This window comes from Hymenobacter bucti, assembly GCF_042681145.1.
In the GTDB taxonomy this organism is placed as follows: domain Bacteria; phylum Bacteroidota; class Bacteroidia; order Cytophagales; family Hymenobacteraceae; genus Hymenobacter; species Hymenobacter bucti.
In genome coordinates, this window is record NZ_JBHUFD010000003.1 from 115,222 (window position 1) to 229,783 (window position 114,562).

Below are 114,562 nucleotides of genomic sequence, written 5' to 3' on the forward strand. Positions count from 1 at the left end.
CATCGAGGCGCCCCAGGTAGAGCGTGGCGCGGGGCAGGGTGTCGGCCAGCGGGCGGGCGGTGGGGCGCAGCGCCACGCGGCGCAGGTGCAGCGCTCGCGCCCACAGCTCGGTGCGCAGGCTGCCGATGCCGAGCTGGTACTGGCCGTGGGTTTTCTCGGCTACCTGCTTTTCGAGGGTGCGGCGTAGCCACGGGTCGAGGAATAAACACGCGGCCACAATGGCCAAAACCAGCAGCACGCCCAGGGCGGCCAGCCCTCGGCGCAGCCAAATCGCCCAGCGGTGGGGCGGGCGGGCGGAAGTAGGTGAAGTGTTCAAAAGCAAAACCTTGGGCTAACCAGGCCCCTAACGACAAAGCGCAAGGGTAGGGTTGCGGGCGGCCCGCGGCTTAGCTCAACCTTTTCCTAGGGATGCTAGTAAGGACGAAAAGTTTATCTGTTCTTCATTTTGTAGTTCTAATGCGCTTTGCCCCTTTTCCTTTTCTGCTCCGCCTTGGCCTAGGTAGTACCTTGCTGCTAGCCGCCGCCTGCGACAAAGACCACGACGCTAACCACGACGACCCCAGCCAGGTCACCTTCACGCAGGCCAGCCTCTACCCCGAAGGCACGCAGTACGACGACGACAACGACCGCTTTCTGGTGAGTTCCCAAACGGCGGGCCGCATCGGGCAGGTGAAGGACGACGGCACCTACTCCCAGTTTGCCGACGACGCGCAGCTCGTCTCCACCATCGGCCTCAAGCTCGACCAGGCCGGCGGGCGCAATCGCCTGCTCGCGGCCGTGTCCGACCCCGGCTACAACCCCACGCGCACTACCGCCGCCACCCAGCGCAAGTTGGCGGCCGTGGCCATCTTCAACGCCACCAGCGGCGCCAAAACCGGCTACGTGAACCTAGGGGCGTTGCGGCCCAATGCCACCGCGCATTTTGCCAACGACATTGCCGTCGATGACGCCGGCAACGCCTACGTGACCGACAGCTTCGCGCCCATCATTTATAAGATTGATGCGCAGGGCCTGGCCTCGGTGTTTCTGGAAAACGCCGCGCTGGCTGCGCCCGCCGGCTCGTTTGGCCTGAACGGCATCGTGTACCACCCGGGCGGCTACCTCCTCGTGGCCAAGTCGGACGAGGGTGCGCTCATCAAAGTGCCCTTGGCCAACCCCAGCAGCTTTACCAAAGTAGCCACCACCGGCCTTACCCTCACCGGCGACGATGGCCTGCAGCTCACGGACAACAACACGCTGCTAGTGGTTTGCAATGCCCAGGGCCAGGTATATCGCCTTAGCAGCACCGATAGTTTTGTTAGCGTGAGCCGCACGGGCAGCTTCGCCACCGGCGCGGTGTACCCCACCACCCTGGCCCGGCGCGGCGGCCAGAGCTACGTGCTGTACTCGTACCTCAATGCCCTGCAGCAGATGCAAAACCCGCCGGTGGCGCAGTTCAGCCTCACGCGGGTAGCCTTCTAGGGGCTAGATTAGCGCCCTCACAGTAGCTTTGGGGCCGGGGCCGCCGCGGGTGGCTCCGGCTCCTGGTTTACTATCGCTCCGGCTCCCTCGTTCATGCTCGCCATTACTTCCTTGCTGCCGTCGCCGGCTTCCGACCACATCAACAAGCTCATCAAGAGCCTGGAAACTGAGTTTGGCCTCACCGATGTGCAGGCCACGCCCGAGCCCCACCTCACTTACCAGCTAGTGGAGCCGCTGGACCTCGACCAACTCAAGGCCGGCCTGCGCCAGATTGCCAACACCACGGCGTCGTTTGTGGCGCACACCACGGGGCTGGGCATGTTTCCGGGCGAGCGGCCGGTTATTCATATCCCGGTGCTGCGCTCCGACTACCTCAACCAGCTGCACCACCGCATCTTGGAAGTGGCCGCGCCCATGTGCAGCCGCACCGACCGCTTCAGCGCCCCCGACCTGTGGCTGCCCCATGTGTCGCTGGCCCTGCACGATACCACGCCCGAGCTCCTAGGCCCGGTCTTGCAGTTCCTGAACAACCAAACCTTCAACCTAGAGTTGGAAATCAGCAACCTGGCCCTGTTGCGCCCCGACGGCGACATGTTTGTGCGTGAGGAAGTATTTGAGTTTAAAGGGTAATTTTAGTTATTAGTGAGTAGTGGATAGTTATTAATCACTACTCACTAATAACTATCCACTAAAACCTACCGGTTTAGAATCGTGCGGTTGCGGTTGAGCTTCAGGTCCTGGAGCAGGCTGCTTTTGGCCGCGATGGTGAAGCTGTAGCCGCGGGTTTGGCCCACGGGCATCCACATGCCCGTAATTTGCCAGCAGTGCAGGTCGCGGGTGAAGTTGATGACCGGGTACACGAAGGTATTGGTGCGCAGGTCGTAGTTGAGCGTTGAGCTCAGGCGCAGGTTTTCGGTGAGCTTAACCGAGCCCGTGGCTGTGATGGAGTTGTTGGCCAGCAGCGGCAGCAGGGCGGCGTACTGCGCATTGCGGAAGGGCGCGGAGTTGGTGCTGTAGCTGGCGGTGTACTGCACGCTGGCCTCCCACGGAATGTCAAAGTCGATGTAGTCGGCGTAGATGGCCACCGGCAGCGGCGAACCCAGCACCGGGTCGTTGGAGGGCGCCACGGCCCGCGGAATGTTAGCCCGGCTCTTGGGCCGCGCGGCGGGGTTGAACTGGTACCCTAGGCTGATGTTGGCCGCCGTGAGGCGCGCCAGCTTGAAATTGCGCTGGTTGAAGAGGTATTCGTTGATGTTGCGCCCGGTCGAGTCGCGCTGGTAGAAAGAAAAGGAGCTGCTAATGACCACGTTCAGCTTCTTGGCCACCTGCACCCGGTAGTTCAGCGTCAGGGGCGAGAGCTTGGGCGTCAGCGAGTCGGCCGCGAAGTTGTAGCCCACGGCTAGGTCGATACCATCGGCCAGGCTCACTTTCTTAAATTCTTCGGTGCCAGTGGTGTCCTGCTTGTTGCGCACCTTCATCTCAATCGAGTTCTGGACCGAGAAGTTGAGGGCGCTAACTTTCGCGCTGGCCGTTTGCCCTAGCAAAAAGCCCTGATAGCGCGTGAAAGCGGTGGGTTCGAGCAAGCGGCCGCCGTTGTAGGCCTGCCGAAGGTCGCCGTTCAGCGCATCGAGGTCAGTCTGCGAGATGCCCCGATAGGCCGCCGACTTCGACAAGTCGGGTGAGAAAGCGTAGGTTAGGCTGGGCGTGACTTTGTGGCGAATAGCCTTGATAGTCTTGCTCTTAAAATTCAGCTGCCCGTAAAAAGTGGTGGTAGCCGAGAGGTTGGCCGAGTACGAGTACGCCCGGCTAAATTCCCGCGTGGTGTCGATGCGCAGCGCCTGGGCCTGGGGTATGTACTTATAATCCAGCGACTGCGGATACCAGGTTTCGCCGTAGCTAACGGAAGGCTGCACCTGAATGTGGCGGATGAGCGTGGCCGAGGGCAGCGTAATCTGAAACTGGTGCTGGGCCGCGCTCTGGGCATTGCGCAGCAGCGGCCCTATGTTCGAAAAGCTGAGCGGAATATTGTAGGCCGTGGTGCTGCCCCCCAGCAGCGGTAGCCCCGAACTGAGCGAGCGGGCGGCCACCACATTGGTGAGCTGGTTTTGGGCTACTAGGTTGTAGCTCACCGCAAACTGCTCGTACCACGCCCCGCGGGGCGTGATGCCCAGCCACTGGTAGGGGTACTGGCGCGCCACGCCCACGCTCAGGTTGGGCAGGGTAAAGGCCATGACGCTGGTTTGCGTATTCTGGCTCTGGCTGGCCTGAATGGCGTAGTTGATGGGCAGGTGGCGCAGCTGCTTGGAGTAGCTGACCGTGGAGTTGAAGGCCGGGGTGAGGTAGCGCCGCGGGTCGAGGGTATTGACGCGGTTGTAGAACGAGCTGCCCGCCTGCACGCTGGCCGAAAACACCCCGCCGCCCGGCGTGGGCGTGGGCGAGTGGCTCCAGGTTATCCAGAAGCTGTTCTGGGAAAGCGGGGCCACGTACTCGCTGTTGGTGGCCGTGCCGGTGCCCAGGATAGAGTTGATGGGCCGGTTGGTGTACGAAATGCGGGCGCTGCCCCGGTAGCGGTAGCGCTTGTTGTAGGTTAGCTCGGTGTTCACGCCGAAGCCCCCAAAGCGCTCGGCGTTGCCGGCGTAGAGGTCGCCCGTCACGCGCAGCCCTAGGTAGTCGTTGGGCGCCCAGTAGTAGCCGCCGTTCGAGAGGTAGTAGCCGCGGTCCTGGGCCTGCCCGAAGGTGGGGATAATGATGCCCGAGCCCCGCCCGCCGTGCTGCATGGGGAAGTAGCCGAAGGGCAGCCCCAGCGGCAGCGGCACATCGCCGATAACCATGTGAAACGGCCCCGTAATGATGGCCTTGCCCGGTATCACCTTGGCCTTGGCCGCCCTTATGTAAAAGTGCGGGTGCGCCAGGTTGCAGGTGGTGTAGGTGGTACCTAGGTTGTGTATCGTGTTGTCGGGCTGGCGCTTGGCCACTTCCGAGTGCACGTAGCCCTCGCCCTGCTGCGTGATGGCGCCCGCGATGATGCCGCGCTTGCTCTTGAAGTTGTAGGCAATCTCGTCGGCCGTGTAGTTGCCGTTGCCATCCTTAAACACGGGCTTGCCGATGGTCTTGTTCTTGAGCGAGTCGCGGCGGCCGTTGGCCAGTACTGTGCTGTGGCCGTAGTCCACCGTAATGAGGTCAGCCTTCATGTTGATGGCCCCGTAGTCCACGTTGGCCTTGCTGTAGAGGCGGGCCACTTTGCTGGTCACGTCAAACTGAATCGAGTCGGTGGCCGCGTACTTCACGGTCGTCTCAATGGGGCTGCGGCGCTTGAGGTCGGCCAGGCGAATAGAATCTTGCTGGCGGCCGGCGCGGCTGGTGTCGCGCACGGCCAGGCCGCTGCTGTCGTCGGCCGTGCCGGTGAGGCTGGGGGCCGGCTTGCGCGACACCGAGGGCACCTGCGGGCGGCCGGTGTTGGTTTGGCCGGGCGGGGGCGGGCTCTGGGGCTCGTTGGGGTCGGCCGAGATGTTGCGCACGGGTTGGGTGGGCGCCGAGCCCGCCCGCCGCTTGCCCTGCGTGGCCGGGGCCGACGTAGAGTCCGCGGTGGTTTGGGCAAGGGCCGCCGGGCCACTTACCAGCAGTAGCAAAAAGCACAGCCAGGCCGGCACCCCGCCGGCCCACGAGCGGGTGCGCAAACCAGTGGCCGAAGGAAAGACAGAAGACAGCAAGTGAAACGTAGCGCCGGGCGAATTACTTTTGGGGTTCCAGACAATCAAAGATAGCAGGCAGCCAACCTGCTGCGGCGGCATTCCCCGGTGCCGCCATTTTTCCCCCAACGAACGACGTGCGGATTATTGCTTCTTTAGCTGTTAGCTTTTGGCTGTTGGCTACTAGCTTTTTTTCGGGGCCCGAAAAAAAGTCTCTGCCCACCAGCCGCCAGCAGACCGTGAGCAAGCCCTTGCAAGAGCAACGGACTGACAGCCAACAGCTAGAAGCGAGCAACCCCGACGATGCCACCCGCTACCGCTTGCGCACGGTGGTGCTCGACGCCGGCCACGGTGGCAAGGATATCGGCTGCTCGGGCAAGGCGGTGCACGAGGCCGATGTGGCCTTGGCCATTATTTTGGACCTAGGGCGCCGCATTAAGGAAGGCTACCCCGGCGTGCGGGTTATTTATACCCGGCGCACCAACGTGTTTGTGGAGCTGGATGAGCGCGCCGCCATCGCCAATCGCAACCACGCTGACCTTTTTATCTCGGTGCACTGCAACGCCGGGCCCCACGCCTCGCACGGCACCGAGGTGTGGTGCATGGGCCCACACAAGACGGAAGCCAACCTAGGCGTAGCCAAGCGCGAAAACGCGGTAATCTTGCAAGAGAAAGACTATCAGCGTCGTTACGACGGTTTTAACCCCAATTCGCCACAGGGCAACATCCTATTTTCGCTGTTTCAGAGCGCCTACATCACCAACTCGCTGCGTTTGGCCCAGCGCATCGACCGGCAGTTTCGCACCAGCGTAGGGCGCAGTTCGCGCGGGGTCAAGCAGGCGGGCTTCATCGTGCTTTGGAAGTCCACGATGCCCTCGGTGCTCGTTGAGTCGGGCTTTTTGACCAACCCAACCGAAGAAAATTACCTCGACGATAAGGCTGGGCAGCAAGCTATTGCGGGGGGCATCTACCACGCTTTTCGCGAATATAAGCACGACCTCGAAGGAGGTCCGGCCGAGTAAGCTAGTCGCTTGCTTACGGGGGAGGTAAACATCCGAGCGGCGTTTACGTTAGGGAGCCCTAGGCGGCCCCGTACCTATGCTGCGCAACGAGCCGCGCCTCTTCAAATACTCGTGAATCAGCTTTAATCTGCAATACTGTGTCTAAAGAAATAAAAGTAGGCCTGCTGGCTGTAGTGGCGTTAGTGGCGTTGGCGATAGGATTTAACTTTCTGCGCGGTAGCAATTTGCTGTCGAGCGACCGCACGTACTATGCTATTTACCCCAAGGTAGATGGTCTAAACGTGGGCGCCCCGGTTATTCTGAACGGTATTAAGGTAGGGCAGGTGAAAAACCTAGAGCTTCAGCCCAACCAGGGTAATTCAATTAAGGCATCACTGGAGCTTGAGAAGGGAATTACCCTAGGCGACTCTACCCAGGCTGGCCTGAGCGGCTCGCTGCTGGGCTCCAAAACCATCACGCTGCTGCTGGGTAAAAATAGCAAGGAATTTAGCGGTGGCGAAACCCTGAAAACCACTACGGCCGTGAGCATTACGGACATGGTGCAGGCGCGCGCTACGGTGCTGCTCGACACTGTGAATTCGACGCTCTCGCACATCAACGGCTTCCTTAACAAGGACGCGCAAACCAATATTCAGGGTACGCTGGTGGGCGCTCGCCAGAGTACGCAGGCCCTACAGAGCCTGATTGAGTCTAACCAGGCCAACATCAACCAGATTACCCGTAACCTGGCCCAGATGAGCGCCGCGCTCAACAAGAGCACGGCCAAGCTCGACCGCATCGCCAATAATTTTTCGCAACTGTCGGACTCGCTGAAAGCAGCCCCCATTGGCCCGACCATGCGCAACCTCAACGCTACGATGGCCGAAGCCCAGACCTCGCTGAAAGGTGTGAGCACCGCCTTGAATGACAAAAAAGGCTCGCTCGGCAAGCTTATCAACGACTCGCTGCTTTACAACAACCTGAACTCCACCGCAGCTAGTGCCGACGCCTTGCTAGCCGATATGAAGGCAAACCCGAAAGATTACGTGCACTTCTCGGTGTTTGGGGGCGGCAAAAGCAAAGTGAAAAAAGAAACTACTACGCAGCCCGACGGTACGAAAAAAACCGAAGTAAAAAAGGTGAACACAACGAGCGCGCTCACCAACTAGTCGGCACTGTCGCCTTGACTCTAACTTTGGAACCCGCCCCGCAAGGGCGGGTTTTTTTGTAGGGCGGAAGCTTCAAATCCGCGAATACAGACAGCCATCCTACTCCACTCGCGGACTCGCAGAGTCCGCGCCACATCCCACCCACTCAAATGAACGTCGAGTTCAACCGTAACGAAGACCACCTGCAGCAGCTCACTTATCAGCTGCGCAAAAGACAGGATAAAGTAGCCTTGGGGGGCGGCGAGAAGCGCATTGCCGCCCACAAAGCCAAGGGCAAGCTCACCGCCCGTGAGCGCATCAACTACCTGCTCGACCAGGGCGCGGCCCAGGTCGAAATTGGCGCTTTCGCCGGCGAAGGCATGTACCAGGAGGAGGGCGGCTGCCCCGGCGGCGGCGTGGTCGTGGTCCTAGGTTACGTGCAGGGCCGCCAGTGCGTGGTAGTGGCCAACGACGCCACCGTGAAAGCCGGTGCGTGGTTTCCCATAACGGCCAAAAAGAACCTGCGGGCCCAGGAAATCAGCATCGAAAACAAGCTGCCCATCATCTACTTGGTCGATTCGGCGGGCGTGTACCTGCCCATGCAGGACGAGATTTTTCCGGATAAGGAGCACTTCGGCCGCATTTTCCGCAACAACGCGGTGATGTCCTCAATGGGCATCGTCCAGATTTCGGCCATTATGGGCCCCTGCGTGGCGGGCGGCGCCTACCTGCCCATCATGAGCGACGAGGCCATGATAGTGAGCGGCACCGGCTCGGTGTTCCTGGCCGGCTCGTACCTGGTAAAGTCAGCCATCGGCGAAACCATTGACAACGAGGCCCTAGGGGGCGCCGCCATGCACTCCGAGGTATCGGGCGTGACGGACTATAAGTTTGATACCGATGAGGAGGCGCTCGACCACATCCGTAACATCTTCGACAAGCTGGGCGCGCAGCCCTCGGCTGGTTTCAGCCGCGCGGCGTCCGCCGCGCCTAGGTTGGATGAGAAAGAGCTGTACGGCCAACTGCCCGCCGACCGCGCCAAGCCCTACGATATGATGGAAATCATCAACCGGCTGGTCGATAACTCGGAGTTTGAGCCCTACAAGGACCTGTATGGCCAAACGCTCATCTGCGGGCTGGCGCGCATTGATGGCTGGGCCGTGGGCATCGTGGCCAACCAACGCAAAATCGTGAAGAGCAAGAAAACTGGTATGCAGATGGGCGGCGTCATCTACTCCGACTCGGCCGATAAGGCTGCCCGCTTCATCATGAATTGCAACCAGAAGCGTATTCCGCTGGTGTTTTTGCATGACGTGTCGGGATTCATGGTGGGCTCGGCCAGCGAGCAGGGCGGCATCATCAAGGACGGCGCGAAGATGGTGAATGCTATGGCCAACAGCGTAGTACCTAAGTTCACGGTTATCATCGGCAACAGCTACGGCGCCGGCAACTACGCCATGTGCGGTAAGGCCTACGACCCGCGCCTCATCGTGGCTTGGCCCAGCGCCCAGCTCGCCGTGATGAGCGGCGCCGCGGCGGCCAATACGCTGCTGCAAATTCAGGTGGCCAGCCTCAAAGCCAAGGGCGAAGTCATCACGCCCGAAGCCGAAAAAGAATTGCTCGACCGCATCAAAGCCCGCTACGAGGAGCAGTTATCACCTTATTATGCCGCGGCGCGCCTGTGGGTCGATGCCGTGATTGACCCGCTCGAAACGCGTAAGGTTATTTCGGAAGGAATCAGCGCGGCCAATCACGCGCCGATTGAGCGGGCGTATAACGTGGGTGTTATTCAGGTGTGACGTGGGCGGCAGCGGCAGTTGAGCGAGGGCACGAACGAACTGCCGCTGCCGCTAATGCAAAAACGGCGCTATCACCTAACTTTCAATAACTCATCATGCGACACTTATTCGCTGCTCTGCTGCTGGTTTTCTTAGCAGCGCGCCCTGGCGCTATTCTGGCAGTAGCGGCGCCGAAGCCCACCAAAGCACTGGCCGTTGGCGCGGCCAAAATGAATATCACTCCGGCGGCGAGCGAGTTGCCCAAGAGCTTCCTAGGTATCTACGATAGCCTCTACTCCCGCGCTATCGTTATCAGCAGCAATAACCAGACGGTGGCGCTGGTAACGGTTGATTTTGTGGGTCTTTCGCAGGAAGTTGCCGGACGAATTATTCAAAAAATCGGTAAGCTGACGAGTATTCCCGCCAAGAATATTATGCTCACGGCCACGCACACCCACAGCGTCCCGTTTGGATACACCAGTGAGGCGTTTGAATCGAAAATCGCTAATTCCGTTAAGCTGGCTCAGCAAAAACTGCAGCCGGCCCGCATGGGCTACGGCACGGGGGTGTCGTACCTGAACGTGAACCGGAATCGGATTGACCCGCAAACCAGACGGTGGGCGGAAGGACCGAACTACGAAGGGTATTCCGATAAAACGGTGGCCGTACTCACGTTTGAAAGCCTAGCGGGCCAGCCGATTGCCGTTTACTACAACTACGCCATGCACGCCGTGATTTCGGGTATGTTTGACATGGTGAGCAGCGACGTGCCCGGCGCCACTTCCAAATACTTGGAGGATGCTTTTGACAATAAGCTAGTGGCCGCCTGGTCGACCGGCGCCTGTGGCGACCAGAACCCTGTTTATTACCAGCAAACGTATGACTTGCGAGCCATCAGAATTCGGGACTACGCTCAGAAAGGCGTTGACATCAGCAATAATATGCCGCCCGGTGGCGAAGGCCTAGTGCGCAGCGACCCCCAGACGGCGAAGCTGCTGCAACAGCAAAAAACGCTGCTGACTTCAATGGGGCAGCTACTGGGCGAGGAGGTGCTGCACACGATGCGCACTACCACCAGAATGGAACAGCAGGCGGACATTTATGCCGAGCAAAAAACGGTAGTCTGCCCCGGTCGCAAACGGCTGGACGAAGGCCGCGCGGGCTACGCCGGTACCTACGCCGACGGCGATTCCGTCGCAATAAAGCTGGGACTGCTGGTTATCGGCAATGTGGCGCTTACTTCGGTAAATGGTGAGGTGTTCAGCCCAATTTTTAGCCGGCTCAAGAAACTGTCGCCCTACGCCAATACGATGATGCTAACGCTAACCAACGGGAATGCCAAATCGGGCTACATTCCGCACGATGCGGCGTTCGGTACCTATACCTTCGAGGTATTGTCTTCTCGGCTTAAGCCGGGCTATGCCGAAGATGCCATCATCAACGGTATCCTAGGTATGATGCACAACAGCTCGGTGCAAAGGCGCTGACCGCGGCGACCGGCCGGCCGAAAATGCATCGTTGGGCTTATCCCCGCCGAGTTTACCACAGAAGGCGTAAATATCAGTGCGCTAGACGCGCGTTAGGGTAGTATTTTTTACTTATTGAGCAAGGTGTATTTGTACGGCAAATACCCTGATTTATAATTATTAGCGAATTAAATAAAGTGTTATGAACGGCGAAGAATTTCGGCTTATCGTCCAAAACTATATCTGCCCCATTTTAGCTGGTGCGGTCATTACGCCGCAGCTGCTGGAAGCGGAAGGCCAAACGCACGCGCTGGCGGCCCTGAAAAACAAAGGCCAGGCCATGCACATCAGCCCCAGCAAAAAAGCGGGCTATAAGATTGAGATAACGCGCCACCAGCCCTTTAGCAGCGATGATACGAAGCTGGTAGAAGCCATCGTAGCCCAAATTGCGGGCAATTTTGATAAGACCCTGGCCCTTTACCAGGAGCGGGTTATCAGCTACGCCATTGAGTTGGGCTTGTGCAAATTTCTGTGCGCGCCCGAATACATTATGCTGGCGGGCATTCTGGACGGGTTTGAGAATTGGTCGGCCCGCACGTATGAGGGGCGCAAGCCCACGTTTACCATCGTGGTAGATTTTGAGAACAAGCAAGTGGTTGATAAGCAACACCCTTCCATTTTGGAGGTATTGACGGAAGACTTTTTTGCCCCGCTCTCGAATAGCGTGGAAAGTGGCGTGCTGATTTCCACGCAGGGGGCAATTCTGGATTACGTTTCCTTCCTGGGAGGCGAGCTGGAAAACAACTCCTACGCCCCGTCCCGGTTTATGGCGGTGGCTAATTACGCCGATAAGGATAGGGTATGCTTTTCGCTCACGAATAACGGCGAGGTATTGATTTTTAAAAATAAGAAGTTGTTCTTCTCCAAACGAAACGGCGGCTGGAGCTACTACAACCACGATTCGACGATGCGGATAATGGCCGGTAGCTCGACCGAAGTGAAGCGCGCCATGTACGAAACCATTCTGGACGTATCGTTTGCCCGCACTGGGGGCTGCCTGGCGGCCGTGCCGCTCGCCCACGAGAAAAGTCTGATTAAGGACGGCGGCCGGAGCGCGGAGAGTACCATCAAGGCCGATGATTTGCTGGCCCGGCCGTCGTCGGTGAAAAGCCGCGCCATCAGCCGCCTGGTGCAGGGCCGGCGGTTTCAGGACATCAGCCGGACCATGCGCAAGGAGCTGGTGGGCATCGACGGGGCCACGATTCTCAATTACCAGGGCGAAATCCTGGCCGTGGGCGCGATTATCAAAATCAGCGGCGGCAGCACGGGCGGGGGCCGCCTGGCCGCCACCGAAACCCTGGCCCCGCACGGCACCGCCATCAAGATATCGGCCGACGGGATGGTAAAAGCCTTCAATGCCGTGAAGGATGGCAAGCCGGAGGTAGCGTTCAAATTGTAGGACCTAGGTGCAGCGCCCACAGCTGGCCTCAGCGCAGCACCTATCTACTGGTGGCCGGTGGTAGCGCATCCTTCACCTAATTCACCGCCCTACCTTTGTGAAGCAGCTGAGAGCAACTAGGCCGCTGCCGTTACTAGATGCGCATTTCTACGTTCGCCGGCTTGCTGCTGGCCCTAGGGGCCACCGGGCGGGCTCAGGCCCAAACCGTGCTCAATCCCGAGCAGCCCTGGGGGAGCTGGCTCGTGGGCACGGTGCAGTTGCCGGGCAGCGCTACCAACAAATGGGGTGGTTTTGCCGAGGTGCAGGCGCGGACCAACGGCGTGTTTCACGATTACTTCTACAGCGAGCTGAAGGCGGGCGGCACCTTCGACATCGACCCCAACTTTACGGTGGGCGTGGCGGGCGGGCGCTACTCCACTTCCGACTACCAAGACCTGGGCGCTGGCCCGCTCAACAATGAAAAGCGGCTGTGGGAGCAGATAGTGCTCACGCAGTATTCGCACCGCCTCAAGCTAGAGCACCGCTACCGCATCGAGCAGCGCTGGTTTACGTTTCGCGACGGCCGCACCGAGTTTCGGCAGCGTTTCCGCTACCGCCTCAACGGATTCTTACCGCTCAATAACAAAAAGATTGAGCCCGGCACCGTGTTTCTGGTGGCTTACGACGAGATTTTTCTGAATCCGAGGGGGCCGGTTTTTGAGCGCAACCGCGTGTATGGCGGCGTGGGCTACCAGTTCAACAAGCACCTGTTTTTGCAGGTTGGCTACGTGAACCAAGCCAACTACAACTACACCGCCAGCCAGGGGCAGTTTATTCTGCAAAACACGGCCGCCAAAAATAACGTGGTTGTCAACTTGACCTTCAAGATTTTGCACCGCAACACGACCGGGCAGTCCGTAGAAAAGCTGCCTTCGCAGCCTGACTAACCTATCCTAGAGTACCTAGGGCGCGGCGGGGCTAGCCCCGTTGCTGTAAAACGAAACCTAGGGCGGTTTCGAGGTCCGCACACGGCTAAGACAAGTAGCGCGCACTTTCTGGTGCGCGAGCAGCGACGGCAGCCATGCGGGCTGAAAGCCCGCGCTGCCACCTAGGGCGGCTTCGAAACTTCCCTAGGTTAGCGAAAAATAAATAGTGAGGTAATAGTAGCAAAGTTGAATTCTTTGCCTACGTTTGTAGTGTACTAGTAATGTAGAACACTAAAGCGCCTTTCTCATGGTCCGCATCCGCAACCTGCACTTTGGCTACTCCCGCCGAGCGCTCCAACTCGAAAACCTGAACCTGGACTTGCAGCGCGGCCGCATCTACGGCCTGCTGGGCAAGAACGGCGCCGGCAAGTCTACGCTGCTCAAAAACATTGTGGGGCTGGCCTTCCCGCAATCGGGCACCTGCGAGCTCGATGGGCACGCCGCCGCCCGCCGCCGGCCCGACACGCTGCAAGACCTGTTTTTTCTGCCCGAAGACGTGCAGGTGCCGCCGGTTACGGCCACGCAGCTGGCGGCCAGCACGGGCGTCTTCTACCCGCGCTTCGAGGTGGGCGCCTTCCACGAGTACCTGCGCGAGCTCGACGTGCCGTCGCTGACGCCGCTCACGGCGCTCAGCTACGGCCAGCAGAAGAAGGTACTCATTGCCTTTGCCCTGGCCACCAATACCAGCCTGCTGGTGCTCGACGAGCCCACCAACGGCCTCGACATCCCGAGCAAGGCGCAGTTTAGAAAGCTGGTGGCGCGGACGCTGGGCGAGGAGCGCTGCGTCATCATTTCGACGCACCAAGTGCGCGACCTCGACAGCCTCATCGATACGGTGCTGGTGCTGCACGAGCGCCGCGTGGTGCTGAACGAAACCATCGACCAGCTGGCCGAGCAGCTCAGCTTTGGCACGGCGCCGGTGGGCACGGCGGCCCCCGAGGCGCTGTATGCCGAGGCCTCGGTGCGCGGGCAGCAGGTCATCCGGCCTAACCACGCCGGGGCCTACAGCCGGGTCGATTTAGAGTTGCTTTTCAATGCCTTAACCGGGTCGCAGTCGGCCGTGGCTACTTACCTAACCCAGCGTCAACATGAACCAGTCCTTTAATCTCACGCGCTTCGGGCGCCTGCTGCGCAAGCACACCGCCGAGCACTTCAAAAGCTATGCCCTAGGGGCGGGCGTGCTGCTGGGTGGTATGCTGGCCGTGATGGGCTTCCTGGCCTACGTAGGCGGGGGCTTGGGTCAGCAGCAGCAAGCCATTCTGTTCATCCTGTTTTTGCTGGCGGCTGGCACCTTCTTCACTACTACCGCGCTGGCCGAGTTTGGGCGGGGTAGCCGCGCCGCGCTGGCGCTTATGCTGCCGGCCTCGCAGCTCGAAAAGTACCTGGTGGCTTGGCTGTTCTCGCTCCCCATCTTCTTCGCGGTGTTTGTGGCCGACTTCTACTTGGTCGACTGGCTGGTGATAAGCCTGAGCCGTGAGGCAGACGCGGTGGCCAACGTCTTCACGGCCGACATCATGGGGTCCGTGGTGCTTATCTACCTGGTGCTGCACGGGGTGGCGCTGTGGGGCAGCATCCTGTTTCAGCAGCAGCAGTTTATCAAGACGGGGTTCTTGGTGTTTGCCGTGGCGGCGGGCGTTAGTATCATCAACTACCAGGTAATGAAGGCTCTGATTGGGCCGGAGTTCAGAATGTCGCTGCCCTTCACGGCCGTAAACCTGAACAATGGCCCCTCCGTGAGCTTATCGGAGGCGCAAAGCCAGCCGCTGCCGCTGCTGGTGCTGCTGCCGCTACTGTGGGCGGCCGCCTACGCCCGGCTTACCGAGAAGCAGCTTTAATCTAGATAGTTATGGAATTCAATGACAATGAGGCAATTTACCTGCAAATTGCCGGCTACGTGGGCGAGCATATTCTGCGCCAGCAGTGGCCGCCCGACCAGAAAATACCCTCAGTGCGCGACCTGGCGGCCGAGCTGCAAGTCAACCCCAACACCGTGATGCGCACCTACGAGTTTTTGCAGGGCCAGGGCGTGGTCTATAATAAGCGCGGCCTGGGCATGTTCGTGGCCCCCGATGCGGGCGAGAAGGTGCAGGCCTTTCGCCGCGAGCGGTTTTTGCAGCAGGAGTTGCCCGCTTTCTTTAATACCATTTCGCTGCTGGGCGTGGGCTTCGAGGAGCTGGCCCAGCGCTACGAGCAGTTTAAGGCCGCGCAGGCCGCCACCCCATCGCTTTCGACCCATGAAAAACAGTAGCAAGTTCTTGCTGGCCGCCGTGTTGGTGCTGCTGGCCTCGCTCACGGCCTACAACATGGCCCTGCGCACTGAGTACTACCTAGGGGCCTACAAAGACCCGCTGCGCGGCTACGTAGACCTAGGGTTCAAAAACTTCACCACCGTGGCTGTGCCCGCCTCAGGCGTGGTCGGGGTGAAAATTGTGTCCGGTCCCTTTCAAGTGCGCCTCAACCCCCGGGCCGCCGAGTACGTGCAGGTGCGCCAGCAGGGCAGCCAGCTGGTTGTCACGGCGGCTTTTCCAGACAGTCGCCGCTTTTTTGGGCCGGCCGCCACGGTACTTATTAGCTGCCCGCACCTGGCCGCCCTTACTACCGACGCCGTGTATCAGGCCTCGGGCAAGCAGGTAGTTGGCAAAAACTTCTGGAACGCCGAGCAGGTGCTGGTACAGGGTTTTCGGCAGGACAGCCTGGCGGTGCGCGCGGACCGGGGCAGCCGCGTGGAGCTGGCCGGCAACTACCTGGGCTACCTAGGGGCCGGCGCTGGCCCCAGCCTCGGCAGCCACACGCAGCTGCAGTTGAACGCGGACAATCGCATTGCCGCCGCCGACCTCACGCTCGGCCACCAAAGCGAATTAATACTAAATAACCTGGCCATTCCGCAGCTCAAATACCACGTTGCGGACAGTGCCAAGGTGACCCTAGGGGGCGCCGCGCTGCGCAGCCTGCCCCAAAAGTGAACGTGTAGCTCCCGGTAGCCGTAAGCAAAGGCCACTAGCTTACTAACTACTTGATTATATGTCCCAGAAGACGGTAGCCGAAATCATCATTGACACGCTGCAAGCGGCGGGCGTGAAACGGGTCTACGGCTTGGTGGGCGACTCGCTCAACGGCCTGACCGACACCATCCGGGCCCGCGAGGGTATCGAGTTTATCCAGGTGCGGCACGAAGAAGCGGGCGCCTTTGCGGCGGGCGCCGAAGCCCGCATGACCGGCAGCCTAACGGTGTGCGCCGGCTCGTGCGGGCCCGGCAACACGCACCTGCTCAATGGCCTCTACGACTGCCACCGCAGCCACATGCCGGTGCTGGCAATAGCCGCCCAGATTCCGAGCGTTGAAATCGGCACGGGCTACTTCCAGGAAACCCACCCCGAGCGGGTGTTTCAGGAGTGCAGCCACTACTGCGAGGTGGTGGCCACCCCCGAGCAGGCCGTGCGCATGGTCGAGAGCGCCATTCAGGCGTCGCTGGGCCTAGGGGGCGTGTCGGTGCTGGTAATCCCCGGCGACGTGCTGCACCTCAAAGCCGACGCGCCCGCGCCCCGCATTCCGGCCCTAGGCCACTCCAGCGCGCTGGTGCCCGCCAGCACTAAGATTGCCGAGGCCGCCCGCTTGCTCAACGAGTGCGAAAAAGTAACCATTCTGGCCGGCGTGGGCTGCGACAGCGCCCATGCCCAGCTACTGCAAGCCGCTCAGGCTTTGCAGGCGCCCGTGGTGCACGCGTTGCGTGGTAAGGAGTGCATCGAGCCCAATAACCCCTACGACGTGGGCCTAACCGGCTTGCTCGGGATGCCCGCCGGCTACCACGCCCTCATGGACGCCGATGCCATCCTGATGCTGGGCACCGACTTTCCGTACCGGCAGTTTTTCCCCGAGAATGCCCGCGTGGTGCAGGTCGATAAGCGGGCCGACCACATCGGCCGCCGCACCCGGGTGGAGGTGGGGCTGCACGGCAGCGTTATCGAAACCCTAGGGCTGCTGCTGCCGCAACTGCGCAGCCGCACCGACGCGGCGCACCTCAAAACCGCGCAGCAGCGCCACCGCGACGACGAGGCCCACCTGGCCGAGCTGGCCACCGGCGACGCCGGCGATACCAGCCTGCACCCGCAGCACGTGGCGCGCCTGCTCGACGAGCTGAGCGCCCACGACGCCGTGTATACCTGCGATGTGGGCACGCCCACCATCTGGGCCGCCCGCTACCTGCACATGAACGGGCACCGCCGGCTGATGGGCTCCTTCATCCACGGCAGCATGGCCAATGCGCTTTCGCAAGCCATTGGTATTCAGCTGGCCTCGCCCGGCCGGCAGGTGATTGCCATGTGCGGCGACGGCGGCTTCGCCATGCTGCTGAGCGAGCTGCTGACCCTGCGTCAGCTAAAAGTGCCGGTAAAGGTTATCATCTTCAATAACAGCGCCTACGGCTTTGTGGAGCTGGAAATGAAAGCCGCCGGCACCCTCGAATACGGCACCACGCTCGACAACCCCGACTTTGGCCAGCTGGCCGAGGCGGCGGGCATCAAGGGTTTCCGCGTGAGCGACCCCGCCCAACTCGAAAGCGTGCTGCGCGAGGCCCTGGCCCACGACGGCCCCGTGGTAGTCGACGCCGTGGTGAAGCGCCAGGAGCTGAGCATGCCGCCCACCATCGACCGCCACCAGGCCACCGGCTTCGGCCTCTACGCCCTCAAAGCCCTCATGGATGGGCGCGGCGGCGAGCTGCTCGAAATGGCCAAAACCAACCTAACGCGCTAATATCGCAGATTTAGCGGATTTAACGGATTGCGCGGATACGCCTGCTAAAGCAGGCTGACTATAAATAACAACATAAGGAATAAATTGCGCGGCTACGCCCCTTACGCGGGCTGAATTAGCGGACTACTTGCGAAGCAATTTATTTATTGTATTGTTATAGTCAGCCTGCGGAGCAGGCGTATCCGCGCAATCCGTTAAATCCGCTAAATCTGCGATTCATGACGACGAAAGAAATAAAGGCCCTCATTTCGCTACTTGATGACCCGGAAATTGCCCCCCAGATTCAGAGCGAAATTCAGAACCTGGGCGAGACGATAATCCCGTACCTGGAGGAGTCGTGGGAGGAAACCCTGGACCCGCAGCAGCAGCAGCGTCTCGAAGACCTTATTCACCAACTGCAGTTTGAAGGCTTGCAGCAGCGGCTGCGGGTGTGGCGCGATGCCGGCGCCCAAGACCTGCTGGAGGGCATGTGGCTGCTCAACTCGTACCAGTACCCCGATGCCGATTTGCAGGCCCTGAACCGCGCCATCGAGCAGCTGCGCTTCGAGGCCTGGACGCTGCTGCGCGCCGAAATGCACCCCGCCGACCAAGTGCAGATGCTCAACCACGTCATCTTCCGCAACCACCGGTTCTCAGCTAATACCCAGCACTTTCACTCGCCGGCCAATTCCATGCTGCAGCGCGTGATTGAAACCAAGCGCGGCAACCCGCTCTCGCTCTGCGTTATCTACCTGCTGGTGGCCCAGCGCCTCGACCTGCCCGTGTTCGGCGTAAACCTGCCCAACTTGTTTGTGCTCACCTATCAGTCTGAGAATGCGACGTTCCCGCCGTTCTACATCAACTGCTACAACCGGGGCGTGGTGCTGTCTAGGGCCGATATCGAGCACTACGTGGGGCAGCTCGGCATCACCTCGCAAGAAGCCTTTTACGAGCCTTGCTCCAACCTCGACATTGTGCGCCGCGCCATGCGCAACCTGCAAGTGAGCTTCGAAAAGCTGCAGGAGCTGGGTAAGGCTGAGGAAGTTTCGCAGCTCTTGGTCATCCTAACTGAGGATAAACCTAAGCCTGAGGATGAGGACGAGGAGGATTGAGCAAGCAGTAGTTCGGGCTTTGTAGTCCAAGCTGCTCATTTACAAAAAAAAGGCTCGCTACCAGTGTGGTAGCGAGCCTTTTTTAAAGGGCGTAGGATGGGATTACCGCTTAATCAAGCAGCCGGCGGCCCGCTTGTCGACTACGCCGGCCGGGCGGCCAGCCAGCACGTTGTCGAGCACTTGTTGCAAGTAGTGCTGCTGCACGCCCCCGGCCACCTGGGGGTTATCGTCGATGGCGCCGCGGTAGCGCACCGCGAAGCCCCCGCCGGCGGGCTGCAGCACCACGGCCTCCGTGGTTTTGCTGACGCCGAGGGCCGCGCTGGCGGCGCCTGCGTCGTCGGAGTAGGTGGCCAGCGAGGCGCCGCCACCCTCGCTGGCGTCGAGGTTGATGGGCACGTTGACGAACATAAACTGCACGCCGCGGCCGCCGTAGGTGCTGCTCAGGGCCGACAGGCGCTCCTGATAAAGGCGCGTGAAAGCGCAAGCGGGATTGACGAAGATGACGACTACGGCCTTCTGGCTCGCGTAGGCGCTGAGCGAGGTGCTGCCCCCGCCGTTTTTCTGCACCGTAAAATCGCTGACGGTGCCGCTCTGCGCCCGCACGACGCCCACCGTGATGGTAATCGCCAGCAACGCCGCCGCCAGGAGTAAGGGAAGTTTACGAATAGACATGGGTGGGTAGAAATAAGGCCGGAATAGGAATACGGAGCTAGACGCCGCTAAGTAAATGAAGAAAAGGAATAACAATACGTGAGCACATAGCCCACGGCTGGTTGGAAATAGCAAATCCGGTGCCGGGAACTGCGGTCGGCCAATTCGAGCCGCGCCGGCAGTTCGCCGGCCCTGGGCCAGGCGGCGGGCGGGGTAGGGGCGGCGGGCAGGTCGAGCAGCAGGTTTTGGCGGAAGATAATGCCCCGCCGGCCCGCCAGCTTGTACAGCGTTTCTTTGGCGCTCCAGAGCAGGCTGTGCAGCTCGGTCGTCAGGTCAGGTTGGACGCTAGTAATAAGCTTAACCTTAGCTAATTCGTCAGTCGTCAAAAACTTGCGGGCGATGCGCAGTGCCTTGTCGCGCACCACTTCTACGTCGACGCCCACGGCCGCGCCCGCCGGGGCTAGCAGCGCCGCCGCCCACTCGCCCGAGTGCGACAGCGATACGGCTGGCCCTAGGTCGGGTTCGCCCAGGAAGGGGCGGCCGGTGGCGTCGTTTTGCAGGAGCAGGGGCACGGTAGCAGGAGCCACGGCGGCCAGCATTCGTTGCACCAGCACCCGGCCGGCCAGCCACTGCGCCTGGCGCGGGCCATCGGCGCGGGCGGGCAGCAGGGGGCGGTAAGCGTCTGAATCGGCTAGCTGCGGCCACAGCGCGGCGGGCGTTTCGGTGAGGTGCCAGAGCCCTAGGTGAGCCCCGCCGGGCAGCGGGCGGATGGAATGAAGCGGCATAAGCGGTGGGCGAGCGGCGAAAGTAGCACCTGCCCACCCGCCTACTGCCGCCCAGGCCCGACCTTTACGCGCCCGCCGCCCCGCTTGCCTCGCCTCATAATGCCGCTTTCGCCTCCCGCCCCTCGCCCCAACGCCCGCAATATCGCCACCCTGGCCGGGCACCGCGATGCCGTGTACGCGCTGGCCGGCCGGCCGGGCTCGGACCGCATTTTTTCGAGCGGTGCCGACGGCTTAGTAGTGGCCTGGAACGTGGCCGACCCCGCCCAGGACGGCGAGCTGTTGGCGCGGGTCGATAACTCGGTGTACGCGCTGTGCGAGCTGCCCGCGCGCGGCCTGCTGGCCCTAGGGCAGAATTTTCAGGGCGTACAAGTGATTGACTTGCAGGATAAAGCACTGGTGCATGCCACGGCGCTGCCGCCGGTGGCCATCTTCGAGATGGTGTACTCTGAGTCGCGCCAGCGCCTGTACTGCGCCCTGGCCGATGGTACGCTGGCCGTGCTGCGGGGCAGCGACTTCCGGCTCGAAAACCTGCTGCGCGTGAGTGATAAAAGTCTGCGCAGCCTGGCCCTCAGCGAAGCGCGCCATGAGCTGGCCGTGGGCAGCTCCGACCACCTCGTGCGGGTGCTCGACCTCGACTCGCTGGCCGTGAAAACTACGCTCAGCGAAGCTACTAATTCGGTGTTCACAGTGGCGTACTCGCCCGATGGGCGCTACCTGCTGGCGGCGGGCCGCGATGCTCATTTGCGCCGCTACGCCACGGCCGACTACGCGCTGGCCGACGAGGTAATTGCCCATATGTACGCCATTAATAACCTGTCGTTTAGCGCCGATGGCCGCTACCTAGGCACCTGCTCGCTCGACAAAAGCATCAAGCTCTGGGATGCCGACAGCCTGGCCCTGCTGCGGGTGCTCGACCGGGCCCGGGCGGCGGGCCACGGCACTTCCGTCAATAAGCTGGTTTGGCCGGGCAGCCAGCAGCGGCTAGTTTCGTGCAGCGACGACCGCAGCCTGGCTGTTTGGCAATTAATAATGAGCAATGAACAATGAGCAGAATGTAATTTTGCTCGTTGCTAAATTTCTGCTTGCTCCATTACCGTGGCCTTGTCTGGTACTATTCCGCTAATTCATATCTGCTCCTTGTTTATTACTCATTAATACTTCTTTATGAAAATTACCGCCCTCGATATTCGGCAGAAAACGTTTGAAAAAGCCTTCCGGGGCGTGGATAAGGACGAGGTGCAGGCCTTCCTCAACATGGTATCGCAGCAGTGGGAGCGCCTAGGTGACGAAAACCGCGAGCTGCGCCTCAAGCTCGAGCACGCCCAGCAGGATGTGCAAAAAATGCGCGAGGTCGAAAGCTCGCTCTACCGCACCCTCAAAACGGCCGAGGATACTGGCAACTCCATCACGGAGCAGGCCCAGCGTGATGCCGACCTGCGCCGCCGCGAGGCCCAGCTGCAGGCCGAGCACACCCTAGGCGAAGCCCGCCAGCGCGCCCGCACTATTGTGGACGAGGCCTACCAAACGGCCGAAAAAACGGTGGCCGACATGCAGAAGGAAGTCACCGGCCTGGGCCAGGACTGCCAACGCCTCGAGCAGCAGCTTGATACGCTGGTGCGCGACCTGCACCACCTGGCCTCCGATGCGCTGGAAAAGGTGGAGCGCGCCCGCACCCGCCCCAAAAATGGGCCCGCGGCCATCCTTTCGCGGGCGGCGAGCGTACAGGTAACGCGGCCCGCCGAACCGGCGGCCCCCGAACTCAAGCCCACCCCCGCCATGAACGCAAACATTCCTGCTTTTGCCCCGTCGGCCGCCTCGGTAGCCAGCACGCCCAATGCGCCCACCGCGCCGTCCAACGCTGAATTTGGCCTGCCCGCCCGGGCCGAGCGCCTAGCGCAGCCCGCCGGCTACAACCCCAAGCCCGGCCAGCAGCCCGACCCCCGCAACCCCGACCAGGCGCCCGGCCCCGACATCGAGCGGCCCAGCGCGCCGAGCGAAAACCCCGGCATCGCGCCCGCCCCGCACATCGACGAGCCCGGCCCCGAGCAGGTGCCCAACTCGCCCGCGCCCTACGTAGAGCCCGCCACGCGCCCCGAGTTTGAGCCCATCGGCCCCGACTATCCCGAAATTCAGCAGCCCGAGCCTATGACCCACCCCGGCATGAAGCAAGCCGCCGCGCCGGTAGCCGAGAAGTCGTTTTTCGACGAGATTTAGTAGTCGTTTTTCCTACGAAAGAAGGCGCCCGGTAACTACCGGACGCCTTCTTTTGCTTTTGTAGCATATGCTAACGTGGCGCCTCACCCCTAGCCCCTCTCCGAAAAGGAGAGGGGAACTAGATGCTAGCCTTAGTTACTAGGTCAGCCTACTTGTTGCACAACTAATCAACGGCTAGGCTAAAGTTAGTATCTAGTCCCCCTCTCCTTTTCGGAGAGGGGCTAGGGGTGAGGCGCCACGTTAGCACACGCGAAAACCTACAGCAGCGCCTTTATCCAGCCGCCATCTACCGGGACGGAGCTGGCCGTGATGTAGCTGGCGCGGGCCGAGCATAGAAACGCCGCCAGCGCCGCAAACTCGGCGGGCTCGCCCAGGCGCTGCATCGGAATTTCCTTGGTCCAGCGGGTGGTGGCTTCGTCGGTGGAGATGCCTTCGCGGTCGGCCGTGGCCTGGGCCAGGTGCTCCACGCGGTCGGTGCGGGTGTAGCCGGGCAAGATGTTATTGACCGTGATGCCGAACGGTGCGACCTCCGTGGCCAGCGTGCGGGCAAAGCCCGTGACGGCGGCGCGCAAACTATTCGAGAGCATGAGGCCCGCCACGGGCTGCTTCACGGCAATGGACGTGATGTTGAGGATGCGGCCCCAGCCGCGCGCCTTCATGCCGGGCAGCACGGCGCGGGTCAGCTCGATTACGCTGGTTAGCAGCAGCTTGGTGGCGGCGTCCCAGGCCTCGGGGCCGTGCTGCTCGAAGGTGCCCGCGGGTGGCCCGCCGGCATTGGTCACCAGAATATCGACCTGCCCGAAGCGGGCTAGCGCCGCTTCCGTCACGCGAGCCACGCCGGCCAGGGTCGAGAGGTCGGCTACCACGGCCAGCACCGGCACGCCGTGCGCCGCCTCGATGGCGGCGGCCGTTTGCTGGAGCGTGTCGTTGCTGCGGGCGCACAGCACCAGCGACGCGCCTTCGGCAGCCAGCTCATTGGCCACGGCCCGGCCCAGGCCTTTGCTGGCGGCGGCCACGAGGGCAACCTTTCCTTTTATTCCTAGGTCCATAGTAAGGGCTTATTTCTGACGGAGGTAGGCGTCGCTGCCATCGAGCCAGTCCTGGCGCGGCGGGCTGAACACGTCCACGTCGAGGGTGTCTTCGAGCGCTTCAGCCTGGTGCCACACGTTGGACGGGATGCAGAGCACTTCGCCGGCCCGCACGATAATTTCTTCGCCCGCGTCATCACCTAGGTGGAAACGCAGCGCGCCCTCCAAAATGTAAGTAATCTGTTCATTAATATGCTGGTGCCGCGGCACCAGCGCGCCTTTTTTGAGGTACACGTGGGCCAGCATCATGTCCTGGCCCGTGATGAGGCGGCGGCCAATGGTATCGGAAAGCTGGTCAACGGGCATGTCGGCCCAGCGGTGGTGGGTAGCTTGGGGAGTGGGTTCCATGAACTAGGGTGAGTTGAGCGGGTCAAGTTAGCCGCCAAACCGGTAGTACGGCCTTAGGGAGTATTTGCGCCGCACTTTTGCCCTGGCGAGCTGCTAGGCGAGCCTAGGGTAATTCTTCACTCGTCCGGAAAAGGTTGTCCTTGCGAGCGCAGCGAAGTAATCGCATCAGGACGAGCCGTTCGGGTGCTGCGCTGGTGCGATTGCTTCGCTGCGCTCGCAATGACAGACGACTTCAAATAACTTACCACCTCACTCATTCACCAATTCACCTCATGGGCCAAATCGCACTCGAAGGAATGGAATTCTTCGCCTTCCACGGCTACTACGACGAAGAGCAGAAAATCGGGAACAAGTACGGCGTCGACCTGCACCTCAAAACCGACCTGCACGCCGCGGGCGCGTCTGACAAGCTGGCTGAAACCGTCAACTACGAAGTGCTCTACCGCCTCGTGCTGGCCGAAATGCAGCTGCCCGCCCGCCTGCTCGAGCACCTGGCGCACCGCATCCTGGACCGCATCATGCACGAGTTTCCGCAGATAAAGCGGGGGCAGGTTAGCATCTCGAAGTTCAACCCGCCCCTGGGCGGCATCTGCCACCGCGCGCGGGTGACGCTGAGCCGCAAGGCCTAGCCCAGTGAGTCCTATGGATGGAAGGCGCAGTTAAAAATAATTTAGCTGAATAACAGCTAGTTAAATCAATATACGATATAATTCGTAGTTTGTATTTGCATCTACGAAACCTGTCGTACAATCTTTGGTCTACGAAACCCTTCGTATGAAACCTTTTTCGGCTGACCTATGGCTAAAGCGCCCCCCAAACCTACCGACTCCGAGCTGGAAATATTGCAGGTGCTCTGGCAGCACGGCCCCGCCACCGTACGCCTCGTGAACGAGCAGCTGAGTCAAAACCGCGAGGTGGGCTACACCACTACGCTCAAAATCATGCAGTTGATGCTGGAGAAAGGCCTCGTGCAGCGCGACGACGAGGGCCGCAGCCACATCTACCGGGCGGCGGTGCGCGAGCAGGATACCCAGGGGCTGCTGCTCGACCGCTTCGTGGAGGCCACCTTCGGCGGCTCGGCCCTGAAGCTGGTGATGCAGGCCCTGGGCCACCGCCGCACCTCGCCCGACGAGCTAGCCCAGATTCGGCGCCTGCTCAATGATATTGAGATTCAGAACGCTAACCCTTCAACCCCCAAAGCCGATGACAACGCCCCAGGTGCTTAGAGAAGTATTGTCGCCCGCGCTGGTGCGGGGCGTTGGTTACGCGCTGCTGCACTCGCTGTGGCAGGGTGGCACGCTGGCCGTGCTGCTGGCGGGCGTGCTGCCGCTGCTGCGCCGGCACCGGGCCGAGGTGCGCTACGCCGTAGCGGCGGGCGCGCTGGCGACGCTGGTGCTGGCCGTGGGGCTAACGTTTAGCTTCTATTACCAAGCCCAGCCATCGCCGGCCCAGTGGGTAGCCATCAGCCCGGTAGCAGGTGGTGCCGCCCTAGGTGCTCATGCGGCCGCCGCAGCCAGCGTAGCCACGCCCGCCGCTGCCGCGGCTACCTCGCTGGCCCCGCTGGCTTGGCTGCAAGCCAATGCCGGCAAGCTGGAGCCCTACCTGCCGCTGGTGGTGGGCGCCTGGCTGCTGGGCCTGCTGCTGATGAGCGGCCGGCTAGCCGGCGGCCTGGTGTACGCCAACCGGCTGCGCCGGGCCGGTACCCAGGCCCTGGGCGCCGAGTGGCAGCGGCGGCTGGCCGAGCTAGCCCGGCGCGCCGGCGTGCGGCAGCCGGTGGCGCTGCTCGAGTCGGCCCGCGTGGCGGGGCCGCTGGTGCTGGGGCATTTGCGGCCGGCCATCTTGCTGCCGCTGGGCGCGGTGGCGGGCCTGAGCCCGGCCCTGCTGGAGGCGCTGCTGGCGCATGAGCTGGCGCACATTGTGCGGCGCGACTACTTGCTCAACCTAGGGCTGGCGGTGGCCGAGGTGCTGTTTTTTTACCACCCGGCGGTGTGGTTTATGGCGGGCTGCCTGCGGGCCGAGCGCGAAAACTGCTGCGACGACCAGGCCGCGGCCCTCTGCGGCGGCGACCGCCTGCGGGTGGCGCGCGCCCTGGCCGCCCTAGCCGAGCTAGAAGTAACCCCCGCCGCGCCGCACCTGGCGCTGGCGGCGGCCGGCACTGGCGGGCGCGGCTCGTTGCTGGCGCGGGTGCGGCGGCTGGCCCTGGGTCGGCCCCAGGCGCCCACGCTGGGCGAAGGCCTGTTGGCCGTGCTGCTGGGCGTGGTGGGCATTGCCGGCCTGAGTACCGGCGTGGCGCTGGCCGCCCCGGCCGGCCACAAGATAGTAAAAGCCTTAGTGACCACTGGTAAGCAAGCCATCGCGCCAGCTGACACGGCTCGGAAACCACGGGTGACCACCGAAACTATTGTTGATACGGAGCGCCGCGAGGTGCGCGCAGTGGCAATGAGTGCGCCCGATGTGGTGGTGGAGCCGCAAGTGCGCCTCTCGACCACGCTGCAAGGCCGCCCGCCGCGCCGCGACCGCGCCAGCACCGTCGTTATTGAGAAAGACAAAAAAGGCCGCATCGTGAACCTGCTCGTGAACGGTGAGCCCGTGGAAACGGATGCCCCTGGTAAAAAAAGCAAGCGCAACAAAAAGGAAAAAGTACGCACCGTAGAGGTGGTGCGCGTGCCCGATGTCCAGGCCCGCGGAGAGCGGCTGGAACGCTCGGAGCGCCCCGTAATAATCGGGCGGGCAGGAAGACTGGCTGGCCCTGTCAGCCGCACGTACAGCTTCAATATGTCGCCGGATAGAGCCAATGAAATGGCGCAGTTTGGCCTGGCCGACGCCTTGAACAATAAGGACCTGACCACCGCGCAGCGCCAGGAAATGGAGCGCCAGCTGGAGCGGCTGAAAGCTCAGGGTAAGTCGTTGGAGGAGCTTACAGTTCAGCCGCTAGAAGAGATTCGGCTCAATCTGAATGGCCTGGCCTACAACCCGCAAAACTGGCCGGATGCGCAGCGCCGCATGCAGGAAGGACAGCAGCGCCTGCGCGAGGGTCAGCGGCGCCTACAGAAAGCCCATCGCCAGTTGCAGTTGCTTTCCTTAACTGGTAAAGCTGACCGGACCGCTGAGCAGGCCGACCGGGCCGCCGAGCAAGCTGACCGCGACGCCGCCCAGGCCGACCGCGATGCCGCCCGCGCCGACCGCGACGCCGAGCTAGCTGACCACGCCAACGACCGCGCCGAGCTAGCCGCCCGCCGCGCCGAGCTGCGCGCCCGCATCGCGGCCGATGCCGCCGAGCTGCGCGCCCTGGAGCGCACCGGCGCCCGCCAGCCGCTAACGCGGATGCCGGCGCCCCCCGCGCCACCTAGGGCCCCGCGTGCACCCCGCGTGCCCCGGGTACCTAGTGTGCCGCCGGTGCCGAGCGTGCCCTCGGTACCCAGTGTGCCGCAAGTGCCGCAGGCCCCGCCCGCGCCCCCGGTGCCCAACACGATTAAGCTGCGCGAGGCGCTGCGCCAGGATGGCTTAATCAAGGACGACAAGCACTTCTCGTTTAACCTCAGCGACCAGAGCGGGCGCGTGAACGGTGAGGCCCTCACGCCCGACCAAGTGGCGAAATACCGCCAGCTGCTGAACCTGCCCACGACCAAAATCAAGGGTAGCAAATCGAACTTCAGCATCACGGTCGACGAAAACTAAGCATCTGCCCACCGGGCCCAAAAGCGGGCTGGTTATCTGATAAACAGGTAGCTAGCCCGCTTTTTTGTGCCCGGTGGGGGAGGGCGCCCACATTTTTCACGTAAATCTCTTAGCTCGCTGTAACGAATGGACACGCTGCCGGTACTCCCTTCAAAACCTGATTCCTCCGACCAATTTGCCGCCCGTATGCCAGTCGCCACCGCTACCCAATTCAGCGATGAAGCCCTCATGGAACGGGTGCGGGCCGACGAGCTCGACTGCCTCACCGGGCTGTTTGAGCGCTACCAGGGCCCGTTGTTTGGCTTCCTGGCCCGGCTCGCCAACGGCGACCGGGAAGTAGCCCAAGACCTGACCCAGAACGTATTTATGCGGGTGCTGCGCTACCGCGCCAGCTACCAGCCGGGCCAGCCCTTCCGGGCCTGGGTCTACCAACTAGCCCGCCACGTGTGGGCCGACCACTACCAGCGCCAGCGCCCCAGCGCCGACCTGGAAGAAGTAGAAAAAACCGCCGCCCACGGCCGCGCCGCCCAGGCCCAGCGCGCCCACCACGACCAGCAGCAGGCCCTGCACGAAGCCCTGGCCCTGCTGCCCGCCGCCCAGCGCGAAGTGCTGGTGCTGCACCGCTTCCAGGGCTTCGACTACGCCGAAATCGGCGAGCAGCTCGGCTGCACCGCCGGCGCGGCCCGAGTTAAAGCCCACCGGGCGCTGGATGCGCTGCGCAAAATTTACCTAAGCTGAATTTTAGCTATCAAGTAATAGGCATTGTTAAAGCGCTACTAGTTAATAACTAACAATTAACCACTACTCAAGATGTCCTCCGCTATTAATCCTGCTCATCCTAACCCAGCTTGCGCCGAGCTGCGGCCCTGGCTGCCCGAGCTGGCCGATGGCCAGCCGCTGCCGCCCGAGGCCGCCCACCTGGCCGCGCACCTGCCGGCCTGCCCCGCTTGCCAGGCCGAGCTGGCCGAGCTGCGCATGCTCTTCAGCGACCTAGATGCGCTGCCGGCCGAAGTGCCGCCGCTGGCGCTGCGCGATAATTTTCTGGCCATGCTGGAGGAAGAAAAGGCGAAGCTGGCCACGGCTTCGCCCAGCGGCCTGAGTGCCCAGCGCGGCGGCCGGAAGTCAATGAGCAATGAGCAATTAGCAATTAATAATGGTCCGCTGAGCACTAAGCACCAGCCGCTCAGCACTAGCAACTGGCTCCGCATCGCGGCCAGCGTGGCGCTGGTGGCCATTGGCGCGGTGCTGGGCCTGCTGCTGCGCGGCGGCCAGCCGGCGGCGCCGATGGCCGCAGTAGCGCCGCCGCCAGCGCCCACGCTCTCGATGCGGCTGGCCGCCGCGCGGCAGCAGCCGGCCACGGCCAGCCAGCGCTTGCAGCTGGTGAGCCAGGCCCCGGCTGCCGTGGTCGAACCCAACGACCCGGTCGTGCTCACGCTCATCCATACGCTTGACACCGACCCCAACCCCAACGTGCGGCTGGCCGCTTGCGAAGCCCTGGTGCGCCTGCGCAGCGACCCGCGCGTGGGCCCGGCCTTGGTGGAAGCCCTGCCGTTGCAAACCGACCCCAACGTGCAGATTACCCTCATTGAAGCCCTCGTGACGCTGCGCGAAAAGCGCGCCGTGCCCGAGCTTGAGGAGCTGGCCCGGCAGCCCCAGGCGCTGCCCGCCGTGCGCCAGCAGGCCGAAAGTGGCCTAGGTCAACTGATTTAACGAGTTACCCCCAGAGGGCGGCGTGGCACGCTGCCCCTCGCCAACCCACCGCCCGGCCAGCCGCGGTGGGAGCGGAGTGCCACTCCGCTGAACCGGCTGCGCTTATACCCTTCCGCCTTCTTCGTATCATGAAAAATAGTGTGCAACTTCTCCTCGGGCTGGCCCTGGTGCTGGCCCTGCCAGCGCAGCTCCGCGCCCAGGAATTCAAGCAGAAATTTAACAGCCCAACCAACCGCAAGGTGGTGCTCGACATGCGCGGCAGCGACGTGACGGTGGAGGGCTACGACGGCGACGAGCTCGTTATCCGGGGCTCGGGGCACTTCGAGGCGCCGCCCTCCTCGGCCATGGGCCTGCGCCCGGTGTACAGCTCGGGTACCGACAACACCCGCCTCGGGCTGGCCGTGACGCCGGCCGGCGCCAACACCATCCGCATTGCGCGCACCTCGCACAGCGACGACGGGCGCTACACCGTGCGCATCCCGCGCCAAACCGACGTGGCCTTTGCCGATAGCTGGGGCGGCTCGGATGACCTGACGATGCGCGATATCGCGGGCCGCATCGAGGTGAGCCTGAAATCGGGCGACCTGCGGCTGCTGAACGTGAGCGGCCCGGTGGTAGCCAACACCATCAGCGGCGACATTCAAATCAAGTTCAACGTGGCGCCCACCCAGCCCAGCGCCGTGTCGTCGGTGAGCGGCGACGTGGACGTGAGCCTGCCCGCCCCCTCGCGCATCAGCCTGTCGATGCGCTCGATTTCGGGCGAAATCTACACCGACTTCGACCTGAACCTGGGCGGCGGCAACGGCTTGCAGCACGTGGGCGGCCAAACGGTGGAGGGCCGCGCCAACGGCGGCGGCACCACCTTCTCGCTCAAGACGATAAGCGGCGACATCTTCGTGCGCAAAACTAAGTAAGACAAGGTTTTATCCAGGGTATGAGCGTCGTTGTCCTTGCGAGGAGGTACGACACTTTGCCTAATCACCTCCTCACCTTCTCACCTCTCCCCGATGAACCGTTTTTTACTCGTTGCCGGCCTGCTGCTCGCCGGCCTGCGCCCGGCCCTGGCCCAGCGCCTGGTTACGCAAACTGCTACGCTGGCCCCCGGCCAGGGCGTGTTTCTGGATTTGAAATTTGCCCACAACATCCGGGTGCGGGCCGGTGCCAGCCTCAGCGTGCGCGCCAGCGTAGTTATCAATGACAATCAGCAAAACGACTTATACAGCCTAGGGCTGCAAACCACCGGCGCGGAGTTGAGCGTGGTCGAGAAGCTCGATGAGGAGCAATTGCGCCAAACCAACTTTACCGGCGACTGCGACGGTGGCAGCCGCAACAACGGCTCGCACGGCCTCAACGTGGGCTACAAGCGCTCGGAAAAAACGGGCGGCCTGCGGCCCACCCTCAACCGCCAAAAGGGCGGCAATTACAGCTACTGCGCCAAGATTGACTACGAAGTGACCGTGCCCGCCGGCACCGCCCTGCGGCTCAATACTATCAGCGGCGACCTCGACCTGAGTGGCCTCAACGGCGCCGTGACGGCCAAAACCATCAGCGGCGACGTGCTTTCGACCGACCTCACCGGCCCCCTCACCCTGCGCACCGTGAGCGGCGACGTGAAGCTGAGCAACCTGGGCCGCAGCCCCGTGGACGCCACCAGCGTGAGCGGCGACGTGGACGTGAGCTGGCCCGCTACCCAGGGCGCCGACCTCAGCCTGAAAACCATTTCGGGCGAGGTGTACGCCGACCCGGCCGTGACCTTCAGCAACCTCAAAGACCGCACCTACGTGGGCTACGAGCTGCACGGCAACCTAGGCAGCGGCGGCCCCCTGGTGACGCTGCACTCGGTGAGCGGCGACGTGTTTTTCCGCAAGCAGAAGTAGCCTAGGTGTACCGTGGGCCTTGCGGGTCCGCGCGGGAGTCGCGTCAGTACTACCCCCGCGCGGACCCGCAGGGCCCACGGTACACATGCCCGATTAAAATAAATATGCAGCGCCAAACAACGGTTCAGCTTTCGCGTGCGTCTATCGCCCTGCTACACCCGTTATTTTACCCACCCATCATGTTGTTTTCGCTTACCCAGCGGGCATTGTCGCGCTGGCTGCTAAGCTTGCTGTGCCTAGGTCTGGCTGGCTCGGTAGCCGCCCAATCAGCACCTGCCGCTAAAGCGGCGGCGGCCCCCGTGGCGCGCCGCCAGCTGGCTGCCCAGCGCACGGCCGCCCCCATCAAGCTCGATGGCGTGCTCGATGATGCGGCCTGGGCCACGGCCCCGGTTACCAGCCAGTTCACGCAGTTTCGGCCGCACCCCGGCCCCAAGGAGCGCCTGCCCACTGAGGTGCGCGTGCTCTACGACGATGTGGCGCTGTACGTGAGCGCCCGGATGGTGGAGGCCAGCCCCGACAGCATCCGGCGTGAGTTGACCCGGCGCGACGACATCGGCAACACCGATTTCTTTGCCCTCTACCTCGACCCCTACCGCGACCACCTCAACGGCTACTCCTTCTTTGTGCTGAGCACGGGCGTGCAGGTAGACCAGCGCATTTCGCCGGCCAACGGCGAGGACGACGCCTGGAACGCCGTGTGGGACAGCCACGTGGCCCCGCTGCCCGATGGCAAGGGCTGGGCCGTGGAAATGCGCATTCCGTACTCGGCCATCCGCTTTGCCCAGGCGCCGGTGCAAACCTGGGGCGTGCAGTTTTTTCGGCAGCGCAAAAAGGACAACCAGCAGTTTTTCTGGAACGAGGTGAAGCCCGCCGTCGATGGCTTCGTCAACCAGTGGGGCGAGCTCACGGGCCTCGAAAACCTGCACCCGCCGCTGCGCCTCTCCCTCACGCCCTACGTGAGCAGCTATGTGAACCACTACCCCTACAACGAGCAGGGCAAGCGCAACATGAGCACCAGCTTCAACGCCGGCGCCGATATCAAGTGGGGCATCAACGAAAGCTTTACGCTCGACGCCATTCTCATCCCGGACTTTGGCCAGACCATCAGCGACAACCAGGTGCTCAACCTGTCGCCCTTCGAGGTGCAGTACCAGGAAAACCGGCCGTTCTTCACCGAAGGCACCGAGCTGTTTAACAAGGGCGGGCTCTTTTACTCGCGCCGGGTGGGCGCCCAGCCGCTGGGTTTTAATGACGCGGCGGGCAACCTAGGCAAGGGCGAAGCCGTGTACCAAAACCCCGGCGTGACGCGCCTGCTCAACGCCACCAAGGTATCGGGCCGCACCAGCAAGGGCCTGGGCGTGGGCGTGTTCAACGCCGTGTCGGCCGCCACCTACGCCGTGGTGCAGGACTCGACCGGCGAGCAGCGGCGCAATGTGCTGACCCAGCCGCTCACCAACTACAACATCGTGGTGCTCGACCAGAGCTTGCCGCACAACAGCTACGTCTCGCTCATCAACACCAACGTCACGCACTTCGGCAGCACCTACGACGCCAACGTGACGGCCGGCCTCTTCAAATTTGCCGACAAGCGCAACCAGTACGCCCTCAACGGCCAGCTCAACTACTCGCGGCGCCGCGGCACGGTGCTGAACTCGGAGCGGCCCATCGACGACCAGAACGGCTACAAGTACTACCTCAACTACGGCAAAATATCGGGTAACTGGACCTGGAACGTGGACCAGGGCATCGAGTCGGATAGCTACAATCCCAACGACCTAGGTATCCTGTTTGGCAACAACAACATCTCGCAGTCGGCCACCGTCAACTACAACAAGTACGAGCAGTTTGGCAAGGTCAACAACCTCTCTACCAGCCTGGGCGCCTACCACTCGCTGCTGTTCAAGCCCACGATGTACCAGGATGCCGGCCTGTACGGCAGCGCCAACACCACCTTCACCAGGAGCTTTCTCACTATCGGCGGCAACGTGAACCTGGATATCGCCAAGCACGACTACTACGAGCCGCGCACCTTCCCGCTGGGCCAGTACTACGTGCGGGTGCCCACCAGCGCTAACCTAGGGTCTTTTATATCGAGCGACTACCGTAAGAAGCTGGCCTACGATGTGAACGCCGGCGTGCGCTACTACGCTCTTGATGAGCGTATTGAGGGCCGCCCGCGCCGGGCGGGCTACGGCCTCACCCTCAGCCCGCGCTACCGCGTCAATGACAAGCTCAATTTCCGCTACACCTTCGATTATAGCCTCAAGGTAAACCAGATAGGCTACGTCAACGACGGGCTGGATGCGAATAACCCGCTTGACCAGCCGCTGCTGGCCACTTTCGGCAGCGACGTGCTCCTAGGTCGCCGCAACGTATCCACGTTCACTAATACGTTGAACGCCAACTACACCTTCACCAACCGGCTCTCGCTGACTACCCGCGTGCGGCACTACGTGAGCGCGGTGCGCTACCACGATTTTGCGCGCCTGCGCCCCGGCGGCACCGAGGAGGCGCTGCCCACCTACACCCGCAGCCACGACAACAGCTTCAGCGCCTTCAACGTGGACGCGGCCCTGGTCTGGTGGTTTGCGCCCGGCTCGCAGGTGAGCTTGGTGTGGAAAGACGCCACCTCGTCGTACCTGCTCGGCAATGAGGCCACGCCGCTCTACTTCGACAACCTGGCCAACACCGCCAACACGCCGCACAATAACAACGTGTCCATCAAAGTGCTGTATTACCTCGACTACCTGGCCTTGCGCCCGCGCCGGGGGTAGGGCGCTTTGGGGTGGGGGCAGGCGCCTGGGCCAGCAAACAGCTAGCGTAAGACTTCAGCTCAGGCCTCGCCTGCTCCTAGGGTGGCCCCGGTGCCGGCCCGGCCCGCCAGCGCCCGGCAACGTTGCCGACAACGATTGCGCAAAAGAAAGCGTCCCCTAGGGCACGGGCCGCCCGGTTGAGCGGGCATCTTTGCGGGCCGCCCCACCGGGCGGCTTCCATTTCCCACCCTACGCTTTTTCTTGATGTTTACTGACCTAGGCCTGCGCTCCGCGTTGTTTGTGGCTACCCTTTTGGCGGGCTGGGCCGGGCGCCCGGCGCCCGTGGCGCTGGTGCCGCTGCTCGCCTTTGCGGGCGCCGAGGGCGCCGGGCGCTTCACCACCGGCGGGCGCGGCACGGCGGCGGTGCCCACTACCGTGCTGGAAGTCACCAACCTGCGCGACGATAACCTGCCTGGCAGCCTGCGCTACGCCGTGCAGCTGAGTGCCGCCAAGGCGCCGGCCCGCACCATCGTGTTTCGGGTGGCGGGCACCATTCATTTGCTGTCGCCGCTCACGTTTAACCGGGCCAATACCACCATCGCGGGCCAAACGGCACCCGGCGGCGGCATCTGCCTGGCCGACTACCCGGTGCAGGTGAAGGCTGACAATATTATCGTCCGCTTCCTGCGCTTTCGGATGGGCGATAAAAACCAGAACCAGGGCATGGTAGACGGCGCGGGCGGCGACGATGCCTTCGGCGGGATGCGCAACAATCGGCTCGTCATCGACCACTGCTCGATGAGCTGGAGCACCGACGAGTGCTTTTCGGTGTACGAGGGCGACAGCACCACCTTGCAGTGGAACCTCATCGGGCCGCCGCTCAACTACTCCTACCACTTCGAGAAGGGCGACACCGACTACGAGCGCCACGGCTACGGCGGCATCTGGGGCGGCCAGCACGCCAGTATGCACCACAACCTGTTTGTGCACTGCAACAGCCGCACGCCGCGCTTCAACGGCAGCCGCTACACCCACGCGGCAGGCTTCGAAAACTGCGACTTTCGCAACAACGTCATCTACGACTGGGGCGAAAACAACGTGTACGCCGGCGAGGGTGGCAACTACAACATTGTCAACAACTACTACAAGCCCGGCCCCAGCACCAAGCCCGCCGTGCGTCAGCGCCTGCTGAATCCCTACAAGCTCGACAAAGGCGCCAACCCCTTGCCCTATGGCAAGTTTTACCTCACCGGCAACTACCAGGAAGCCAGCGCCGAAATAACCCGCCACAACTGGCGCGGCGTGGACATGAACGGCGGCACCCGCGCCGACACCACCCTAGCCCAGGCCGCCGCGCCCTTCGACCTAGGGCCCGTAACTACCCAACCCGCCCAGGAAGCCTACCCGCTGGTGCTGGCCGGTGCCGGCGCCACCCGCCCCGCCCGCGACACCCTCGACCAGCGCCTGGTGCGCGAGGTGCGCCTGCGCACCGGCCGCCTCATCGACGCGCCGGGCGGCTACCCCCACGGCACGCCCTACGGCACCGTGCAAAAAGCCTGGCCCGCGCTAAAAGAAGCACCCGCTCCCGCCGACACCGACCACGACGGCATGCCCGACGCTTGGGAAACGGCTCATAAACTCAACCCCAAGGACGCCAGCGACCGCGCTAAGATTGGGCCGGGCGGCTACCCGATGCTGGAGGTGTACCTAGGCGAGCTAGCGGGGTAATAATGAAGTGTTGGCTCGCTTAGGTTACTAAAATTGTCAGCCACCTCAACTAAAATATTCGGCCAGCAAGCATCCCGTTTTGCTTGGAGAGTAACTCCTGATATTTTAATTTAGACACCAGGCGGCGCGGTATGATAAGCCACCTGCAAGTCCTTAATAGCCTGCAATAGCTCGCCATCAGCTGGCCCCACCACCTCAATACCGGGCACGATAGTTTGCACGGGTACCAGCTGCACGGGCGAGGGCGGCACCCCCAGCTCCTGAAGCCACTGGGTTAGCTGCTCGCCCGAGCTGAGGTACACGATTTTACCCAGGCCCACCCAGCCGTGGGCGGCGGCGCACATGGGGCAGTGCTCGCCGCTGGTGTACAGCGTGGTGGTGACGCGGGCGGCGGGGGCTAGGTGGGCAGCGGCCCACTGCGCCAGCGCCAGCTCGGGGTGGGCCAGGGCGTTGCGGGCGTTGACCTCGTTGCGGGCCTGGGCCAGCACCTGGCCGTCCGCATCGACCAGGATGGAGCCGAAGGGCTCGTCGCCCGCTTGCAGGGCTTCGGCGGCCAGGGCCAGGCAGTGCCGCAGGTGCGGCAAATCGGTGGGGGTGAGGGGCTGGGGCATAGCAGAGCCTAGGCAGGCGAGTAGAGTACGGCGGGCGGGTTGGCAAACGTGGGGCGCCCGTTTTTGTAGCCCAGCAGCGGCTGGGCCACGGTGCGAATAACCTCGACGGCGCTCCCGGCTTCGAGCAGCACGAAGGTGGCCGGGCCGCCCACGCGCAGGCGGGCCTGCTGGCCCAGCAGCTGGGCGGCCTCGGTGGTCACCATCTCGTAGGCTGCCCGGATGGCCTCGTCGGTGGCGAGCTGGGCCGCGTTGGCGTAGAGGTTGGCCATGCGCACCAGCGAGGCGTCGCCGTAGGGCGTGAAGGCGTTGAGAATGTTGTTGCTGGCGATGGTAGTGCGCAAGCCCAGCGCCCGCAGCTCGTTGGCATTCACCACGCCGCGCGGAATGAGGTGGTCCTGCTCCTGGCCCATCAGCAGCAGGTCGGTGGCGGGCAATACCGTCAGGGCAATGTCGGCCTGCTGCAATAGCTGCGCCAGCGCGGTGCGCTGGGCCGGCGGCATGGCGCTAAGCTTATTGACGTGGCCCACCGACACGCGCCCCTGGTAGCCGCGGCGCTGGGTTTCGGCGGCAATCTTGGGGATGCCCGACTGGGCGGGGTCGAGGTCGAAATCGAGGTGAAAGTCCACTTTCACGTCAAACTCCTCGGCCAGGTCAAAAATCAGCTCCACGTGGCGGTCGGGGTCGGGGTCGGCGTAGGGGCAGCCGCCCACCAGGTCGGCGCCCTGTTGCAAGGCTTGGCGCAGCAGCTCATAGGTGGCCATTTCCTGGGTCAGGCCCTCCTGGGCAAAGGCGCACAGTTCGATGTCAATGGCGTGGGCGTAGGCCGCGCGCACGCCCTTGAGAGCCGCCAGCGAGCGCAAACCAGCCCTAGGGTCGGTTTCGACGAAGGTGCGCAGCCCCATCGTGCCCTTCTTGATGGCCATCTCCACCACCCGGCTGGCCCGCGCAAATACGTCGTCCTCCGTAAAGTCTTGCTTGGCCTTTTTCGACTCGGCGGCGGCTTCCTCCTTGCCGCCCTTCGCTACCGAGCAGCGGTCCAGAATGCAGGCCTTGTCGAGGTGGATATGGGTTTCGAAGAAGCCGGCGCACACAAACTGATGATTGGCGTTCAGCGTCGTCCGGGCTGGCTCCGCGCTATTGGCTTGCAGCGAGTGAATCGTATCGCCCACAATGCCAATATCTACGCTGCCCGCGTGGCCGTCGAGGCGCGCATTTTTTACAAGTACGTCAAGCATAATTACTTGGTCAGGCCGGGGCAGTAGTGAAAAGGCTTGCACCCGGGCGCTGGCCCCGTCGCTATACGGCTAGCTTCGGAAAGGTTGAGCTAATTGAGCGCCGCCGATGCGTTTGCCTGGGTGGAGAAAAGACGTTGCCGCGCCGATGGCGCTTGGTTGTTGCGGCCCCAACCCTTACTACCCAAGTTGCCCCGGGGGCGCCCGCTGCCTCAGCGATGCCCCTGGGGGCCGGGCAGCGGCCAAACAATTATTTAATACGGTTTTCGGAGGGGGGCTAACTATCAATAAGCTATGGATAAACCTGGTTTTTGAAGCATACCAACGCCTCGGTGCCACCTCATTTTCAGGAATAGTTTAAAACATATCCTGGCTTCTGTCGTCATGAAGAACTCGTGAAGAGCCAGGGTCCGTGCCGGTACAGCCGCCGGTCGGCCTTTAATTTTTTTTTCTTTTTTAGCGTTTTCATGCGGTATCTCAAATGGTCGCTGGCCCTTGCCCTAGGTGCGCAAGCTAGCTTGAGCGCGGCCCAGGTAGCACCCGCGGGGGCTGATTCAGCCAACGCCCCGGCCCGGCCCACGGGCCTGGCCCGGTTCGCTAACAAGTTTGCGGCCAGCGACAAGCCCAACTTTTTCCCGATTCCGGCCGCCTTTATTCAGCAGGAAACGGGTTTTGCCGTGACGATAGCCTCGCTGCCGGTCTGGCGCTTTGGTACCGACACGCTCACCCGCAAATCCAACGCCCGGCTCTCGGGCTGGATAAGCCAGAAAGGTCAGGCCTCGGTGCAGCTCACGCACAACATCTTCACGCCGGGCGAGCAGTGGTACCTGCTGGGCGAGCTGGCCTACTACAAAGTCAACTATTTCTACTACGGCATCGGCAACGACACCCGCAAGCAAGACGAGTCGGAGGTGGACTACAGCCTCATTGTGTTCAACCAGCGAGTGCTGCACCGCTTGGCCCCCAACTGGTTTGCCGGCCTGCAGTACCGGTTCACTACCTTGCCCAGCGTGAGCTACGGCGAGCCCGGCGAAACCGGCCGGGTCAATAAGTTTCGGGCCGACCTCGAACAGGGCATTCTCACGCCGGCCGAAGCGGCGGGCGGCACTACGTCGGGCTTTGGCCCGGTGCTGCTCTACGATGGGCGCGACAATGTGCTGGCCACCTACCGCGGCCAATACCTGCACGTGCACGGCCTGTTTGCGGGCAAGTACGCGGGTAGCGACTTCAATTTCAACCGCTTCCAGGTTGATGCTCGGCACTTTCAGCCGGTGTTCGGCAATTCCAATACCATTCTGGCCCTGCAATATCTGGGGCAGTTTCACACCGGGGGGCACGTGCCGTTTCGCGAGCTGAGCGCCTTCGGGGCTGACCTAGGCGGCTCCATCTACAACTACGCTACCCTCATGCGGGGCATCTATGAGGCGCGCTACCGCGACCGGCAGATGATGACATTCCAGGCCGAGCTGCGCCGCAAGCTGTTCTGGCGCATCGACGGGGCCGCCTTCGGGGCCGTGGGGCAGGTGGGCAACCAGCTCACCGACTTTTCGCTGGGCGGCACCCGCGTGGCGGGCGGCATCGGGGCCCGCTTCCGCCTCAACCGCCGCGACCGCCTCAACGTGCGCCTCGATTACGGCGTGGGCTCGGGCGGTAGCCAAGGCATCTATTTTGCGGTGGGCGAAGCCTTTTAGCCGGCCCGCTGGGCTGCCCTCCGCTACTGCCCCAGCAGCCGCTCGGCCGCCGCCCACGGCGTCAACTGCCCTTCGGCCACGGCCGCCCGCACGCCGGGCAAAGCCGTTTGCACGCCCACGCGGCCGTAAAACTGGCTTTCGAGCGCCTGGCGCACGGCTTCTTCCAGCCACTGGAGTTGCTGCTGGGCGCGGCGCTGCTGCCAGTAGCCGCTGGCCTGGGTCTGGGCGGCGTACTGCTCGATAAGCGCCCAGGCCTCGGGCAGGCCGGCGCCGCTGAGGGCCGAGCAGGTGCGCACGGGCACGGCCCAGCCCGAGGCGGCGGGCGGAAACAGGTGCAGCGCGCCCTCGTAGTCGCGGGCGGCGCGGCGGGCGGCGGCCTCGTTGCCCGCATCGGCCTTGGTGATGAGCAGGGCGTCGGCCATTTCCATGATGCCGCGCTTCACGCCCTGCAGCTCGTCGCCGGCGCCGGCCAGCATTAGCAGCAGGAAGAAATCGACCAGGCCGTGCACGGCCACTTCGCTCTGGCCCACGCCCACGGTTTCCACAAAAATGACGTCGTAGCCGGCCGCCTCGCACAAGAGCAGGGCCTCGCGGGTGGCGCGGGCCACGCCGCCCAGGCTGCCGCTGGCCGGCGACGGCCGAATAAATGCCCTAGGGTGCAGCGTGAGCTGCGGCATCCGGGTTTTGTCGCCCAGGATGCTGCCGCCGCCCCGCGGCGAGCTGGGGTCTACGGCCAGCACGGCCAGCTTCTTGCCCAGCTTCTCGACCAAATACAGACCTAGGGCCTCAATAAAGGTGCTTTTGCCCACGCCCGGTACGCCCGTGATGCCCAGGCGCAGCGCGCCGCCGGTGCGCGGCAGCACGGCTTGCAGCACTTGCTGGGCCAGCGTCTGGTGGGCGGGCAAGGTGCTTTCGACCAGCGTAATGGCGCGGGCCAGCACGCCGCGCTGGCCCGCGGCGAGACCTAGGGCGTAGTCGGCGGCGGAGAGAAGAGGAGCGGGCACGGCCGCAAAATAGCGCCGTGGGGCCGCAAAAGCCCGGCGCCCGAGCAAGTGCCTAAGCAAAACGGGGGCGGCTGCCGCTGTGGCAATCGCCCCCGCCTAGGGTGCGTGGCGGCCGGGCCGCCGGGCGCATGACTATTTCACGTCGGTCAGCTCCACGTCGAAGCGGAGCACGCTGTTGGCCGGAATGGCGGTGCTGGGGCTGCTGGCCCCGTAGCCCAGCGCCGACGGAATGAGCAGCGTGGCTTTCTCGCCCTTGCGCATGAGGGCGATGCCCTCGTCCCAGCCCGGAATAACCTGCTTGGCGCCCAGCGTAAACGAGAAGGGGACATTGCCGCGCTGCGAAGAAGCATCAAACGTGCTGCCGTCGAGCAGCTTGCCGGTGTAAAGCACCGATACGGTTTTGGTAGCCGTGGCCGGCACGCCGGCCGCATTCGCAACTACCGGCACGTAGTAGAGGCCGGAGGCTGTTTTCTGCGCGTTGGTAATGTTGTTGGCGGCGATGTACTTCTGAATGAGGGCGTCGTCGGTAGCGGCGAAGTTGAGGTCAACTACTTCCACGTCGAAGCGCACCACCGTGTTGGCGGGCACGTTCGGGCTGCTGCCGTTCGGCCCAAAAGCCAGGCCCGAGGGGATGAGCAGCGTGGCCTTGTCGCCCAGGTGCATCAGCGAAATGCCTTCCTGCAAGCCCGAAATCACGCTGGAATTACCGAGCACGAAGCTGGCGGCTTTGGTCACGTCCTGGCCCGAGGTGGCGAACATAGTGCCGTTGAGCAGCGTGCCCGTGTAGAGAAACGACACGTTGGTGCCCACCGTCACTTTGGTCGCGTTGGCGTTCGTAACCGTGGGCACGAAGTACAGGCCGGAGGCCTGCTTCTGGGCCGTGGTGATGTTGTTGGTGGCGATGTAGGTCTTGATAAGCGCGTCGTCGGCCGCCGAGTAGTCGGCGTTTACCGAGGTGTCGTCTTTGCTACAGCCCACGAGGCCCGCGCCCCCCGCGAGGGCTAAAAGCAGCACCACGCCCACGCGGTGCAGGATGCCGGAGATATGTTTTTTCATGCGATAAGATTTATTCAAAGTTACCGCACGGCGGGCGTTTCTCCTGCTGCGCAAGCTTTGTAGCCCGCGCTTGAATAGACGGAGTTGCGGATTACAAAGTCCGCACAACGCGCTGTTTCGGCTCCCCGCCGCCCTAGGGCTCCGTAATGAAGGCCGGCAGGCCGAGCTTGCTGCGTCGCCCGCCCAGCTTCAGGCCGTCGTCGACGTAGCCGCAGGCCTTGCCCGCGGCGTTAGGGCTGCCGATGACCCCTAGGAAGGAATTGTCCTCGCGGGCCACGTAAATCTTGCCATCGGGCCCGCGCTGCAAGGCCCCGATTTTGTGGTTGGAGGACTGGCCCACCAGCGTGGCGGCCTTGGTGGCCAGGTCAAACTGCCACACCTGGGTTTCGGGGCTGGCGCTGGCCGTTTTGATGGTGCTGTTGCCGTTGCAGGTGCCGTAGAGCTTGGTGCCATCGGGCGAAAACTCGACGCCGTAGGCCTCGGGGTAGGGGCCAAAGCTGCGCGGGCTGCTCACCTTGCCGGTGGCGCGGTCAAAGTTATAGACCTCGAACTTGTTGCTGTCGCGCCAGATGGCGGCGGCCAGCTTAGTGCCATCGGGCGAGAACTTGAGCGCCCCGATAGCATTGCGGCCGGGGCCGGCGTTGGGGCTGCCCACGTTGCTCATGATGGGCTTGGCGGCCACGCCGTCGGCCGTGACGAGGTAAGCAATGAAGGCGTTGGAGTTCCAGCGGTGGGCCACCACCCACACGTCGCGGCCATTGGGGTGGCGCACGGCGGCCAGCTTCTCGGCCACGGGCGTAAGGAGCAGCAGGTTGGCCCTAGGTACGTCGCCGAGGCCGTTATCGCGGGTCATGTCCACCACCGAGTAGCGCAGGCCGTCGGGCGCCCCCTGCGGCGCCACCGTGAAGATGTAGAAGATGTTGCCCGAGCCGGGGTCGGGCACGATGAGCGCCGACTGCGTGCTGCTGCCCGAGCCCATGAGGCGCCGGCCGCCCGGCATGGGCTGGTGCTGGCGGTTCCACACGGTTTGGCCATCGGTGTAAAAGAGCAGCTCGCCGCGCTTGGTGGTGGCGGTGGCGCAGCCCTCGTAGGTGGTCATGGCGCCATCAGTGAGCGGGGTAGGGGTGCCGCTGCTGAAGTCGAGCCCCGCCTGCCGGCCAAAGTACCACTTGTCGGTGGGGCGCTGGGCAAAGGCGAGTTGGGGCAGGGCAAGAACAGCGAGCAGCAAAAGCAACCGAGACATGGGCAGCAAGGGAATGGGTTTGGCCAGCTTAAACGAAAAAACCGTGCCGGATGGGTAAGGGGGAGTAGTAGCGCGAACTTTGTAGTTCGCGTTTTTGCGCTAGTCCAACCAGTGAAAACGCGAACTACAAAGTTCGCGCTACTACTCCCTGGACTAACTGCAAATCACAAGCTTCGCGCTCGCCAGACGCTCGTTTCCTACCTTTACTGCCACAAATGACTCATTTCCTCGTTCCTATCTTCAAGCTCACCCCACCCTGAGTACTGGTCAAAAACCCGTTTGCCGCCGCTTCCTGCCCGAAGCGTGCGGCTTTTCTTTTGCCTATATAGCAGGTTCTTATGTCGCAGCTGCAAGCTTATTTTTCCCAGTACAAGTTCAACGTTAAAAACGAAATCCTGGCCGGCCTCACCACGGCGCTGGCGCTGGTGCCCGAGGTGGTGGCGTTTGCGCTGCTGGCGCACATTAGCCCGCTGGTGGGTATCGGGTCGGCGTTTGTTATTTGCCTTATCACCAGTATTTTCGGGGGCCGGCCGGGCATGATATCGGGGGCGGCCGGCTCGGTGGCCGTGGTCATCGTGAGCTTGGTGGTGCAGCAGGGTATCGAGTACCTGTTCGTGGCCGTGGTGCTGATGGGAATTATTCAGATTACCATCGGGCTGCTGCGCTGGGGCAAGTTTATTCGGCTGGTGCCGCAGCCGGTGGTGTATGGCTTCGTCAACGGGCTGGCCATCATCATCTTCATGGCGCAGCTCGAGCAGTTTAAGGTGCTGGGCGCGGGTGGCACCGCGCAGTGGCTCACGGGCCCGCCGCTGCTGCTGATGGGGGGGCTAGTGCTCCTCACGATGGCGCTGGTGTATTTCACGCCCAAGGTCACGAAGGCCGTGCCGGGCTCGCTGGTGGCCATTGTGGTGGTGTCGGCGCTGGTTATTTTGGGTGGGCTGCCCACCAAGGCGGTGGGCGACATTGCCTCCATTGCGGGCGGGCTGCCCACGCCGCACCTGCCGCAGGTGCCGCTGAGCTGGCACACCCTAGGGGTGGTGGCGCCCTACGCCATTATCATGGCCCTGGTGGGCCTCACCGAGAGCCTGCTGACCCTGACGGTGGTAGATGAAGTGACCGACAGCCGCGGCCGCAGCAACCAGGACTGCGTGGCCCAGGGCCTGGCCAACGTGGCCTCGGGCCTCACCGGCGGCATGGGCGGCTGCGCCATGATAGGCCAAACGATGGTCAACCTGGAGTCGCGGGGGCGCGGGCGGCTGTCGGGCGTAGTGGCGGCCGGCGCACTGGCGCTGTTTGTGGTGGCCGGCTCGGGCCTCATCGAGCGATTGCCGCTGGCGGCGTTGGTGGGCGTGATGTTCATGGTCGTTATTGCCACTTTCGAGTGGGCCAGCCTGCGCATCCTGCGCCGCATGCCCCACACCGACGTGCTGGTGATGCTGCTCGTGACGCTCGTAACCGCCATCTCGCAAAACCTGGCCCTGGCCGTGCTGCTTGGCGTGGTGGTGTCGGCCCTGGCCTTTGCCTGGGAAAATGCCAAGCGCATCCGCGCCCGCCACTACCTCGACGCGGCCGGCACCAAGCACTACGAGCTCTACGGCCCGCTGTTTTTCGGCTCGGTGCAGGCCTTCACCGAAAAGTTCGACGTGGCCACCGACCCCGCCGAGGTCGTTATTGACTTCCAGGATAGCCGCGTGGCCGATATGTCGGCCCTCGACGCCCTGCACAAGCTCACCGAGCGCTACCAGCGCGCCGGCAAAACCCTGCGCCTGCGCCACCTCAGCCCCGATTGCCGCGTCTTGCTCGGCAAGGCCGGGGCGCTGGTCGAGGTCAACATTATGGAAGACCCTACCTACCGCGTGGCGGGCGCGGAGGTGGCGTACTAGGGTAGGCCTGGTGTTGCGCGGACTTTGTGGTCCGCGTCTAGCCTGCACTCCTGCCCAATCAGCCACGGGCTACAAAGGCCGCGCAGCACGGTACCCGGCGCTGCTACGGCTGCCCCGCCGCCCCCAGCGCCCGGTGCTGCTCAAAATACGCGTAGCCCGGCGCCAGCTCGCGCCAGAACGCGGCGTGCGGACTATCGGCCCGCCGCGCCAGCTCCGCTTCGGTGAGCGGAAACGGGAAAATGTGCACTTCAATACTGGCTTGCCCCGCCGCCCGGGCCGCCGCGGCCAGTAGGTACACTTCTTCCACCAGCGGGTTGGTCAGGGGCAGGCAGCCCTCGGTAACGTTGGAGCCGTGGATGAAAATGTCGCCGCCGGGGTCGGCCAGGCCGGCGGCCAGCACGTCGGCCGGGCTGGGGTAGTCGAGGCCCAGCGAGAGGTGGTAGGCACTAATGGGGTTGAAGCGGTCGATGTGGTAGTAGCCTTAGGGCACCTGCCCATCGCCGGCGTGGCGCTTGGGCCCTAGGGTGCCCGAGGTGGCCGCCAGCGGGTAGTGGCCCAGCGGCCGGAAGGCCGCGTCGCCCTGGTTGCGGGCCCACACCTCGAGCTGGCGCGTGGTCTTGACGAGGCGAAAAAACACTTCGAGCCGGGCCGGGTCGAGGTGCTGGGCGTGCAGGCGGGCCGCCAGCGTGGGCCAGCACCGGGCGTAGGCCGCCTGCACCCGTGCGTAGGCCAGCTGCCGCTGCCAAAAATCGGGTGCAGTGGGTGCCTGAGCGCTCGCCGCCCGCCCGCAGAAACCTAGAATAAGCAGTAGAAGAAAGCGCAAGTGTCGAAGCCGGAAGATGTTATGGGTGAGTGAATGAGCAACGTTAAAAATAGCCGATTTAGTATGTATGCAAGCCCCGGCGCGGGGCCCGGGCTAGTAGCCTAGGTCGCGCTTAACACGTATGCACCCGCTCAGGCCCCGGCCAACTCTGCTGTTATGAATCCCGCTGCGCACCTCGATTTTCTTCAAAACCTAGCCCGCCACAACGAGCGCGACTGGTTTCAGGCCCACAAAGCCACTTACGACCAGCTCCGCACCGCCTTCGAGGCCGATGTAGCCTACTGGCTGCGCGAGCTGGCCCACGATGAGCCCGCCCTGGCTGGCCTCGACCCCAAAAAATGCGTCTTCCGCATCTACCGCGACGTGCGCTTTGCCAAGGTGAAAGTGCCCTACAAAACGCACTTCTCGGCCTATTTCGCCGCCGGCGGCAAAAAAGGCGACACCCCCGGCCGCTACGTGCAGCTGGGTCCCAATGGCCAGACACTGGTGGCCGGCGGCCTCTACGAGCCCACCAAAGAACAACTCGCCGCCGTGCGCCAGGAACTTGATTACCAAGCGGCTGACTTGCACGAGCTGCTGGCTGCGCCCGCGGCCCAGCAGTTCTTCCCGCAGGGCATGGTAGGCGAGCAGCTTAAGAAAATGCCGCCCGGCTATGAGGCTACGCACCCCGAGGCGGCGTGGTTGCGCCACAAAAACTTCTTGCTCAGCCACGAGCTGCCCGATGTCGAGGTGCGCCGCCTGGGCCCGGAGGAGTACCGAGCGCACGTGCTAGCGGCCTTGCGGGCCCTAGGTCCATTCTGCGAGTGGCTAACCGCCGCCACGCACGCCGGGTAAAACAGGGTTGCGCGCTATTTCAGCGTGAGCACGGCCTGCTCGTGGCCGGCGCGGTAGAGCTCGCTTGCTTTAGCGGAGCCGCTTTCTGCGTTCACGATGTTCATCTGGTCGGAAAACACGTCCAGCAGCACGGTATTGCGCAGCCATACGGCCGAAGCAGCGCGGGGCAGCTTCGCCTTAGCATAGAGCCAGTAAGCGTCTTTCTCGGCCTGCATGCCCACAAATTGCAGCGTGAGCGGTAGGCGTGGCTGGCGGCTGGAGGTGAAGGGTAGGGCCAGCTCGAGGTGGCTGCGCAGGTAGGCATCGGCCAGCGGCATGATGCGCGGGTCTTGCAGGGTCAGGTGCTGAGGGCGGCCCTTGGAAAGCGCATTTTCGAGGTCATCGGTAAAGACCTTCAGCGCTAGCTCTACCTGTTGCTGCTGGGGGTTGATGCGCAGCTCCAGAATGCTGGAGTGGTAGGTGTGGCGGGCCAGCGCCAGCAGCGGCACCAGCAACAGAAGAAAAGCAAAACGACGCATAAAAAAAAGGAGCGCGATTCCCTGAGAATCGCGCTCCTAAAATTACGGCTTTTGCCGCGAGCTAAAAATGCTTGAGAATCGGCTTGAGGACGATAACGTACAGCATCAGCATCAAAATCAGGGCCGTGCCCACGCGCTGGGCGTTTTCGAGGAAGGCATCGGAAGGCTTGCGGCGCAGTATCATCTCGTAGAGCAGGAATACCACGTGGCCGCCGTCGAGGGCCGGAATGGGGAGCAAGTTCATGAAAGCCAGCACCATGCTGAGCGAGCCCGTGAGCAGCCAGAAGCGCAGCCAGTCCCACTGCCCGCCGTACTGCTGGGCAATCTCGACCGGACCGCCTAGGCTTTCCGAGGCCGAAGCCTCTCGGCGGATAATCTTACCAAAGGCCTTGGCCTGCGCCCCGATGATGCCGAAGGCTTGCGTAGCGCCCTGCGGCACCGAGCCCAGCAGCGAGTAGTGGCGCTGGCTGTAGTGCAGCGCGGGCAGCGGCTCAAAGCCGATGCGCCCGTCCTTGTTCACCGTGATGGGCAGCGTCAGTTTTTGGCCGGCGCGCTCCACGGCCAGGGTCGTCGTTTTGCCGGCATTCAGGCGCAGGGCGGCTTGCAGGCGGTCGAAGTAGGGCGTCGAGATGGTGCCCACGGCCGTGACGGCGTCGCCGGCTTTCAGGCCCGCTTTATCGGCGGCGGTGCCGCCCACCACGCGCTTCACGGTGAAGGGCGTGCGGGCTTCCACAAAAATGCTGTCGCCCTGCTTGGCCAGCCGGTCCATGAAGTTGGCCGGAATATTAATGTCAATCAATTGACCGTCACGGTCTACGGTGTAGTAGGCGTGCGAGCCCAGAATGACGTCGGCGCTGCGCACATCGTCGAACTCGGCGAAGGGCCGGCCGTTGATTTTCACAATCTTATCACCGGCGCGCAGGCCGATTTGGCGACCTAGGCCATTGGGCACCACGCCGTAGCGGGCCTCCGAGGCAGGCAGGTAGTTTTCGCCATACATGAAAGTGAGGGCCGTGAAAATGGCGACGCCCGTAATCACGTTCATGATGATGCCGCCCAGCATTACCAGCAGCCGCTGCCAGGCGGGCTTGCTTCTGAACTCGTCGGGCTGCGGTGGGCCGGCCAGCGCGTCGGCGTCCTGCGTCTCATCGACCATGCCGTGGATGGCCACGTAGCCCCCTAGCGGGAACCAGCCAATGCCGTACTCGGTGTCGCCCACTTTCTTCTTCAGCAAGCTGAAGTTGAGCACGTTGGGCAGGGGAAACAGAAAGTCAAAGAAGATGTAAAACTTAGTGACTTTAATTTTAAAAAGCTTGGCGAAGGCAAAATGCCCGAACTCGTGCAAGCCCACTAGCAGCGAAAGGCCCAGCACCAGCTGGCCAATCATAACAAGAATTTCCAAAGGAGGGAAGCGAGGTATTGAAGTAAAAAAGGAGGCGAAAGCGAGGGAAAGATGCCGCAAGCAGCGCCATTCCACAAGCCCAACTACCTCATCAGCCTAGTAGTTCGGCCGCTACGCGCCGCGCCTCGGCGTCGGTGGCGGCGTAGTCGGCCAGGGTTGGGTCCGCAAGATACGGCACCCGGTGCAGGCACTCGGCTACCACATCGGCCATGCCCAGGAAGCTTACCTGGTCTTGCAGGAATGCGGCCACGGCTACTTCGTTGGCAGCGTTGAGCACGCAGGCGGCGCTGCCGCCGCGCTGCATAGCGCTGTAGGCCAGCGGTAAGTGCCGGAAGGTACCGAGGTCGGGCGCCTCAAAGGTGAGCGTGGGATACTGCAAAAACGAGAACCTAGGAAACTCATTGCGCAGCCGCTCGGGGTAGCCCAGCGCGTACTGAATGGGTAGTTTCATGTCGGGCAAACCCAGCTGCGCTTTTAACGAGCCGTCCTGAAACTGCACCAGCGAGTGCACAATGCTTTGCGGGTGCACTACTACGTCGACCTGCTCATTGGCCAGGTTGAAGAGCCACTTGGCCTCGATTACTTCGAGGCCTTTGTTCATGAGCGTGGCCGAGTCGATGGTGATTTTGGCGCCCATCGTCCAGTTGGGGTGTTTGAGCGCCTGGGCCTTGGTGATGTGCGCCAGCTCCTGCGCTGAGCGGCCCCGAAACGGTCCGCCCGAGGCCGTGAGAATGACCTTCTCGATGGGGTTTAGTTCTTCGCCCACCAGGCACTGGAAGATGGCCGAGTGCTCCGAATCGACGGGCAACAGCTTCACGCCGTGCTGCTGCACGAGGCTGGTTATCAGCTCGCCGGCCACTACCAGCGTTTCCTTGTTGGCCAGCGCAATGTCCTTGCCGGCCCGGATGGCGGCCACCGTGGGCGGCAGGCCGGCGTAGCCCACCAGCGCCGTGAGCACAATGTCGATTTCGGGGCGCTGCACTACTTCGGTCAGCGCCGCGTCGCCGGCTAGGACTTCGGTTTCGGGCTGGTCGGCCAGGGCAGCTTTGGTTTGGAGGTAAAACTCGTCGCCGATGACCACGGCGGCGGGCCGAAACTCGCGGGCCTGGGTTACCAGTAGCTCCCACTGCCGCCCGGCCGTGAGCACCGCCACCCGGAAACGGCCGCGCTGCTCGCGCACCACCTCCAGCGCCTGCGTGCCAATGGAGCCCGTGGAGCCCAGCAAAGCCAGGGTTTTCAAAGAAAAAGAATCCGTCATTCGTCGTAAAAAGATACTCAAAGGTAGGGCGCGGGGCGGCCCTTGGTTGTAAAACGGAGTAGCACTCCCTTTAGCGTAAGGAAGGCGCTATTCGGTTGTAAAACGGAGTAGTACGCCGTTTCACGTCGGGGGGCGCCATTGGGGTGCGAAATGGAATGCCACTCCGTTTTACAACTTAAGCTCGACCTATCTATTTCCGGCCCTAGGCCGTACTGCTAGCGTGCCCGTTGGGCGCATTTCTCTTTCCCCTTCCGCCCTTTCCCAAATGGCTATCAAACTCAAGCCCCTCGACCAACAAGTCATCGTAATTACGGGTGCCACCAGCGGCATCGGCCTGGCCACGGCCAAAGCCGCCCACAAGGCCGGCGCCCGCCTCGTGCTGGCCGCCCGCTCGCAGGCCGACCTCGACACCGTGGCCCGCGACCTAGGTAGCCGCGTGGCCGTAGTGGCCGCCGACGTGGCCGACCCGGCCGCCGTGCATCGCATTCACGAAGCCGCGCATTCCAACTTCGGCGCCCTCGATACGTGGGTCAATAACGCCGGCGTGGGTATGTGGGGCAAGCTAGAGCAAGGCAAGCTCGAAGACTTCAAAAAGCTGTACGAAACCAACTTCTGGGGCATTGTAAACGGCTCGCTCGAAGCCATTAAGCACCTCAAGAAGCACGGCGGCGCGCTCATCAACCTAGGCAGCGTGGTGAGCGATGTGGCTGTGCCCATCCAGGGTATGTACGCCTCCAGTAAGCACGCCGTAAAGGGTTTTACCGATGCCCTGCGCATCGAGCTGGCCGACGAGAAAGCGCCCGTTTCGGTGACGCTCATCAAGCCCGCCGCCATCAACACGCCCTTCCCCGACCACGCCCGCAACTACCTGCCCGAGAAGCCGAAACTACCCCAGCCCGTGTACGCGCCCGAGGAAGTGGCCAAGGCCATTTTGCACGCGGCTACGCACCCGGTGCGCGACATCTACGTGGGTGGCGGCGGAAAATTGATGAGCACCGCTAACAAGTACGCCCCCGGCATGATGGATTGGGTAGAAGCCAAAACCGGCGTGGCCCAGCAGAAGCAGGAGGGCACCCGCGCCGTGGACCCCGCCGGCTCGCTGCACCGCCCTAATGGCCCCCACGCCGAAGTGCACGGCAAAAACCCCGGCCACGTAATGAAAACCAGCCTCTACACCCGCGCCACGTTGCACCCGGTGCTGGCAGGCTTGGCCGCCGCCACGGGCCTGGCCGCTACTATTGCCCTGGTAGCCAGCCGCTCGCGCAGTGGCCTCAAAGATGCCGGCGTGCCAATAGCCGTGACGGATAATTAGTCGAGTGTGAGCTAGCTTCCGCCCAGCGCGTACGAATAGCGCCTAGGTCCGGGGATAGGCTGAAAACCAACTCCTCATCTTATAAAAGCGCCTTTCTCAACCGAGAAAGGCGCTTTTATGCGTAACAGCCCTAGGGTACTGCTACCTTTACTACGTGCCAATCGAAGCCGCCTACGACATTGCCCTAGTGGGCGCCGGCCCGGCCGGCACGGCCTGCGCGCTGGCGCTGCGCGGCAGCGGCCTGCGCGTGCTGCTGCTCGATAAAGCCACTTTCCCGAGGGATAAAATCTGCGGCGACGCCGTGCCCGGCCACGCCCTCAAGGCCCTGCGCCAGCTCGACCCGGCCTACGTGGACGCCCTCTGGCAGCTGGAGCCCCGCGACGACGTGCGCCGCAGCCGCATCGTGGCGCCCAGCGGCGCGGGCTTCTACATGCACTGGAACCTACGCACTTTTAACAGCCCGCGCCTCGACTTCGACGCCGCGCTGCTGGCGCTGGTGCGGGAGTTTACCGACACTGAAATCCGCGAAAACGCGTTGTTGAAAACGCTGGAAATTACGCCTGACTGTGCGCAACTCCAACTGGCCGACGGCACCGAAATCACGGCCCGCCTGGTTATTGGCTGCGACGGGGCCAACTCGGCGGTGGGCCGCCGCCTGCTGCCCGAGCCGCGCCTGGCCCGCGCCCACCACAGCGCCGGCGTGCGGGCGTATTTTGAGAACGTGGCCGGTGCTGAGTCGGGCACCACCGAGTTTTTTTTCAGCCAAAACTACCTGGCCGGCTACTGCTGGCTGTTCCCGGTGGGGGCGGGGCGCTACAACGTGGGCCTGGGGATGCTCTCCGAGCTGGTGGCTAAGCACAAAGTAGACCTCAAGCAGCTCCTGCTCGACACCGTAAAAACGCACCCCGAGCTGGCTGGTCGTTTCCGCGAGGCGCGGCAGTTGGGGCCGGTGCTGGGTTTCGGGCTGCCGATGGGCGGCGGGCGGCAACGCCCGTGCAGCGGGGCGCGCTTTATGCTGTGCGGCGATGCCGCCTCGCTCATCGACCCCTTGCAGGGCCACGGCATTGATATGGCCGTGCGCAGCGGCATTATGGCCGCCGCGCAGGCCCGGCAGTGCGTGACCCAAAATGACTTTAGCGCCGATTTTATGCGCGCCTACGATGCTGAGGTGCAGCGCCAGCTCGGCCCGGTGCTGGCCCGCAACTACCGCCTGATGCGGCTGCTGGGCACTCGGCCGTGGCTCCTGAACCTAGGCGCGCGCTTGGCGCAATTGCCGGGTTTGGGCCGCCGCTTGCAGCGACTGTTGGGCTAGCCCGCGTGGCGCGGCCTTTCAGTCCGCGAGGGTAATGCGTTGGTTGGGAAGGTCGTAGCGCGAAGCGCTGCTTCGCATCGCGTTTGGCCGGCTAGGGAGCGAAAAAAGCAGGTTGCCCGCAACGCGAAGCAGGGTTTCGCGCTACGGGCAACCTAGGTACTCGCGGATTGAAAGCCCGCCCTACTGGGGCACGGTGGCGGCGGCGCGGGCCTGGCAGCTGCGCAGCCATTCCTCGGCTACGGCTACTTTTTCGAAGATTTGCAGCTCAAACAGGCAGGCGGCGGGATTGAGCGGGGCCTCCGTAATGGTATCGTGCTTGGTATCGGTTTGCACCACATGGGCCACGTAGCGCAGGCCCATGCGGGCGGCCTGCGGCGCCCAGATGCGCATGAGCCAGTCGAGCGAATCGAACCAGGGGCCGTGCAGGTCAGAGTTATCGTTGAGCAGGTAGGGGCAGCGCAAGTCGGCGAGCTGTTTCAGATAACTATCGGCCCCCCGGTTGGCCTCTTCCGAGTCGATAAAGCCGCGCCAGGTAGCACGTAGCCAGGCGTTGGGCTCGTCAAGCGTAAGCGTGCAGCGGCTGCCATCAGTATCCAGTAGAGAATGAATTAGCATAGAAGAAAAAAAAATTAAAACAGATTTGCAAACCTCACTCAGTAGTATTAGAAAACCTACGCATAAAATACGGGTTTTGCCCCTCGGCTAGTACGCTATTTTTTGGGGATAACTACGTATACTTTTAGAGGCCGACTGGTAAAGCTGGCCGTTGGCGTAAACTTTGGGGCGGCGAGTTGCGGGAATTTTCGTGTCGCCTCGCTACCGTGCATTTTTTTATCCGTTTGTTGCTACTAGTGCTCGTGGGGCTGGTAGCCGCCGTGCTCGTGAACACCCTGCGCCTGCCCAACCACCAGCTGGCCGCCGGGCCCGCCGCCCCGGCCGTGGCCGTAGTGCCCGATACCGCCCTGGCCCACCTGGCGGGTGCGCTGCGGATTCCTACGGTATCGCGCACCAAGTATGCGGAGACCGATACCGTGCCCTTCGACCAGCTGCAAGCCTATCTAGGGCGCACGTTTCCGCTGGTGCACCAGCGCCTCCAGCACCAGACCGTCAACCACTACGGCCTGCTCTACGAGTGGCCCGGCACCGACCCCGCCCTGAAACCCTTGCTGCTGCTGGCCCACCAGGATGTGGTGCCCGTGCTGCCCGGCACCGAAACCCAGTGGACGCGCCCGCCCTTTGCCGGGCAGCAGGCGGGCGGCTACCTCTACGGCCGCGGCGCCCTCGACGACAAGCTCAACGTGCTGGGCCAGCTCGAAGCTGTGGAGTACCTGCTGCGCACGGGTTTTCGACCTAGGCGCACGGTGCTGCTCGCCTTCGGCCACGACGAAGAAACCATGGGCCGGCGCGGCGCCGGGGCGCTGGCGGCCGTTATTCAAAAGCGCTACCCCCAGCTCGAAATGGTGCTCGATGAGGGCGGCACCATCAAAACCGACGGTGTGGCGGGCATTATGCAGCCGGTGGCGCTGGTCGGCATCAGTGAGAAGGGCTACCTGAGCCTGGTGCTGACGGCCACCGGGCAGGGTGGGCACTCGTCGATGCCGCCGCCGCTCACCAGCGTGGGCCGGGTGGCGGCCGCCGTAGCCCGGCTGGAGGCCGAGCCGTTTCCGGCGCGGCTTGATGGCGGCATCGGCAGCACGCTGGCCTACCTCACGCCGGCCGTGCCCTTTGGGCAGCGGCTGGTTTTTGCCAATCAGTGGCTGTTTGGGCCGTTGATTATCAAGAAGCTGGCCGCCGCACCGGCCACCAATGCGGCCATTCGCACCACCACCGCGCCCACCATCATCAGCGGCGGGGCCAAAGACAACGTGCTGCCCATCGAGGCCTCGGCCACCGTCAATTTCCGCCTGCTGCCTGGCGACTCGGGCGCGGTGGTGCTGCGCCGGGTGCGCGAAATTATTGCCGACCCGCTGGTGCAAGTGCGCCCGCTGGCCGCCGGCCAGGAAGCCTCGCCCGTGTCGCGCACTGATAATGCGGCCTTCGGCACGCTGCACCGCACTATCAAAAGCGTGTTTCCGCAGGCCCTGGTGGCGCCCTATACCGTCCTAGGTGCCACCGATGCCCGCACCTACGCCCCCCTGTGCCCGCAGGCTACCTACCGTTTTTCGCCCCTGCTCATGGACCAAAAGGCCATCGACAGCATGCACGGCACCAACGAGCGCCTGCGCGCGGCGGCTTATTCGGAGGTTATTCGGTTCTACGCCGCGCTAATTCGCAACGTACAGTAGCGCGAACTACAACTGAAAGTCAGCGTAGCTAAAGTTCGCGTTACTGCCCGCCGCAAACATCCCGGCCCCCTAGGTTGTCGTAGGCGGGCTTAAACTCCTGAAAAAACATGGCTTTCACCTCCTCCCAACCCATCGACCTGCTCTACGACGCTGCCCGCCGCGGCGAAATAGCCATCATCAAGCAGCTGCTTGATAACCCCCAGGTCGACATCAACGCCCAAAACGGCAAGGGCCACTCGGCCCTCATCCTGGCCGCGTACGACGACCACATCGACGCCGTGCGCTTGCTCATCGAGCGCGGGGCCGATATAAACCAGCAAGATGCCAGCGGCAACACGGCCCTCATGGGCGTGGCCTTCAAGGGCAACGCCGACATCGTACGCCTGCTTATTGAGGCCGGCGCTGACCTCAACCGCACCAACGGCAACGGCGGCACTGCCCTCATGTTTGCCACCCTGTTCGGCCGCAACGAAATCGTGAAAATCCTGCTCGAAGCCGGCGCCGATGCTACCCTGAAAGACGTGCGCGGCAACACGGCCCTGCATCTCGCCGGCCAGCAAGGCAACGAAGAAGCCTGGAAGCTGCTGGGCGGCAAGGAGGACGAGTAGTCTAGTTAAAGCAAGCAAAAACATCCGTCATGCTGAGCGAAGTCGAAGCATCTCTACCGCCCCGTTGAATGAAGTGGTAGAGATGCTTCGACTTTGCTCAGCATGACGGATGCTCTCGTGACGGACGTTCTAACGAACTTCTGCTAAATGCTCCGTACTACGCCGCCATCCACGCGCACCGAGGCGCCATTTGTGGCCGCCGCCAGCGGGCTGCTGAGGTAGGCTACCATGCTGGCAATTTCATCGGTCGTGATGAAGCGCTGCAACAGCGACGATGGCCGCGCATCGCGGAAAAACTCGTGCTCGGCTTCCTCGCGGGTTTTGCCCTCGCCAGCCAGCTTTTTCAGGAATTCCTCCACGCCCTCCGAGGCCGTGGGACCGGGCAGCACCGAGTTTACGGTCACGCCGGTGCCCTTGGTGAGCTCGGCTAGGCCACGGGCCACGGCCAGCTGGGCGGTTTTGGTGGTGCCATAGTGCACCATTTCGGCCGGTATTTGCAGGCCCGATTCGCTCGAAATGAACAGGATGCGGCCCCAGCCGGCGGCTAGCATCAGCGGGAAATATTGGCGCGACAGCCGCACCCCGCTCAGCACGTTCACCTCAAAAAAGCGCAGCCAGTCGGCATCCGAAATCTCAGCAAAAGGCTTGGGCTCAAAGATGCCCACGTTGTTGACCAGAATATCCACCGTGGGCACGTCGCGCAGCAGGTTATCAACCTGCGCCGCGTCGCCAAAATCCACGGCCACGCCGCGCACGCTGGCCCCCGGCGTCTGGGCCACGATGGCCGCTTTGGCCTCCGCGATGCGCGCCTCGGTGCGCCCGGTAATGATGACGTGCGCGCCCTCGGCGGCCAGCCGCTGCGCAATGGCCAGGCCGATGCCGGCCGTAGAGCCCGTGATGAGGGCGGTTCTATTCGTGAGTTGGAGGTCCATGAGGAGCAGGAAAAGATTCGGCTCTAAACCAGCAACCCGTCGGTTTTGATTAAAAAAGGCCCGCCGAGTGGGGCGGGCCAGTATTCAGACGGGCGGCGTATCGGCTTCGGTTAGCTTGGCGGCAATGAAGTCGTAGACTTTGTTGACGAGCTGATAATTGATTTCGTGAATGCGAGAAGGGTCATAATTAGGTATATATATAGAGTTAAAAACATCTTCCATCCAATATCTTTTCGAAGATTGTGTTGTAAAATCAGTTAAAACACCTGTAGTTACTTTAAATGATTCTAGGCTAAAATTGAAAGTGACCAGTAATCCAACATCGAAGCCATTGTTTTTTTGACGAAAATGAAACCACTTCTTTAAAAAGCTTATAGTTTCAATGTCAGCGTTCAAAGCTGATATTGTGTTTTTCATTTTCTTTTTAAACTCTTCTGCGTTAACTGGATTTTCAATTAATTCCGTTCTAGCAACTACAGAATAAATGGCTCCAATATATCCGTTGCTTAAAAATAACTCGTCGAAATTTTGTGATTGCCTATCTATATCATCAATCCAGACGCTTATAAGGCTATCATAAATATCGTCTTGCACTTCATCATTCCAAAGTGTTTTTATAGTATCCTCCCGCGTCAAAATCTGTTTCTTTAGCAGCGCCAGCTTCTTATCTAAATCACTCGGCTCGTCAATGGATTCTCCCCGAGCCGCCCGAATCATGAGCCGCAAGCCAGCTTCCACGTTTTCGATGATGAAGCGTAGAAACGGCTCCGGTTCGCCCGCGTCGGCTTCGGCGAGGGCGGCCAGGTAGCGGTTGCGGTCGGCGGCTTGTATCACGGTCATGGGGTAGCCGTGGCGCAGCAGAATCAGGTTCATGAGTAGACGCGACATGCGGCCGTTGCCATCGTCGAAGGGATGGATGCGGACGAAGCGGTAGTGAAACTCGGCGGCCAGCGCCACGGGGTGCATCGTGGGGGCGGCCTCTTCGGCCCGGTACCAGTCGATGAGGTCGGTCATGCGGCCGGGCGTTTCCTCGGGGCTGGCGAAGTAGAACATCTCGCCGGTGGCGGTGAGCACGTTGTTGGGGCTCGTTTTGTAGCGGCCGGGTACGATAAGCTTGCGCGTGGGCTGGCCGCCGGCCGTTTGGGCGGGCGTGTGGTAGGGCTCGCCCAGCAGCAACTGGTGCATCTCGCGGATGAACTGTTCGGTAAGCGGGTATTGGTCGCGCACAAAGTCTTCGAGCGCAAACACCGCAGCATTATGGCCTTTTATGTCGAGGTGGTCGCGGATGGGCTTGCCCGCTGCTGTGAGGCCATGCAGTAGCAGCGAGCGAGTTTCGCCTAGCGTCAGTGAGTTACCCTCAATGGCGTTGGAGTTGTAATTCCACTCCAGCCGGAACTTTTGTAGTACCCGCGCCTCCTGCTCGGGCGTGAGCGGGCGCAGGGCATCAAGCTCAGCTTTAAGACGGTCAACTTCGGCAAAGGAAGGCATAACTAAAAATAGGATGAGCTAGCAAAAGCTGTAAAACGAGTTCACTAGTGAGGACGTAGGGGTGGGTGACGACGGGCCTCTCGCAATGCTTGGGCCTCACGCTGCGCGATAGATTGTGAGTTGAAATAAGGGTTGATGCGCAAAGTGGTCAGAAAGGAAAGCCGGTCAGCATCCATTTCAAAAAGTGGTGGCGGCGACCCATTACTTTCCATTGCTGTTCGGATATAGGGTAGGCCCGAGGCCCGCCCTTCGGTCAGGTGTAGTTCTTTGAGAAAATCTCCAACTCGCCGGTTCCGATAATCGCGCGCTACAATGCGGGAGCCGCTACGCAGTTGCTCCGGAGTTACTGGCGGTAAGGCACCCGGAAAGCTGAGAATTTCTATTTGAGTCGGCCGTACATTTACCTCAATAGTATTAGCTAATTCATAGCTGCGGTGGTAAACGGCGTTTGCTAATGCTTCTTCTAAGGCTGCGAAAGGATAATTAATGAAGCGACCTGCTTCTGCCTGGTCAGGTATCTTTTCAACCTGCTCTACTAGTACCTGTGCCTGCAAGAAACTAAGTGCTTGCCGTAATTGCTGAGGCAAAGGGCCTGTAAATCGTTTTTCAGTGAAATTGCGGCCGCCATTTCCACTATGGATGATGATTTCAATAATAGCTCCAGCAAAGAATCTTTCAGGTTGCCTGTTAAACATTAATAAGCCAATATTTAATGGCTTGAAGTATTCCGGTGGTCCACTAGCAATACGCATTTGACGGCATAATTCCTCGAATGGCATAGTCGTGGCTTCATCCGCTAGCTTACTATTGATTTCTTGTAAATGCTCACGTATAAGGCCTAGGTCTAAGTCAGTCAATTCAGCCCTAGGGTTAATTCGGTCGTCAAATGGCACCTTAGCTGTCAAGTCTAGTAATCTTTGGCGGTCAAGCTCTTTTGCTCTAGTAGTGCTAGAGAAGTGCCTGATATAATAATCTTTCTCCTTGTTGTCTCTGCCTAAGCTAACCGGCGCTTTGTAAGGCCGGTTGTCGCCTCCAGGTGCCCAAACAACCAATACGAGTTTGCCATCATATTCTTCTGGCTCAGCTACTGGTATGTAAGTGGGAGTTATCTGATAGCAAAGCTCTAATAGCTTCTTCTGGATAGCATCTACTTGTTCTGGTTGTAAGCCAGTGGGCGGCAGTACAGGCTTGCCCTGCTCTTCCGCCACACCAACAATAAAATAGCCACCGCCCCAATTATTTAAGTCGTTAGCGAAGGCACAGATAGTGTGAACTGCTGCTTCGGGGTTCCATCCCTCTTTGAACTCCAGGCGCTCCCATTCGACCACCTCACCAGTAAGAAGTTGCTTTAAATTGACAGGAAGTGCCATTTTTGCGCGAATTGAAAAATATAGTAATTAGTGCTTCCAGTGAAGTCAAGCATTATCTGTTCTTGCGCTTACCCAGCAACCTAGGCACACTACGCAACAGCAGCCACGCCACAACCCCGCTCACCGCCACCAGCGGTACCACCGACGACCGGATGGGCCGGAAGCGGCTGCGGCCCTCCCGCAGCTCGATGTAGCCCACGGGCGTGAGCGACACGCCCGCCCCGGCCCCCAGACCCGAGCCAGCACCTTCGCCCTCTTTAGTGCCACCGCCCCCACCGCCGCCAAAGGCGTAGCGCGCCCGTGCCACCGGAATGACCGTGATGCCGTCGCGCTCGACGGGCGTGCCGTACACGGTTTGGGCGGTGGCGGAGGTGCTGAGCTGCTGGCCTAAGCGTTCGAGTAGCGAGAGGGCCGGGGTGGCGGCGGCAGACGGGTTTTCCATAAGGTGAAAAAGTAGCGGGTGGTTAAAGCTTCTCCAGAATCTCCAGGGCGGCCTTGGCTATCACGGTGCCGGGACCGTAGATGCCGGCCACGCCCGCTTCGTGGAGGAAGGGGTAGTCCTGGGGCGGAATGACGCCGCCCGCGATGACGAGGATATCGGGCCGGCCTTCCTGGGCTAGTTCCAAGATGAGTTGGGGCAGCAGGGTTTTATGGCCGGCGGCGAGGCTGCTCACGCCTACCACGTGCACGTCGTTGTCGACGGCCTGGCGGGCTACTTCGGCGGGGGTTTGGAAGAGGGGCGCGAGGTCCACGTCGAAGCCCACGTCGGCGAAGCTGGTGGCGATGATTTTAGCGCCGCGGTCGTGGCCGTCCTGGCCCATTTTGGCGACTAGCATGCGGGGGCGGCGGCCTTCGCGGGCAGCGAAGTCCTGGGCGGCCTGCCGGGCCTGGGCGAAGTCGGCGTTGTCGGTCATGCCCTGCTGGTACACGCCCTGGATGGTGCGCGTGGTGGCCTGGTGGCGGCCCCAGGCGGCTTCGAGAGCATCCGAGATTTCGCCTAGGGTGGCGCGGGCACGGGCGGCGGTGATGGCCAGGGCAAGGAGGTTGTTTTGTGCGGTAGGCTTTGGCTTGTTTTCGGTCGGGGCGGCCTCGTTGGAGATGCTTTCCGACGGCAAGCTAAAGCTTACCGCACACTCGGTTATCGCCGCCAGCGCCGCCTGCACGGCTGCCTCGTCGCGCTCGGCCCGAATCTTTTGCAGCCGCGCTACCTGCGATTCGCGCACCGCGTCGTTGTCGATTTGCAAGACGTCCAGCGGCGCGTCGCCCTCGGGGGCGAGGTACTTATTCACCCCCACAATTACTTCCTGGCCCGCGTCGATGCGCGACTGCTTGCGGGCGGCGGCTTCCTCGATGCGGAGCTTGGGCAGGCCGGTTTCGATGGCGGCGGCCATGCCCCCCAGGGCCTCCACCTCCTCGATGAGCGCCCAGGCCTGGTTGGCGAGGTCGGCGGTGAGGCTCTCCACGTAGTACGAGCCGCCCCAGGGGTCCACGACTTTGGTGATGTCGGTTTCGTGCTGGAGGTAGAGCTGCGTGTTGCGGGCAATGCGGGCCGAGAAGTCGGTGGGCAGCGCCAGGGCTTCGTCGAGGGCGTTGGTGTGCAGGCTTTGGGTCCCGCCTAAAGCGGCTGCCAGCGCCTCCACGGTGGTGCGCGTCACGTTGTTGAATGGGTCCTGGGCCGTGAGTGAGTAGCCCGACGTTTGGCAGTGCGTGCGTAGGGCCAGGCTTTTGGGGCTCTGCGGGTCGAACTGTTTTATCAGCTTGGCCCACAGCAGGCGGCCGGCGCGCAGCTTGGCAATTTCCAGAAAGTGGTTCATGCCGATGCCCCAGAAAAAGGAGAGGCGCGGCGCAAATTCGTCAATCTTGAGGCCTGCCGCCAGGCCGGCGCGCACGTACTGCACGCCATCAGCCAGGGTGTAGGCCAGCTCGATATCGGCAGTGGCCCCGGCCTCATGCATGTGGTAGCCCGAGATGGAAATCGAGTTGAACTTGGGCATGTGCTCCGCCGTGTAAGCGAAGATGTCGGCAATGAGCCGCATACTCGGCGCGGGCGGGTAGATGTAGGTATTGCGCACCATAAACTCCTTCAGAATGTCGTTCTGAATGGTGCCTGTCAGCTTTTCGGGCGGCACGCCTTGCTCCTCGGCCGCCACGATGAAGAAGGCCAGCACCGGCAGCACCGCCCCGTTCATGGTCATACTCACCGACATCTGGTCGAGCGGAATCTGGTCGAAGAGGATTTTCATATCCTCCACCGAGTCGATGGCCACGCCGGCCTTGCCCACGTCGCCCACCACGCGCGGGTGGTCCGAGTCGTAGCCCCGGTGCGTGGCCAGGTCGAAGGCCACGCTCAGGCCTTTTTGGCCGCCGGCCAGGTTGCGTCGGTAAAAAGCGTTGGACTCCTCGGCCGTAGAGAAGCCCGCGTATTGCCGCACCGTCCAGGGGCTCACGGTGTACATGCTGGCATACGGCCCCCTTAGATAAGGCGCGATGCCCGCCCCGAAGCCCAGGTGCGGCAGGTGCGCCGCATCGGCGGCCGTGTACACGGCGGGGCCGGTGGCGGGGTAATCGGCCGGCTTGGTGGCGGGTGGGAGGGAGGCCGCGTCGTAGGCGATGGAAGAGAAGTCGGGGCGCATATTAAATACAGATTGTTCGCTAGGAATCAGCTCAATTAATGATGCTTTTCAAGCAAAATAATGGGGCTTGAATCTTCAGCTATCCACTTACTGGCAAAGTATAAGTACTCGTCAGGGTAATCTTCCAGACGAGAGAGTTTTGATGGGTCGGCCAAATGCTTTTCAACCTCGGATTTCCAAAATTTAAAGCATTGGCTAGTGTCGATTACTTCTAATTCGTGGCCAGCGTCAGCAACAGCGAATAGAACTGGCCCAGCTTGAAGAATAACGTTTAACTCCTCTTTAGTTAAACGTTTTTCTCTCTGATAACTGTCTAGGTTATTTCCAAGCTGGAAATCCTTAATGGGTGTTTCCATTATTTTTTGCTTGAACCCAGGCATACTATACTGTCGGCTAAAAACTAGGCTTGTTCCTGAATTGGTAAAAAGGTAAACGTTGGTCATGCAGAGCGCAGCGAAGCATCTCGCATGGTGCAGTAATTAATGCCTTAGCAACGAAGCGAGCGAGATGCTTCGCTGCGCTCTGCATGACCAACGTTTTTAACAATCTATTAGAATCTAACGGCCCTGTAGCCGGGCCAAAACCTCCTCCGTGTGGTGCCCTTCCACCACAAATTCCTTGAAGCCGAACACCCGCACGGCTTCCAGCAGCGTGGCTAGGTCGGAATTTACCAGGGAAGGAATATCGAAGGTGTGGCCCGCGGGCACCTGCTGCACCACCCGCGCTAGATGGTCGAACTGCGCGGGCGTGGCGTACATGAGAGTAGCGGCGTCGGGCTTGGAAAAGAGGACCGAATACGAGTCGGGCGCGATGTCGAGCATGGGCGGCTGGCCGGTTTGGCCGGGGTGCAGCAGGTGCCAAAAGGCCACCGCAATCTCCTCGTTCACGCTGGCCCGGCCGAGCAGCACCAGCGTGGCCTGCTTATCCTGGTTGGCGCGGCGCTCGAAGTGCAGGGCGGTGGCCAGGCGCAAGACCTCGCTGGGGTAGGTAGCGCGGGTAGTGTCGAAGTCGCGCGAGCGCAGCAGCTGCTTGGGCTGAAAATCGAACTTCTCGTGGGGGTTCTGGAAGCGGTTGGTGCCCACTACCACATCCTGGCCGGTGGCCACGCGCTTAAACTTATCGAGGCCCGCACGGCTGACGGCCTCTAGGGCCTGCGCCCGGGCTTCGAGCATACCGCCCTTGGCTTCGAGGGCCTGAAACTCGGCCCAGGCGGCGCGGGCCAGGTCATCGGTCAGGGTTTCGATGAAGTAGGAGCCCGCCGCCGGGTCGGCCACCCAGTCGAGGTGGGCTTCTTCGAGCAGCATCAGCGGTTGGTTGCGTGCCAGGCGGGCGCTAAATTCGTTGGGCGCCTGGTAGAGGCAGTCGAAGGCCGCTACCTGGATGGAATCGGCCCCGCCAAGGATGGCGCTCATGGCCTCGGTGGTGTGGCGCAGCAGGTTGGTATGCGGGTCGAGGGTAGTTTGGTGCCAGGTCGAAGTAGTGGTGTGAATGGGCAGCGCCGCCGCGCCCGCGGGCGGCAGGCCGTAGGCGTGCAGCAGCGTGGCCCACAGCCGGCGGGTGGCGCGCAGCCGCGCTATTTCGGGGAAGTAGCTAGGGCCGATGCCCACGTCGAGGTGAAAATTGGCCGCTACCTCGGCGGCGGTCAGGCCACTGGCCTCGTCGGGCAGGTGCGTGAGCATGGCCGCCGCCGTACTCAGGCTAAATGCTAACTGCTGGGTGAGCGTGGCGCCGCGGTTGCCAAAAAACGTCCCGTTCACGGCCAATACCGGGAAGTCGGGCCAGTCGCGGGCCAGCTCCAGGCAGCGGCGCAGCGTGGTGCGGAAAGTGCCCATTTCGGCACCCTCGGGCACCGTAGCGGGCATGAAGCGCAGGAAGCCCTGCAGCGGCTCGCCAGCGCTGGCCTCGCGCAACTGTTCGAGCAGCTGGTCGGGGCACTGCTGCACCGAGTAGCCCACCCAGGTGGTACTGAGGGGCAGGCGCTCGGCCAACTCGGCCGCGGCAAACGTACCCGCCTGCTTGTTCAAAATAAAATGTACGCCGCTTGCGCCGCGCGCCAGGGCATCCACGGCCTGCTCTATCTGGAGGCGGCCATCGGTATCGGCGGGTACGGTGAGGGACACCACGTTGCGGCAGGGCGCGGGGCGGGGTGGCAGGGGTGGGGGCGGCCCGCCGAGGGCCGTGAGCGCCTCGCGGTGGTAGAAGGGCTCGGCTACCAGGCCGTCGGGCAGCGTCCAGCGCAGGCGGTCGGGGTCGGTGCCCTTGAGCTCGCGGGCCAGCTGGGCCTGCCACTGCGCCGTGGTCACGGGCGAAAATTCAGGAAAAGAAACCGGTGCAACCGGCGGCGTATCAGACATAGAGAAAGCACTAAAAACGGGGCCACCCACCCATGCCAAAGATACCGCCCCCGCCCAAAGCCGCCCCAGCAGGGATGCATGAAGCACCGGAGCGCCGTAAATTTGTGGTTTCGGCGGCTACCCACTTTTAGCTACGTATGATACGTCTTCTTCGTCCCGCCGCGGCGGGTTTTGTTGCGCTTTTGCTGGCCACGGCTTGTCAGCGCGGCCCGCTCCAGGCCACGGCCCACTTGCCGGCTACCTCCACCAGCCAGCCTGTGGGCCGCGATATCACGCCCAATGCCGACGCGGCGGCCATCATCCAGCCTTACCACGACAAAGTGCTGGCCCAAATGCAGGAAGTGCTGGGCGTGGCCCCGGTGGCCCTCAGCAAAAATCCCGGCGAAAACCTCGTCGTCAACTTTGTGGCTGACCTCCAGCGCACCGCCGCCGCCCAGGCCCTACACGAGCCCATCGCGCTGAGCGTGATGACCAACGGCGGCATGCGTTCGCCTATACCTGCCGGCCCCATCACCCTAGGCAACGTGTTTGAGCTCATGCCTTTCGAGAACGAGCTGGTGGTAGTTGATGCCCCCGGCCCCGTGGTGCAGCAGCTCTTCAACTACGCCGCGCCCGTCCGCATGGCCGTGTCGGGCGCCACCTATTCGGTTGATGCCGACAAGCATCCGCAAAATATTCTCATCGGTGGTCAGCCCTTCAACCCGGCCAAAACTTACAGCATCGCCATGTCGGACTACCTGGCGGGTGGCGGCGACAACATGCTTTTCCTCCGGGGCGTGCCCGAGCGTAGCACCGGCCTGCTGCTGCGCTCCGCCATCGCCGACCATATCCGGGCGCTTACCAAGGCCGGCCAGCCGGTTACGGCCCGCATCGAGGGGCGAGTGAAGTAGTAATTTATTTGTCATGCAGAGCGCAGCGAAGCATCTCGCTCGCTTCATTGCTAGCGTAAGAAATTACTGCACCACGCAGATGCTTCGCTGCGCTCTGCATGACAGACGTGATTTTGAAAATGCAATTATGAATTCTCGCCGTTCCTTCCTCCAAAAAACCGCCCTACGTACCGCTGGCCTGAGCCTGCTCGGCCCGAGCCTCATTGCTGAGGCTGCTGCCGGCCCCGGCAAGCTTACTATCTTGCATACCAACGATATGCACTCGCGCATCGAGCCGTTCCCCGAGAATGCGCCGCAGTGGGCCGGCCTCGGGGGCATGGCCCGGCGCGAGGCGCTCATCGACAGCGTGCGGCGGCAGGAGGCCAATGTGCTGCTGCTCGACTCAGGCGATATCTGGCAGGGCACGCCCTATTTTAACTTTTTTCAGGGCGAGCTGGAGTACAAGTTGATGTCGCGGATGAAGTACGACGCCAGCACCTTCGGCAACCATGATTTCGACAACGGCCTCGAAGGCTTGCAAAAGCAATTGCCTAACGCCGGCTTCCCGTTTTTGGTGGCCAATTACGACTTTAGCGGCACTATGCTAGCCGGTCGCTTTCAGCCCTATAAGGTATTTGAAAAGGGCGGCGCCCGCATCGGCGTATTTGGCCTGGGCATCGAATTGAAGGGTCTGGTGGCCGACAAAAACTTCGGCACTACCCAGTACCTCGACCCCGTGACCGTGGCCAAAGCCCAGGTGCAGCAGCTGCGCCAAAACGAGCGCTGCGACATGGTTATCTGCCTTTCGCACCTCGGCTACAAGTACGAAGGCGAAAAAATAGACGACCGCAAACTCGCCGCCCAAGTCGGCGGCATCGACCTGATTTTGGGTGGCCACACGCACACCTTTATGCCTGCACCCGAGCCCATTACCGGTCCCCAGGGCCACGTTACGCTCATCAACCAGGTAGGCTGGTCGGGCATCAATCTAGGGCGCATCGACTACGAATTGCGGCGCGGGGCACGACCGGTGCGCGCCACCAGCGCCCTGGTGCTGCCCGTGGGCGCTACCTGCTAGCGGGGCGATATAAGCAAGCTTTTGGCGGCTTTTTTGTCTGCGCGTTTATGCGCAAATTTGTACCCCCCTAGCCCAAGCGGTTGCGTATCAGGCGGGGTTCACGTGCTCTTTTTCGCCGCTTAGGGTCGCTTGCGCGGCGCTGTTTTTCTACTCCATGTCGCAGGATTTTCGCATTTTATGGGCTAATTGCCTGCGCGTTATCCGCACCGATGTGGGGGAGCAGAGCTTCCGTACTTGGTTCGAGCCCATCTCGCCCGTTGAGCTGCAAGGCAAGGTGCTCACCATCCAGGTGCCGAGCGTTTACTTCTATGAATTCCTCGAAGAGCACTACGTAGAGGAGCTCAAGCGCGCGATTTTTCAGGAATTAGGACCCGAAGGCCGGCTCGAATACAGCGTAGTCGTGGACCAGGGCAACGCCCAGGCGCCGCCCCGCGCCATGCACCTGCCCCCGGCCCGCAAAGCCGCCCCCGGCACGCCCGCCGCCGAGGGCCGCCCGTACCCCGACGGCCGCCCCTACAACACCAACGGCTCGCCGCCCCAAAACAACGGCTACGGCCGCAACGCCGGCGCGCCGCCCGCCCGCCACCTCGTGCCCGGCGGCAACACCGCCACCGCCGCCCAGGCGCAGGCCGCCAACACGCTGCGCAACCCCTTCGACGCCGCCAAAACGATGGACCGCAACATCGTGCCGTCGCAGCTCAACACTACGTACACCTTCGAGAACTACGTGGAGGGCGACTGCAACCGCCTCGCGCGCTCGGCTGGCCTCGCCGTGGCCAACAAGCCCGGCACCACCGCCTTTAACCCGCTCATGGTGTACGGCGGCGTGGGCCTCGGCAAAACGCACCTCGTGCAAGCCATCGGCAACCACATCAAGGCCACGAATACTGAGAAATTCGTGCTCTACGTCTCGGCCGAGAAGTTCACGAACCAGTTTATCGAAAGCCTGCAACGCAACGCCGTGCAGGACTTCGCCAACTTCTACCTGCTCGTCGATGTGCTCATCCTCGACGACGTGCAGTTTCTGGCCAACAAGGGCAAAACCCAGGAGATGTTCTTCCACATCTTCAATCACTTGCACCAGGGCGGCCGCCAGATTGTGATGACCAGCGACCGCCCCCCGCGCGAGCTGCAAGGGCTGGAAGACCGCCTGCTTTCGCGCTTCAAGTGGGGCCTCACCGCCGATGTGCAAAGCCCCGACTTCGAGACCCGCATCGCCATCATCCAGAATAAGGCCCAGCAGGACGGCATGGAAATCGCCCCGCAGGTGGTTGAATACCTGGCCCACTCGGTGCCAACCAACGTGCGCGAGCTCGAAGGCGTCCTCACGACCTTGCTGGCTCAGAGCGTATTAACGCGCCGCGACATCGACCTGGAGATGGCCAAAGGCGCCCTGCGCCACATTATCGAGGAGGTCGAAGCCGAAGTAAACGTGGACTTCATCCAGAAAACGGTGGCTGATTATTTCAGCATCCCGGTAGCCTTGCTAAAGGAAAAAACCCGTAAGAAAGAAGTAGTTACGGCCCGGCAGGTGGCCATGTACTTCACCAAGGAGCACACCAACCACTCACTCAAAACCATCGGCTACCATTTCGGCGGCCGCGACCACGCCACGGTCATTCACTCCGTGCAAACGGTGTCGGATTTGATTGATTCTGACAAGAAGTTCAAGGACCAGATAGCCGAGTTGCGCAAGAAATTCGTGCAGAAGTAGCACGAATTCTCCAATTCGCACTATTTCTCAGTCCCGTAAAATTTCTTTGGGGTAGCAGATGTAATACTTCTGCACCTTCTGGCTCAAAGCCCGAATATTGGGCAAATCCGACGCTTCAGTCACGTTCACGACCTTACCGAGCTTGGTCAGAATGTCGATGGTTTCGTGGCTGTTTGGGTCGTAGGCGGTGTTGCTGAGCTTGCCGGTTATCATCAGTTGCCGGGCATCGTTTTGCGGCAGCTGGAAGGTTTCGGCAATCAGCTCCACGATGCCGAGCTGGAAATCTTCGTCGTAGGGCTCGGGGCGAATAACGATTTTGAAAAGCTGCCGGTTGAGCAGGCTTTGGGCTAGGAAGCTGAGTACCTTGTCTTCGTGGTTAACCCAAGTCTTAATAGCGCCCCAGATATCAATGTCATCAAGCTGCACAAAGCGGTTCAGAATTTCGGAGTCCTGCTGAAACTCGGCCAGGGTCACGGCGCGACCCAGGAAGTAGCTGAGGCAGCTGCTGCCGGGCACGGGCACACCGGCGCGGGCTAGGTCGCGGGCGCGTTGCATTACTCGAATCACCATTTGCTCGGCGCTCGTAACGGCTTTGTGCAGATAGACTTGCCAGTACATGAGGCGGCGGCTCACCAGGAAGTTTTCGACCGAATACACGGCTTTTTCTTCCAGCACCAAGCGCTCGTTCACCACTTGCAGCATCTTGATGAGGCGGTCGGCGCCCGGTCGTCCTTCCTCCACGCCGGTGTAAAACGAGTCCCGGTTGAGGTAGTCGAGCCGGTCCATATCAAGCTGCGAGCTAACCAGTTGGTGAAAAAACTCGCGCCCGTAGCTGCCCTGAAACATCTCCATGGCCAGCGTGAGCCGGCCCGGAAACTGCTCGTTGAGCCGCTCCATGAGGTAGAGCGATAGCTGCTCGTGCGGCACGTCTTGGAAAATGCTGGTTTCCAGTGCGTGCGACAGCGGGCCGTGGCCGATGTCGTGCAGCAAAATGGCTACCTGCGCCGCCTCGCCCTCGGCGGCTGAGATTTTTACACCCTTGTCCTTGAGCGTGCGTAGGGCTAGCTGCATGAGGTGCATGGCCCCCAGCGCGTGGTGAAAGCGCGTGTGCAACGCCCCTGGGTACACAAAGTTGGTGAGGCCCAACTGCTGAATCCGGCGCAGCCGCTGAAAGTACGGGTGCTCGATAAGGTCAAACAGCAGCTCGGTGGGAACCGTCACGAACCCGTAGACGGGGTCGTTAAATATCTTTTTCTTATTCATGTTAAGTACGCCAGGCTTCAGCTTAGCGAGGGCGTTGGCCGACGAGGGCATCCCGTTGGCCGACTAAATCGTTCGGGCAAGAACCTAAACGTGGATTTTCCGGTAAAGCTACGGCAGGCGTAATGCCTGACACACTACGAGCGCGGCTTTGGCCGTTAAGCTTGCTACTAGTCACAACACCCCACATATCTAGCGCGAAGCTCCGGCTTTGTGCATCCGCTTATGCAACGATATTCCATTCTCTGGGCCGACGACGAAATTGACCTCCTCAAGCCGCACATCCTGTTTCTCAAGGAGAAAGGCTACGATGTAACGCCCGTCAACTCCGGTACCGACGCCCTCGAAGAAGTGCAGGAAAACAGCTACGACCTAGTTTTTCTGGATGAAAACATGCCCGGCCTCACTGGCCTCGAAACGCTGACCGAAATCAAGGTGGTGCGCCCCACGGTGCCCGTCGTGATGATTACGAAGAGCGAAGAAGAGCACATTATGGAGGGCGCTATCGGCGCCAAAATCGCCGATTACCTCATCAAGCCGGTTAACCCGAACCAGATTCTGTTGTCGGTGAAAAAAGTGCTGGACAACAAACGCTTAGTGACCGAAGCCACCAACTCGGGCTACCAGCGCGATTTCCGCCAACTCGGCATGCAGCTCTCCGACCGGCTCTCGCCTTCCGAGTGGGTTGATGTGTATAAGAAGCTGGTGTACTGGGAGTTGGAAATCAACGAAACCGAAGGCAAAAGCATGGCCGAGGTTTTCAATATGCAAAAGGACGAGGCCAATACGTACTTCGGCCGCTTCATTATCGAGAACTACGAAGACTGGGTGAACGGCCGTGATAAGGACGCGCCGCTCATGTCGCACCAGCTGTTCAAGGAAAAAGTATTCCCCTTGATGAAGCAGACCGCCGACACGCCGGTGTACTTCGTGCTCATCGACAATCTGCGCTATGACCAGTGGAAGGTGCTCGAACCCATTATTGCCGAGCTGTTTACCGTAGATTCGGAAGAGCTGTACTACAGCATTTTGCCGACTACCACGGCCTACGCGCGCAACTCGATTTTTGCGGGTATGATGCCCGGCGATATTCAGAAAAAGTACCCCAACCTGTGGGTATGGGACGAGGACGAAGAAGGTAAAAACTTGCACGAAGCTGAGTTCCTAGAAATCAACTTCCAGCGCAATAACCAGAAGGCCAAGCACAGCTACCACAAGATAACCAACTTGCAGGCGGGCAAAGACTTGTTGGGCAAGATGAGCAACCTACACAACAACTACAAGCTCAACGTCATCGTCTACAACTTTGTGGATATGCTTTCGCACGCCCGTACCGATATGGCGATGATACGCGAGCTGGCCGCCGATGAAAGCGCTTACCGCAGCATTACGCGCTCGTGGTTTTTGCATTCGCCACTCTACGAAATGCTCCAGACCATTGCTGAGAAAAAGGGCAAGCTCATTATCACCACCGACCACGGCACCATCCGGGTAAAGCGCCCGTATAAGATTGTGGGCGACCGCAATACGAACACCAACCTGCGTTACAAGCACGGCCGCAACCTGGGTTTCGACGAGAGCCGCGACGTGTATGTGGTGCGCAAGCCGGAGAGCATTTTCCTGCCCCGCGAAAACGTGAGCACCGCCTACGTCTTCACGCTCGGCGACTACTTCTTCGCCTACCCCAACAACTACAACTACTACGTGAACTACTACAAGGACACGTTCCAGCACGGTGGTGTATCGCTAGAGGAGTGCATTATTCCGTACATTACGCTGACTGCCAAGGGGTAGTCGATTTAGCGCGAAGTTTAGCGAAGTAAAAAAGCGAAGCCTGGTAAAGCCACCTATTACAAGGTGGCTTTACCAGGCTTCGCTTTTTTACTTCGCTAAACTTCGCGCTACTACGTCAGTTTATCCAGTGCGGCTTGCAGGCGCGGCAGGGCCGCCTGAATTGAATCAAGTGATTCGGCCCCGACCGAAAGCCGGAACCACGGCTCGGTAGCCGCGGCGCCGAAAGCACTGAACGGCACGATAGCCAGCTTGGCCTCGGTGAGCAGGTAGGAAGTGATTTCGCGGGTGGTAGCCAAAACCTCGCCCGTGGGGGTAGTGCGCCCCAGGACGTCGATTTTGGCGGTGAGGTAGATGGCGCCGGCCGGGGCGATGGCATCGACGGCGTAGCCTTGGGCCCGTAGGTCCTTTAGGCCGTGGTAGAAGGCGTCGAGGCTGGCTTGCAGGCCGTGCTTGAGACCAACCAGGTAGTCGTCGACAGCCTCGGTCTGCGGTAGGAAAGCTGCGGTAGCAACTTGCTCGGCTTTGGGTGCCCAGGCGCCAATGTGTCCCAGCAGCGACTTCATTTTGTCAATAACGAGCTTCGGGCCAAACGAGTAGCCGACGCGCACGCCCGTGGCAGCAAAGCATTTTGAAATACCGTCGATGTACACCACGTAGTCACGCAGGGCAGGGCGCAGGCTCACGGGGTCGAAGTGCTGGGTTTCGCCGAAGGTCAACAGCCAGTAAATCTGGTCGTAGAGGATGTAGAGTGGCTTCTCGTCGGGGCCGCGGCGCTGATTTTCGGCCAGCACCAGGTCGCAAATTTCTTCCAGAACTTCTTTGGTAAACACCGTGCCCGTGGGGTTGAGGGGCGAGCACAGGGCCAGCAGCGTGGCGCCGGCCAGGTGCGGGGCCAACTCAGCGGCGGTGGGCATAAAGGCGTGCTCGGGCTGCGTGGCCACTGCCACTTGCTCGGCGCCCGAGAGGTGGCAGTAGTGGTTGTTGTTCCAGGAAGGCACCGGGTACACCACGCGGTCGCCGGGGTCCACGAGGGCTAGGTAAGCCGCGTAGATGAGCGGGCGCGAGCCGCCAGCTACTAGAAATTCATCACTGGCTGAGTAGCTTAGGCCTAGGCGCGTCTGCAAAAAGTCGGCCGCCGCCTGGCGTAGGTCGGCAATGCCGGAGGCGGGTGGGTAGTTGGTTTGGCCGGCCTGGTAGGCGGCCGTTACGCCGTCGCGCAGCCCTTCGGGAATGGGGAACAGCGCGGTGTCAAAATCGCCAATCGTGAGATTGCAAATGGTGGCGCCCTGGCGAATTTGCTCGCTCACGGCATTGCCGATTTTAATAATTTCGGAGCCGCTCATTTGGTCGACTAGCCGGGAAATACGCATAAGGGTAGGAGTAGGGGAGTAGGAAGCAATAACCCCGCAAAGATACCAGGTGTTGGAGCGGGCCGGCGGCCGCCTGGTAGTTTGGAAGCCGAATGGCCGCTGCTTAGCGCGTTAGCTCCCAGGCTTGCTTGCCCCCAAAAATCTGTTTTAGCGAGTAGCGCCTGGCTTCCTGGGCGCTGAGCTGGTGCGACCACGACACGCGGCCCGCCGGGCCGGCGCCGGGCCCGGCAGAGTGGTATTCGGCGTAGTAGGCCGTCTTTTCGTTCTCCGGATTGCGCCAGTTTTCCCAGCCGGCCGGCACGATGTGGCTCCCGAGGGTGCAGCGCAGATACGCCACGCGGGCGTAGGGCCGCCAGGGGCGCCCTAGGTATACCTTCTGGGCCAGCGTGGTGTCGGCCGTGAGCTGGCAGTCCAGAAAGACAAACCCGTAGGGCTGGCCGGTCGGCGTGGAGGCGGCCGTCACAAACGAGTTTTTCTTGCTCTTAATAACGCAGTGGTCAAACACGCCGGTGCTGGCGCCGAAGATGAAATCGGTCGTGCCCTCGATGTAGCAGTCCCGGAAATATTGTCGGCTGCCCCCAGCCGCTAAAAAGAGTACGTCCTGGTTGCCCACCACGCGGCAGTGCCGGAAAATGGCCCGGTCGCCCTCCACATGCAGCGCCACGGCCTGACCGGCCGTATAGCCCGCTGCATTGTCAAAAGTCACGTTTTCGGCCGTGAAGTCGTTGGCCTGCACCAGCACTGAGTAGGAAGTAGGGGTAGTAATGCCGTTGGCGCCCGCGTGGTCGCTGTAGGTGATGACGGTGCTCGTTGCCTCGTCGCCGCGCAGCACGAGGTGCGTTTTGAGGGTTGGCACCACTACCTTTTCATGGTAAGTGCCCTTCTTGAGCACAATAAGAACTGGTACGGCCGACTGGTTGGGTGCGGCATCGATGGCGGCTTGCACCGTGCGAAACTGCCCGCTGCCATCGGCCGCCACCACTAGCGGTCCGGCGGGTAGCGTAGTCTGGGCCTGCGCGGCCAGGGCGGCGAGCCCTAGGGTGGCCCCCAGCAAGAATGCTTTCATTAGGGAGTGGTGGGTTGGGCGGCGGCCCCGGTGGGCGCGGCTACGGCGTTCTTGGGCAAGGGCTTGGCCAGGTGCTGCTCGGCCAGCGCGAGGTGTTGGGCCCGCAGGTCGTTGACGACCAGCTGCGCCATTTTGCGGGCGCCTAGCTCGTTGAAGTGCGTGTTGTCGGCCCGGCCTAGGGGGTAGTTGGGGTGGTCGCCGGGCGCCAGGTGCATAAAGAGCAGCTTAGAATTCTCATCGCCGAGCTGCTGCATCAGCGCGCGGCTGAGCTTATCCATATCCACCACCAGCACGCGGTACTCGTTGGCCACCGCCAGGGTCGCCGCCGAATATGCGGCGTGCGTTTCCTTGATGTGCCCTTCCTGGTCGAAATACCGACGCGTAACCGGGGTGAGCAAAATGGGCGTGGCCCGCCGGCTCCGGGTTTCGGTCACAAACTTGATGAGATTTTGGCGGTAGACCTCGGGCGTCGTGTAGCGGTCGGGGTAATTGGCCGATTCGTCGTTGTGCCCAAACTGAATGAGCACGTAGTCGCCCGGCTGCAAGGCTTGCACCACTGGCGGCCAGCGGTTTTCGGCCAAAAACGTGCGGGTGCTGCGGCCGTTCTGCGCGCGGTTGTCCACCACCACCGTCGAGTCGAAAAACGTACCTAGGGGCATGCCCCAGCCCGTTTCCGGAAACGTCGCCCGGATTTTGTTGGCCATCGTGGAATCGCCAATGAGGTAAAGCGTAGTTTTGGGCGGGGCCACTGGGGCAAAAGCCAGCAAGCCCACCAAGGCCGCCGGCGCAAGCTTAATAAGCAGGGAAAGACGCATGCTGCAAACGGAAGAAAACTATAAACTACCTCGCTAGTGGCGCTAGCGCGCCTGCGGGTCCACCGTCTTTTTCACCATGCCCTGCACCACGCGGTCGGCCAGCCCCAGCCTCAGCGCCCGAATGTCGGCCAGCACCAGCTCGGCCATGCGGCGGGCCCCCAGCTCACTGAAGTGGGTGTTGTCTTCGCGGCCATCGGGGTAGTTGGGGTGCTCGCCGGGCGCCAGGTGGTTGAAGAGCAGCTTCGAAGTCTCCGGCCCAAACTGCTGAAGCAGCGCCTGGCTGGTGCGGTCGAGGTCGATGAGCGGCGTATTGGTATCGCGGGCCACGGCGCGCACCAGTTCGGCGTAAGCAGCGTGGGTTTCCTCGATTTTGCCAGCATCGTCAAACTTGCGGCGCGCCACCGGCGTGAGTAGTACCGGCTGGCCCCGGTGGCTGCGCGTTTCGCTCACGAAACGCTTGAGGTTGGCCGTAAAGTCGACTTCCGGCGTGTAGCTGCCCTTGGTGGGCACCTCATCGTTGTGGCCAAACTGAATGAAGACGTAGTCGCCCTCGTGCAGCTCTGCAACTACCGGCTGCCAGCGGTTTTCGGCGATGAAGGACTTGGTGCTGCGGCCGTTCTGGGCGCGGTTGTCTACCGTCACGGTTTCGTTGAAAAACGCCGCGAAGGGCATGCCCCAGCCCGTTTCGGGGTACGCCTTCACCTGCTTGATGGACATAGTCGAATCCCCAATCAGATAGACTTTGATGGGGCTGGGCGCGGCGGGCCCAAACGCCAGGAGCGCTGGTAAAGTCAGCCCCAGTAGAACGGGTAGCAGGCGGAAGAGCATAGAATGGGTGGGAGATAGAAAGTGGCGTTAGAGCTCAGCTAAAGCCGCCAGGCACTAGCCCAGCGCCGCAAACCTACTCGGCGACGATGGTGCGCGCTACGTTTTTCTGCGCAATCGTTGCCGGCAACGTTGCCAATTGCCGATTGACCCTGGCCACAAAAAAGCCGGCCATCCCGCAAGGGATGACCGGCTTTTTTGTGCTTGTAAAAAACGCAGCTTATGCAGCTACTGCTTTTACCACGTCGCGGCGACGCTCTTTGATACGAGCAGCTTTGCCCGAGAGGCCACGCAGGTAGAACAGACGAGCGCGGCGAACCTGGCCGCGGCGAATCAGTTCGATTTTGTCGATGTTGGGCGACAGCAGCGGAAAAATCCGCTCGGTGCCAATTTGGTTGGAAATCTTACGAACCGTGAAGGTTTCGCCGTTCGAGCTTGGGTTGCGGCGCTGTAGCACCACGCCCTGGAACTGCTGAATGCGCTCCTTGTTGCCCTCCCGGATTTTCACGTGGACATTGATGGTGTCACCGGCAGCAAACTTGGGAAAGCTGGCGCGGCGCTCCTGGCCTTCGGCATTGATAAAATCGAGTAGTACGCTCATGGCGAAAAAAAGAATTACGAAGCAGGCAGCGCCGCTGCCCACAGGTTGGTATTTTGCGAAACGGAGCGCAAAGATAGAAAATTAAGTGCAGAAAAGCAAATTAGGTGAGAAGGTAATGAGGTGATTAAGTGAGGAAGTGCTAGGTAAGCCTCTACTAGCCGGTTTTCTCACGTAATCACTTGCTTACCTACTCGCCCAATAAATCGGGCCGTTTGGCTTGGGTGCGAGCCAGCGCCTGCTCATGCCGCCACTCCTCAATCTTGGGCGTGTTGCCCGAGAGTAGGATTTCGGGCACGGCCCGCCCGCGCCATTCGGCGGGGCGGGTGTACACGGGCGGGGCCAGCAGGTCGTCCTGAAAAGAGTCGGACAAAGCTGATTCCTCGTTGCCCAACACGCCGGGCAGCAGCCGCACCACAGCATCGACTAGGATGGCGGCGGCGAGCTCGCCGCCACTTAGTACAAAGTCACCCACGCTAATTTCATGCGTAACGTACTGGTCGCGAATACGTTGGTCTACGCCCTTGTAGTGGCCACAGAGCAGGATGATATTACCTAGGAGCGACAGCTTGTTGGCCAGCGGCTGGCGCAGGGTTTCGCCGTCGGGCGTGAGGTAGATAATGGCGTCGTAGGGGCGCTGGGCCTGTAGCTCGTCCATCCAGGCTGCGATGGGCTCGACGCGCAGTACCATGCCGGCTCCGCCCCCAAACACGTAATCGTCAATCTGCCCGTGCTTATTGATGGCCCGGTCGCGCAGCTGGTGCAGGTGAATTTCGGCCAGGCCCTTCTCCTGCGCCCGCTTCACGATGGAATGGGCGAAGGGGCTTTCGAGCAGTTCGGGCTGGCAGGTAAGAATATCTATCCGCATCGCAGATTTAACGGATTTAACGGATTGCGCGGATACGCCCGCCTGCGGCGCGCTTACTAAGCAACGAGTCTACTTGATAGCTGCGCTAGTCGGCGTTGGGGTTTTTGTGGGCGCCGGGGTTCATGTAGATGTCCAGCAGGCCCTCGGGCATGTTGACAAACAGCTGTTTGGTCTCCATGTCGGCGTGGCTCACCAGCTCGTCCACTACGGGTAGGAGCACCTCCTGGCCTTTGTAGCGCATGGCCAGCACGTCTTGCTGCGGGAACTCGTAGAAGTTTTCTACCACGCCTAAGGCGCCTTCCTTTTCATCAATGACTTGGAAGCCAATAACGTCGTGGAAGTAGAACTGTGCCTCGCCCAGCGCGGGTAGCTCACTCAGGGGTAGCCAAAGCTTGGCGCCACGCAGCGGCTCGGCTTCCTCAATGCGGTCGATGCCGCGTAGCTTGAGCAGCACGCGCAGCCCCACTTGCGGGTTCACGCGCTCGACCTGGTAGGGTGTGAGCTTGGTGGGCGTGGCGGCTAGGGCCAGGTACACGGTTTTTAACTTGTCGTAGGTCGCCGCATCGTCCACATCGAGTTGGGCCGACATCTGGCCTTTCAGCGCGTGGGGCTTCACGATGAAACCCAGTTCAAAGCATTCGTCAAGAGTCATGGCTCGCTCGGAAAATAAGAAAGGGGCTAGGCGCTTCAAAAAAGAACGTCATGCTGAGTAGACCTCGGCATGACGTTCTTTTGTAGCGGGTTACCCCGAAAAATTTACGCGGCGGCCTCAGCCGAAGTTTCGGCGGTTTCCGTCGAGCCTTCGGTAGCTTCGCCTTCGGCAGCAGCGGCCGGGGCGGGCGTAGCGGCGGCCAGGGCATCAGCCTGCTTCTTTGCAAGGGCAGCCGAGCGGGCGTCTTTCACCTTGGTTTCGGCGGCCAGAGCAGCAGCACGGGCCTCAGTCTTAGTGTCAACGAGACCGGTCTTCTTGGCTTCGATTTTCGCGTCTTTCTCGCTCAGCCAATCCTGGTAGCGCTGGTCAGCAACCTCTTGAGTCAGGGCGCCTTTCACTACGCCAAGCTGCAAGTGACGACGCAGCAATACGCCACGGTAGGCGAGCATCGCACGCACCGTTTCGGTGGGCTGGGCACCCGTCATCACCCAATAGAAGGCGCGGTCGCCGTCGTAGGTGATAGTAGCGGGGTTGGTGTTGGGGTTGTAGGTACCGAGCTTCTCGATGAAGCGGCCATCGCGGGGAGCGCGGGCGTCAGCTACTACGATGTCGTAAGTCGCGGCCTTTTTACGGCCACGGCGGGCGAGGCGGATTTTAACTGCCATAAACCTTGGTGGTTATGCGACGCAACTCGTGCGTCTGGTGGTAGAGTATTTGGGGCCGCAAAGGTACGCAAAATATCGACAAGCCAGGTACTCCCTCTAAAAATAACTGCTGAGTAGCCTGACTGACTCCGATAATCTGTGTGATAAGGTAGTGCTTGTATTTTGAGGGTATATTGTTGAATATTGTATAATATAATTCAATAATTGCTCATATATTTAAGGGGTGTTTTTATTAATAGATAGTATTACTAGAAAATACCCTATAAATTATAGGGTCAATTAGCAAAAAATGGAAAACTCACTTTCTCGTCGGGATTTTCTTACTAAAACGGCTAAGCTGGGAGTTGGGGCCTACCCAGCCTTGCTGGCGCTGAACCTACTGCCCGCGGCACCGGCCCACGCGTTTAACCTGCGGGCGGGTAGCGGGCGAGGTAAGCATATCATCATCTTAGGAGCAGGGTTGGCCGGCCTGACTGCGGCCTACGAGCTGCGCAAGCTGGGCTACCGCTGCACCATCTTGGAGGCCCGGCAGCGCAGCGGCGGGCGCTGCTGGAGCGTGCGCGGCGGCGCCACTGCCACCGAAACGCAGAATGCGCAGCACACGGCGGGCTTCGATAAAGGATTGTATTTCAATGCGGGGCCGTCGCGTATTCCGCACCACCACCAGCTCACCATGCATTATTGCAAGGAGCTAGGGGTGCCGCTGGAAGTGTATAACAACGTGAACGAGGGCAGCTACTACTTTGCCGAGGGCAAGGGGCCGCTATCGAATAAAAAGGTGCGGGCCCGCGAGATTCACAACGACATGCGCGGCTACCTAAACGAGCTGCTGGCCAAGACCGTGAGCCAGCACCAGCTCTATGCCACGCTAACAGCCGAGGATGGCGCCCGGGTTTTGGAGTATCTGCGCGCCGAAGGTGGCCTCGATATTGACAAGCTGTATAAAGCCTCGGCCCGGCGTGGCTACCTCGAGCAGCCCGGCGCCGGTAACCAGGTAGGCAAGCTCGGCAACCCACATCGGCTGGCCGATATCGTGAGCTCGGGCCTGCTCGACCCGGATTTCTACAACGTGGCCGAGTATACCTACGAACTACAAATGACTATGTTCCAAGCCGTGGGGGGCATGGACCAGCTAGCGCAGGCGCTGGAGAAGCGCGTGGCCGACTGCCTGCAGCTCGGGGCGGAGGTAACGCAGATTCAGAACCAGGCGGCGGGCGTGCGGGTGGTGTACAAAGACCCGCAGGGCACCCACGAGCTGGCTGGCGACTTGTGCATCTGCACGCTGCCGCTGCCCGTGCTCAGCAACCTGACGCACAATTTTTCGGCCGATGTGAGCCGGGCCATCGACTCGGTGCCCTACATCCAGACTGGTAAAATTGGCTTGCAGTTCGGGCGCCGCTTTTGGGAGGAGGACGAGCAGATTTACGGCGGCATTACGCACACCAACAACGAGCTCACGCAAATTTTCTACCCCTCGTACGACTACCTGAGCCAGAAGGGTATTCTCATTGGGTACTATAACTTTAACGAGAAAGCCCAGCGGGTGGGGGAGCTCAGCTACGCCCAGCGCGAGCAGTTGGCGCTGCAAAAAGGCCAGCTCATTCATCCGCAGTACCCCAAGGAGTTTGAGCAATCCTTTTCGGTGAGCTGGCACAAGCAGCCCCACAGCCTGGGCGGCTGGGCCCTGTACTCGCCCGAGCAGCGGCAGACCCACTACCAGGCGCTGCTCAAGCCCGAAGGCTACGTGCATTTTGCCGGCGAGCACACCACCTACCTCACGGCCTGGATGGCGGGCGCCTTTGAGTCGGCGCGCAGCGTGACGGCGGCCGTGCACAATCGCCTGAGCGAGCAGCGCGTGAGCTACCCCACGGTGGGCGCTAAGAGTTAATATGCTGCTGGCCAGATGCTGGCGGCGCCCTAGGTATCTATTTCTACTTGTATCATTTGCACCTAACCCCTACTCCCATGGCATCCATCATGAACCGTCGTAGCTGGCTAAAGTCCGGCGCGCTGCTGGCTGGCAGCGTGTCCTTATTGCCCACGGGCCTCCAGGCGCGGCCCATTGCGCCCCTGGTCCCCGCGGCGCCCCTAGGTCTGGCCAACGCCCTTAGCGACGAGGAAGCGCTGCGCGCCGCCCCGGTGCAGCTGCGGGCCCGCCTCTCGGCCAATGAAAACCCGTTTGGCCCCTCGGAGCAGGCCAAGCAAGCCATCACCGAGTCGCTGACGAGCTGTTACCAGTACCCAATGCAGGCGCGGGACCTGATTCAGAAAATAGCTGATTACGAAGGCCTAAAGCCCGAGAATATCATGCTCGACGCGGGCTCGAGTCCCATGCTGCTGGCCGCCGCTGTGCACTTTGGGCAGCGGGGCGCCATCATCACCGGCGACCCGTCGTATGCCGACCTGCCGCGCAAAGCCGAGAAATTCAAGGCGCCCATTGTGGCCGTGCCCCTCACGGCCGACTACAAGCTGGACCTCGATGCGATGGAGAAAAAGCTGGACAGTCGCACCGCACTGGTCTACATCTGTAACCCCAACAACCCCACGGGCACCGTGCTCGACACGGCCAAGCTGAAGGCTTTTGCGGCGCGGGTATCGAAGAAAACGCCCGTTTTTGTCGATGAAGCCTACATCGACTACCTACCCGACCCTAGGGACTCGTCGCTGCTGGAGGCCGTGAAGCAGGGCCAGAACGTGCTGGTGGCGCGCACCTTCTCCAAGCTCTACGGCTTTGCCGGCCTGCGCGTGGGCTACCTCGTGGCCCAGCCCGAGATGATAAAAACGCTGAGCCAGTACGCGGTGGGCCCGATGAGCATTTCGGCGCCCGCCATTCGGGCGGCCGTGGTGAGCTACCAGGACCAGGCCTTTACGCAGGACGTGCTGAAGAAAACGCTGGCTTCCAAGCAATTCCTCTACGATGTGCTCAAGCGTGAGGGCTACGAGTACATTCCGTCCTCGGCCAACTTCGTGATGTTTCCGCTCAAGATGGATGGCAAGCGCTTCGTGGAGGAAATGGGTAAGCGCGGCGTCAGCATCCGCAACTGGGAATTCAACAACCAGCACTGGTGCCGCGTCAGCATCGGGCGCATGGACGAGATGCAGGCCTTTGCTGAGGCGTTTACGCAGGTGTCGTAGGTAATAATTATTGCAAATCAGGTCATACTGAGCGAAGCATCTCTATTGCGCAATTCAGAATACCTAACTGCGCGGTAGAGATGCTTCGCTCAGTATGACAATACTTCTACATTTCACTTTCTTCTATGCGCAATTCTTTCCTCGCCGCGGGCCTTTTCCTCCTAGGTAGCGGTGCCGCGCTGGCCCAAACCAATCCGCGCCCGCTCACGCTCGATGAGTATCAGAAAGCCAAGGGGTTCCAAATCAAAGATTTAGATACCGAGAGTTACGTTAAGTTTGAGAATGCCTACATTCTGGACCGTTACGAAGCGCGCAAGCCCTACTTCATCACCGGCGACGACGGACTGAAAAAGCGCATTGACCTCTACAAGCTGGTGGCCAAAACCGGCATGCAGGAAATCGGCACTATGGTGTTCTATACCAACGAAAAAGGTAAGCGCTACCAGGCGCTGCTACCCGATTTTACGGCCGATGGCAAGGTGTGGGAAAAGTACTTCGAGGACATCCACGCCATCGATAAGGAGGAGAAAAACTTCGTGCTGAAGCTCTCCTACGTGCTGTCGAAGGAGATGAGCTTTCAGCAGTACAAGAACCTCAACCAGGGCAAGGACCTGCACGCCGAGGCCGGCCACTACGGCAGCGACATCTGCTTTCCGGGCCACCAACTGGTAGCGTTGGCCGGGGGCGGCCACAAGCAGCTGCGCGATATCCGGCCTGGTGACCACATCGTGACCCTGGACGCAGTGACCCAGCAGCCGGCCGCCGCCGAGGTGCAGGAACTCGTGGCGCACGCCGCTAAAAACTATGCCCTCACGCGGCTCGAGGTCATTGCGGTGCGCGAGCAGGTGGGCCGCACCGCCACCCACGCCCACCTCACGAGCCAGGTGCTGGAAGCCACGCCCAACCACCCCATGCAAACCCAAGTCGGCCCTAAGCCCGCCGGCGAAATCGAAATAGGCGAGCAACTACTCTGCTTCAACGCCAACGCGCAGGCCTATGAGCCCTACACGGTGGTGCGCACGCACGAGTACGCGGGCGGCGAGCAGCCCGTGTACAACCTAGTGGCCAGCGGCAACTCCTTTATGCTGAACGGCGTGCTGGTGTTGCAGAAATAAACCTGCTGCAATACGGCCCAAAAGAAAGGGTGCCCTCCGCGTGGAGGGCACCCTTTCTTTTTACTTGTTAACCAGTACCTAGGCAGCTTTCGCCATCTTGTTGACGCGCTGCTTGGGCTGCACGTTCTTGCGCTTAATCTTGATGATGCGGGCTTTATCCAGGGTCCAGATAGCCACGTAGGTGGGGTCAAACTCCCACCACTTCACACCGAAGTTCACGCGCATCGGCAGCTTGTGGTGGTTGTTCTGGAACAGCTCGCCGAAGGCCAGGAAGTCCAGCGCTAGCGTATTTTTAGACTTGTCGTGGTTGTCGAAGTTCTGGTAGCCGTACTTGTGACCGCCCCAGTTCACAATGGCGCCGTGAATCGGGCCCATCAGGAAGTGGATGGGCAGCAGCAGATATTGCCACCACGCCGTGGCGAAGCCAATGTAAAACAGCACGTAGGCCGTGCCCCAGCCCAGGCGCGAGTACACGGTGCCACCAAAGTTTTCGAGCGCTTTCCACTCCGGAATGTCGCCTTCGAAGCGGGTGGCCAGCTCGTTGCGGTCATTCACTACGTCGTTGTAGATGTTTTTGGTCTTCCACATCATATCGAAGGCATTGTTCGAGAAGTGCGGCGAGTGCGGGTCCAGCTCCGTGTCAGAGTAGGCGTGGTGCATGCGGTGCAACAGCGCATAGGCCCGCGGCGACAAAAACGAGCTACCCTGGCAGATATAGGTGAACAGGAAGAAGAACTTCTCCCAGAACTTGTTCATCGTAAACATCTTGTGCGCCGCATAGCGGTGCAGGTAAAACGTTTGCGTAAACAGCGACAAGTAGTAGTGAGCTACAAAGAAAACCAGAATGGCCATTCAGTAAGGTTGTAAGCGTGAGGCAATGCCGCCCGCAGAAGCTATTCGCCCGGGGCTTAGTTCATCAGCGCTACAAAATTACGGCCCCTAGGTAGCCCAAATGGCCCCGGAAAGACACAATGCCATAATGTTACACAATTACAATTATCAATGAATAATGAGCAATTATTGGCTATCCAGACAGCGGGTCTTTGCTCTGATAATTGCTCATTGATAATTGTTAATTGTAAAAAGCCCGCGACGCATCCCAATGCGGAGCATCGGGGAGGGGCGCCACCAGTTTCAAAGCCTCTTTGGTCACCGGGTGTTGCAATTCGAGCTGCCGGGCGTGCAGGGCAATGCTCACGTCGGGCAGGGGGTTGAGGAAACCGTACTTCACGTCGCCCACGATGGGCAGCCCCAGGCCAGTCGAAAGCTGTACCCGAATCTGGTGCGGTCGGCCCGTTACGGGGTTCACTTGCAGCAGGTAGCGGTTGGCGGCAGGACCTAGGAGTTCGTAGCTTAGCTCGGAGCGCTGGCCCTGGGTGTGGCGCTCGGTATACGCCTTGGTGACATTGCGGATGGGGTCTTTCACCAGCCAGTGCACCAGCGTGCCCTGCTCGGGCACGGGCGGCTTGCCAGTGAGCGCCCAGTAAGTTTTCTTCATCTGGCCGTCCCGAAACATCTCGTTGAGGCGGCTCAGCGCTTTGCTGGTTTTGGCCAGCACCACGATGCCCGACACCGGCCGGTCGATGCGGTGGCACACGCCCACGAAGGCGGCGCCCGGCTTTTTGTACTTGAATTTCAAGTACTCTTCGGCCTTTTTAGAGAGCGGCTCGTCGCCGGTTTCGTCGCCCTGCACCAAGATGCCGGCGGGCTTATTGATAACGAGCAAGTGGTTGTCTTCAAACAGAATTTCTTTCTGTTCGGACCAGAGATTGGGGCGGTTCACGCAGTAGAGAGCGCGGCACCAAGCGGGGCCGCGGAGTAATCTGATACCAGGGGGAGAGCGGGGGCCAGCACCGGACGGGCACTGCGTGCTACCGTTCGGTCATTTCATCGTTATGCCGTGCCGGGTGGCCTACCATTGGCGAAGATAAGACCGGCCGCTAATATCCCTCCTCCTGGGTCGGGAAATCGCGGCTTTTTACGTCGGCCACGTAGTGTCGGATGGCGTTGGTCATCACATCATGCAGCTCGGCGTAACGGCGTAAAAAGCGCGGCTTAAACTCCTTGGTAATGCCCAGCACATCGTGCACCACCAGCACCTGGCCATCCACGTCGGGGCCGGCCCCAATGCCGATAACCGGAATGGTGAGCTCGGCGGCCACGCGCTTGGCCAGGGCGGCCGGTATTTTTTCCAGTACTAGGCCGAAGCAGCCAATTTCCTGCAGGAGGTGCGCGTCTTCCACCAGCTTTTCGGCTTCGGCGTCTTCCTTGGCGCGCACGCTGTAAGTGCCAAACTTGTAGATGCTTTGGGGCGTAAGCCCTAGGTGGCCCATGACGGGAATACCCGCCGTGAGGATGCGAGTGATGCTTTCCTTAATCTCGGCGCCGCCCTCCAGCTTGAGGCCGTGGGCGCCGCTCTCCTTCATGATGCGAATGGCCGAGCGCAGCGCCTCGCTGCTGTTGCCCTGGTACGAGCCGAAGGGCATGTCTACCACCACAAACGCCCGTTTCACGCCGCGCACCACGCTTTGGGCGTGGTATATCATCTGGTCGAGCGTGATGGGTAGGGTCGTTTCGTGGCCCGCCATCACGTTGGAGGCCGAGTCGCCGACTAGCAGCACGTCCACGCCCGCGCCGTCCAGTATCTGGGCCATCGAGTAGTCGTAGGCCGTCAGCATCGAAATTTTTTCGCCCCGCTGCTTCATAGCTAGCATCTGGTGGGTGGTAACTAGCTTAATTTCTTTGTGCTGCGACATGCGAGGGGAAAACTATGGGAGGAGGTGCTGGTTGGAAAGGAGCGCAAAGCTGGCAACAATTTTTGGAATAAGGCCAAAAGCAGGCTGGAACAGCAGAAACGCATTGGCTGTCCTAACCGTGGCGCAGTCCAGCCGTATGAAGGTAAAATGCTATTTAAGTTACTCTTGGGTATATTTGGGCGTATGAATTACCAAAAAAATGTTTTAGTGGGAGCTTTGCTGCTGCTGACTCGCCTGGGCTGGGCCCAGGCGGGAGCCGAGCTAAGCGGGCACGTAGACAATGATATTGGCAGTACCATCAGCATCAGTTGGACGGCGCAACCCTTCGACACCCGCGAGCAGGTAGTGCGGGCGCACCCCAATGCGCAAGGTAATTTTCAGGTGCATCTGCCCATCACCAGCCCAACGCTGGTGCAGCTTACTTACGAAGGCGAGGAGGCCCCATTGTTCCTAGAACCCGGCCAAGCCCTTGCCGTCAACTTCAACGCCGACAACGTAGCTGCTTCGCGCCGCTTTAGTCCGGCTGCCGGCAACCCCGACAAGAAGGCGGCTAATGCCAACAACTACCTGCGGGAGGTTGAAAGCAAGTATACTGATAACGAAGCTTACCAGGTACTGCCCGACAACATTAACCTGCTGGAAAAAGCGTTTCTGGCATTTCTGGACTACCGGCGCAGCCACGAGCTGACGCTATTTAAGCAGTCTAACCGGCATGGCGCGCTCACGCCCACTTTTGAAGCATACGCGCTGGCTGAAATCAACTACGCCTACGCCAACGACCGCCTGACTTACGTGAACTTGCGCGAACAGACGGCGGGCGACCAGCAGCGTCTGGTGGTTTCGCCCTCGTACTACGACTTTTTGCGTGATAACTCGGTAGTGCCGGGTAATGAGAAAATTGCCAGCAGCCAGCACTATCAGGAGTTTTTGCTGAATTACGTGCACCATCAGGCGCAAAGCACGGGCCACCAGCCCACCGACCCCGACTATTACCCGGCCTGCTACCAGGTAGCGGCCAAATTACTGCACGGGCCCATGCGGCCCGTAGTGCTAGGCCGGGTGTTGCTCGAAACCTTCCGTTTTGGCCACATCGCCCACGCTAAAGCATTGCTTTCTGACTACGAGGCCACGGGCCAGGCGCCCCGCCGCTGGCTAGAGCAGTTGCGCGCTGCCCAGGTCGCCAACGCCGCGCTGGCCATTGGCAGCCGGGCGCCGCAGATACCGCTGGTTACGGCTACCGGCGATTCGCTCCGGCTGAATGACTACCGGGGCAAGCTGGTTTACCTGATGTTTTGGGACACGCGCTTTCCGGCCAGCCAGCACGAGTTGCCTTTCCTCAAAGAAGTGACCGAAGCGCTGAAGGGGCAGCCAGTTGTGGTGGTCACAGTGGCCCTAGATGAGCAACTGGATACTTGGCAGAGAACGGTGATGCAGGTTAGTCCGGCCACGCCGGGGCTGCACGCCTACGTGCCACTGGCCCGCCAGGCCGCCGTGCGGCAAGCCTACGGACTGGGGAAGCTGCCCACTGCCGTGATTTTGGCAGAGGACGGTACTATTCTGGACCCGCACCCTAAGCGCCTCAGCAGCCGGGCGTTGCAAGATGACTTAAAGGCCGCCGTGGGCCGGGGCGCTGCTTACCGCGCCGTGACGCTGAGTAGATTATAATAAACTAAAGTAGTGGAGCAGCCCCAGCGGGGTGGCCCAATGCTAGAAAAGCGCGCAGTACACGAGTAAAGCCCCCACAGAGCGACCCTACTTTCGCAGAGGGCCGCCCCATGGGGGCTTTGGTTTTCGTAATGACTGGATGAGCCACCGCGGAACGGCCCATTAGGGCTAGGCTGTCGCTTGGGGTTATTATAATCTAAATTAATAAGAAATTTGTGCTATAAAGCTTGCATCAGTAGCACTGACACGGGCTTTTGCCGTATACCGATTTTCGCTGACGTCGAAAGCTGGTCGCTAGAAGGAAGAAAATAAGCCAGTTGGTTTTCGCGTTTAGTTTGACACGTACCAATTTAGCAGCGGCGCTACGTTCTGTTTCTGTGCTCAAGTATTCTAATGACAATCTTACGGTTACCGCGGAGCCCACTTCGGGCATTCTGCGGGCCACCTGGGCCCGGCCTCTGCTAACGGCGAATCTTATCGACTCGTACTACCACCTGCTGAACGAGGCCGAGTTGCAAGGGCGTTGCCGCTTCTGGCAGCTCGACATGCGCATGCAAATCTGGCCGGCGGCCACGTTTACGAACTGGCTCGGCGACACGTTTGCGCCCTTGGCCACGCAGCGCCTGGGTGGGCCCGTATACGTAGCGTGTTGGATAGCAGCGCAACACCAGCCGCACGTGGATGAGCTAGTTGTCGGCACCATGCTACCCCGGGCTAGTGCCGTGGGGTTCCACCCGGCCTTCTTTCGCAATGAGCCCGCCGCCCGCACGTGGCTGCTGGAGCAGCAGGCGCGCGATACAGCCAACGTTTAGCTTTTGCTTGGCGCAATGCCGCGTACCCGACCCTAGGTACCAGGTACGCAGAATAGAAGGCTAGTGCGTGGGCACCCGGATTGCTTCTCCCAGACGTAGCGTGGGCTCGGCCTTACCATTGCTAGCCTGCAGCTCGGCAACGGTGCACCCGTAGCGGCGTGAGATGCTAAAAAACGTGTCGCCAGAAGCCACAATGTGCGTAGTAATGCGGGGCGCCAGGTACTGGGGCTGGGCGGGGGCGCTGAGCCGAATAACCTGCCCTACCTGCAGCGCAGCGCTGGGGGCAAGGTTGTTCCAGGCCGCGAGCTCGGCGGGCCGCACGCCCGCGCGGCGGGCCAGGGCATACAGCGTTTCGTGAGGCGCCACGGTGTAGGTGCCCAAAGCTGTTGAACTGTTTACCGGGGTAGGAGCAGGGGCCGCCGAAGCCACGGGCGCCACTGGGCGCCTAGGTGGCTGCCGCACCACTACTGGGGCCACCACGATGGGGCGGCTTGTGGGCATAGCTACCGGCACCTGCGTCGTGTGCGCGGTGGGCAAAGTCAGTACGGGAGCACCTGGCACCTCGGTCGGCAGCTCGTTGATGGTGGCTAGCTCCTCGGCGCCATCGTCTTCGTCTGCTGGCGGCACGGGCGCTGGAGTGGGTGCGGGGACGCGCTGAGCCACTACTGGGCGGCTACCGGGCACGGTCCGGTATTCGGCGGCTACGTTGCGGGGGCGCACGTGGCTGAGCCACAGCACGAGGCCCGGCTGCACGGCCTCACCGGGGTGCAGGTGGTTGTAGGCCATGAGCGCGTGGCGCAACACCCCAAAGTGCTGGGCAATGGCGGTAAGGCTCTGACCGGGACGCACGATGTGGTACTCCTGCTCCGCTGCCTCGCGCTTGCGCTCGAAGAAGTAGGGCGCACCCGGAATCAGCAGCTCGTTGCGGCTCAGTTCGTTTACTTTCATGAAGAAGCCCGTGCTGGCGCCACCCCGTGCGGCCAGGCTGGCGGGCGTATCGCCGGGCTGGGCCGTTAGTGCCCGCAAGCCATTTATATCCAAAAAGGAAGTGGCTATTGAGGCAACGGCTACTGGCGCCGCTGCTGGCCGGCGCGGCACCGGGCTAGCCGCGAGCGGCGCTGCCCCCGCCAGGGGTACCAGCAAGGTGTAGGTGCGGCCATTCTGGGGCACGGCCGAGGCCAAGAGCCACGGGTTGAGGCGGGCCACGGTGGCGGGGTCAACCGAGAAAGAGGCGGCTTGCTGGGCCAAGCTCAGGCCGGGGGCGGCGGGTACTTCACGCCAAGGGGTGAAAGGTACCGCGTGCTGCGCGCAAGCCGGCTCGAACACTACCTTCTGCGCCAGAAAATCGAGGATGTAGATGCTGCTGCTGGCCGTGATAGTCATCTGCGAGGCATCGGCATCGGCGGGGCGGGTGTAGGGCTGCACGCCACCCAGCCCTAGGTTGTAGCTGAGCAGGGTATTGACCCAATTGTGGAGGGAGGCGTTGCTGCGCGTGAGGTAGCGGGCGGCGGCGCGGGTACTGGCCGTGAGGTGGCGGCGCTCGTCTACTTGGCGGTCTACGGTAAGGCCGTAGTCGAGGGCGGTTTCGCGCTTAAACTGCCAGTAGCCCACGGCGCCGTGGTTGCTTTCGGCGTTGCCCTGCAAGGCGCTCTCCTGCAAAGCCAGGTACCGAAAATCGGCCGGTACGCCTTCCTCGGCCAGCACCTGGTCGATGAGCGGAAACGCCGACTCGGCCAGGGCAATGCGGGCTTCCAGCGAGGCTTGGTGGCGGCAGAGACTGTTGACCTTGGCTTGTACCAGCTGCCGGGCCTCATAGTCGAGCCGCAGGTGCAGCCCTAGGGCGTCGATGGCCGTGGGCACGGTGGGCGGGGTCGTGCTGGGCAGGGCGGCCGCCACCGTAGCGCGGCTCGCCAGCCCCAGCAGCAATGCCGGAAGCAGTTTCTTCATAACGGTAAGCCAGCCAGTGTTTCCCCTCGCAGGAAGCGGCAAGTTACAGTAAAAGACACGGAATTGGGAAGCGGTAGAAATAGGGAGCTCAGGTAAGAACTGGAAATCAAAAAAGAGAGCCTCACTATACGCAAAAAAAGGAAGCGCAGGGACGCTTCCTTTTTAGGGTTTGCTCATCTGGTAGTTACCGGGTTTGCTGCGCACGTTAGCGGCCTAGGTAGGGCTTTGGCGGCCAGCCAGCGTTAGCCGCCGGGCGGGCCGCCAAAGCCGCCACCGCCACCCGGTGGGGGCCCGCCGCCACCAGGAGCCCCACCACCGGGCGGGCCATCGAAGCCCCCGCGGCCGCGCCGCTCGCCGCGGCTTTCGGGCGCGGTGGGCAGGGCCGTCATGTTGGCCGAGCGAATGTTGTAGGTGAACATCAGCATCAGGTAGCGCTGGAGCACGGTGCTTTGCACGTCTTCGTAGTAAGCTTCCGTCACGTTGCGCTGGATGGCCCGGTTCTGCTTCATAATATCGAAGGCGTAGAGCTTGATTTCACCGCGCTGGCCCGCAAACAGCTTCTTACCCAGCGAGGCATTCCAGAGCAGGTAGCTCTGGTTGTAGCTGCTGCTGAGGCCGGTGTATACCTGGTGGGCTACGTCGGTCTGGAACGAGATGCCTGGCCCCACTATCCAGCTCAGCCGCAGGCGAGATATTTGGCTGAAATAGTTGGTGTTCAGCTGCTGGCTAAGGGTGTTGCGCACGTAGTTTTGGGCCGAGGTCGAGGACAGCGTGAAGTCCAGCCGCTCGCTGATGTTGCTGCTCAGCACCACGCCGGCCGTGAGCGAAGGCGTGCGGGCGTAGTTGAGGCCCTGGTTCACGATGCCGGGGTTTTGCGAAAAGCTGGCGCCCGCGCTCAGGTTAAGGTTGCTCTTGATGACGGGCAGCGGCCGGCCGTAGTTGAGATTGGTGCGTACCGAGTACTGCTGTTGCAGGTTGGTTGACTGCGTGAGCTGGGCGCCGGCCGGCAGGGTCACGCGCTGGTCGGTGCCGGTGGGCGTCACGGTGGTGTCGCGGGCCGCCACCAGGGTGCGGTTCGAGATGGGGTTTTGGGTGTAGGAGCCCGAGAGCAACACGAAGAAATTGCTCGACTTCTCGGCCTTGCTCACCGAGTAGCGCCCCACCAGCGAGTGATTGTATTCTTGGCGCAGAGCCGGGTTGCCGATGGTGAGCTGCAATGGATTAGAGTTGTTCACTACGGCCTGCAACTGGTTGATGCTCGGCGCATTGGTGCTAGTGCGGTAGAAGAGGCGCAGGTTGTGCTCGCGGTCGGGCCGCCACATCAGCATGGCCTGGGGCAGCACGTTCCAGAAGGTGTAGTTGACCGGTCCGGGCGTCGGAAACGTTTGGTCGCCGCGCAGCTGGGCTACCTGCCCCGTGGCGCCCACCGAGGCCTGCACCTTGCGCACGTTGTAGCGGTAGCTAAGGCCGCCGCCCTGAGTCAGGTAATAGTTATTAAATACGTTGCTCAAGGCCGTGTCCAGCCGCGAGTACTGCTGGTCGCCGGCGTCGAAGTTAAAGGTGCGCTTGTCTGAGTTATTAGGCGCGTAGTTGAGCGAGTAGTTGGCCTGGAGTTGCGCGTGCTGGCCCACCGGCTGGGTGTAGGCTAGGTTGCCGCCGATGTTGCCGCTGTTCTGGGTCAGCAGCGACTGCTGGTTGAGGTTGGTGCTGGTGGTGCCCGCCGCGCTCACGGTATTCAGTATCGAGGTGCCGTTGCGGCTATTATAAGCCCCCGTCAGGTTGAGCGACAGCGTGCGTCCCGGCCGGCCGCGCAGGCGGCGGCGCAGCAGCAGGTCGCCGCCGGGGTTAATACCCCGGTTATTCGACAGATAGCGGCTGTTTATGTCGCTCTGCGTGACGCCGTTGCTGGCCGTGAGGCCATCCGAGAGCCGGTTGGCGTCGTTTTGCTGCCATGAAAGTCGGGGTCGGAACAGGAGCGAAGTTGCCGAGTCAATCTTGTGGTCGATGCGAAAATTTGCCCGGTGGTTGTAGTTGATGCTGCCCGACTGCGAAACGGCGCTGTAGCTCGTGTTCTCGCGGCCCGGCAGCACGTACTGGCGTAGCGTGCTGCTGTTGAGCTGGTTGTTCGAGCGGTTAAAGAAGTAGCTGCCCGTCAGCTCCGTTTTCTTGTTCCACAGGTTCGAGTAGTTGAGGCCCGCCGCGTGCGTGGTGCTGATGCCGCCGTTTTGGCTCACCAGGAAGTTGCCGGATGCATTATTGCCACCCCCGCCGCCCCCGCCGCCCCGGCCGCCGGCGCTGCCCTGGGCCGAGTTGCCAATCACCCCTAGGAGGTCGTCGGAGCTAAAATTTTGCTCGTTTATATTATTGCTCTGGGCCAGCACCGTCGTGCGCCGGTCGCCGTGAAAGTCGTTGAGGTTCAGGCTACCCCGGTAGCGCGAGGGGCCGTTGTCGCCGAGGGCGCCGGGCCCGTAGCCCCCCACGGCCCGCCCAAACTGCCCGTTGCGGAAGGCCGGCTTGGTGATGATGTTGAGCGTCTTCTGGGTGTTGCCGTCGTTGAAGCCCGAAAAGCGGCTCTGCTCGCTCATCTGGTCAAAAATCTCGACCCGGTCGATGGACTCGGCGGGCAGGTTTTTGAGCACCGCGTCGGGGTCGGTGCCGAAAAACGGCTTGCCATCGACCAGTATTTGCTGCACGGCCTCGCCCTGGGCCTGGGTTTTGCCCGAGGCATCCGTCTGAATACCCGGCATCTTATTGATGAGGTCGCCGGCCGTAGCATCGGGGTTGGTTTTGAAGGCTTTGGCGTTGATGCTGGTGGTGTCGCCGCGCTGCACCTGCACCACCTGGCCGGTCACCTCCACCGTTTTGAGCACCGTGCCGCCGGTTTGCAGCGCCAGGGTACCTAGGGCCACGGGCTGCCCGTCGGCCGGTATGGTCAGGGGCTGGCGCTGGTCGCGGTAGCCAATAAACGAGACCGTGAGCAGGTAGCGCCCCGCCGCCACGTTATCGAGCTGAAACGAGCCATCGCCGCCCACGGCCGTGCCGGTTTTGAGCGAGTCGGGCAGGTGCGTGAGCACCACGTTGGCCCCGATTAGCGGGCTCTGGTCCTTGGCATCCAGAACTTTGCCGCGCACCGCGCTCTGGGCCTGCGCCGAAAAAGCCAGCAGCCAGGCTGCACCCACTAAGAGTAAAAATCGCATAGAGTAAAGGGAATAACGGGCGCCAAGGACGTGGCCGCGGGCAAAAGGTTGGACGGGTTTAGCAGCGGCGCAGCAGCAGCAGGCCGTCGCGCACGGGCAGTAGTAGTGGTACCACGCGGGGGTCGCGCTGCACCTGGTCATTGAAGGCGCGGACGGCCCGCGTATCGTGGTCATTGGCTTTCAGCACGTAGTCAGGCAGGGCCTTGCCGCCCCAAAGTACATTGTCCACAATCAATAGCCCACCCGGCCTCACCTGTTCGATTACCAAATCAAAATACCGGCCATTGTTAATCTTATCCGCGTCAATAAAGACCAAGTCCCATACTTCGCCGACCAACCCGCCCAAAACATCGCTTGCGTTGCCGATGTGCAGCGTGACGGCCGCCGCCAGCCCCGCCTGGGCCACGTAGCGCCGGATGCGGCTTTCGCGCTCGGGGTTGATTTCGATGGTGTGCACGTGCCCGCCCTCGGCTAGTCCCTCGGCCAGGCACAGCGTAGCGTAACCCGTGAAGGTGCCAATTTCGAGCACCCGCCGCGGCCGCATGAGGTGCGAAAGCATGCTCAACAGGCGGCCTTGCCAGTGGCCGGTGGCCATGCGCGGCATCAAGAGTTGCAAGTGGGTTTCGCGCCAGAGCTGGTAGAGCAGCGGCGGCTCGGGCTCGGAATGGTCGTTAGCGTAGGCTAGTATTTGGTCGTCAGTTGTCATAAGAAAAGCTAGTAGCTATCAGCTGTTCGCTAATAGCTTGAATAATAGGCTCCAACCGAAAGCGGTACACCTGAAATCCCGACCGGCCCGGCCCATACGTGTGCGCCACCACCCGCCACAGCCCCTCGTAGCGAAACTGCCAGTCGCCGCCCGGCGCAATGCGCCGAAATACGCGCACCGGCCGCCCGGTTTCCTGGCTACGCAGCAAAGCGCGGTTGCGGGGCGTTAGCGCTTGGTTGGCTACCTGGCGGCCGGTTTCGGCGTCGCGCCCGCCGTGGCCCGCGTACCAGAAGTAGGCGTCGTGAATCTCGTCGTCCTCGTACTGGTCAGCCAGAATGATGCTTTCGGCACCTAGGGCTGCCGTGGCGCACACGCCCGCCCGGCGCGGCCGGTGCTGGCCTAGCAGCGAGAGTTCGAGGCGCGAATGAAACAAGTCGCCCGGCTGGGCGGTGCCGACGTGGCCAAAGGGCGGAATCAGCTTGCTCACAACGCGTTTTCGTCGGCCTGCGGCTCGTAAAAATGCGCCCGGTGGTACGCCAGAAACTCGGTCCTAACCAAGTGCTTTTTGTGCAGTCTGAGCTGCCCCGGCAAGCCCAATAGTGCCCCGCCTTCCGCCACGCCAAAGCTGCCTAGGTCAAATAAAACGTGGTGATTGGGGCACAGGCACAGCACGTTGTTCAGTACATCGGGCCCATGATGCGGGGCGCCCAGCGGCCGGATGTGCGCCGCCTCGGCGTAGGGGCCGGCCGCACTATTGAGTCGGATGCCACACACCTGGCACTGGTAGCCGTGCAGCGCTTTTACCTGGCGCGTCACGGCCGTGTCGCGCACCAGGCGCAGCGTGGTAGTCTCGCGGCGCGGCGCGGGTCCGTAGGCTGCCGCCGGTTCCTGAGCTTCGCTGTCCGTCGAAAACAACATGGGCTGAATATCCGCTGCTGCAGTAGTCGCCGAGGTTTCGAGGGTTTCAGGCTGCTCCGGCAGGGCTTCCAGCCGGAAGCGCCATACCCGGTGGCCCGATTTGCCAGTTTCGGCCCAGTGACTGGCGATGCGGTAGAGGCCCGCATAGCGGTAAAACGTGCGGCCGGCCTCCGTCACCTTGCGGGTCACGCGTACGGGCAGGCCAAGCACGATGTTGCGGGCCAGCTCGCGGTTGGCCCCGGTCAGGGTTTGGTCGGCTACCTGCTGGGTGGTTTCAGCGCTGCGCCCGCCCCGGCCGGTGTAGATGATGACGGCCCCTAGGTCCTCGTCATCCTCATAGCCGCCCGAGAGCACGATGCTTTCGGCGCCCTCGCCCTGCCGGGCGCTGATGCCGGCCTGCGTTTGGCGATGCACACCGGCGCCCCACAGCTCTAGGCGGTTGCCAAACTCGTGGCCCGGTGCGATGCCCGGCACCGGGCCAAAGTGAGGCGGCGACGACTTAGCCATACTCCACTATTTACCCTCCGGCACGTATTGCAGCAGGCTTAAGTTGTCCTCGGTCAACATTTCATTAGCTATTTCACGCAGCTCGTGGGCCGTAATAGCTTCGATGCGGCCGAAAATCTCGCTCAGCGGCTCCACGCGGCCCAGGTCGAGGGTGCTCTTACCGAGCAGCTGCATCAGGCCCGAATTGCTTTCCTCGCTCATGGCCAGCTGGCCCATGAGCTGGTTTTTGGCCACGTGCAGCTGGCTCACAGTCAACTCCTTTTCGCGCAGTAGCTTCAGCTCCTTTTGCACCAGCCCGAGGGTGCGGGTCAGCTGTTTGCCCTCGGTGCCGAAGTAAATGCCAAACAGTCCCGTGTCGGTGTAGGCCGTGTAACTGCTGTCGATGGTGTACACCAGGCCGTATTTTTCGCGCACCGCCAGGTTGAGGCGCGAATTCATGCCCGGCCCGCCCAGGATGTTGTTGAGCATGAAAAACGGGATGCGCCGTGGGTCGGTAATGGCGTAGGCCGGGCCGCCCAGCAGGCAGTGCGCTTGCGTGATGGGCCGCGACTCGACCTGCGTTTGCCGCTCGTACTGCCCAAAAGGCAGGCGCGGGCGCTCGCCCAGGCGGGCCGGCAGCGGGGCCAAAAATTTGTCGGCCAGGCGCTTCACTTCCTTGAACGGCAAGTTGCTAACCGAGCTGAAAATCAGCCGGTCAGTCCGCACATTCTCGTTGTAAAAGGTATGAAAGTCCTCGCTTTGGAAGCTACTCACGCTTTCGCGAGTGCCCAGGATGTTGATGCCCAGCGGGTGCGTCCCGAACACGACGGTATCGAAGTCGTCGATAATGGCGTCTTCGGGTGCATCCTGGTACATGCTCATTTCTTCCAGAATCACGCCCCGCTCCTTCTCCAGCTCGCGGCCGGGGAATACCGAGTTGAACGTGAGGTCGGTAAGCAGTTCAAACGCCCGCTCGAAGTGCGTGCTCAGCAGCGTAGCGTAGAAACAGATTTTCTCCTTCGTGGTATAAGCGTTGAGCTCGCCGCCCACGGTTTCGAGGCGATTCAGGATGTGAAACGACTTGCGCTTGTGGGTGCCTTTGAAGGCCATGTGCTCCCAAAAGTGCGCCAGGCCCTGCTGGTGGTCCTGCTCATCGCGCGAGCCGATGTCGAGCAAAAAGCCGCAGTGCGCGATTTTAGTATGTAATACCTGTTTGTGCAGCAGGCGAATACCGTTCGGGTATTCGTGGATTTCGTAGTCTAGCATTACTACCTATAAGCAAAATAAAGCCGCAAAGTTCGGGCCTGTAGGCTGGACTCGCAGAGTCCAGCCTACATTTTCTGCGCCCTGAATAAGTCATCCGCCGCTTGCAGCAGCTTCATACGCAGCTGCGGATTGTAGCTGCTAGCTGGGTGCGCCGCCAAAAACGCCTGCACCGTGCGCGCCGCCGTGGCCGACTGGTAGCTGCCTAGGGTGCCTTGCAGCCAGGCCGCCGGGAAAAAGATGTCGCCGGTAAGTTGAATTTCCTGGAGCAAATCGAGGCTAGCCGGTAGGTATTTCTCCGACGTAGCTTGGCGCAGCGGGTGGTGTAGGTAGCCGAGGGCGGCCGTGACCCAGGCTTCTTTTTCGCGGTTTTTCTCGTCTTTAAGCGAGGCAAAAAACTGGTCGCGCACGGCTACGTTGGGCGAGAGCGCGGGCATCATAAACTCCAGCCGCTGGCGGCGGTCCACGTTTTTGATGCGCGCTAGCTGCTCAGGCAGAATAGGTTGCGAAGCGGGGTAGTCGCGCACGGCCAGCGCTAGGGCCAGGCTGGTGTAGTCATCTTCGGTCAGCTTGACCTGGGCCGGGGGCTGCTGGGTCTGCCAGATTTTGTAGAGCCGCGCCTGGGCCGCCACGCTCAGGGCGATGCCTTGGTAGGCCCGGAAATACAGCTTTTGCGCGCCTGCCGAGCGTTGGGCCAGCATGGCCTGCCACAGGGCATCTTCGAGGGGCAAGGCGCGGCCGGCGCGGGTGCTCGCGGGGATGAATTTCCAGAAAATATCGCTTAGCTGATTGGTTAGGAGCTTGATGTTAAGTTCGTTGGTTTCATGCGATACTTGCTGCTGATAGGTGTCCAGCAGCTCGCGCCGCGCGCCGCCGCTACGGTCGTTGAGCATATTCTCATAGAGCGTAATATAGAGCGCCGCCCGCACGCTGGGCTGGTCGTGCAGCAAGCCCTTGTCGGTGAGCGCACCTAGGCGGCTAGTCAGGTTGCTTGATACCGGAAACACGCCGTAGCCCAGGCCGTGGTAGTTGAGCATGGCCACCGCGGGCAGGGGCTGGCCCACGGCCCAGGGCACCGCCACGGTGGCTTGGTCGGAGCTCACGTCGCCGGTTTGGAGCAACTGGCCCGTAGGCGAGACCAGCGCCACGTCGAAGCGCTGCGGCCAGATGCGGGCCGAGCCATCTTCAGCATGTTGATGGATAAGTAGTTGCTTAATTTTGCCGTCCTCGCCTTGCACCTCGTAGCTGAATACGGGCCGGCCGGGCTCGTTCACCCACACTTGGTTCCAGGCGGCGAGGTCGGCGGGCGTGTGGGTGTCCAGAATGGCGATGAGGTCGGGCCAGGTGGCGTTGCCGTAGGCGTACTTTTTGAGGTATTCGCGCACGCCGGCCCGGAAGTTTTCCTCGCCCATCAGCCCCTCCAACTGCCGCATCATGATGGGCGCCTTGTGGTAGATGATGTTGCCATAGAGCGAGCCCGCATCCTGCAAATTGGCCAGCGGCTGCCGGATGGCGTTGGCCCCCGGGGTGCGGTCAACGGCGTAGGCGGCGGGGTAGTGGTCGGTGAGGAACTTGAGGAGCTGGTCGTCGCTTTGGGCGCTGGCGCTCATCTTGTCGGCCATGAAATTGGCGAATACCTCCTTCATCCACACGTCGTTGAACCAGCGCATGGTCACGAGGTCGCCAAACCACATGTGGGCCGTTTCGTGGCCAATGAGGTTCTGGCGGGCCACCAGTTGGTCCTTGGTCGCGCCATCGTCCAGGAAAAGGCTGGCGGCCTTATAATCAATGTTGCCCACGTGTTCCATGCCACCATACTGAAAGTCGGGGATGGACGTGAAATCAAACTTTTGGAAGGGGTAGGGTAGGCCCGTGTAGTTTTCTAAAAAGCTCAGCGCCTCGCCGTGCAGCCGGAAAATAGCCGGTACGCTGAGCCGAATTTTGGTCGAGTCCGTTTCACGATGATAGAAATTCATGGGCCGCCCGCCCACTACCTGGCGCAAGTGCGTGAACTTGCCCGCCGCAAACGAAAACAGGTAGGTGCTGATGGAATCGGAAGGTGCGAAGTCGTACACGCGCCTATCTAATTTCAGGCCATCGTCCAGCAAGACCGAGTCAGTGATTGCACCATTAGCAACCGCCCGCCAGTCCTTGGGCACTGTTAGCCTTAGGGTAAACGTCGCCTTCAAATCGGGTTGGTCGAAGACCGGAAACACCGTGCGGGCGCGGTCGGGCACGAGCAGCGTGTAGAGGTAGTCGTCGTTGCGATTGAGCGACTGGTCGCCGGCCGTGAAGCGGATTGTCACCTCGTTATGGCCCACGCGCAGGGCGCTGGTGGGTAGCACTAAGTGCTCGTTGCGGTAGTCAATGGGTACCGTTCGGCCGTTGACGTACACCGCGTGCAAGTGGTCGGCGGAGGCCTTAAAATCCAGCTGTAGCGGCTGACGATTATCGCGCAGCTCGAAAAAAATAGCTTCTTCCCCAGCAATGGCCTGCGTTTTTTGGCTCGGGATGGTAAAGGTCAGCCCATACATTACCTTACTAAGCAGCTGCTTGCGTGCCTCGGCCAGCGCTTGCGAGACGCCGGTTTCGACGGGCAGAGTAGGAGTAGTAACGGTGGGCACGGCGTGGCGTTGGCAGCCCGCGGCGAGCAGTAGTAAGCCGCCCGCTAGGCCAGTAGTACGAAAGCGAAAAGTCATTAGCAAAAGCGAGGTAACTGCCAAAAATAAGTCGCCGCCGCAGCCCGTGCTGCCTAAACTTAAAAGCGGTACTTACCGGGCGGGCGGCCGCCGCGCCTGCGCCTCAGCCAGCACTGCCAGCAGCTGCGCTGTTTCGATTTCGCGGGCGCAGCGGAAGTGCCCTAGGGGGCAGCGGGCGTGCCCGTGTAGCCCGCACGGCCGGCAGGCCAGCGGCCCTGGGTGCTCCACCACGCGCGAAAACGTGCTGAGCGGCCCAAACCCAAACGCCAGTACCGTAGAGCAAAAAATGGCGCATATTGGCGCATCCACTGCCGAGCATAAGTGCATGGGCGCAGAGTCGTTGACGTAGTTTACCACCGCCCTGCGCATGAGTGCCGCCGACGCCAGCAGCGATAATTTGCCCGACAGGTTGACCAGCCCCAGCCGGCCAGCGGCCTGCGTCAGCCGCTCGCAGGCGGCCGTATCGGGTGGCCCGCCGAGCAGGTACACGGGCAGCGCGGGCGGCAGGGCGGCCAGCAACTCCAGCCATTTCTCTTCGGGATATTGCTTTGTAAACCACACGGAGGTAGGCGCCAGGCAAACGTAGTCGCCGACGGCTACGTAGGGCGCGGCGGCCGCTTCGTCGGCCGGGGTGGGGTAGAGTACGGGCCTCAACTCCAGGGCGCTGCTGCGTGGCTCAGCCTCCAGCAGCAGCCTTAGGTTGCGCTGTACCTCGTGGGTGCCATCGCCGATAACGTGCGGCACGCGCCGGGTAAAAAAGCGGCTGAACGGGTTTTCAGCGAAGCCTACGCGCTCGGGTGCCCCCGAAAATGCAGTGAGAAACCCGGTGCTAGCAAAGCGCTGTAACGTCACGACCCGGCCGTACTCCGCCCGCCGGATTTGGCGCAGCAGGCGCAGTAGATTGGGGTATTTCTGAGTCTTTTTATCCCAGATGAGGATGTGCCGGATGTGTGGGTTACCGGCCAGCAAGCTCTCATTGCCGCGCCGCACCAATACGTCGAGCGGGGCGCGGGGCTCGTGCCGGGCCAGGTATTCGACCAGCGCCGTGGCCAATATTACATCGCCGATAAAGGCGGTTTGGATGAGCAGCGTAGCGGGAAGGGAAGCAGGCATGGGCAGGCTTCAAAGGTAGCTAAGACCTCTAAAAATGCCGTTTGCTCGAGCTATTTGATGTCGTATTTTATATCGGACAGGTTGTGCGTGTAGAAATAGGCGTAGTTGGCGCACATTTGCTCTCAGCCGGTTTCGGTGGCAAATTTTTCGTGCATCACGTCTTCCCAGGCCAGGCGCATCTGGCGGGCACACACCAGCGGCCGCACCTGCCCGATGCCCGTGCCCAGCCCCGGAATGGCTACGCGCTGAATTTTGTCACTAATTAGCTCGCCAGTAGTCATTTTGCCATAGCGTAGCAGCACTAAAATAGCTTTCATGGCCTGGTACACATTAGGTCCCCGCGTGATAGTCATGGGGGTGCGCATGGTGGGCGCGGCGAAGCTGTTGGCGGGGCTCACGAGCGCATCGGCCGGGTGGTCAAAAATGGAGCCGTGGCTCACAGTGACTTGTGGAACGTCGGCGAATAGGTGGTGCCAGGCGTCAATTACTTCTGAGTTGGTATCAACTAGATTTAAGTGCATGAAATAGGGTTAGGGAAGCAAGGTAACACGTACCGTATCAGCTTGCCAAAAGCAAATGGGCCGCTCTACCCAGCGGTAGAACGGCCCATTTGCTTTTGATATGTTGGATGCCGGTTTACTAAGCGGCCGGGGTAGCGCTCAGTTTATCGAGCGCGTCCATTACCTCTTTCACGTGGCCGCGCGAGGTTTCGAGCATGGCTTTTTCTTCGTCGTTGAGCTGGAGTTCAATTACGCGCTCCACGCCGTTTTTGCCCAGGATAACCGGGGCGCCTAGGTACACGCCGTTGATGCCGTACTCGCCTTGCAGCTCCAAGCACACGGGGAACACGCGGCGCTGGTCACGCACGATGGCCTCCACCATTTGAGCGGCGGCCGCGCCGGGGGCGTACCAAGCGCTGGTGCCCATGAGCTTCACGAGCTCGCCGCCGCCCACGGCGGTGCGCTGCACGATGGCATCAAGCTCGGCTTTGCCGATGAGCTCGGTGACGGGAATGCCGCCCACAGTGGTGTAGCGCGGCAGCGGCACCATGGTGTCGCCGTGGCCGCCCATGAGTACGGCCTGAATGTCTTTGGGACTCACGTTCAGGGCCTCGGCCAAAAAGGCGCGGTAGCGGGCCGTGTCCAGGATGCCAGCCATGCCGAATACCTTTTCGCGGGGCAGCTTGGCGGTGAGGTGCGCCTGATAGGTCATCACGTCGAGCGGGTTGCTCACGACGATGATAATGGCGTTGGGCGAGTGGGCTACCACCTGCTCGGTTACCGATTTCACGATGCCGGCGTTGGTTGCGATAAGGTCATCGCGGCTCATGCCGGGCTTGCGGGGCAGGCCCGACGTGATGACGACTACCTCCGAACCGGCGGTGCGGGCGTAGTCGTTCGTTACGCCCACGGTGCGCGAGTCGTAGCCGATAATGGGTGCTTTCTGCCAGATATCGAGAGCTTTGCCTTCGGCAATGCCTTCCTTGATATCAACCAGCACTACTTCGTTGGCAATTTCACGGGTAGCGAGCACATCGGCGCAGGTAGCGCCCACATTGCCAGCCCCAACTACGGTAACTTTCATGGGGTAACGGTGAGGGTGGGAAACAACATCGCCAGCACGTGCTGGCGCGGTAAAAGTACACCCGAAACCCAGCCGCTGGCTAGCACAATTATGGCATAAGCCTTTGCTCGGGGGTAGGTAGGGTGGCCCGGCCCCCCGCTGCCCAAGCTAAGGCTTATGCCACAGCTGTTTATCCTGCAAAGCTGGCATCGACATGCAGCCGAATTTCATCCCGGATTTGCTCGGCCGACAGCCATTCGCTGTTGTTGGCCGAGTCGTAATGGAAGTTTTCCGGCACGCGCTGGCCGTGGAAGTGCGTGATGAATTTTTCGACATCCCACGGTGGCATGGCGGGCACAATGACGTAGTAACGAGAAAGTTCTACTGTGCTCAGGGCGTCGGTCTGGGTTATCATTTCCTCGTGCAGCTTCTCGCCGGGGCGGATGCCCACAATCTTCTGCTCGCAGTCGGGGCCGATGGCGCGGGCCACCTCCGTGATTTTGTACGAGGGGATTTTGGGCACGAAAATCTCGCCGCCCCAGGCGTGCTCCAGCGCATACAGCACGAGGTCCACGCCTTCCTCGAGCGAGATGTTGAAGCGCGTCATGTCGGGGTGCGTGATGGGCAGCACGCCCGTGTGCCGCTGCTGCAAAAAGAACGGCACTACGGAGCCCCGCGAGCCAATTACGTTGCCGTAACGCACCACCGAGAGGCGCAAGTCGCGGGCGCCTTTCATATTATTGGCGGCTACGAAGAGCTTATCCGAGCACAGCTTAGTGGCGCCGTAGAGGTTGATGGGCGCAGCGGCTTTGTCAGTGCTGAGCGCCACTACGTCTTTCACGCCGCAGTCGAAGGCCGCGTTTATCACGTTTTCGGCCCCGAAGATGTTGGTTTTGATGCACTCCATCGGGTTGTACTCGGCGGCCGGCACTTGCTTGAGGGCGGCGGCGTGCACGATGATGTCCACGCCCTCGCAGGCCCGTTGCAGGCGCTGGGCATCGCGCACGTCACCGATAAAAAACCGGATGGCCGGGTACTGGCTGTGCGGAAACTCCTGGCTCATCTCATACTGCTTCAGCTCATCGCGCGAGAACACGATAACCCGCCGCACCTGCGGAAATTCCTTGAAAACTGTGCGTACAAACTGCTTGCCGAAGGAGCCGGTGCCGCCCGTAATGAGCAGCGACTTGCCGTTGAGGTCGAGGGCCATTGAAAAATTCTAAGAGGAAACCACAAAAATACGTAGGGTGCGGGGCTTGCCCCCGCCCGGTGCTGCTTGGTACCGTGCATGGCGGCCTAAACGCACGGGCGGGGGCAAGCCCCGCACCCTACGTCAGCGCCCGCACCAGCTCGGCCAATTGCGCCGCCTGCCCGCGCCGCGAATAGCGCGCCGGCCTAGCCGTGCGTAGGTCGAGGTCGGGGCTGCGCTGCCACTGTTGGGCCAGCTGCCCTAGGGTGCTTAGCATCAGCTCGTAGTCGTCGTAGGGGAGGGCCTGGCCGGCGCCGGCTTCGCGCAGTACGTTATCGGCGTCGGAGCCGGCTGGGCCTACGCAGAGCACCGGTTTGCAGGCCGCCAGGTATTCAAAAACTTTGCCCGGTAGAATACCCCGGTTCAGGGCCACGTCGGGGATGGCCATGAGCAACACGCTGCTGGTCATGAGGTAAGCTACTGATTGCTGGTGCGGCACGAAGGGCAGAAACTCGGTAGCATCACCTAGGCCGGCTGCCGCGACTTGCTCACGCACGCCCGCATCGACCTGCCCCACGAAGCGCAGCTGCCACGGCACCTGCGGGTAGCGCCGCTGCACTTCGGCAATGGCTCGGAGCAGGTTATCAATGCGGTAGCGCGCCGAAATAGTGCCGGTGTGCGTGAGGCGTAGGCAGTCGGTGGGCGGGGCCGAAGGCTGCTGAAAATCGGGCTCGTCGTAGCCGTTGGGCAGCACCACGATTTTGCCCTTGCCTAGGTCGGGCAGCTTGCGGCGAAACAGGCGCTCCGTCTCGGGGCTGGTCACGAGCACGGCATCGGCTTTTGTCAAAACCTGGCGCTCGTAGCGGGCATCGAGCCAGGCGGCGGGCGGCGTGCGGTGCAGGTCCTTGGTGTAGTAAATGTCGGTCCAGGGGTCGCGCAGGTCGGCCAGCCAGCGCAGGCCGTGGCGCTTTTGCAGCTCTAGGCCAATGAGTTGGGTGGAGTGCGGCGGCGATGAGGTGAGCACGGCGTCGAATTTTTCGCCCGCCGCCAGCAGTTTTTCCACGGCCGCCAGCGCGTAGCGGTTCCAGCCCCGGCGCGGGTCGGGCAAAAAGAAATTGCCCCGCACGAAGCGCATGGCCTGCTGCATGGCACTGGGCTTGCCCTCGTTGGCGAAGCCGCCGTGCGGCACCGCCCGGCCCGTTAGCTTTTGGTACGACTCAAACGGCTCTAGGGTGGCCGTGCGAATGACGCGCACGCCGGGCGGCACTTCGTGCAGCAGGCTTTCGTCGCGCACGGGGTAGCTGGCCTGGTCGGGGTCCACGGTGATTACCGTGGGCTCCACGCCCAGTTCGGGCAGGTATTTGACCCATTTCAGGCAGCGCTGCACGCCGGCCCCGCCCGAGGGCGGCCAGTAATAGGTGAGCACTAGCAGGCGGAGCGGCGGGGTAGACACAGAAATAAGTAGTAGATTCAGGACGCAAAACTACGCCTAGGCTACAGCCGCGCTGGTTGTAACTTTGGAAATTCAAACGTGCGCTTTCGGGTTTATCCTTTGGCAGCCAGCCCGCGCTAACGCGGGAGCAACCTAGTCTCTGCGCTTCTAGCCGTACTACCTTATGTTCGATAACCTCTCCTCCAAGCTCGACAAAGCCATTAAGACCCTCAAAGGGCAGGGCTCCATCTCCGAAATCAACGTGGCCGCCACCATCAAAGAAATTCGGCGGGCGCTGGTTGATGCCGACGTTAACTATAAGGTTGCCAAGGAGGTGACTGATAAGATTCGGGAAGAGGCCATGGGCCGCGACGTGCTCACAACGGTGTCGCCGGGCCAGCTCATGGTCAAAATCGTGTACGATGAGCTGACCCTGCTCATGGGTGGCGAAAAGCAGGATATCACCATCAAGGGCGACCCGGCCGTGGTGCTGCTCTCAGGCCTGCAAGGCTCGGGCAAAACGACTTTCGCCGGCAAGCTGGCCAGCTTTATTAAGAAGCAAAACCGCACGGTGCTGCTGGTAGCCTGCGACGTGTACCGGCCGGCCGCTATTGACCAGCTCAAGGTCCTAGGTGAGCAGATTGGGGTGGAGGTGTACTCGGAGCCGGAAAATAAGAATCCGGTTGAGATTTCGCAAAACGCCATCGCCTACGCCAAGAAGAACAACAAGAAAGTTGTCATCGTGGACACCGCCGGCCGCCTGGCCGTGGACGAGCAGATGATGCGCGAAATCGAGGCCGTCAAAAAAGCCATCAACCCCAGCGAAACGCTGTTTGTGGTGGACTCGATGACCGGCCAGGACGCCGTAAACACTGCCAAAACCTTCAACGACCGCCTTAATTTCGACGGTGTGGTGCTCACCAAGCTTGACGGCGACAGCCGCGGCGGGGCGGCCCTCAGCATCCGGGCGGTGGTGGAGAAGCCCATCAAGTTCATCTCGACGGGCGAGAAAATGGAGGCCCTGGACCTCTTCTACCCCGACCGCATGGCCCAGCGCATCCTAGGCATGGGCGACGTGATTTCGCTGGTCGAGCGCGCGCAGCAGCAGTTCGACGAGGACGAGGCTAAGCGCATCAACGCCAAGATTCGCAAAAACCAGTTCGACTTCAACGACTTCCTAGGTCAACTCGAGCAAATCAAGAAGATGGGCAACCTGAAGGACTTGGTGGGCATGATACCCGGCGCGTCGAAGATGATGAAGGACGTGGAAATCGACGACGACGCCTTCAAACCTGTGGAAAGCATCATCAAGAGCATGACCAAGCAGGAGCGTGCCCAGCCCGACCTCATCAACGGCTCGCGCCGGCGCCGCCTCGCGGCTGGCTCGGGTACTGATATTCAGCAGGTAAATGCGCTGATGAAGCAGTTTGAGGATATGCGCAAAATGATGCGCACCATGAACAAGATGAGCCAGACCAAGGGCGGCATGGCCCAAATGGCCAAGATGATGGGCGGCATGAAGGGCGGCGGGATGCCCGGCATGGGCCGCCGATAATGGGTTAGCTAAGACCCTAGGCGTACAAAAAACGTAGTATAACCCCCGCCCCTAACAGGGCTGGGGTTTTTGCGTTTCTAGGGAGGTAGATAACCTGAGTAGCACGTAAAAAGCACATTATTTCGGGTAGTGGCTTGTTATTCTTTTTCTCCCGGTGGACTGTCGATGCGCGGTAAGTCGTTATTTTGTCCTATCCGCCCCCAGTCAGCCCGCCGCCGGCGGGCGTATCTGCGCAATCCGTTTAATCTGTCAAATCTGCGATGAAGCTGTTTAAATCCGCCGACCTTATCCGCAAAAGCAAGTACATCAGCCGCGACCTCAGCTGGCTGCGCTTCAACTACCGGGTGCTCGACCAGGCCAAGGACCCGAGCCGTTCGCTGTTTGACAAGCTGCGGTTTATGAGTATCACGAGCTCGAACCTGGACGAGTTTTTTATGATTCGGGTGGGCTCGCTCTACAATTACCTCGACTATGGTAAGGAGCGCGTCGACTACTCGGGCCTACGCGAGCTGCCGTTTCGGCGCAAGCTGCTCGACTTTGCCCACCGCTTCGTCAATGACCAATCGCTCACGTACATAAACGAGCTGAAGCCGCAATTTGAAAAGCAGGGCTTCAGCATTCGGCGGATGCCGGAGCTGACGGAAATTGAGTTGAAAAAGGTGGAAGGCTACTTCAAAAACACCGTGTTTCCGCTGCTTACGCCGATGGTGTACGACTCGTACCACGGCTTCCCGCTCATCATGAACCAGGTGCTAACCTTTGGGGTAGTGACGCGGGGCCTGAGCACGGCCGAGGTCGGTAGCATGGCGCCCGCTTCGATACCCGACGTGGAGAAGGGCCAGGAGCGCCTCACGTTTGTGCAGATTCCGCAAAACCTGACGCGCTTCTTCGAAATCACGCGCAAAGACCGGGTGGTGTTCGTGCCGATTGAGGAAATCGTGCGCGAAAACCTGCCTAAGCTGTTCCGCAACGTTGAGATAATATCGGCTGACTTGCTGCGCATTACGCGCAACGGTGACTTCACGCTAGAGGAGTCGGAAGATATCGACTCCGATTTTATCAAGGAAATTCAGACGGGCCTGAAAACCCGCAAGCGCGGCCGCGTGGTGCGCGTGGAGGTCGAGCCCGACGCCTCGTCCTACCTGATGAATATTCTGCGCGAGCGCTGGAATATCGACAACGGCAACATCTTCGTGATTCCGGGCCTGCTTGATTTAAAGGGTCTTAACCAGATTCTGCGCTACCCGAGCTTCCGGGGCAAGGGCGCCAAGCAGCCCGCCCCGGTGGCCCCGCTGAGCCTGCCCGACGGCGCCGACGAGAACCTGTTTGAGTACCTTAAGCACCACGATGTGCTGATGCACCACCCCTACAATAGTATCGAGCCGGTGGTGCGGCTGCTGGAGCGCGCCGCCGAGGACCCGCAGGTCCTAGGTATCAAGCAAACGATTTATCGCCTGGCCGAGGACTCGCGCGTGACCGCCGCGCTGCTCAAGGCGGCCGAGAACGGCAAGCACGTCTCGGTGCTGTTTGAGGTGAAGGCGCGCTTTGATGAGGAACGCAACATTCGGGAGGGCGCCCGGCTCGAAAAGGCGGGTTGCTTCGTCATCTACGGTGTGGGTAAGTACAAGACCCACACCAAAATGCTGATGATTATCCGGAAGGAGGGAGAGAAAGTGACGCGCTACGTGCACATCGGCTCGGGCAACTACAACGAGCAAACCTCGCGCTTATATACCGACCTCAGCATGCTGACCACCAACGATACGTATGGCCACGACGTGTCGGAGTTTTTTAACGTAATCACGGGCCACTCGCAGCCCGACGACTACGAATACCTCATTACGGCACCTAAGGACATGCGCCAGCAGCTCATTCACCTGGTGCGGGAGGAGGCCAAGAATGCCAAGAAGGGCCTGCCCAGCGGCGTTGTCATCAAGATGAACTCCTTGGAGGACCGGGAGCTGATTGATGAGTTTTACAAGGCCAGCAAGGCCGGCGTGCCCATCCGCTTCATCGTGCGGGGCATCTGCTGCCTGCGGCCGGGCCGGCCGGGGCTGAGCGAGAATATTGAGGTGCGCAGCATCGTGGGTGAGTACCTAGAGCACGCACGCCTGCTTTACTTCCACCACGGCGGCGAGGCGCGCGTCTACGCCGGCTCGGCCGATGCCATGGTGCGCTCGTTCGACCGCCGCATCGAGGCGTTGTTCCTGATTACCAATCCGCAGCTGCGACGCGAGGCCATTGCTATTTTGCAGCTGAACCTGCTGGACAACCAGAACAGCTACCTCATGCGTGAGGACGGGGCCTACGTGCGCCAGCAGCCCGCCGCCGGCGAGCCGGTGGTGAACGTGCACCGCGATTTCTACCGCCGCCCCGACGAGGAGCGCCTCGCCCAGGCCACGCCTGAAGGCCTGCTGGCCCTGCTGCACGAGCAAGCCGCCCGGCGCCAGCGCCTAGCCACGGCCGATGCCGAAGCCGCCGCCGCGGCTGCCACCGTGCCGGCCGTGGAAGACGGAGCCGATTCCTTTGGCCAAGGCGAGGCACTGATGGAAACCGAGGTCGAAAACGAAGACGACATTGCCGCTACGGTAGTTGACGAAACTGCTTAGGTGAAGTAGGTAGCAAAAAGCAGACCCTCGGGCCGAACTCGCAAGTTGGGCCCGAGGGTCTGCTTTTTGACGCCTAGTCGTGCTACACCAGCGGGCCGTTCTCCACGTCGGGCACGGGCAGGATGTTGGGGTGTACAGTGGGGCTGATTTCGTCGAAATACTGCTCAAACAGGGCCTGGAGCATCCCGTCCTTCAGGCCAATATCGGGCACTATCATACTGCTGACGCCGGCCCAGTCCATGGCCGAGAGGTAGATGTAGCCGGCAGGCACAATCACGTCGGCGCGGTCGGGGTTGAGCATGGCCACGTTCACGCGCTCGTTCATGCTCAGCTTGCCCAAGCGCTCTAGGATGGCCTGCACGCTGCGCTTGGTCACGGGCTTGTTGGGTGCGGCCGGCGACATGCTGTAAATCTTGTTGATGTTGCCGCCCGTGCCAATGGCCCGCGTGACGTGGTAGCGGCGGGCGTTTTCGCGTACCCAGGCCTCCATGCGCTGCCAGAGGCCGTTCATTTCCTCCACCGTGCGGCCGCTTTGCTCCTGCTGCATGCGGCGGATAGAGCCGATTTCGAACGACTGCGCGGCCACTTTGCGGCGGTCGTGGTAGATGTTGAACTCGGTGCTGCCGCCGCCCACATCGATGTGCAGGTAGTGGCGGTTGTCTTCGAGCAGGTGCTCGATTACGCGGTTGATGTATTCGGCTTCGGCCTGGCCTTCGATTACCTGGATGTCAAGGCCTAGCTCCTGGCGCACGCGCTCGGCCACGGCCGCGCCGTTGCTGGCCGTGCGCATGGCCGAGGTGGCGCAAATGAGGTGGTGCGATACCTCGTGCACCTCCATCAGCAGCTTAAGCGAGTGCATAAACTTGACGAACTTGTCGGCTTTGCGCGCCGGAATCTCGCCGGTGGCAAACACGTCTTCGCCCAGGCGCAACGGGTAGCGCACGTACTCGACGCGCTTGAGCCGGTAGCGGCCATTATAAAAAAGCACGGCCGAAATCTGGCAGCGCACGGCGTTGGAGCCGATATCGATGGCGGCTAATTTGGTAAGCTGATACTCCATAGAACCGCAGATTTAACGGATTTAACAGATTGCGCAGATACGCTTGCTGCGCAAGCTGGCGATGCGGATAAATGAGAGAAGCTGCAAAGTTGGGTTACGCGGGTCGTTTTTGCGACCGCCTGGCGCCGCAAGTTTGTGCGAAATCCAGTTTATCTTGTTTTATTCGCCTAGTCAGCCTGCCGCCGGCGGGCGTATCTACGCAATCCGTTAAATCTGCGATTAATTGTCGCTATTTATGAGGTTGACAACAAGCGTTGCCATCGTGTCTTTGTCTTCGGGCTTGCTTTCGGCGATGAGAAGCGTGAGCGCTACTAAGGCATTATCGGCTAGCCGTCGGGCGCCGCTAGAATGGTAGAGACAGCCATTGCGGTCGAGAAAATACACGAATAAAAAGGCGGCAATACGCTTGTTGCCATCCGAAAACGAATGGTTTTTCACAACAAAGTACAACAGGTTAGCGGCCTTTTCTTCCACGCTCGGGTACATGTCCTGCCCCCCAAAGCTCTGGTAAATCGTGCGTACCGAGCTTTCAAACGATTGGTCTTTTTCGCGGCCAAATAAAGTGCTGCCGCCAAACTGCGTGCGCAAAGCGTCGATGGCTTGGCGGGCGTTTTCCGGGGTTAGCTCAAACGGCTCCTCGGCTGGTGCGGCCACCGCCTCGCGAGCCACCCGCAGGCGCTGATGGTCGTACTGGTCGAGTACGTCGAGGGCCCGGGCATAGTCGCCTAGGATGCGCAGCAACGCATCGGACTGGTCGGCAGTTAGCTCTTGGCTGGTCGCTACTTCTGCTTGCAGCTGCACCAGCCGCTTGAGGTCGGCAAGTTGGCGGGCACTTTCGCGCAAGCGCTTCTCATTTAGCGCGTAGCCCTGCACGAGGTATTCGCGCAAGATTTTTGTGGCCCACTGCCGAAAACTGGTGCCGCGGGGTGATTTTACCCGGTAGCCAACCGATATAATGACGTCGAGATTGTAAAACTTAGTGCGGTAGGCTTTGCCGTCGGCGGCAGTCGTCCGGGATTCCCGGACAACTGCCGTTGCATTTAATTCTTCCTCTCGAAAAATATTACCGATATGTTCACTTACAGTCTTTTTAGATATGTTAAACAGCTCTGTCATCTGCGCCTGCGTCAGCCACACAGTATCGTGGTCGAGCTGCACATCGAGGCGGATTTGCCCGTCGGGCGACTGGTAGAGCAGAATATCCTGAGTGGTAGGTAACATGGTAGGCAACGAGCTAAGGGCAAGCTATAAAGCTAAGGATGTTTCCACTTGTTATCAAACAGCCCATTGCGCTTATCAATCGTGGTTTAAACCCTGCCCTAGGGTAGTGCAGTGGGCCTTCGCGGGCCTAATGCGCTATTGCCCGGCTAGCTCGCGCAGCACCTGAGGCACGCCCACGCTGGCGGCTTCCACCACGTAGCGCACGCCGCGGCGGCCCGTTACTTCGGGCTGGTGCGGGTCGATGACGTAGACCAGGCAGCCGGCCGGGGCGTAGTGCAGCAGCCCGGCGGCCGGGTACACTTGCAGCGAGGTGCCCACTACCAGCAGCGCATCGGCCGTGGCCACGGTTTCGGTGGCTTCTTCGATGGCGGGCACCATTTCGCCAAACCACACGATGTGCGGGCGCAGCTGCCCGCCATCGGGCGCCAGGTCGCCTACCTGAATTTCACCGGGGCAGTCGTAGATGGTGGTTTCGTCCTTCACCGAGCGCATCTCGTTGAGCATGCCATGCAGGTGCAGCACCTGGGTCGAGCCGGCGCGCTCGTGCAGGTCATCCACGTTTTGGGTGATGATGCTGACCGACCAGCCCGGTACTTCCTCGAAGCCAGCCAGGGCCAAGTGGGCGGCGTTGGGCGCTACTTCGCGGGCCTGGGCGCGGCGCTTGTTATAAAAATCGAGTACCAGGGCTGGGTTGCGAGCAAAGGCTTCGGGCGTGGCCACGTCCTCGATGCGGTGCTCTTCCCAGAGCCCGTTGGTGTCGCGGAAGGTGCGAATGCCGCTCTCGGCCGATACGCCGGCCCCGGTGAGGACTACTAGGTGAGCCATATTGATGCAATGAGCAATTAATAATGAGCAGAAAGCAATGCGAAGTGGGCAACTGCCGGGGCGGTAAATCGAGGGGCTAGCTTGCCGCTACTAATTCGTATTGCCGCTCGGCAAAGTTGCGCAGGCGCTGAAAAGCGGCATCCACTTCCTGCGCATCTTCGCTGAGCAGGTTGCCATATACCACGCGGTCGGTGGCGCGCAGGGCGCGGCGCACGTCGTCGTCGTTGTTGAAGTGCTCGACTAGCTCCTTGGTGGTGAGCGAGCTAAGATTGGTGTCTTCCAGATTGGATAGGTAGTTTTTCCAGAGCACCACTACGCGCTCGGCCACTGGGGCCGAGCGCGAAAGCGTGAAGCGCTCGGCGTGGCGGGCAAACTGCGCCAGGAAGTACACGTGGTTTTTGCGGCGCTTGTAGCGCCCATAGCGCCGCCGCCAGCGCTGGCCAAACAGCGCCGCTACGCCCACCGCCAGCAGTAGCACGCCGGCCAGCCCCGCCAGCCAGAACGGGTAGTTGAACGCGGGCTCTAGGGGCAGCTGCCCTAGGTCCTGGCGCAGCGCCGGGGGGCTGGCGGCCGCGCTGCCGGGCGCCGGGGCCGTGCGGCGCAGCTGCACCTGGGCGGCGGGCGGCAGCAGGCGCAGGGTGTCGGTGGCGCCGCGCAGCACCAGCACCGGCAGCTGCAAGGCCTGCACCGGGGCCAGCGAAAACGTGCGCAGGTGATACACGGTGCGGTCGAGGCTGCGGCCGCGGGCCGTGCGCGTGGGCTGCCAGGTGCGCCCCACGTACTCGAAAGGCGCAAATTGGGCCAGCGAATCGGGAAATATCACTTCCTCATTCGCCGCGTGCTCGTAGCGCAGCTCGTAGTCGAGGGGCTGGCCCACCGCCACGGCCGCCCGCGAAAAGCGACCCGTGGGCGCCTGCGCCTGGGCACTAAGGCTACTTAGCAGGAGCGCAGCTAGCAGCAGGCGGTTTCCCACAGGGTGGCGCCGGGGTGAGGCGCATGGTGGCGCAGGGTTTTCTTTCAGCCTACCAAAATGCCTGAAAAAGCAGGCTAATTCATAATTCATAGTTTTTAATTCATAATTCACCTAGTGCCCACGCCGCTGAAACAGCCCCACCAGCTGCGGCACAAAATCGTGGTCGGTGCGCAGGGCCAGAAAGCCCACGCGCTGGCGGCGGCAGAGGGTTTGCAGGGCCTGCTGGCGGGCCGCCGTTTGGGCGGCGTAGCTGGCCCGAAAGCTCGGGGCCGAGGTGTCGACCCAGCGCAGCACGCCGGTTTCGGCGTCGCGCAGCGGCACGATACCTAGGGCCGGAAACTCGGCCTCCTGCGGGGCCAGCAACTGCACCACCAGCAGGTCGTGCTGGCGGGCCAGCATGGTGAGCTCGCGCTCGTAGTGCTCGTCGATGAAGTCAGAAATCAGCACCACCAGGCTGCGCCGGCGCAGGAGGCTCAGGGCCAGCTTGATGCCGGTGCCCAGGCCCGTATGCCGCGAGGCCGGCTCCAAGGCAAACAGCCGCTGAATGAGCACGTAGGCCGCGCGCAGCCCCTTGGCGGGGGGCAGGTACAGCTCCTTTTGGTCGGAAAAAGCCAGCAGGCCCAGGGCCGAATCCTGGCGGGCGGCCGAGAGGGCCAGTAGCCCGGCCAGGTCGCGGCCCACGTCGAGCTTGCGCTGGCCGCTGGCGGCGTGGCCCACGCGCTGCGAGGCGCTTACGTCGAGGGCCACCAGCACCTGCTGCTCGCGCTCCTCCTTGTAGGTTTTGACGAAGGTGCCGTGGCCTTTGCTGCTCACGGCCCAGTCGATGGCCCGCACCTCGTCGCCGTACTGGTAGAGGCGCACGTCGTCGAACTCGAGCCCCGTGCCCCGGAATACCGACCGGAAATTGCCTTGCAGCTGGCTTTCTACGGCGTGGCGCATCCGGATTTCGAGGTGGCGCAGGCGGCGCACCAGCCCCGCGAGGCTGGCCGGAAAAGCAGGGGCGGAGGCGTCGGGGGCGGGCATGGTAGCGGCGAAGCTACGGCTTCGGCGTTATTTTTGGGGGTGAAATACGCTCGTTTCCTCGCGGCCCGGTCTGGGCAAGTCTTCAGCGGCCTGCTGCTGGCCGTGCTCACCAGCTGCGCCATTCCCGAAGAAGTGGAGCCGCCGCCGCAGCTGCTTTCTAAGCCGGAGATGGTAAGCCTGCTGGTGCAGCTGCACCTGCTGGAGGCCCGGGTCGAAGCGAGCCGCCTGACGCCCGATTCGGCGCGGGCGCTGTTTCAGCAGCAAAAGAGCGAGATTTTGCGCAAGAACAACGTATCGGAGGCTGACTCGGTGCTGCCGCGCAGCTACCGGTTCTACGTCGTTAATCACAAGGACATGGATGAGATTTACAAAGTCGTCATCGACTCTTTGGAGTACCGCGCAGCCAAGCTCAACAAGAGTACGCAGCCAACGCCCCCGCGCCCCTAGGGAGTAATGAGCAATTAACAATGAGTAATGAGCAGGCCAAGTAATAGTCTGTTCATTGTTAATTGCTCATTGCTAATATAGGCGGCTGCCGTTGGGTACGGGCGCGGCGAGGGCGGCTAATACGGTGTGGCCCTCGGCATCGGGGGCGCCTACCACCAGCACTTCGGAGCGAAACGGACCAATCTGCTTGGGCGGAAAGTTGACCACAGCCAGCACCTGCCGGCCCACCAGCGTGGCGGGCGAGTAGTGGTGCGTGAGTTGCGCGCTGCTTTGCTTGAGGCCAATTTCGGGGCCGAAATCCAGCACCAGCTGGTACGCCGGCTTGCGCGCCTGCGGAAACTCGCGGGCCTCCAGGATGGTGCCGGCGCGCAGGTCTACTTTTTCAAGTTCTTCCCAGGTGAGCATAGCAGCGTGAGGTACGACGAGAACAAATAGTGAGTAATTCGTCATGCTCAGCATGACAAACTTAGCCCAGCGCGCCTAGGCCTCCTTATCGGCAAAGGCGGCTAGCTCCAGCAGCTGCTGCTGCACCTGCGCTTCCCACTGCGCCTGCTGCGCGGGCTTGAGGCCGTGGTTTGTATCGCGGTCATACTGGTCCTCGGCCTTTTCCCAATCGGCGTACACGCTCTGGCTCAGGCGCTGAAACATGGGCCCAAGCTCGGCGCACGGGATGCTGACGCCGGCCAGCCGCTGGCGCAGGCGGCGGGCATACACCTCCGTAATGTCGAAGTGCAGCTGCTCGTGGCGCAGCAGCTTGGGCGTGATGGTGGCCGGGTCGCGCACCCACGACAGCGTGGGGTCGAAGGCGGCCTGCACGTGGCCGCTAAACTGGTTGCTGCGGCACGCCACCTTGGCCACAATGGTAGCCGAGGTGAGCGCCGCGTGGGTTTGGCCGGGCCGGGGCCGGGCCTTAAAATCGGCGAGTACCAGCGGCCGGCTGGCCGACCAGTGCAGGCTGCCGCCCGGAATAGTCTGGGCCGGGGCCGCCGTTGAGAAACCAGCCAGCAGCAAAAGCGCGCCGGCAAAAACCTGATAGAGCATGAGCAGAAAAAAGGACGATGAGTACCAGCCTACAAACGCCCTAGGTCGCTAAAAAGTGTCGGCTGGGTGAAGGTGGAAGAGGTGGTGTCTCTTTGCTAATTCACTCCACAGCCCTAGGTGGCTGGCCGAAGCAGCTACGGCGCTAAAGATGCCGTAGCGCGCACTTTGTAGTGCGCGTTTTTACGTCGTTCACACGTTGCCAAAACGCGAAATACGAAGCTCACGCTACGAGCCAACGCCTGCGCTAGCCCGCCAATGCCACCGCATTGGCGCTGGCTAAAACCCGGCCAGCGGGCGGCAGCGCGCCCGGCTGGCTTTCGCGCCGGAAGCGCAGCAGCAGCACCACCGCCACTATGGAGAGGCCCGTGAGCAGGCCCAGCCACACGCCCACGGCCCCTAGGTGCAGCCCGAAGCCCAGATAGTAACCCAGCGGCAGCGCAATGGCCCAGTAAGCCAGCAGCGCCACCAGGGAGGGCACTTTCACGTCTTCAAGCCCGCGCAGGGCCCCCAGGCCCACCACCTGCAAGCCATCCGAAACCTGGAAAGCGGCCGCGATGGTGAGCAGCGTGGCGGCCTGCGCCAGCACCAGCGGGTCGTGGTTGTAGAGCGGCGGAATGACGTGGCGCAGCGCCAGCAGCAGCAGCCCCATGGCGCCCATAAACCCGAAGGCCAGCCAGTAGGCCGCGAAGCCCGCCTGCCGCGCCTCGGCCAGGTCGCCGCTGCCGCGCAGGTTGCCCACCCGGATGGTGG

Annotated in this window: 100 protein-coding genes (2 of these 100 running past the window's edge); 44 read left to right on the forward strand and 56 right to left on the reverse strand. The window is 61.6% G+C overall.

The window, feature by feature from the left end:
* Positions 1–316, reverse strand: the 5' portion of a protein-coding gene (locus ACFSDX_RS08165) for an AsmA family protein (protein WP_382312815.1). It extends 2,015 nt beyond the left edge of the window; 316 of the gene's 2,331 nt are visible here — the first part of the coding sequence; it begins with the start codon at positions 314–316; its stop codon lies off the left edge, out of view.
* A 140-nt stretch (positions 317–456) separates the two neighbouring features.
* Between ACFSDX_RS08165 and ACFSDX_RS08170 the strand changes: the two genes are divergently transcribed.
* Entirely contained in the window at positions 457–1,461 is a 1,005-nt protein-coding gene (locus ACFSDX_RS08170; protein ID WP_382312816.1) for a gluconolaconase, read from the forward strand.
* Positions 1,462–1,554: 93 nt separating this feature from the next.
* Positions 1,555–2,091 (forward strand): 2'-5' RNA ligase family protein, encoded by a 537-nt coding sequence (locus tag ACFSDX_RS08175; RefSeq protein WP_382312817.1) that lies wholly within the window; start codon positions 1,555–1,557, stop codon positions 2,089–2,091.
* Between the two features lie 65 nt (positions 2,092–2,156).
* Here ACFSDX_RS08175 and ACFSDX_RS08180 read toward each other — a convergent pair whose 3' ends face one another.
* Positions 2,157–5,219, reverse strand: a complete 3,063-nt coding sequence (locus tag ACFSDX_RS08180; RefSeq protein ID WP_382312818.1) for a putative LPS assembly protein LptD — start codon at positions 5,217–5,219, stop codon at positions 2,157–2,159.
* Positions 5,220–5,326: 107 nt separating this feature from the next.
* Between ACFSDX_RS08180 and ACFSDX_RS08185 the strand changes: the two genes are divergently transcribed.
* From ACFSDX_RS08185 to ACFSDX_RS08240, 12 genes are all read left to right on the forward strand, one after another.
* Positions 5,327–6,172 carry an N-acetylmuramoyl-L-alanine amidase family protein gene (locus ACFSDX_RS08185; RefSeq protein WP_382312819.1) on the forward strand — a complete coding sequence of 282 codons (846 nt, stop codon included), beginning with the start codon at positions 5,327–5,329 and terminating at the stop codon, positions 6,170–6,172.
* Between the two features lie 137 nt (positions 6,173–6,309).
* Positions 6,310–7,320, forward strand: coding sequence for an MlaD family protein (locus ACFSDX_RS08190; RefSeq protein ID WP_382312820.1), 1,011 nt, complete (start codon positions 6,310–6,312; stop codon positions 7,318–7,320).
* A gap of 149 nt (positions 7,321–7,469) precedes the next feature.
* Positions 7,470–9,098 carry an acyl-CoA carboxylase subunit beta gene (locus tag ACFSDX_RS08195; protein WP_382312821.1) on the forward strand — a complete coding sequence of 543 codons (1,629 nt, stop codon included), beginning with the start codon at positions 7,470–7,472 and terminating at the stop codon, positions 9,096–9,098.
* A 95-nt stretch (positions 9,099–9,193) separates the two neighbouring features.
* On the forward strand, positions 9,194–10,564 hold the full coding sequence (locus ACFSDX_RS08200) for a neutral/alkaline non-lysosomal ceramidase N-terminal domain-containing protein (protein ID WP_382312822.1): 1,371 nt from the start codon (positions 9,194–9,196) through the stop codon (positions 10,562–10,564).
* 181 nt (positions 10,565–10,745) lie between these two features.
* On the forward strand, positions 10,746–12,002 hold the full coding sequence (locus ACFSDX_RS08205) for a hypothetical protein (RefSeq protein ID WP_382312824.1): 1,257 nt from the start codon (positions 10,746–10,748) through the stop codon (positions 12,000–12,002).
* A gap of 137 nt (positions 12,003–12,139) precedes the next feature.
* Positions 12,140–12,928 carry a DUF2490 domain-containing protein gene (locus tag ACFSDX_RS08210; RefSeq protein ID WP_382312825.1) on the forward strand — a complete coding sequence of 263 codons (789 nt, stop codon included), beginning with the start codon at positions 12,140–12,142 and terminating at the stop codon, positions 12,926–12,928.
* Between the two features lie 286 nt (positions 12,929–13,214).
* Complete coding sequence (locus ACFSDX_RS08215) at positions 13,215–14,072, forward strand: ABC transporter ATP-binding protein (RefSeq protein WP_382312826.1); 858 nt, start codon at positions 13,215–13,217, stop codon at positions 14,070–14,072.
* A complete protein-coding gene (locus ACFSDX_RS08220; RefSeq protein WP_382312827.1) occupies positions 14,056–14,802 on the forward strand; it encodes a hypothetical protein in 747 nt (248 codons plus the stop codon). The genes ACFSDX_RS08215 and ACFSDX_RS08220 overlap by 17 nt, the downstream gene beginning before the upstream one ends.
* A gap of 11 nt (positions 14,803–14,813) precedes the next feature.
* On the forward strand, positions 14,814–15,215 hold the full coding sequence (locus ACFSDX_RS08225) for a GntR family transcriptional regulator (RefSeq protein ID WP_382312828.1): 402 nt from the start codon (positions 14,814–14,816) through the stop codon (positions 15,213–15,215).
* Positions 15,202–15,930, forward strand: coding sequence for a hypothetical protein (locus tag ACFSDX_RS08230; RefSeq protein ID WP_382312829.1), 729 nt, complete (start codon positions 15,202–15,204; stop codon positions 15,928–15,930). The genes ACFSDX_RS08225 and ACFSDX_RS08230 overlap by 14 nt, the downstream gene beginning before the upstream one ends.
* A gap of 58 nt (positions 15,931–15,988) precedes the next feature.
* The gene (gene poxB / locus ACFSDX_RS08235; protein ID WP_382312830.1) at positions 15,989–17,716 is read left to right on the forward strand and encodes a ubiquinone-dependent pyruvate dehydrogenase; all 1,728 of its coding nucleotides are present in this window, start codon (positions 15,989–15,991) and stop codon (positions 17,714–17,716) included.
* A 218-nt stretch (positions 17,717–17,934) separates the two neighbouring features.
* Complete coding sequence (locus ACFSDX_RS08240; protein WP_382312831.1) at positions 17,935–18,807, forward strand: transglutaminase-like domain-containing protein; 873 nt, start codon at positions 17,935–17,937, stop codon at positions 18,805–18,807.
* Between the two features lie 102 nt (positions 18,808–18,909).
* On the opposite strand, the gene ACFSDX_RS08245 is transcribed toward ACFSDX_RS08240, so the two are convergent.
* Together ACFSDX_RS08245 and ACFSDX_RS08250 are read right to left on the reverse strand one after the other, a co-directional pair.
* Positions 18,910–19,479 carry a thioredoxin domain-containing protein gene (locus tag ACFSDX_RS08245; protein WP_382312832.1) on the reverse strand — a complete coding sequence of 190 codons (570 nt, stop codon included), beginning with the start codon at positions 19,477–19,479 and terminating at the stop codon, positions 18,910–18,912.
* Between the two features lie 47 nt (positions 19,480–19,526).
* Entirely contained in the window at positions 19,527–20,243 is a 717-nt protein-coding gene (locus ACFSDX_RS08250) for a 4'-phosphopantetheinyl transferase family protein (RefSeq protein ID WP_382312833.1), read from the reverse strand.
* 99 nt (positions 20,244–20,342) lie between these two features.
* Between ACFSDX_RS08250 and ACFSDX_RS08255 the strand changes: the two genes are divergently transcribed.
* Together ACFSDX_RS08255 and ACFSDX_RS08260 are read left to right on the forward strand one after the other, a co-directional pair.
* Entirely contained in the window at positions 20,343–21,290 is a 948-nt protein-coding gene (locus ACFSDX_RS08255) for a WD40 repeat domain-containing protein (protein ID WP_382312834.1), read from the forward strand.
* A 117-nt stretch (positions 21,291–21,407) separates the two neighbouring features.
* Complete coding sequence (locus tag ACFSDX_RS08260; RefSeq protein ID WP_382312835.1) at positions 21,408–22,457, forward strand: DivIVA domain-containing protein; 1,050 nt, start codon at positions 21,408–21,410, stop codon at positions 22,455–22,457.
* A gap of 257 nt (positions 22,458–22,714) precedes the next feature.
* Here the strand turns inward: ACFSDX_RS08260 and ACFSDX_RS08265 are convergent, their stop codons facing one another.
* Entirely contained in the window at positions 22,715–23,506 is a 792-nt protein-coding gene (locus ACFSDX_RS08265; RefSeq protein WP_382312836.1) for an SDR family oxidoreductase, read from the reverse strand.
* A 9-nt stretch (positions 23,507–23,515) separates the two neighbouring features.
* Positions 23,516–23,893, reverse strand: coding sequence for a cupin domain-containing protein (locus ACFSDX_RS08270; RefSeq protein WP_382312838.1), 378 nt, complete (start codon positions 23,891–23,893; stop codon positions 23,516–23,518).
* Between the two features lie 272 nt (positions 23,894–24,165).
* On the opposite strand from ACFSDX_RS08270, the gene folB reads away from it, so the two are divergent.
* The 9 genes from folB to ACFSDX_RS08315 all read left to right on the forward strand — a co-directional run bounded on the left by folB (position 24,166) and on the right by ACFSDX_RS08315 (position 35,639).
* Positions 24,166–24,522 (forward strand): dihydroneopterin aldolase, encoded by a 357-nt coding sequence (folB, locus tag ACFSDX_RS08275; RefSeq protein ID WP_382312839.1) that lies wholly within the window; start codon positions 24,166–24,168, stop codon positions 24,520–24,522.
* Between the two features lie 168 nt (positions 24,523–24,690).
* The gene (locus tag ACFSDX_RS08280; RefSeq protein WP_382312840.1) at positions 24,691–25,119 is read left to right on the forward strand and encodes a BlaI/MecI/CopY family transcriptional regulator; all 429 of its coding nucleotides are present in this window, start codon (positions 24,691–24,693) and stop codon (positions 25,117–25,119) included.
* Positions 25,097–27,571: a M56 family metallopeptidase gene (locus ACFSDX_RS08285; protein WP_382312841.1), complete on the forward strand. Its 2,475-nt coding sequence runs from the start codon at positions 25,097–25,099 to the stop codon at positions 27,569–27,571. Before ACFSDX_RS08280 ends, ACFSDX_RS08285 begins: the two co-directional genes overlap by 23 nt.
* A 186-nt stretch (positions 27,572–27,757) precedes the next feature.
* Positions 27,758–28,309, forward strand: a complete 552-nt coding sequence (locus ACFSDX_RS08290) for an RNA polymerase sigma factor (RefSeq protein ID WP_382312842.1) — start codon at positions 27,758–27,760, stop codon at positions 28,307–28,309.
* 72 nt (positions 28,310–28,381) lie between these two features.
* Entirely contained in the window at positions 28,382–29,281 is a 900-nt protein-coding gene (locus ACFSDX_RS08295) for a HEAT repeat domain-containing protein (RefSeq protein ID WP_382312843.1), read from the forward strand.
* Positions 29,282–29,409: 128 nt separating this feature from the next.
* The gene (locus ACFSDX_RS08300; RefSeq protein ID WP_382312844.1) at positions 29,410–30,195 is read left to right on the forward strand and encodes a DUF4097 family beta strand repeat-containing protein; all 786 of its coding nucleotides are present in this window, start codon (positions 29,410–29,412) and stop codon (positions 30,193–30,195) included.
* A 93-nt stretch (positions 30,196–30,288) separates the two neighbouring features.
* The gene (locus ACFSDX_RS08305; protein WP_382312845.1) at positions 30,289–31,158 is read left to right on the forward strand and encodes a DUF4097 family beta strand repeat-containing protein; all 870 of its coding nucleotides are present in this window, start codon (positions 30,289–30,291) and stop codon (positions 31,156–31,158) included.
* A 179-nt stretch (positions 31,159–31,337) separates the two neighbouring features.
* Positions 31,338–33,932 carry a DUF5916 domain-containing protein gene (locus ACFSDX_RS08310; protein WP_382312846.1) on the forward strand — a complete coding sequence of 865 codons (2,595 nt, stop codon included), beginning with the start codon at positions 31,338–31,340 and terminating at the stop codon, positions 33,930–33,932.
* Positions 33,933–34,175: 243 nt separating this feature from the next.
* Positions 34,176–35,639 (forward strand): pectate lyase family protein, encoded by a 1,464-nt coding sequence (locus tag ACFSDX_RS08315; RefSeq protein WP_382312847.1) that lies wholly within the window; start codon positions 34,176–34,178, stop codon positions 35,637–35,639.
* Between the two features lie 110 nt (positions 35,640–35,749).
* Here ACFSDX_RS08315 and ACFSDX_RS08320 read toward each other — a convergent pair whose 3' ends face one another.
* Positions 35,750–36,250, reverse strand: coding sequence for a nucleoside deaminase (locus ACFSDX_RS08320; RefSeq protein WP_382312848.1), 501 nt, complete (start codon positions 36,248–36,250; stop codon positions 35,750–35,752).
* A gap of 8 nt (positions 36,251–36,258) precedes the next feature.
* Positions 36,259–37,485, reverse strand: coding sequence for an amidohydrolase family protein (locus ACFSDX_RS08325; RefSeq protein ID WP_382312849.1), 1,227 nt, complete (start codon positions 37,483–37,485; stop codon positions 36,259–36,261).
* A gap of 464 nt (positions 37,486–37,949) precedes the next feature.
* Between ACFSDX_RS08325 and ACFSDX_RS08330 the strand changes: the two genes are divergently transcribed.
* A complete protein-coding gene (locus ACFSDX_RS08330; protein ID WP_382312850.1) occupies positions 37,950–39,173 on the forward strand; it encodes a BamA/TamA family outer membrane protein in 1,224 nt (407 codons plus the stop codon).
* A gap of 23 nt (positions 39,174–39,196) precedes the next feature.
* Here the strand turns inward: ACFSDX_RS08330 and meaB are convergent, their stop codons facing one another.
* The 3 genes from meaB to ACFSDX_RS08345 all read right to left on the reverse strand — a co-directional run bounded on the left by meaB (position 39,197) and on the right by ACFSDX_RS08345 (position 42,476).
* Complete coding sequence (gene meaB, locus ACFSDX_RS08335; protein WP_382312851.1) at positions 39,197–40,177, reverse strand: methylmalonyl Co-A mutase-associated GTPase MeaB; 981 nt, start codon at positions 40,175–40,177, stop codon at positions 39,197–39,199.
* A 132-nt stretch (positions 40,178–40,309) separates the two neighbouring features.
* Positions 40,310–41,233 (reverse strand): FKBP-type peptidyl-prolyl cis-trans isomerase, encoded by a 924-nt coding sequence (locus tag ACFSDX_RS08340; protein ID WP_382312852.1) that lies wholly within the window; start codon positions 41,231–41,233, stop codon positions 40,310–40,312.
* Between the two features lie 133 nt (positions 41,234–41,366).
* Entirely contained in the window at positions 41,367–42,476 is a 1,110-nt protein-coding gene (locus ACFSDX_RS08345) for a YncE family protein (protein WP_382312853.1), read from the reverse strand.
* Positions 42,477–42,814: 338 nt separating this feature from the next.
* Here ACFSDX_RS08345 and ACFSDX_RS08350 point away from each other — a divergent pair, with 338 nt between their 5' ends.
* Positions 42,815–44,359, forward strand: a complete 1,545-nt coding sequence (locus tag ACFSDX_RS08350) for a SulP family inorganic anion transporter (RefSeq protein WP_382312854.1) — start codon at positions 42,815–42,817, stop codon at positions 44,357–44,359.
* A gap of 103 nt (positions 44,360–44,462) precedes the next feature.
* Here ACFSDX_RS08350 and ACFSDX_RS08355 read toward each other — a convergent pair whose 3' ends face one another.
* A complete protein-coding gene (locus tag ACFSDX_RS08355) occupies positions 44,463–44,759 on the reverse strand; it encodes a hypothetical protein (RefSeq protein ID WP_382312855.1) in 297 nt (98 codons plus the stop codon).
* An 81-nt stretch (positions 44,760–44,840) separates the two neighbouring features.
* Positions 44,841–45,182, reverse strand: coding sequence for a hypothetical protein (locus ACFSDX_RS08360; protein ID WP_382312856.1), 342 nt, complete (start codon positions 45,180–45,182; stop codon positions 44,841–44,843).
* Positions 45,183–45,338: 156 nt separating this feature from the next.
* Between ACFSDX_RS08360 and ACFSDX_RS08365 the strand changes: the two genes are divergently transcribed.
* Entirely contained in the window at positions 45,339–46,016 is a 678-nt protein-coding gene (locus tag ACFSDX_RS08365; RefSeq protein WP_382312857.1) for a DUF2461 domain-containing protein, read from the forward strand.
* Positions 46,017–46,030: 14 nt separating this feature from the next.
* Here ACFSDX_RS08365 and ACFSDX_RS08370 read toward each other — a convergent pair whose 3' ends face one another.
* The 3 genes from ACFSDX_RS08370 to ACFSDX_RS08380 all read right to left on the reverse strand — a co-directional run bounded on the left by ACFSDX_RS08370 (position 46,031) and on the right by ACFSDX_RS08380 (position 49,194).
* On the reverse strand, positions 46,031–46,534 hold the full coding sequence (locus ACFSDX_RS08370; protein WP_382312858.1) for a DUF6702 family protein: 504 nt from the start codon (positions 46,532–46,534) through the stop codon (positions 46,031–46,033).
* A gap of 61 nt (positions 46,535–46,595) precedes the next feature.
* Positions 46,596–47,936 carry an RIP metalloprotease RseP gene (gene rseP / locus ACFSDX_RS08375; RefSeq protein WP_382312859.1) on the reverse strand — a complete coding sequence of 447 codons (1,341 nt, stop codon included), beginning with the start codon at positions 47,934–47,936 and terminating at the stop codon, positions 46,596–46,598.
* A gap of 91 nt (positions 47,937–48,027) precedes the next feature.
* Positions 48,028–49,194, reverse strand: coding sequence for a 1-deoxy-D-xylulose-5-phosphate reductoisomerase (locus ACFSDX_RS08380; protein WP_382312860.1), 1,167 nt, complete (start codon positions 49,192–49,194; stop codon positions 48,028–48,030).
* A 265-nt stretch (positions 49,195–49,459) separates the two neighbouring features.
* Here ACFSDX_RS08380 and ACFSDX_RS08385 point away from each other — a divergent pair, with 265 nt between their 5' ends.
* Both ACFSDX_RS08385 and ACFSDX_RS08390 read left to right on the forward strand, forming a co-directional pair.
* Positions 49,460–50,506, forward strand: coding sequence for an SDR family oxidoreductase (locus tag ACFSDX_RS08385; RefSeq protein WP_382312861.1), 1,047 nt, complete (start codon positions 49,460–49,462; stop codon positions 50,504–50,506).
* Positions 50,507–50,660: 154 nt separating this feature from the next.
* On the forward strand, positions 50,661–51,818 hold the full coding sequence (locus ACFSDX_RS08390; RefSeq protein ID WP_382312862.1) for an NAD(P)/FAD-dependent oxidoreductase: 1,158 nt from the start codon (positions 50,661–50,663) through the stop codon (positions 51,816–51,818).
* 180 nt (positions 51,819–51,998) lie between these two features.
* Here ACFSDX_RS08390 and ACFSDX_RS08395 read toward each other — a convergent pair whose 3' ends face one another.
* The gene (locus tag ACFSDX_RS08395) at positions 51,999–52,433 is read right to left on the reverse strand and encodes a hypothetical protein (RefSeq protein WP_382312863.1); all 435 of its coding nucleotides are present in this window, start codon (positions 52,431–52,433) and stop codon (positions 51,999–52,001) included.
* Positions 52,434–52,657: 224 nt separating this feature from the next.
* Here ACFSDX_RS08395 and ACFSDX_RS08400 point away from each other — a divergent pair, with 224 nt between their 5' ends.
* On the forward strand, positions 52,658–54,103 hold the full coding sequence (locus ACFSDX_RS08400; protein ID WP_382312864.1) for a M20/M25/M40 family metallo-hydrolase: 1,446 nt from the start codon (positions 52,658–52,660) through the stop codon (positions 54,101–54,103).
* Between the two features lie 107 nt (positions 54,104–54,210).
* Positions 54,211–54,711: an ankyrin repeat domain-containing protein gene (locus ACFSDX_RS08405; protein WP_382312865.1), complete on the forward strand. Its 501-nt coding sequence runs from the start codon at positions 54,211–54,213 to the stop codon at positions 54,709–54,711.
* Positions 54,712–54,854: 143 nt separating this feature from the next.
* Here the strand turns inward: ACFSDX_RS08405 and ACFSDX_RS08410 are convergent, their stop codons facing one another.
* From ACFSDX_RS08410 to ACFSDX_RS08440, 7 genes are all read right to left on the reverse strand, one after another.
* A complete protein-coding gene (locus ACFSDX_RS08410) occupies positions 54,855–55,643 on the reverse strand; it encodes an SDR family NAD(P)-dependent oxidoreductase (protein WP_382312866.1) in 789 nt (262 codons plus the stop codon).
* An 84-nt stretch (positions 55,644–55,727) separates the two neighbouring features.
* Positions 55,728–57,131, reverse strand: coding sequence for a Fic family protein (locus ACFSDX_RS08415; protein ID WP_382312868.1), 1,404 nt, complete (start codon positions 57,129–57,131; stop codon positions 55,728–55,730).
* Between the two features lie 44 nt (positions 57,132–57,175).
* Positions 57,176–58,501 (reverse strand): RNA-binding domain-containing protein, encoded by a 1,326-nt coding sequence (locus ACFSDX_RS08420; RefSeq protein WP_382312870.1) that lies wholly within the window; start codon positions 58,499–58,501, stop codon positions 57,176–57,178.
* A gap of 52 nt (positions 58,502–58,553) precedes the next feature.
* On the reverse strand, positions 58,554–58,943 hold the full coding sequence (locus ACFSDX_RS08425) for a spore germination protein GerW family protein (RefSeq protein ID WP_382312871.1): 390 nt from the start codon (positions 58,941–58,943) through the stop codon (positions 58,554–58,556).
* 22 nt (positions 58,944–58,965) lie between these two features.
* Complete coding sequence (gene scpA / locus ACFSDX_RS08430; RefSeq protein WP_382312872.1) at positions 58,966–61,134, reverse strand: methylmalonyl-CoA mutase; 2,169 nt, start codon at positions 61,132–61,134, stop codon at positions 58,966–58,968.
* A 35-nt stretch (positions 61,135–61,169) separates the two neighbouring features.
* The gene (locus ACFSDX_RS08435; RefSeq protein WP_382312873.1) at positions 61,170–61,577 is read right to left on the reverse strand and encodes a hypothetical protein; all 408 of its coding nucleotides are present in this window, start codon (positions 61,575–61,577) and stop codon (positions 61,170–61,172) included.
* A 114-nt stretch (positions 61,578–61,691) separates the two neighbouring features.
* A complete protein-coding gene (locus ACFSDX_RS08440; RefSeq protein ID WP_382312874.1) occupies positions 61,692–63,488 on the reverse strand; it encodes a methylmalonyl-CoA mutase family protein in 1,797 nt (598 codons plus the stop codon).
* Between the two features lie 137 nt (positions 63,489–63,625).
* Between ACFSDX_RS08440 and ACFSDX_RS08445 the strand changes: the two genes are divergently transcribed.
* The 3 genes from ACFSDX_RS08445 (at position 63,626) to dnaA (ending at position 67,149) form a co-directional block, all read left to right on the forward strand.
* On the forward strand, positions 63,626–64,378 hold the full coding sequence (locus ACFSDX_RS08445) for a 5'-nucleotidase C-terminal domain-containing protein (RefSeq protein ID WP_382312876.1): 753 nt from the start codon (positions 63,626–63,628) through the stop codon (positions 64,376–64,378).
* A 127-nt stretch (positions 64,379–64,505) separates the two neighbouring features.
* On the forward strand, positions 64,506–65,435 hold the full coding sequence (locus ACFSDX_RS08450; RefSeq protein ID WP_382312877.1) for a bifunctional metallophosphatase/5'-nucleotidase: 930 nt from the start codon (positions 64,506–64,508) through the stop codon (positions 65,433–65,435).
* A 154-nt stretch (positions 65,436–65,589) separates the two neighbouring features.
* Complete coding sequence (dnaA, locus tag ACFSDX_RS08455; protein WP_382312878.1) at positions 65,590–67,149, forward strand: chromosomal replication initiator protein DnaA; 1,560 nt, start codon at positions 65,590–65,592, stop codon at positions 67,147–67,149.
* A 27-nt stretch (positions 67,150–67,176) separates the two neighbouring features.
* On the opposite strand, the gene ACFSDX_RS08460 is transcribed toward dnaA, so the two are convergent.
* Entirely contained in the window at positions 67,177–68,412 is a 1,236-nt protein-coding gene (locus ACFSDX_RS08460; protein WP_382312879.1) for an HD domain-containing protein, read from the reverse strand.
* 222 nt (positions 68,413–68,634) lie between these two features.
* Here ACFSDX_RS08460 and porX point away from each other — a divergent pair, with 222 nt between their 5' ends.
* Positions 68,635–70,203: a T9SS response regulator signal transducer PorX gene (gene porX, locus ACFSDX_RS08465; RefSeq protein ID WP_382312880.1), complete on the forward strand. Its 1,569-nt coding sequence runs from the start codon at positions 68,635–68,637 to the stop codon at positions 70,201–70,203.
* Between the two features lie 110 nt (positions 70,204–70,313).
* Here porX and ACFSDX_RS08470 read toward each other — a convergent pair whose 3' ends face one another.
* The 8 genes from ACFSDX_RS08470 to ACFSDX_RS08505 form a co-directional block, all read right to left on the reverse strand.
* Positions 70,314–71,573 (reverse strand): pyridoxal phosphate-dependent aminotransferase, encoded by a 1,260-nt coding sequence (locus ACFSDX_RS08470; RefSeq protein ID WP_382312882.1) that lies wholly within the window; start codon positions 71,571–71,573, stop codon positions 70,314–70,316.
* Between the two features lie 103 nt (positions 71,574–71,676).
* Positions 71,677–72,639: a pectinesterase family protein gene (locus ACFSDX_RS08475; RefSeq protein ID WP_382312884.1), complete on the reverse strand. Its 963-nt coding sequence runs from the start codon at positions 72,637–72,639 to the stop codon at positions 71,677–71,679.
* A complete protein-coding gene (locus ACFSDX_RS08480) occupies positions 72,639–73,454 on the reverse strand; it encodes a rhamnogalacturonan acetylesterase (RefSeq protein ID WP_382312885.1) in 816 nt (271 codons plus the stop codon). Before ACFSDX_RS08480 ends, ACFSDX_RS08475 begins: the two co-directional genes overlap by 1 nt.
* 42 nt (positions 73,455–73,496) lie before the next feature.
* Positions 73,497–74,282, reverse strand: a complete 786-nt coding sequence (locus ACFSDX_RS08485) for a rhamnogalacturonan acetylesterase (RefSeq protein WP_382312886.1) — start codon at positions 74,280–74,282, stop codon at positions 73,497–73,499.
* Between the two features lie 217 nt (positions 74,283–74,499).
* Positions 74,500–74,880, reverse strand: coding sequence for a 50S ribosomal protein L19 (gene rplS / locus ACFSDX_RS08490; protein WP_382312887.1), 381 nt, complete (start codon positions 74,878–74,880; stop codon positions 74,500–74,502).
* A 187-nt stretch (positions 74,881–75,067) separates the two neighbouring features.
* On the reverse strand, positions 75,068–75,745 hold the full coding sequence (trmD, locus tag ACFSDX_RS08495; protein WP_382312888.1) for a tRNA (guanosine(37)-N1)-methyltransferase TrmD: 678 nt from the start codon (positions 75,743–75,745) through the stop codon (positions 75,068–75,070).
* A gap of 85 nt (positions 75,746–75,830) precedes the next feature.
* Positions 75,831–76,397, reverse strand: a complete 567-nt coding sequence (rimM, locus tag ACFSDX_RS08500; protein WP_382312889.1) for a ribosome maturation factor RimM — start codon at positions 76,395–76,397, stop codon at positions 75,831–75,833.
* A gap of 104 nt (positions 76,398–76,501) precedes the next feature.
* Entirely contained in the window at positions 76,502–77,062 is a 561-nt protein-coding gene (locus ACFSDX_RS08505) for a 30S ribosomal protein S16 (RefSeq protein ID WP_382312890.1), read from the reverse strand.
* Between the two features lie 289 nt (positions 77,063–77,351).
* On the opposite strand from ACFSDX_RS08505, the gene ACFSDX_RS08510 reads away from it, so the two are divergent.
* The 3 genes from ACFSDX_RS08510 (at position 77,352) to ACFSDX_RS08520 (ending at position 81,312) form a co-directional block, all read left to right on the forward strand.
* Positions 77,352–78,950: a flavin monoamine oxidase family protein gene (locus ACFSDX_RS08510; protein ID WP_382312891.1), complete on the forward strand. Its 1,599-nt coding sequence runs from the start codon at positions 77,352–77,354 to the stop codon at positions 78,948–78,950.
* A 77-nt stretch (positions 78,951–79,027) separates the two neighbouring features.
* Positions 79,028–80,197: a pyridoxal phosphate-dependent aminotransferase gene (locus ACFSDX_RS08515; RefSeq protein ID WP_382312892.1), complete on the forward strand. Its 1,170-nt coding sequence runs from the start codon at positions 79,028–79,030 to the stop codon at positions 80,195–80,197.
* 125 nt (positions 80,198–80,322) lie between these two features.
* Positions 80,323–81,312 carry a Hint domain-containing protein gene (locus ACFSDX_RS08520; RefSeq protein ID WP_382312893.1) on the forward strand — a complete coding sequence of 330 codons (990 nt, stop codon included), beginning with the start codon at positions 80,323–80,325 and terminating at the stop codon, positions 81,310–81,312.
* A gap of 78 nt (positions 81,313–81,390) precedes the next feature.
* Here ACFSDX_RS08520 and ACFSDX_RS08525 read toward each other — a convergent pair whose 3' ends face one another.
* From ACFSDX_RS08525 to panB, 3 genes are all read right to left on the reverse strand, one after another.
* On the reverse strand, positions 81,391–82,164 hold the full coding sequence (locus ACFSDX_RS08525) for an acyl-CoA desaturase (RefSeq protein ID WP_382312894.1): 774 nt from the start codon (positions 82,162–82,164) through the stop codon (positions 81,391–81,393).
* A gap of 220 nt (positions 82,165–82,384) precedes the next feature.
* Positions 82,385–83,095, reverse strand: a complete 711-nt coding sequence (locus ACFSDX_RS08530; protein WP_382312895.1) for an RluA family pseudouridine synthase — start codon at positions 83,093–83,095, stop codon at positions 82,385–82,387.
* A gap of 157 nt (positions 83,096–83,252) precedes the next feature.
* Positions 83,253–84,068, reverse strand: coding sequence for a 3-methyl-2-oxobutanoate hydroxymethyltransferase (gene panB, locus ACFSDX_RS08535; protein WP_382312896.1), 816 nt, complete (start codon positions 84,066–84,068; stop codon positions 83,253–83,255).
* A gap of 183 nt (positions 84,069–84,251) precedes the next feature.
* Here panB and ACFSDX_RS08540 point away from each other — a divergent pair, with 183 nt between their 5' ends.
* A complete protein-coding gene (locus tag ACFSDX_RS08540; RefSeq protein ID WP_382312897.1) occupies positions 84,252–85,733 on the forward strand; it encodes a TlpA family protein disulfide reductase in 1,482 nt (493 codons plus the stop codon).
* 377 nt (positions 85,734–86,110) lie between these two features.
* The gene (locus ACFSDX_RS08545; protein ID WP_382312898.1) at positions 86,111–86,545 is read left to right on the forward strand and encodes a hypothetical protein; all 435 of its coding nucleotides are present in this window, start codon (positions 86,111–86,113) and stop codon (positions 86,543–86,545) included.
* 60 nt (positions 86,546–86,605) lie between these two features.
* On the opposite strand, the gene ACFSDX_RS08550 is transcribed toward ACFSDX_RS08545, so the two are convergent.
* From ACFSDX_RS08550 to ACFSDX_RS08605, 12 genes are all read right to left on the reverse strand, one after another.
* A complete protein-coding gene (locus ACFSDX_RS08550) occupies positions 86,606–88,492 on the reverse strand; it encodes a lytic transglycosylase domain-containing protein (RefSeq protein ID WP_382312899.1) in 1,887 nt (628 codons plus the stop codon).
* A 242-nt stretch (positions 88,493–88,734) separates the two neighbouring features.
* Positions 88,735–91,689: a TonB-dependent receptor gene (locus ACFSDX_RS08555; protein ID WP_382312900.1), complete on the reverse strand. Its 2,955-nt coding sequence runs from the start codon at positions 91,687–91,689 to the stop codon at positions 88,735–88,737.
* A 58-nt stretch (positions 91,690–91,747) separates the two neighbouring features.
* Positions 91,748–92,395: an O-methyltransferase gene (locus tag ACFSDX_RS08560; protein ID WP_382312901.1), complete on the reverse strand. Its 648-nt coding sequence runs from the start codon at positions 92,393–92,395 to the stop codon at positions 91,748–91,750.
* On the reverse strand, positions 92,385–92,882 hold the full coding sequence (locus ACFSDX_RS08565; RefSeq protein ID WP_382312903.1) for a YDG/SRA domain-containing protein: 498 nt from the start codon (positions 92,880–92,882) through the stop codon (positions 92,385–92,387). Before ACFSDX_RS08565 ends, ACFSDX_RS08560 begins: the two co-directional genes overlap by 11 nt.
* On the reverse strand, positions 92,879–93,820 hold the full coding sequence (locus ACFSDX_RS08570; RefSeq protein WP_382312904.1) for a YDG/SRA domain-containing protein: 942 nt from the start codon (positions 93,818–93,820) through the stop codon (positions 92,879–92,881). The genes ACFSDX_RS08565 and ACFSDX_RS08570 overlap by 4 nt, the downstream gene beginning before the upstream one ends.
* A 6-nt stretch (positions 93,821–93,826) precedes the next feature.
* Positions 93,827–95,065, reverse strand: coding sequence for a M16 family metallopeptidase (locus tag ACFSDX_RS08575; protein ID WP_382312906.1), 1,239 nt, complete (start codon positions 95,063–95,065; stop codon positions 93,827–93,829).
* Positions 95,066–95,130: 65 nt separating this feature from the next.
* Positions 95,131–97,761, reverse strand: a complete 2,631-nt coding sequence (locus ACFSDX_RS08580; RefSeq protein WP_382312907.1) for a M1 family aminopeptidase — start codon at positions 97,759–97,761, stop codon at positions 95,131–95,133.
* Positions 97,762–97,833: 72 nt separating this feature from the next.
* Positions 97,834–98,874, reverse strand: a complete 1,041-nt coding sequence (locus tag ACFSDX_RS08585; protein ID WP_382312908.1) for a glycosyltransferase family 9 protein — start codon at positions 98,872–98,874, stop codon at positions 97,834–97,836.
* A gap of 122 nt (positions 98,875–98,996) precedes the next feature.
* Complete coding sequence (locus ACFSDX_RS08590; protein WP_382312909.1) at positions 98,997–99,395, reverse strand: macro domain-containing protein; 399 nt, start codon at positions 99,393–99,395, stop codon at positions 98,997–98,999.
* A gap of 118 nt (positions 99,396–99,513) precedes the next feature.
* On the reverse strand, positions 99,514–100,458 hold the full coding sequence (mdh, locus tag ACFSDX_RS08595) for a malate dehydrogenase (RefSeq protein ID WP_382312911.1): 945 nt from the start codon (positions 100,456–100,458) through the stop codon (positions 99,514–99,516).
* Positions 100,459–100,627: 169 nt separating this feature from the next.
* A complete protein-coding gene (gene pseB, locus ACFSDX_RS08600) occupies positions 100,628–101,647 on the reverse strand; it encodes a UDP-N-acetylglucosamine 4,6-dehydratase (inverting) (RefSeq protein WP_382312912.1) in 1,020 nt (339 codons plus the stop codon).
* Positions 101,648–101,765: 118 nt separating this feature from the next.
* Positions 101,766–103,079, reverse strand: coding sequence for a glycosyltransferase family 4 protein (locus tag ACFSDX_RS08605; protein WP_382312913.1), 1,314 nt, complete (start codon positions 103,077–103,079; stop codon positions 101,766–101,768).
* A gap of 163 nt (positions 103,080–103,242) precedes the next feature.
* Here ACFSDX_RS08605 and ffh point away from each other — a divergent pair, with 163 nt between their 5' ends.
* Together ffh and ppk1 are read left to right on the forward strand one after the other, a co-directional pair.
* Positions 103,243–104,613 (forward strand): signal recognition particle protein, encoded by a 1,371-nt coding sequence (gene ffh, locus ACFSDX_RS08610; RefSeq protein WP_382312914.1) that lies wholly within the window; start codon positions 103,243–103,245, stop codon positions 104,611–104,613.
* A gap of 260 nt (positions 104,614–104,873) precedes the next feature.
* Entirely contained in the window at positions 104,874–107,222 is a 2,349-nt protein-coding gene (ppk1, locus tag ACFSDX_RS08615) for a polyphosphate kinase 1 (protein WP_382312915.1), read from the forward strand.
* Positions 107,223–107,304: 82 nt separating this feature from the next.
* Here ppk1 and ACFSDX_RS08620 read toward each other — a convergent pair whose 3' ends face one another.
* The 5 genes from ACFSDX_RS08620 to ACFSDX_RS08640 form a co-directional block, all read right to left on the reverse strand.
* Positions 107,305–108,282 (reverse strand): Ppx/GppA phosphatase family protein, encoded by a 978-nt coding sequence (locus ACFSDX_RS08620; RefSeq protein WP_382312917.1) that lies wholly within the window; start codon positions 108,280–108,282, stop codon positions 107,305–107,307.
* Between the two features lie 219 nt (positions 108,283–108,501).
* Positions 108,502–109,503, reverse strand: coding sequence for a RhuM family protein (gene rhuM, locus ACFSDX_RS08625; RefSeq protein WP_382312919.1), 1,002 nt, complete (start codon positions 109,501–109,503; stop codon positions 108,502–108,504).
* Between the two features lie 135 nt (positions 109,504–109,638).
* The gene (locus ACFSDX_RS08630; protein ID WP_382312920.1) at positions 109,639–110,328 is read right to left on the reverse strand and encodes an SIR2 family NAD-dependent protein deacylase; all 690 of its coding nucleotides are present in this window, start codon (positions 110,326–110,328) and stop codon (positions 109,639–109,641) included.
* A gap of 76 nt (positions 110,329–110,404) precedes the next feature.
* Positions 110,405–111,301: a hypothetical protein gene (locus tag ACFSDX_RS08635; RefSeq protein ID WP_382312921.1), complete on the reverse strand. Its 897-nt coding sequence runs from the start codon at positions 111,299–111,301 to the stop codon at positions 110,405–110,407.
* Between the two features lie 111 nt (positions 111,302–111,412).
* The gene (locus tag ACFSDX_RS08640) at positions 111,413–112,324 is read right to left on the reverse strand and encodes a DUF58 domain-containing protein (protein ID WP_382312923.1); all 912 of its coding nucleotides are present in this window, start codon (positions 112,322–112,324) and stop codon (positions 111,413–111,415) included.
* 39 nt (positions 112,325–112,363) lie between these two features.
* On the opposite strand from ACFSDX_RS08640, the gene ACFSDX_RS08645 reads away from it, so the two are divergent.
* Positions 112,364–112,771 (forward strand): DUF4296 domain-containing protein, encoded by a 408-nt coding sequence (locus ACFSDX_RS08645; protein ID WP_382312924.1) that lies wholly within the window; start codon positions 112,364–112,366, stop codon positions 112,769–112,771.
* 72 nt (positions 112,772–112,843) lie between these two features.
* Here the strand turns inward: ACFSDX_RS08645 and ACFSDX_RS08650 are convergent, their stop codons facing one another.
* The 3 genes from ACFSDX_RS08650 to ACFSDX_RS08660 form a co-directional block, all read right to left on the reverse strand.
* The gene (locus ACFSDX_RS08650) at positions 112,844–113,176 is read right to left on the reverse strand and encodes a tRNA-binding protein (RefSeq protein WP_382312926.1); all 333 of its coding nucleotides are present in this window, start codon (positions 113,174–113,176) and stop codon (positions 112,844–112,846) included.
* Between the two features lie 75 nt (positions 113,177–113,251).
* Positions 113,252–113,812 carry a DUF922 domain-containing protein gene (locus tag ACFSDX_RS08655; RefSeq protein ID WP_382312927.1) on the reverse strand — a complete coding sequence of 187 codons (561 nt, stop codon included), beginning with the start codon at positions 113,810–113,812 and terminating at the stop codon, positions 113,252–113,254.
* A 244-nt stretch (positions 113,813–114,056) separates the two neighbouring features.
* Positions 114,057–114,562 carry the final stretch of an MATE family efflux transporter gene (locus ACFSDX_RS08660; RefSeq protein ID WP_382312928.1) on the reverse strand. It continues 877 nt past the right edge of the window, so 506 of the gene's 1,383 nt are visible here — the last part of the coding sequence; its start codon lies beyond the right edge, outside the window — the gene reads right to left on this strand; it ends in the stop codon at positions 114,057–114,059.

Bases quoted from the DNA above. Each gene is read 5' to 3' on its own strand.
- ACFSDX_RS08215 (WP_382312826.1), top strand. From the start codon at position 13,215: ATGGTCCGCATCCGCAACCTGCACTTTGGCTACTCCCGCCGAGCGCTC.
- ACFSDX_RS08470 (WP_382312882.1), bottom strand. From the start codon at position 71,573: ATGCGTATTTCCCGGCTAGTCGACCAAATGAGCGGCTCCGAAATTATT.
- ACFSDX_RS08520 (WP_382312893.1), top strand. From the start codon at position 80,323: ATGCGCAATTCTTTCCTCGCCGCGGGCCTTTTCCTCCTAGGTAGCGGT.
- ACFSDX_RS08585 (WP_382312908.1), bottom strand. From the start codon at position 98,874: ATGCCTGCTTCCCTTCCCGCTACGCTGCTCATCCAAACCGCCTTTATC.
- ACFSDX_RS08285 (WP_382312841.1), top strand. From the start codon at position 25,097: ATGACAACGCCCCAGGTGCTTAGAGAAGTATTGTCGCCCGCGCTGGTG.
- ACFSDX_RS08305 (WP_382312845.1), top strand. From the start codon at position 30,289: ATGAACCGTTTTTTACTCGTTGCCGGCCTGCTGCTCGCCGGCCTGCGC.
- ppk1 (WP_382312915.1), top strand. From the start codon at position 104,874: ATGAAGCTGTTTAAATCCGCCGACCTTATCCGCAAAAGCAAGTACATC.
- ACFSDX_RS08330 (WP_382312850.1), top strand. From the start codon at position 37,950: ATGCGGTATCTCAAATGGTCGCTGGCCCTTGCCCTAGGTGCGCAAGCT.
- ACFSDX_RS08560 (WP_382312901.1), bottom strand. From the start codon at position 92,395: ATGACAACTGACGACCAAATACTAGCCTACGCTAACGACCATTCCGAG.
- ACFSDX_RS08630 (WP_382312920.1), bottom strand. From the start codon at position 110,328: ATGGCTCACCTAGTAGTCCTCACCGGGGCCGGCGTATCGGCCGAGAGC.
- ACFSDX_RS08230 (WP_382312829.1), top strand. From the start codon at position 15,202: ATGAAAAACAGTAGCAAGTTCTTGCTGGCCGCCGTGTTGGTGCTGCTG.
- poxB (WP_382312830.1), top strand. From the start codon at position 15,989: ATGTCCCAGAAGACGGTAGCCGAAATCATCATTGACACGCTGCAAGCG.
- folB (WP_382312839.1), top strand. From the start codon at position 24,166: ATGGGCCAAATCGCACTCGAAGGAATGGAATTCTTCGCCTTCCACGGC.
- ACFSDX_RS08550 (WP_382312899.1), bottom strand. From the start codon at position 88,492: ATGAAGAAACTGCTTCCGGCATTGCTGCTGGGGCTGGCGAGCCGCGCT.
- ACFSDX_RS08365 (WP_382312857.1), top strand. From the start codon at position 45,339: ATGAATCCCGCTGCGCACCTCGATTTTCTTCAAAACCTAGCCCGCCAC.
- ACFSDX_RS08440 (WP_382312874.1), bottom strand. From the start codon at position 63,488: ATGTCTGATACGCCGCCGGTTGCACCGGTTTCTTTTCCTGAATTTTCG.
- rimM (WP_382312889.1), bottom strand. From the start codon at position 76,397: ATGACTCTTGACGAATGCTTTGAACTGGGTTTCATCGTGAAGCCCCAC.
- ACFSDX_RS08260 (WP_382312835.1), top strand. From the start codon at position 21,408: ATGAAAATTACCGCCCTCGATATTCGGCAGAAAACGTTTGAAAAAGCC.
- ACFSDX_RS08300 (WP_382312844.1), top strand. From the start codon at position 29,410: ATGAAAAATAGTGTGCAACTTCTCCTCGGGCTGGCCCTGGTGCTGGCC.
- ACFSDX_RS08320 (WP_382312848.1), bottom strand. From the start codon at position 36,250: ATGCCCCAGCCCCTCACCCCCACCGATTTGCCGCACCTGCGGCACTGC.
- ACFSDX_RS08220 (WP_382312827.1), top strand. From the start codon at position 14,056: ATGAACCAGTCCTTTAATCTCACGCGCTTCGGGCGCCTGCTGCGCAAG.
- ACFSDX_RS08175 (WP_382312817.1), top strand. From the start codon at position 1,555: ATGCTCGCCATTACTTCCTTGCTGCCGTCGCCGGCTTCCGACCACATC.
- ACFSDX_RS08340 (WP_382312852.1), bottom strand. From the start codon at position 41,233: ATGAAAAAACATATCTCCGGCATCCTGCACCGCGTGGGCGTGGTGCTG.
- ACFSDX_RS08655 (WP_382312927.1), bottom strand. From the start codon at position 113,812: ATGCTCTATCAGGTTTTTGCCGGCGCGCTTTTGCTGCTGGCTGGTTTC.
- ACFSDX_RS08310 (WP_382312846.1), top strand. From the start codon at position 31,338: ATGTTGTTTTCGCTTACCCAGCGGGCATTGTCGCGCTGGCTGCTAAGC.
- mdh (WP_382312911.1), bottom strand. From the start codon at position 100,458: ATGAAAGTTACCGTAGTTGGGGCTGGCAATGTGGGCGCTACCTGCGCC.
- ACFSDX_RS08380 (WP_382312860.1), bottom strand. From the start codon at position 49,194: ATGACGGATTCTTTTTCTTTGAAAACCCTGGCTTTGCTGGGCTCCACG.
- panB (WP_382312896.1), bottom strand. From the start codon at position 84,068: ATGTCGCAGCACAAAGAAATTAAGCTAGTTACCACCCACCAGATGCTA.
- ACFSDX_RS08420 (WP_382312870.1), bottom strand. From the start codon at position 58,501: ATGGCACTTCCTGTCAATTTAAAGCAACTTCTTACTGGTGAGGTGGTC.
- ACFSDX_RS08395 (WP_382312863.1), bottom strand. From the start codon at position 52,433: ATGCTAATTCATTCTCTACTGGATACTGATGGCAGCCGCTGCACGCTT.
- ACFSDX_RS08245 (WP_382312832.1), bottom strand. From the start codon at position 19,479: ATGTCTATTCGTAAACTTCCCTTACTCCTGGCGGCGGCGTTGCTGGCG.
- ACFSDX_RS08200 (WP_382312822.1), top strand. From the start codon at position 9,194: ATGCGACACTTATTCGCTGCTCTGCTGCTGGTTTTCTTAGCAGCGCGC.
- ACFSDX_RS08525 (WP_382312894.1), bottom strand. From the start codon at position 82,164: ATGGCCATTCTGGTTTTCTTTGTAGCTCACTACTACTTGTCGCTGTTT.
- ACFSDX_RS08445 (WP_382312876.1), top strand. From the start codon at position 63,626: ATGATACGTCTTCTTCGTCCCGCCGCGGCGGGTTTTGTTGCGCTTTTG.
- ACFSDX_RS08250 (WP_382312833.1), bottom strand. From the start codon at position 20,243: ATGCCGCTTCATTCCATCCGCCCGCTGCCCGGCGGGGCTCACCTAGGG.
- ACFSDX_RS08195 (WP_382312821.1), top strand. From the start codon at position 7,470: ATGAACGTCGAGTTCAACCGTAACGAAGACCACCTGCAGCAGCTCACT.
- scpA (WP_382312872.1), bottom strand. From the start codon at position 61,134: ATGCGCCCCGACTTCTCTTCCATCGCCTACGACGCGGCCTCCCTCCCA.
- dnaA (WP_382312878.1), top strand. From the start codon at position 65,590: ATGTCGCAGGATTTTCGCATTTTATGGGCTAATTGCCTGCGCGTTATC.
- porX (WP_382312880.1), top strand. From the start codon at position 68,635: ATGCAACGATATTCCATTCTCTGGGCCGACGACGAAATTGACCTCCTC.
- ACFSDX_RS08370 (WP_382312858.1), bottom strand. From the start codon at position 46,534: ATGCGTCGTTTTGCTTTTCTTCTGTTGCTGGTGCCGCTGCTGGCGCTG.
- ACFSDX_RS08580 (WP_382312907.1), bottom strand. From the start codon at position 97,761: ATGACTTTTCGCTTTCGTACTACTGGCCTAGCGGGCGGCTTACTACTG.
- ACFSDX_RS08255 (WP_382312834.1), top strand. From the start codon at position 20,343: ATGCCGCTTTCGCCTCCCGCCCCTCGCCCCAACGCCCGCAATATCGCC.
- ACFSDX_RS08480 (WP_382312885.1), bottom strand. From the start codon at position 73,454: ATGCGTCTTTCCCTGCTTATTAAGCTTGCGCCGGCGGCCTTGGTGGGC.
- ACFSDX_RS08540 (WP_382312897.1), top strand. From the start codon at position 84,252: ATGAATTACCAAAAAAATGTTTTAGTGGGAGCTTTGCTGCTGCTGACT.
- pseB (WP_382312912.1), bottom strand. From the start codon at position 101,647: ATGGCCCTCGACCTCAACGGCAAGTCGCTGCTCATTACGGGCGGCACC.
- ACFSDX_RS08435 (WP_382312873.1), bottom strand. From the start codon at position 61,577: ATGACCAACGTTTACCTTTTTACCAATTCAGGAACAAGCCTAGTTTTT.
- ACFSDX_RS08315 (WP_382312847.1), top strand. From the start codon at position 34,176: ATGTTTACTGACCTAGGCCTGCGCTCCGCGTTGTTTGTGGCTACCCTT.
- ACFSDX_RS08510 (WP_382312891.1), top strand. From the start codon at position 77,352: ATGGAAAACTCACTTTCTCGTCGGGATTTTCTTACTAAAACGGCTAAG.
- ACFSDX_RS08450 (WP_382312877.1), top strand. From the start codon at position 64,506: ATGAATTCTCGCCGTTCCTTCCTCCAAAAAACCGCCCTACGTACCGCT.
- ACFSDX_RS08345 (WP_382312853.1), bottom strand. From the start codon at position 42,476: ATGTCTCGGTTGCTTTTGCTGCTCGCTGTTCTTGCCCTGCCCCAACTC.
- ACFSDX_RS08620 (WP_382312917.1), bottom strand. From the start codon at position 108,282: ATGGAGTATCAGCTTACCAAATTAGCCGCCATCGATATCGGCTCCAAC.
- ACFSDX_RS08325 (WP_382312849.1), bottom strand. From the start codon at position 37,485: ATGCTTGACGTACTTGTAAAAAATGCGCGCCTCGACGGCCACGCGGGC.
- ACFSDX_RS08425 (WP_382312871.1), bottom strand. From the start codon at position 58,943: ATGGAAAACCCGTCTGCCGCCGCCACCCCGGCCCTCTCGCTACTCGAA.
- trmD (WP_382312888.1), bottom strand. From the start codon at position 75,745: ATGCGGATAGATATTCTTACCTGCCAGCCCGAACTGCTCGAAAGCCCC.
- ACFSDX_RS08385 (WP_382312861.1), top strand. From the start codon at position 49,460: ATGGCTATCAAACTCAAGCCCCTCGACCAACAAGTCATCGTAATTACG.
- ACFSDX_RS08410 (WP_382312866.1), bottom strand. From the start codon at position 55,643: ATGGACCTCCAACTCACGAATAGAACCGCCCTCATCACGGGCTCTACG.
- ACFSDX_RS08350 (WP_382312854.1), top strand. From the start codon at position 42,815: ATGTCGCAGCTGCAAGCTTATTTTTCCCAGTACAAGTTCAACGTTAAA.
- ACFSDX_RS08575 (WP_382312906.1), bottom strand. From the start codon at position 95,065: ATGCTAGACTACGAAATCCACGAATACCCGAACGGTATTCGCCTGCTG.
- ACFSDX_RS08515 (WP_382312892.1), top strand. From the start codon at position 79,028: ATGGCATCCATCATGAACCGTCGTAGCTGGCTAAAGTCCGGCGCGCTG.
- ACFSDX_RS08405 (WP_382312865.1), top strand. From the start codon at position 54,211: ATGGCTTTCACCTCCTCCCAACCCATCGACCTGCTCTACGACGCTGCC.
- ACFSDX_RS08290 (WP_382312842.1), top strand. From the start codon at position 27,758: ATGCCAGTCGCCACCGCTACCCAATTCAGCGATGAAGCCCTCATGGAA.
- ACFSDX_RS08640 (WP_382312923.1), bottom strand. From the start codon at position 112,324: ATGCCCGCCCCCGACGCCTCCGCCCCTGCTTTTCCGGCCAGCCTCGCG.
- ACFSDX_RS08205 (WP_382312824.1), top strand. From the start codon at position 10,746: ATGAACGGCGAAGAATTTCGGCTTATCGTCCAAAACTATATCTGCCCC.
- ACFSDX_RS08505 (WP_382312890.1), bottom strand. From the start codon at position 77,062: ATGGCAGTTAAAATCCGCCTCGCCCGCCGTGGCCGTAAAAAGGCCGCG.
- ACFSDX_RS08590 (WP_382312909.1), bottom strand. From the start codon at position 99,395: ATGCACTTAAATCTAGTTGATACCAACTCAGAAGTAATTGACGCCTGG.
- ACFSDX_RS08170 (WP_382312816.1), top strand. From the start codon at position 457: ATGCGCTTTGCCCCTTTTCCTTTTCTGCTCCGCCTTGGCCTAGGTAGT.
- ACFSDX_RS08240 (WP_382312831.1), top strand. From the start codon at position 17,935: ATGACGACGAAAGAAATAAAGGCCCTCATTTCGCTACTTGATGACCCG.
- ACFSDX_RS08295 (WP_382312843.1), top strand. From the start codon at position 28,382: ATGTCCTCCGCTATTAATCCTGCTCATCCTAACCCAGCTTGCGCCGAG.
- ACFSDX_RS08650 (WP_382312926.1), bottom strand. From the start codon at position 113,176: ATGCTCACCTGGGAAGAACTTGAAAAAGTAGACCTGCGCGCCGGCACC.
- ACFSDX_RS08270 (WP_382312838.1), bottom strand. From the start codon at position 23,893: ATGGAACCCACTCCCCAAGCTACCCACCACCGCTGGGCCGACATGCCC.
- ACFSDX_RS08570 (WP_382312904.1), bottom strand. From the start codon at position 93,820: ATGGCTAAGTCGTCGCCGCCTCACTTTGGCCCGGTGCCGGGCATCGCA.
- rplS (WP_382312887.1), bottom strand. From the start codon at position 74,880: ATGAGCGTACTACTCGATTTTATCAATGCCGAAGGCCAGGAGCGCCGC.
- ACFSDX_RS08475 (WP_382312884.1), bottom strand. From the start codon at position 72,639: ATGAAAGCATTCTTGCTGGGGGCCACCCTAGGGCTCGCCGCCCTGGCC.
- rhuM (WP_382312919.1), bottom strand. From the start codon at position 109,503: ATGTTACCTACCACTCAGGATATTCTGCTCTACCAGTCGCCCGACGGG.
- ACFSDX_RS08485 (WP_382312886.1), bottom strand. From the start codon at position 74,282: ATGCTCTTCCGCCTGCTACCCGTTCTACTGGGGCTGACTTTACCAGCG.
- ACFSDX_RS08415 (WP_382312868.1), bottom strand. From the start codon at position 57,131: ATGCCTTCCTTTGCCGAAGTTGACCGTCTTAAAGCTGAGCTTGATGCC.
- ACFSDX_RS08265 (WP_382312836.1), bottom strand. From the start codon at position 23,506: ATGGACCTAGGAATAAAAGGAAAGGTTGCCCTCGTGGCCGCCGCCAGC.
- ACFSDX_RS08460 (WP_382312879.1), bottom strand. From the start codon at position 68,412: ATGAATAAGAAAAAGATATTTAACGACCCCGTCTACGGGTTCGTGACG.
- ACFSDX_RS08555 (WP_382312900.1), bottom strand. From the start codon at position 91,689: ATGCGATTTTTACTCTTAGTGGGTGCAGCCTGGCTGCTGGCTTTTTCG.
- ACFSDX_RS08225 (WP_382312828.1), top strand. From the start codon at position 14,814: ATGGAATTCAATGACAATGAGGCAATTTACCTGCAAATTGCCGGCTAC.
- ACFSDX_RS08280 (WP_382312840.1), top strand. From the start codon at position 24,691: ATGGCTAAAGCGCCCCCCAAACCTACCGACTCCGAGCTGGAAATATTG.
- ffh (WP_382312914.1), top strand. From the start codon at position 103,243: ATGTTCGATAACCTCTCCTCCAAGCTCGACAAAGCCATTAAGACCCTC.
- ACFSDX_RS08210 (WP_382312825.1), top strand. From the start codon at position 12,140: ATGCGCATTTCTACGTTCGCCGGCTTGCTGCTGGCCCTAGGGGCCACC.